This window comes from Mycobacterium sp., assembly GCF_052143115.1.
In the GTDB taxonomy this organism is placed as follows: Bacteria; Actinomycetota; Actinomycetes; order Mycobacteriales; family Mycobacteriaceae; genus Mycobacterium.
In genome coordinates this window covers 1-92229 of record NZ_JBKQTQ010000163.1, presented here as the reverse complement: position 1 = coordinate 92229, position 92229 = coordinate 1, and the positions used below count along the sequence as shown (strand labels likewise).

General features: G+C 65.2%; 87 protein-coding genes and 1 pseudogene. 36 read left to right on the top strand and 52 right to left on the bottom strand.

Annotated elements, in window-relative coordinates:
* Window positions 1-73: 73 nt before the first annotated feature.
* Window positions 74-325, bottom strand: coding sequence for a helix-turn-helix domain-containing protein (locus ACLQI9_RS16830; protein ID WP_442376199.1), 252 nt, complete (start codon window positions 323-325; stop codon window positions 74-76).
* Between the two features lie 212 nt (window positions 326-537).
* Here ACLQI9_RS16830 and ACLQI9_RS16825 point away from each other — a divergent pair, with 212 nt between their 5' ends.
* The 4 genes from ACLQI9_RS16825 to ACLQI9_RS16810 are packed head-to-tail and all read left to right on the top strand — an operon-like array spanning window position 538 to window position 7109.
* A complete protein-coding gene (locus ACLQI9_RS16825) occupies window positions 538-1980 on the top strand; it encodes a DUF3375 domain-containing protein (RefSeq protein ID WP_442376197.1) in 1443 nt (480 codons plus the stop codon).
* Window positions 1977-2555 (top strand): DUF4194 domain-containing protein, encoded by a 579-nt coding sequence (locus tag ACLQI9_RS16820; protein ID WP_442376195.1) that lies wholly within the window; start codon window positions 1977-1979, stop codon window positions 2553-2555. Before ACLQI9_RS16825 ends, ACLQI9_RS16820 begins: the two co-directional genes overlap by 4 nt.
* Complete coding sequence (locus tag ACLQI9_RS16815; RefSeq protein ID WP_442376193.1) at window positions 2548-5946, top strand: ATP-binding protein; 3399 nt, start codon at window positions 2548-2550, stop codon at window positions 5944-5946. The genes ACLQI9_RS16820 and ACLQI9_RS16815 overlap by 8 nt, the downstream gene beginning before the upstream one ends.
* Window positions 5943-7109, top strand: coding sequence for a Wadjet anti-phage system protein JetD domain-containing protein (locus ACLQI9_RS16810; RefSeq protein WP_442376191.1), 1167 nt, complete (start codon window positions 5943-5945; stop codon window positions 7107-7109). Before ACLQI9_RS16815 ends, ACLQI9_RS16810 begins: the two co-directional genes overlap by 4 nt.
* 770 nt (window positions 7110-7879) lie before the next feature.
* Here the strand turns inward: ACLQI9_RS16810 and ACLQI9_RS16805 are convergent.
* Together ACLQI9_RS16805 and ACLQI9_RS16800 are read right to left on the bottom strand one after the other, a co-directional pair.
* Window positions 7880-9184, bottom strand: a complete 1305-nt coding sequence (locus tag ACLQI9_RS16805; RefSeq protein WP_442376189.1) for a cytochrome P450 — start codon at window positions 9182-9184, stop codon at window positions 7880-7882.
* Between the two features lie 601 nt (window positions 9185-9785).
* Window positions 9786-11189: a WS/DGAT/MGAT family O-acyltransferase gene (locus ACLQI9_RS16800; RefSeq protein WP_442391941.1), complete on the bottom strand. Its 1404-nt coding sequence runs from the start codon at window positions 11187-11189 to the stop codon at window positions 9786-9788.
* Between the two features lie 935 nt (window positions 11190-12124).
* Here ACLQI9_RS16800 and ACLQI9_RS16795 point away from each other — a divergent pair.
* Window positions 12125-12544: a hypothetical protein gene (locus tag ACLQI9_RS16795; RefSeq protein WP_442378861.1), complete on the top strand. Its 420-nt coding sequence runs from the start codon at window positions 12125-12127 to the stop codon at window positions 12542-12544.
* Between the two features lie 161 nt (window positions 12545-12705).
* Here ACLQI9_RS16795 and ACLQI9_RS16790 read toward each other — a convergent pair whose 3' ends face one another.
* Window positions 12706-13167: a TIGR02444 family protein gene (locus ACLQI9_RS16790; RefSeq protein ID WP_442378863.1), complete on the bottom strand. Its 462-nt coding sequence runs from the start codon at window positions 13165-13167 to the stop codon at window positions 12706-12708.
* A complete protein-coding gene (locus ACLQI9_RS16785) occupies window positions 13157-13891 on the bottom strand; it encodes a UbiX family flavin prenyltransferase (RefSeq protein WP_442378865.1) in 735 nt (244 codons plus the stop codon). Before ACLQI9_RS16785 ends, ACLQI9_RS16790 begins: the two co-directional genes overlap by 11 nt.
* Between ACLQI9_RS16785 and ACLQI9_RS16780 the strand changes: the two genes are divergently transcribed.
* Entirely contained in the window at window positions 13884-14288 is a 405-nt protein-coding gene (locus ACLQI9_RS16780; RefSeq protein ID WP_442378867.1) for a tautomerase family protein, read from the top strand. The two genes, ACLQI9_RS16785 and ACLQI9_RS16780, sit on opposite strands and share 8 nt — an antisense overlap.
* Window positions 14289-14459: 171 nt before the next feature.
* Window positions 14460-15758 (top strand): lipase family protein, encoded by a 1299-nt coding sequence (locus ACLQI9_RS16775; protein WP_442378869.1) that lies wholly within the window; start codon window positions 14460-14462, stop codon window positions 15756-15758.
* 57 nt (window positions 15759-15815) lie between these two features.
* On the opposite strand, the gene ACLQI9_RS16770 is transcribed toward ACLQI9_RS16775, so the two are convergent.
* Window positions 15816-16400: a TetR family transcriptional regulator gene (locus ACLQI9_RS16770; RefSeq protein WP_442378870.1), complete on the bottom strand. Its 585-nt coding sequence runs from the start codon at window positions 16398-16400 to the stop codon at window positions 15816-15818.
* 226 nt (window positions 16401-16626) lie between these two features.
* On the opposite strand from ACLQI9_RS16770, the gene ACLQI9_RS16765 reads away from it, so the two are divergent.
* Genes ACLQI9_RS16765 through ACLQI9_RS16745 form a run of 5 tightly spaced genes read left to right on the top strand, consistent with a single transcriptional unit; the run spans window position 16627 to window position 22526 of the window.
* Window positions 16627-17493 carry an amidohydrolase family protein gene (locus tag ACLQI9_RS16765; protein WP_442378872.1) on the top strand — a complete coding sequence of 289 codons (867 nt, stop codon included), beginning with the start codon at window positions 16627-16629 and terminating at the stop codon, window positions 17491-17493.
* A 7-nt stretch (window positions 17494-17500) separates the two neighbouring features.
* Window positions 17501-19720 carry an acyl-CoA dehydrogenase family protein gene (locus tag ACLQI9_RS16760; protein WP_442391940.1) on the top strand — a complete coding sequence of 740 codons (2220 nt, stop codon included), beginning with the start codon at window positions 17501-17503 and terminating at the stop codon, window positions 19718-19720.
* 39 nt (window positions 19721-19759) lie between these two features.
* Window positions 19760-20953, top strand: coding sequence for an amidohydrolase family protein (locus ACLQI9_RS16755; protein ID WP_442378876.1), 1194 nt, complete (start codon window positions 19760-19762; stop codon window positions 20951-20953).
* 13 nt (window positions 20954-20966) lie between these two features.
* Window positions 20967-21230: a hypothetical protein gene (locus ACLQI9_RS16750; RefSeq protein ID WP_442378878.1), complete on the top strand. Its 264-nt coding sequence runs from the start codon at window positions 20967-20969 to the stop codon at window positions 21228-21230.
* Window positions 21231-21263: 33 nt separating this feature from the next.
* Complete coding sequence (locus ACLQI9_RS16745) at window positions 21264-22526, top strand: cytochrome P450 (protein ID WP_442378880.1); 1263 nt, start codon at window positions 21264-21266, stop codon at window positions 22524-22526.
* A gap of 12 nt (window positions 22527-22538) precedes the next feature.
* Here ACLQI9_RS16745 and ACLQI9_RS16740 read toward each other — a convergent pair whose 3' ends face one another.
* Window positions 22539-23978 (bottom strand): amidohydrolase family protein, encoded by a 1440-nt coding sequence (locus tag ACLQI9_RS16740; protein WP_442378881.1) that lies wholly within the window; start codon window positions 23976-23978, stop codon window positions 22539-22541.
* Window positions 23979-24027: 49 nt separating this feature from the next.
* Window positions 24028-24726: a glycoside hydrolase gene (locus ACLQI9_RS16735; protein WP_442378882.1), complete on the bottom strand. Its 699-nt coding sequence runs from the start codon at window positions 24724-24726 to the stop codon at window positions 24028-24030.
* Between the two features lie 374 nt (window positions 24727-25100).
* Here ACLQI9_RS16735 and ACLQI9_RS16730 point away from each other — a divergent pair, with 374 nt between their 5' ends.
* Window positions 25101-25937 carry a mycofactocin-coupled SDR family oxidoreductase gene (locus tag ACLQI9_RS16730; protein WP_442378884.1) on the top strand — a complete coding sequence of 279 codons (837 nt, stop codon included), beginning with the start codon at window positions 25101-25103 and terminating at the stop codon, window positions 25935-25937.
* 11 nt (window positions 25938-25948) lie between these two features.
* Entirely contained in the window at window positions 25949-27151 is a 1203-nt protein-coding gene (locus tag ACLQI9_RS16725; RefSeq protein ID WP_442378886.1) for a cytochrome P450, read from the top strand.
* Window positions 27152-27163: 12 nt separating this feature from the next.
* Here ACLQI9_RS16725 and ACLQI9_RS16720 read toward each other — a convergent pair whose 3' ends face one another.
* The 5 genes from ACLQI9_RS16720 to ACLQI9_RS16700 all read right to left on the bottom strand — a co-directional run bounded on the left by ACLQI9_RS16720 (window position 27164) and on the right by ACLQI9_RS16700 (window position 31399).
* A complete protein-coding gene (locus ACLQI9_RS16720; protein ID WP_442378997.1) occupies window positions 27164-27724 on the bottom strand; it encodes a TetR/AcrR family transcriptional regulator in 561 nt (186 codons plus the stop codon).
* Window positions 27725-27798: 74 nt separating this feature from the next.
* Window positions 27799-28134: a hypothetical protein gene (locus tag ACLQI9_RS16715; protein ID WP_442378887.1), complete on the bottom strand. Its 336-nt coding sequence runs from the start codon at window positions 28132-28134 to the stop codon at window positions 27799-27801.
* The gene (locus tag ACLQI9_RS16710) at window positions 28134-29438 is read right to left on the bottom strand and encodes an aromatic ring-hydroxylating oxygenase subunit alpha (RefSeq protein WP_442378889.1); all 1305 of its coding nucleotides are present in this window, start codon (window positions 29436-29438) and stop codon (window positions 28134-28136) included. Before ACLQI9_RS16710 ends, ACLQI9_RS16715 begins: the two co-directional genes overlap by 1 nt.
* Window positions 29435-30325, bottom strand: coding sequence for an enoyl-CoA hydratase/isomerase family protein (locus tag ACLQI9_RS16705; protein ID WP_442378891.1), 891 nt, complete (start codon window positions 30323-30325; stop codon window positions 29435-29437). The genes ACLQI9_RS16710 and ACLQI9_RS16705 overlap by 4 nt, the downstream gene beginning before the upstream one ends.
* 108 nt (window positions 30326-30433) lie before the next feature.
* Window positions 30434-31399 (bottom strand): TIGR03621 family F420-dependent LLM class oxidoreductase, encoded by a 966-nt coding sequence (locus ACLQI9_RS16700; protein ID WP_442391939.1) that lies wholly within the window; start codon window positions 31397-31399, stop codon window positions 30434-30436.
* Between the two features lie 112 nt (window positions 31400-31511).
* On the opposite strand from ACLQI9_RS16700, the gene ACLQI9_RS16695 reads away from it, so the two are divergent.
* Window positions 31512-32216 (top strand): SDR family NAD(P)-dependent oxidoreductase, encoded by a 705-nt coding sequence (locus ACLQI9_RS16695; RefSeq protein ID WP_442378895.1) that lies wholly within the window; start codon window positions 31512-31514, stop codon window positions 32214-32216.
* A gap of 20 nt (window positions 32217-32236) precedes the next feature.
* Window positions 32237-33712: an aldehyde dehydrogenase gene (locus tag ACLQI9_RS16690; protein ID WP_442378897.1), complete on the top strand. Its 1476-nt coding sequence runs from the start codon at window positions 32237-32239 to the stop codon at window positions 33710-33712.
* Here ACLQI9_RS16690 and ACLQI9_RS16685 read toward each other — a convergent pair.
* On the bottom strand, window positions 33709-34236 hold the full coding sequence (locus ACLQI9_RS16685; protein ID WP_442391938.1) for a hypothetical protein: 528 nt from the start codon (window positions 34234-34236) through the stop codon (window positions 33709-33711). The two genes, ACLQI9_RS16690 and ACLQI9_RS16685, sit on opposite strands and share 4 nt — an antisense overlap.
* Window positions 34237-34446: 210 nt before the next feature.
* Here ACLQI9_RS16685 and ACLQI9_RS16680 point away from each other — a divergent pair, with 210 nt between their 5' ends.
* The gene (locus tag ACLQI9_RS16680; RefSeq protein ID WP_442378900.1) at window positions 34447-36198 is read left to right on the top strand and encodes an acyl-CoA dehydrogenase family protein; all 1752 of its coding nucleotides are present in this window, start codon (window positions 34447-34449) and stop codon (window positions 36196-36198) included.
* On the opposite strand, the gene ACLQI9_RS16675 is transcribed toward ACLQI9_RS16680, so the two are convergent.
* Window positions 36180-36950 carry an SDR family NAD(P)-dependent oxidoreductase gene (locus tag ACLQI9_RS16675; RefSeq protein WP_442391937.1) on the bottom strand — a complete coding sequence of 257 codons (771 nt, stop codon included), beginning with the start codon at window positions 36948-36950 and terminating at the stop codon, window positions 36180-36182. The genes ACLQI9_RS16680 and ACLQI9_RS16675 overlap by 19 nt on opposite strands.
* Before the next feature lie 135 nt (window positions 36951-37085).
* Between ACLQI9_RS16675 and ACLQI9_RS16670 the strand changes: the two genes are divergently transcribed.
* Window positions 37086-37991: an NAD-dependent epimerase/dehydratase family protein gene (locus ACLQI9_RS16670; RefSeq protein ID WP_442378904.1), complete on the top strand. Its 906-nt coding sequence runs from the start codon at window positions 37086-37088 to the stop codon at window positions 37989-37991.
* Here ACLQI9_RS16670 and aceA read toward each other — a convergent pair.
* A complete protein-coding gene (gene aceA, locus ACLQI9_RS16665; RefSeq protein WP_442378906.1) occupies window positions 37988-40282 on the bottom strand; it encodes an isocitrate lyase ICL2 in 2295 nt (764 codons plus the stop codon). The genes ACLQI9_RS16670 and aceA overlap by 4 nt on opposite strands.
* A 240-nt stretch (window positions 40283-40522) precedes the next feature.
* Here aceA and ACLQI9_RS16660 point away from each other — a divergent pair, with 240 nt between their 5' ends.
* Entirely contained in the window at window positions 40523-41479 is a 957-nt protein-coding gene (locus tag ACLQI9_RS16660) for an alpha/beta fold hydrolase (RefSeq protein ID WP_442378908.1), read from the top strand.
* Here ACLQI9_RS16660 and ACLQI9_RS16655 read toward each other — a convergent pair.
* A complete protein-coding gene (locus ACLQI9_RS16655; RefSeq protein ID WP_442378909.1) occupies window positions 41474-42820 on the bottom strand; it encodes a flavin monoamine oxidase family protein in 1347 nt (448 codons plus the stop codon). The genes ACLQI9_RS16660 and ACLQI9_RS16655 overlap by 6 nt on opposite strands.
* Window positions 42821-42920: 100 nt before the next feature.
* Between ACLQI9_RS16655 and ACLQI9_RS16650 the strand changes: the two genes are divergently transcribed.
* The 4 genes and pseudogenes from ACLQI9_RS16650 (at window position 42921) to ACLQI9_RS16635 (ending at window position 47292) form a co-directional block, all read left to right on the top strand.
* Window positions 42921-43940, top strand: a complete 1020-nt coding sequence (locus ACLQI9_RS16650; RefSeq protein WP_442378911.1) for a TIGR03617 family F420-dependent LLM class oxidoreductase — start codon at window positions 42921-42923, stop codon at window positions 43938-43940.
* A gap of 62 nt (window positions 43941-44002) precedes the next feature.
* Complete coding sequence (locus ACLQI9_RS16645) at window positions 44003-45478, top strand: flavin-containing monooxygenase (RefSeq protein WP_442391936.1); 1476 nt, start codon at window positions 44003-44005, stop codon at window positions 45476-45478.
* 91 nt (window positions 45479-45569) lie between these two features.
* Window positions 45570-45911: pseudogene (locus ACLQI9_RS16640) on the top strand (MFS transporter); the annotation flags it as partial.
* Between the two features lie 4 nt (window positions 45912-45915).
* On the top strand, window positions 45916-47292 hold the full coding sequence (locus ACLQI9_RS16635) for an LLM class flavin-dependent oxidoreductase (RefSeq protein WP_442378915.1): 1377 nt from the start codon (window positions 45916-45918) through the stop codon (window positions 47290-47292).
* Here ACLQI9_RS16635 and ACLQI9_RS16630 read toward each other — a convergent pair.
* Window positions 47275-48390, bottom strand: a complete 1116-nt coding sequence (locus tag ACLQI9_RS16630; protein WP_442378917.1) for a hypothetical protein — start codon at window positions 48388-48390, stop codon at window positions 47275-47277. The two genes, ACLQI9_RS16635 and ACLQI9_RS16630, sit on opposite strands and share 18 nt — an antisense overlap.
* Window positions 48390-49535, bottom strand: coding sequence for a phosphotransferase family protein (locus ACLQI9_RS16625; protein ID WP_442378918.1), 1146 nt, complete (start codon window positions 49533-49535; stop codon window positions 48390-48392). The genes ACLQI9_RS16630 and ACLQI9_RS16625 overlap by 1 nt, the downstream gene beginning before the upstream one ends.
* 56 nt (window positions 49536-49591) lie before the next feature.
* On the opposite strand from ACLQI9_RS16625, the gene ACLQI9_RS16620 reads away from it, so the two are divergent.
* Window positions 49592-50212 (top strand): TetR/AcrR family transcriptional regulator, encoded by a 621-nt coding sequence (locus ACLQI9_RS16620; RefSeq protein ID WP_442378920.1) that lies wholly within the window; start codon window positions 49592-49594, stop codon window positions 50210-50212.
* Complete coding sequence (locus ACLQI9_RS16615) at window positions 50209-51078, top strand: SDR family NAD(P)-dependent oxidoreductase (RefSeq protein WP_442378922.1); 870 nt, start codon at window positions 50209-50211, stop codon at window positions 51076-51078. The genes ACLQI9_RS16620 and ACLQI9_RS16615 overlap by 4 nt, the downstream gene beginning before the upstream one ends.
* Here the strand turns inward: ACLQI9_RS16615 and ACLQI9_RS16610 are convergent.
* The 4 genes from ACLQI9_RS16610 to ACLQI9_RS16595 all read right to left on the bottom strand — a co-directional run bounded on the left by ACLQI9_RS16610 (window position 51075) and on the right by ACLQI9_RS16595 (window position 55105).
* Window positions 51075-51680, bottom strand: coding sequence for a class I SAM-dependent methyltransferase (locus tag ACLQI9_RS16610; RefSeq protein ID WP_442378924.1), 606 nt, complete (start codon window positions 51678-51680; stop codon window positions 51075-51077). The two genes, ACLQI9_RS16615 and ACLQI9_RS16610, sit on opposite strands and share 4 nt — an antisense overlap.
* 4 nt (window positions 51681-51684) lie before the next feature.
* Window positions 51685-52191, bottom strand: a complete 507-nt coding sequence (locus ACLQI9_RS16605; protein ID WP_442378926.1) for a polyketide cyclase — start codon at window positions 52189-52191, stop codon at window positions 51685-51687.
* 31 nt (window positions 52192-52222) lie between these two features.
* On the bottom strand, window positions 52223-53611 hold the full coding sequence (locus tag ACLQI9_RS16600; RefSeq protein ID WP_442378928.1) for a DUF222 domain-containing protein: 1389 nt from the start codon (window positions 53609-53611) through the stop codon (window positions 52223-52225).
* 162 nt (window positions 53612-53773) lie between these two features.
* Window positions 53774-55105, bottom strand: a complete 1332-nt coding sequence (locus tag ACLQI9_RS16595; RefSeq protein ID WP_442378930.1) for an aminotransferase class I/II-fold pyridoxal phosphate-dependent enzyme — start codon at window positions 55103-55105, stop codon at window positions 53774-53776.
* Between the two features lie 38 nt (window positions 55106-55143).
* Here ACLQI9_RS16595 and ACLQI9_RS16590 point away from each other — a divergent pair, with 38 nt between their 5' ends.
* The 8 genes from ACLQI9_RS16590 to ACLQI9_RS16555 all read left to right on the top strand — a co-directional run bounded on the left by ACLQI9_RS16590 (window position 55144) and on the right by ACLQI9_RS16555 (window position 61134).
* Window positions 55144-55848: a pyridoxamine 5'-phosphate oxidase family protein gene (locus ACLQI9_RS16590; RefSeq protein WP_442378932.1), complete on the top strand. Its 705-nt coding sequence runs from the start codon at window positions 55144-55146 to the stop codon at window positions 55846-55848.
* Between the two features lie 144 nt (window positions 55849-55992).
* Entirely contained in the window at window positions 55993-56451 is a 459-nt protein-coding gene (locus tag ACLQI9_RS16585) for an SRPBCC family protein (RefSeq protein ID WP_442391935.1), read from the top strand.
* Between the two features lie 95 nt (window positions 56452-56546).
* A complete protein-coding gene (locus tag ACLQI9_RS16580) occupies window positions 56547-57482 on the top strand; it encodes a DUF4129 domain-containing protein (RefSeq protein WP_442378936.1) in 936 nt (311 codons plus the stop codon).
* A complete protein-coding gene (locus ACLQI9_RS16575) occupies window positions 57479-57961 on the top strand; it encodes a hypothetical protein (protein WP_442378938.1) in 483 nt (160 codons plus the stop codon). The genes ACLQI9_RS16580 and ACLQI9_RS16575 overlap by 4 nt, the downstream gene beginning before the upstream one ends.
* A gap of 19 nt (window positions 57962-57980) precedes the next feature.
* Window positions 57981-58949 (top strand): AAA family ATPase, encoded by a 969-nt coding sequence (locus ACLQI9_RS16570; RefSeq protein WP_442391934.1) that lies wholly within the window; start codon window positions 57981-57983, stop codon window positions 58947-58949.
* 13 nt (window positions 58950-58962) lie between these two features.
* Window positions 58963-60219 (top strand): DUF58 domain-containing protein, encoded by a 1257-nt coding sequence (locus tag ACLQI9_RS16565; protein WP_442378941.1) that lies wholly within the window; start codon window positions 58963-58965, stop codon window positions 60217-60219.
* On the top strand, window positions 60216-60668 hold the full coding sequence (locus ACLQI9_RS16560; RefSeq protein ID WP_442378943.1) for a hypothetical protein: 453 nt from the start codon (window positions 60216-60218) through the stop codon (window positions 60666-60668). The genes ACLQI9_RS16565 and ACLQI9_RS16560 overlap by 4 nt, the downstream gene beginning before the upstream one ends.
* Window positions 60669-60876: 208 nt before the next feature.
* Window positions 60877-61134 carry a three-helix bundle dimerization domain-containing protein gene (locus tag ACLQI9_RS16555; RefSeq protein ID WP_442378945.1) on the top strand — a complete coding sequence of 86 codons (258 nt, stop codon included), beginning with the start codon at window positions 60877-60879 and terminating at the stop codon, window positions 61132-61134.
* Between the two features lie 247 nt (window positions 61135-61381).
* Here the strand turns inward: ACLQI9_RS16555 and ACLQI9_RS16550 are convergent, their stop codons facing one another.
* From ACLQI9_RS16550 to ACLQI9_RS16415, 28 genes are all read right to left on the bottom strand, one after another.
* Window positions 61382-61534 carry a hypothetical protein gene (locus ACLQI9_RS16550; RefSeq protein ID WP_442378947.1) on the bottom strand — a complete coding sequence of 51 codons (153 nt, stop codon included), beginning with the start codon at window positions 61532-61534 and terminating at the stop codon, window positions 61382-61384.
* Complete coding sequence (nuoN, locus tag ACLQI9_RS16545) at window positions 61531-63135, bottom strand: NADH-quinone oxidoreductase subunit NuoN (RefSeq protein WP_442378949.1); 1605 nt, start codon at window positions 63133-63135, stop codon at window positions 61531-61533. The genes ACLQI9_RS16550 and nuoN overlap by 4 nt, the downstream gene beginning before the upstream one ends.
* Window positions 63132-64709: an NADH-quinone oxidoreductase subunit M gene (locus tag ACLQI9_RS16540; protein WP_442378951.1), complete on the bottom strand. Its 1578-nt coding sequence runs from the start codon at window positions 64707-64709 to the stop codon at window positions 63132-63134. The genes nuoN and ACLQI9_RS16540 overlap by 4 nt, the downstream gene beginning before the upstream one ends.
* Window positions 64703-66586: an NADH-quinone oxidoreductase subunit L gene (gene nuoL, locus ACLQI9_RS16535; protein ID WP_442378953.1), complete on the bottom strand. Its 1884-nt coding sequence runs from the start codon at window positions 66584-66586 to the stop codon at window positions 64703-64705. The genes ACLQI9_RS16540 and nuoL overlap by 7 nt, the downstream gene beginning before the upstream one ends.
* 4 nt (window positions 66587-66590) lie before the next feature.
* Entirely contained in the window at window positions 66591-66890 is a 300-nt protein-coding gene (gene nuoK, locus ACLQI9_RS16530; protein ID WP_442378955.1) for an NADH-quinone oxidoreductase subunit NuoK, read from the bottom strand.
* Window positions 66887-67693, bottom strand: a complete 807-nt coding sequence (locus ACLQI9_RS16525) for an NADH-quinone oxidoreductase subunit J (protein ID WP_442378957.1) — start codon at window positions 67691-67693, stop codon at window positions 66887-66889. Before ACLQI9_RS16525 ends, nuoK begins: the two co-directional genes overlap by 4 nt.
* Window positions 67690-68235 carry an NADH-quinone oxidoreductase subunit NuoI gene (gene nuoI / locus ACLQI9_RS16520; protein WP_442378958.1) on the bottom strand — a complete coding sequence of 182 codons (546 nt, stop codon included), beginning with the start codon at window positions 68233-68235 and terminating at the stop codon, window positions 67690-67692. Before nuoI ends, ACLQI9_RS16525 begins: the two co-directional genes overlap by 4 nt.
* Window positions 68228-69472, bottom strand: coding sequence for an NADH-quinone oxidoreductase subunit NuoH (gene nuoH, locus ACLQI9_RS16515; protein WP_442378960.1), 1245 nt, complete (start codon window positions 69470-69472; stop codon window positions 68228-68230). The genes nuoI and nuoH overlap by 8 nt, the downstream gene beginning before the upstream one ends.
* A complete protein-coding gene (locus ACLQI9_RS16510) occupies window positions 69469-71877 on the bottom strand; it encodes an NADH-quinone oxidoreductase subunit G (RefSeq protein ID WP_442378962.1) in 2409 nt (802 codons plus the stop codon). Before ACLQI9_RS16510 ends, nuoH begins: the two co-directional genes overlap by 4 nt.
* Window positions 71874-73199 (bottom strand): NADH-quinone oxidoreductase subunit NuoF, encoded by a 1326-nt coding sequence (nuoF, locus tag ACLQI9_RS16505; RefSeq protein WP_442378963.1) that lies wholly within the window; start codon window positions 73197-73199, stop codon window positions 71874-71876. The genes ACLQI9_RS16510 and nuoF overlap by 4 nt, the downstream gene beginning before the upstream one ends.
* Window positions 73199-73984, bottom strand: a complete 786-nt coding sequence (gene nuoE, locus ACLQI9_RS16500; protein WP_442378965.1) for an NADH-quinone oxidoreductase subunit NuoE — start codon at window positions 73982-73984, stop codon at window positions 73199-73201. Before nuoE ends, nuoF begins: the two co-directional genes overlap by 1 nt.
* Window positions 73981-75309, bottom strand: coding sequence for an NADH dehydrogenase (quinone) subunit D (gene nuoD, locus ACLQI9_RS16495; protein WP_442378967.1), 1329 nt, complete (start codon window positions 75307-75309; stop codon window positions 73981-73983). Before nuoD ends, nuoE begins: the two co-directional genes overlap by 4 nt.
* Complete coding sequence (locus tag ACLQI9_RS16490) at window positions 75309-76046, bottom strand: NADH-quinone oxidoreductase subunit C (protein ID WP_442378969.1); 738 nt, start codon at window positions 76044-76046, stop codon at window positions 75309-75311. The genes nuoD and ACLQI9_RS16490 overlap by 1 nt, the downstream gene beginning before the upstream one ends.
* Window positions 76043-76597, bottom strand: coding sequence for a NuoB/complex I 20 kDa subunit family protein (locus ACLQI9_RS16485; RefSeq protein ID WP_442378971.1), 555 nt, complete (start codon window positions 76595-76597; stop codon window positions 76043-76045). Before ACLQI9_RS16485 ends, ACLQI9_RS16490 begins: the two co-directional genes overlap by 4 nt.
* 8 nt (window positions 76598-76605) lie before the next feature.
* Window positions 76606-76983 carry an NADH-quinone oxidoreductase subunit A gene (locus ACLQI9_RS16480; RefSeq protein WP_442378973.1) on the bottom strand — a complete coding sequence of 126 codons (378 nt, stop codon included), beginning with the start codon at window positions 76981-76983 and terminating at the stop codon, window positions 76606-76608.
* A 289-nt stretch (window positions 76984-77272) separates the two neighbouring features.
* Window positions 77273-77671, bottom strand: a complete 399-nt coding sequence (locus ACLQI9_RS16475; RefSeq protein ID WP_442378975.1) for an Rv3143 family two-component system response regulator — start codon at window positions 77669-77671, stop codon at window positions 77273-77275.
* A gap of 34 nt (window positions 77672-77705) precedes the next feature.
* Window positions 77706-78242: a YceI family protein gene (locus tag ACLQI9_RS16470; protein WP_442378977.1), complete on the bottom strand. Its 537-nt coding sequence runs from the start codon at window positions 78240-78242 to the stop codon at window positions 77706-77708.
* 71 nt (window positions 78243-78313) lie between these two features.
* Window positions 78314-78637 carry a nuclear transport factor 2 family protein gene (locus ACLQI9_RS16465; protein WP_442378978.1) on the bottom strand — a complete coding sequence of 108 codons (324 nt, stop codon included), beginning with the start codon at window positions 78635-78637 and terminating at the stop codon, window positions 78314-78316.
* A gap of 11 nt (window positions 78638-78648) precedes the next feature.
* Window positions 78649-79008, bottom strand: a complete 360-nt coding sequence (locus ACLQI9_RS16460; RefSeq protein WP_442378980.1) for a DUF6285 domain-containing protein — start codon at window positions 79006-79008, stop codon at window positions 78649-78651.
* Complete coding sequence (locus ACLQI9_RS16455) at window positions 79008-79940, bottom strand: catalase family peroxidase (protein ID WP_442378982.1); 933 nt, start codon at window positions 79938-79940, stop codon at window positions 79008-79010. Before ACLQI9_RS16455 ends, ACLQI9_RS16460 begins: the two co-directional genes overlap by 1 nt.
* 17 nt (window positions 79941-79957) lie before the next feature.
* Entirely contained in the window at window positions 79958-80953 is a 996-nt protein-coding gene (locus ACLQI9_RS16450) for a phosphotransferase family protein (RefSeq protein WP_442378984.1), read from the bottom strand.
* Entirely contained in the window at window positions 80950-82188 is a 1239-nt protein-coding gene (locus tag ACLQI9_RS16445; RefSeq protein WP_442378986.1) for an acyl-CoA dehydrogenase family protein, read from the bottom strand. The genes ACLQI9_RS16450 and ACLQI9_RS16445 overlap by 4 nt, the downstream gene beginning before the upstream one ends.
* Window positions 82189-82198: 10 nt before the next feature.
* Complete coding sequence (locus tag ACLQI9_RS16440) at window positions 82199-82831, bottom strand: TetR/AcrR family transcriptional regulator (protein WP_442378988.1); 633 nt, start codon at window positions 82829-82831, stop codon at window positions 82199-82201.
* Window positions 82831-83727, bottom strand: a complete 897-nt coding sequence (locus tag ACLQI9_RS16435; protein ID WP_442378990.1) for a hydroxymethylglutaryl-CoA lyase — start codon at window positions 83725-83727, stop codon at window positions 82831-82833. The genes ACLQI9_RS16440 and ACLQI9_RS16435 overlap by 1 nt, the downstream gene beginning before the upstream one ends.
* Window positions 83724-84929 carry a CaiB/BaiF CoA transferase family protein gene (locus tag ACLQI9_RS16430; protein WP_442378992.1) on the bottom strand — a complete coding sequence of 402 codons (1206 nt, stop codon included), beginning with the start codon at window positions 84927-84929 and terminating at the stop codon, window positions 83724-83726. Before ACLQI9_RS16430 ends, ACLQI9_RS16435 begins: the two co-directional genes overlap by 4 nt.
* Window positions 84930-84975: 46 nt before the next feature.
* Window positions 84976-86151: an alpha/beta fold hydrolase gene (locus ACLQI9_RS16425; RefSeq protein WP_442378999.1), complete on the bottom strand. Its 1176-nt coding sequence runs from the start codon at window positions 86149-86151 to the stop codon at window positions 84976-84978.
* 17 nt (window positions 86152-86168) lie between these two features.
* Window positions 86169-87260, bottom strand: a complete 1092-nt coding sequence (locus ACLQI9_RS16420; RefSeq protein WP_442378994.1) for a homogentisate 1,2-dioxygenase — start codon at window positions 87258-87260, stop codon at window positions 86169-86171.
* Between the two features lie 121 nt (window positions 87261-87381).
* On the bottom strand, window positions 87382-88353 hold the full coding sequence (locus ACLQI9_RS16415) for an NADPH:quinone oxidoreductase family protein (RefSeq protein WP_442378996.1): 972 nt from the start codon (window positions 88351-88353) through the stop codon (window positions 87382-87384).
* 153 nt (window positions 88354-88506) lie between these two features.
* Between ACLQI9_RS16415 and ACLQI9_RS16410 the strand changes: the two genes are divergently transcribed.
* Window positions 88507-90123: a sensor domain-containing protein gene (locus tag ACLQI9_RS16410; RefSeq protein WP_442391933.1), complete on the top strand. Its 1617-nt coding sequence runs from the start codon at window positions 88507-88509 to the stop codon at window positions 90121-90123.
* A 94-nt stretch (window positions 90124-90217) separates the two neighbouring features.
* Window positions 90218-91075: an oxidoreductase gene (locus tag ACLQI9_RS16405; RefSeq protein WP_442391932.1), complete on the top strand. Its 858-nt coding sequence runs from the start codon at window positions 90218-90220 to the stop codon at window positions 91073-91075.
* Here ACLQI9_RS16405 and ACLQI9_RS16400 read toward each other — a convergent pair.
* A complete protein-coding gene (locus ACLQI9_RS16400; RefSeq protein ID WP_442391942.1) occupies window positions 91072-91719 on the bottom strand; it encodes a TetR/AcrR family transcriptional regulator in 648 nt (215 codons plus the stop codon). The genes ACLQI9_RS16405 and ACLQI9_RS16400 overlap by 4 nt on opposite strands.
* Before the next feature lie 139 nt (window positions 91720-91858).
* Between ACLQI9_RS16400 and ACLQI9_RS16395 the strand changes: the two genes are divergently transcribed.
* On the top strand, window positions 91859-92229 hold a 371-nt coding region (locus ACLQI9_RS16395), incomplete at its 3' end, for a pyridoxamine 5'-phosphate oxidase family protein (RefSeq protein WP_442391931.1).

Below are 92229 nucleotides of genomic sequence, written 5' to 3'. Positions count from 1 at the left end.
ATCACGACCTTGCGTCCCCCTGATTTCGGGGTGACTCGCGCTGTCAGTACTCCGTGCAGCCAAATATCCAGGCTCATAGGGCTTTCCAGCCTTGGCGGGGGCGGAGCACCAGTTCGAGGTCAAGCGCGGCGAGCGTGTCGAACAGCTTCTCGACGGCCTTGGTGGCTTCGCCGGTTTCGAGTTGAGCGATGGAAAATCGGTTGGTTCGGGATCGCTCGGCAAGTTCGCTCTGGGTCAGTCCCTGAGCCTGGCGCGCAGCGCGTAGCGCCCGCCCCAGCGCGGACGCTGAGCGCGCCGTCATCTCGCGACCGCCAGATGTTGCCATTTCCTCACATTAGGTGGCGTCGCTGCTAATGTCAAGGAATCATCACATTGTGGCCACGCAGGGCTAATGTTGGTCTTTTCCAGCATTGTGCTGTCGTGCGATCCCACGTCACGCCCAGTGCCACCGCAACTAGGTCGGCAGGTGGCGGAGAGATGGCCTTTCCCCGGCGAGCGCGACCCGAATCTGTCCGTGGGATTCTCTACGCTTTCCTGGTGGAATACGCTGCGATCGACGCGCTGCGGGACCGGCATCCCGCTTGGCGGCTACTGCGTGCCGGTAACTCCACGCTGGTCCTCTCCTTTCTCGGGCTGTTTTTCGTCGAGGGCAACCGAGGCGCGTGCCCGGCAAGCGAGGTCGCGGCCGCGTTGGACGACCACCTGCACGCTCTGAACGCCGAGATCCCCACTGAACGCGGGGAGGAGCGGTTTCCGAAGGAACCCCGATCATATTTGGAGGACTGGGCGGCCACCGACGCCGCGTATCTGCGCCGGTTCTACCCGCCCGGCGATGACGAAGTCCACTACGAGGTCACACCGGCGTTCGAGAAGGCTTACGCGTGGGTCATGACCCTCAAGGGCAGGTCCTTCGTGGGGACCGAATCCAGACTGCACACCGTGGTCGAGTTGCTTCGGCAGATCGTGCACGGAACCGAAGTCGAACCCGACGTCCGGTTGGCCGAACTACGCCGCCGCCGCGACGAACTCGACGCGGAGATCGCGGCCGTCGAGGCCGGCGTCGTTACCGTCCTGGACGCGACGGGGGTCCGCGACCGCTACCAACAGCTCTCCGCAACCGCGCGGGAACTGCTCTCGGACTTTCGCGAGGTTGAAGAGAACTTCCGGCTTCTCGACCGTGCCGCGCGAGAAAAGATTGCGGCATGGGACGGCTCCAAGGGCGAATTGCTCGCCGAGTTGGTCGGAAGCCGCTCCGAGATCGCCGGCTCGGACCAGGGGCGCAGCTTCCAGTCGTTCTACGACTTCCTTCTCTCTGAGTCGCGGCAAGCCGAGCTCGCGGATCTGCTCGCGAAAGTGTCAGCCCTTGACACGATCGAGGCCGACCAACGCATTCGCGGCATTCACCACGACTGGTCCGAAGCTGCTGATCGAGCGCAGCGCACGGTCCGACAGATTTCCGAACAACTGCGCCGCTTCCTCGACGACCAGGTCTGGCTCGAGAACCGGCGCGTACTCGACCTGGTCCGGTCGGTGGAGAGCGTTGCGCTTGAGCTCCGCGACAACCCGCCGACCTTCGGGCTGGAGCTCGATCAGCCGGGGATCGAGATCGCGTTGCCATTCGAACGCCCGCTCTACCAACCCCCCGCGGCGGTAGCGGTTGAGAGCCAAATTGCGGCGGCTACCGAGGAGGTCGACGCCGACCTCCTCTTCAGTCAGACGTTCGTCGACCAGGCGCGCCTGGCCGAGATTATCCGAAGCGTTCTGCCCGAGGGCTCCATGGCTCTCTTGTCGGACGTCATCGCGACGCACCCCATCGAGCAGGGCGCGGCGGAGATCGTCGGCTACCTCGCGCTCAATGACGAAGACGTTGCCGTCGATATGGATGACACCGATGAGACTTTCCTGGAGTACTCCGACCCCGCCGACCCGGACATCACCAAGCGGGCGAGGCTACCGAAAGTGACGGTGAGGCGGCGATGAGCAGCGAGCACGCAGTCGCCAGCGCGATCATCCGGCTGATGCAAGGTGTCGTCTACCGAGAGTCGGACGAGGACACCTGGCTGACGCTGGAACGCCTGGGCGCCGGTGTCCGAGACCATTTCGCCACCATCGGCATCGACGTGGTCGTCGATGACATTGAGGGCTTCGGTTATCTTCGGTCCCGGCCCGAGGACGATGGCGATGAGGTGCTCCCGCGCCTGGTGCGCAGGCGCGCACTGACATACAACGTCAGTCTGCTGCTGGTGTTGCTGCGTAAGCGGCTCGTCGAGTTCGAGACGGCCGGTGGCGACGGCCGACTGGTCCTCACCACCGACCAGATCGTCGAGATGCTGAGGCTCTTCCAGGCCGAGTCCACGAACGACGCGCGCGTCGTGGACCAGGCGGAGACGACGATCAATAAGGCCCGCGAACTCGGGTTTCTGCGGCAGCTGCGCGGTCAAAGCGACCATTGGGAGGTGCGCCGCATCCTCAAGGCTTACGTCGACGCCCAGACCCTGTCGGACTTCGCGACGAAGCTGCGAGAGTACGCCGGAGCGGCGGCCGGCGATGAGTGACGGACTCTTCTCGATGGTCGGACTCGGCGACACCCGAAGGGCCGGCTACCGGCTCCAGTACACCGAAGTATTCAACTGGGGCACGTTCGACTCCCAAGTCTGGCGTCTCACTGCCGGCTCCGATACCGCACTGCTTACCGGGGACATTGGCTCCGGCAAGTCGACGATCGTTGACGCGCTTACCACGTTGCTGATGCCGTCCCACAAGGCCGCCTACAACAAGGCCGCGGGCGCCGAGGCCAAGGAACGCACCCTGCGCTCGTACGTCGAAGGCCACTACAAGTCCGAGCGAAACGAAACCACTGGACGGTCCCGCGCTAAGGGCCTGCGGGAGAACAAAAGGACCTACTCCGTCGTCCTCGGGGTCTTCACGAACCAGGGTTACGACGAGACAGTCACCCTGGCCCAGGTCTTTCAGCAGCGCGAGAGCACGGGACAGCCCTACCGCTTCTTCGTCACCGCAACCAAAGCGCTGTCGATCGCAACGGATTTCGCCGACTTCGGCACGGATCTGCGTGACCTCCGCAAGAGGCTGCGCGCTGCAGGGGCGGAGATCTTCGACGAGTTCCCCAAGTACGCAACCTCGTTGCGTCGCCTGCTCGGAATCCGATCGGAGCAAGCGCTCGAGCTGTTCCACCAGACCGTCTCGATGAAGTCGGTCGGCAACCTCAATGAGTTCGTGCGCGACCACATGCTCGAACCGAGCGACTCGACCGAGCGGGTTCGCGACATCATCGCCCATTTCGACGACCTGACCAAGGCGCACGACGCAGTCAAGCGAGCGAGAGAGCAGCTCGAAGTACTCGAGCCCATTGTGCAGACCGCGGCAAAGTATGACGCCGGGCTCGCCGAGCGTGAGTCGTTGGACCGCGAGCGATCCGCCGTCCGGCTGTTCATCGCCGAGCTTCGCTCCGGCCTGCTTGCCGACGAGATCGCCAAGCTGGAGGCCGAGGGCTTGGGCTTGTGGAAGGAGCAGGACGCCGCAAAGGCCAAGGAGCAGAAGCTAAGCCGCGAGCGCGAATCCCTCATCGAGGAGCGCGCCAAGGCCGGCGGCGATCGCATCGGCGAGCTGGAGCGACTCGCCGGCGAGGCCCGTGCCCAGGCCCAGAGTCGTCGTCATGCCCGGACACGGTTCGACGTCGCGGTCGCCGACGCCGGGCTGGAACCGGTCGTCGGCAGCGAGGACTTCGCGGCCCTTTCCGCTCTGGCCCCCACCGAGCGGTCGCGGCTTACCGCGGAGAAGCGAGCCCTCGATGCGGCCACGGCCGACGCGATCGGGCGTGAGAGGGAGTTCCAGCGGCAGTGCGGCCTCATCTCCGAGGAACTCACGAGCCTGGAGCAACGCACCAGCAACCTCCCCGTCGAGCAGGTCGAGGTGCGCGCGGAGCTATGTGCGGCCCTCGGGCTGACGCCGGACGACCTTCCGTATGTGGGTGAACTGCTCGACGTGACCGATGAACACGCCGAGTGGCGGGGCGCCGCGGAACGGGTCCTGCGAGGGTTCGCTCTGTCGCTCCTGGTGCCGCAGCAGCACTACGACTCCGTCGCCGGATGGGTGAACGGCCGAAGGCTCACGTTCCATGGCCGAGGCGGCAAGGCGATCGGAGCCAAGCTCGTCTACGAAAGGGTTGCCAGACAACGGGTTCCGCTGCAATCCCCGGGGCATGAGGGGCTCTGGCTCGCCGACTGCATCGAGGTCAGGGACGGGCCCTTTCATCAATACCTGGTCGACGAGCTCACGAAGCGGGCCGACTACCGATGCTCGTCGAGCCTTGACGAGTTCCGCAGCCAGCGGCGGGCCGTGACCCGTGAGGGCCAGGTGCGCTCGGGCGAGCGCCACGAGAAGGACGACCGACACCGCGTCGACGATCCCCGTCGCTGGGTCCTCGGCTGGGCCAACGAGCGAAAGATCGCCGCGCTTCGCGACGAACTCACCGAGCTGGAGGAAAAGCAGGCGAAGGCTGCCGCCGAGTTGACCAGGCTCGATGCGCAGCGGGATGCGGTGCACGCAAAGCTGCAAGCCCTTGCCCGGGTTGAGGAGTACCGCTCTTGGGCTGATCTCGACATCGGCGAGGCCGAATCGCGTGCGAACGACCACGACGCCGAACGCGACCGCCTGCTGGCCGGCTCGTCGCGCCTAGAGGAGATCGCGCGGGCGCTTGACGAGAACGAAGCGCAAGCCAACGCCGTGGGGGAGTTGATCGAAAAGCTCACCGGCAGGCTCGCGACCACGGCAGCGGCGGCGGAAAAAGCAAAGCAGGACAAGAAGCGCGACGACGAGTTCGTCGCGGCGCGGCCAGAGCACGAGCTGGCGGTCGCCCGCGCGTCGTACGCGGCCCTCGACGAACGCCTTGGAAAGAACCGCCCGCTGCGGGCGGCGGATTGCGCCGATACGGAGGTAGCGCTGTCGGCCGATCTCCATCGGCGCATCGAGCGCCTCACCGGCCAACTCAACGGCTATGCGCTGAACCTGGGCCAGTACATGAGCGAGGTCTTGCGTCGGTGGCCCGAGCTTTGCGCGGACATGGACGCCAATGTTGAGGCCCGCCAAGACTTTTTGGCGTTCCGCGATCGCGTCGCGACCGACGACCTTCCTCGTTTCGAGGCCGAGTTCAAGGAGCAGCTCAACAAGAACGCCATCCAGGAGCTGGCGGGGTTCAACAACTGGCTCAATCGGCAGGCGTCGGCAATCGACGAGCGGGTAGATCGGATCAACGAGGCGCTCGGTGCGGTGCCCTACAACCCGGGTCGCTACATCCGGCTGGAGAAGGAGCCCACCACGAATCAGGATGTCGCACAGTTCCGTTCGGACCTGCGCAACCTGACCAACGACAGCCTTGCGCTCGACGGCGACCAGTACTCGGAGCAGCGCTTCCTCGACGTCAAGCGGATCATCGAGCGGTTCCGCGGTCGCGACGGCTACGCCGAATCCGACAAGAACTGGACCCGGCGCGTCACTGACGTGCGCAACTGGTTCGTCTTCTCCGCGTCGGAGCGCGACGTGGAGACCGGTGATGAATGGGAGCATTACAGCGATTCCGACGGCAAGTCCGGCGGGCAGAAGGAGAAGCTCGCCTACACGATCCTCGCGGCGTCACTTGCTTACCAGTTCGGGCTCGAGTGGGGTGCTGAGAAGTCGCGAGACTTCCGGTTCGCGGTCATCGACGAGGCATTTGGGCGCGGCTCGGATGTCTCGACGCGCTACGCGCTGGACCTTTTCGCGACGCTTGGGCTGCAACTTCTCATCGTCACGCCTCTGCAGAAGGTTCACGTCATCGAGCCCTACGTGAAGGCGATCGGATTCGTCGACAATCCGACCGGAACGTCCTCTCGCCTCCAGACGATGACGATCGAGGAGTACCGGACGCGACGTGACGGACGGCGGTCGTGAGCGCCGGGTGGACCACACCGGATGACATTGCCGCCAGGGTCAGACGCCGGTGGGACGACGGATCGCTGTTGCGCGCCTACGCCAATGGAGATCCCTTTCAGCCGATCGAGGTGCCGCTGCGTGGCCCCAAACCCTCGCAGGTCGGTGATGACATTGCCGCGGCGCGCGACTGGGTGGCGGCGCTCGACGCCGGCCGACGCGACGACAGCCGATATGCCCTGCAATGGCAGTCAATCGGCGGCCGACAGATCGGCCGCAACCGGCTGCCCGTCCGCGCGGTGGTGTCCTCGATCGCGCAAGCCTGGGCTTCGTTGGGCGTGACGACTATGGTTCGCCGATTCGACGATCTCCTGGCTCTGGCAGATCAGCATCCGCGGGTTCGCGAGTGGGTCGTCGGCCATCCGCATCACGCGCTCGAGCTGGGGCCCGAGATGCCGCAGCTGATCGCTGCCTATGTTTGGCTCGACAGTCACCGTCAGTCGCAGCGGTACCTTCGCGAGATCGATGCACCCGGCGTTGACACCAAGTTCGCCGAGAGGCACCGGACGGTCCTGGCCGCGATGCTTCGCGTTTCATCGACGGCCTCCGGGTTCCTGGCCGATCTCGGTCTCAGGTGCAGGCCCGGATTGGTGCGGCTCCGGCCCTCGCCCTCACTCGGCTTCCCGGGGCCGACACTGACTGAGCTGGCGGTGCGTTCCGAGGAGTTGGCACAGCTCACTGTCGAACCGCGCGTTGCGGTAATCGTCGAGAACGAGATCAGCTATCTGAGTGTCGATGTCCCCGAAGGCGGGATTGTGTTCTGGGGGAAGGGCTTCGAAGTCGACAGCATAGGTCGGCTGCGATGGCTGGCGGAGGCCGACGTCCTCTACTGGGGAGACATCGACACTCACGGATTCGCCATTCTCGACCGCCTGCGGGCGCGGCTCCCGCGAGCGCGCTCGGTGCTGATGGACCGTGACACGCTGCTGGCCCACCGCGACCGTTGGGTGACCGAGGACCGCCCTGCGAAGTCGGTCCTGACGCGACTGACGCCTGACGAGTACGACCTTTATTCAGAACTGGTCGGAGGCGGGCTGGGTGAACGAGTGCGCCTCGAACAGGAGCGAATCGACTGGCATTGGGTCGAGCAACGGCTACCCGCATCCCACGGCGGTCGGACTTGATTGCTCATCGAATTGTGGTCGGAAGTGATTGGAGTCGGCGCTGCGAGACGGTCCGGCAAGAACTGGCGCCGTCGACCGTGGCCCCTGATCTCCGAGGGCGGTACGCCTTTACTGAATTCGGTCGCCGCTTGCAGTGGGCGCAGCGGCTGCAAGCGGCGGGTGGGCCACGGACTTGGCCACGGAACACGGCGGAACCGATGCGAACAAGCGGGACGGGGCGAGACAGGTCGGACGGCTGAACGTCGCTGGCCTGCAGCTATGAGACCGCGCGTACCGGGAAAGACCGCGACCGGCTAGCTCATAACCCAGAGGTCGCAGGTTCGAATCCTGTCCCCGCTACTAGGCGAAACGGCCCTCGGAGGAGACTTCGGGGGCCGTTTTCATGCCCGATGGGAACACTTTTGGGAACATTAGCGTCGCTAACGGATCCAGTGGGAACTGATTGGGAGCACTGACGGGTTCCTGGAGTCGGCGTCGAGTCGGCTGTCCGGCGCCGGGAGGCTCAGATCATCGGCCACAGTAGGTAGATCGGTCGGGGGGTCGTAGATACGCATGCGGCGCGCTGCAATGTGGGCGTTTTCGTGACTCAAGGTCTGCCGAGGGGTCGTAGGTCAACCATCGCATCTTGCGTGCGTGAATCATGACTGATTTGAGCCCGACGATTGCCCGCCGTTTGGTGGCCGGCGAGCAGGTCCGTGCGCATCGCACGATGAATGTGAAAGGCCATCGCAGCTCAATCTAGAACCAGACGTGCGAGCGCCCGCCCCCACTCAGTGACCCGCGGGCGTCCAACCGACAGGCAGTCGCTTGATGCCGTGGATGAACGCCGAGCGCAGGATGGCCGGTTCCTCGACGGCGACGATATCGGGGATGCGGTTGTGCAACTCCTCGAACAGCACCCGGATCTCCCGCCGGGCCAGGTTGGCGCCCAGGCAGAAGTGGGCTCCACCTCCGCCGTATCCAAAGTGCGGGTTGGGATTTCGGGTGACGTCGAACAACCACGGGTTGCCGAACTTGGTTTCGTCGCGGTTGGCCGAGTTGTACCACATCGAAACCTTGTCGCCGGCCTTCATCGTCACACCGCCGAGTTCGACGTCCTCGTTGAGATTGCGTCGCATGAAGATCACCGGAGTGGCCCAGCGCACGATCTCCTCGACCGCGGTAGCGGCGACGCCGTCGAAATCCGCCCACCATTTGTCCCGCGCATCGGGGTAACGGCTCAACGCCACCATGCCGTGACTGATGGCGTTGCGGGTGGTCTCGTTGCCTGCACCGGACAACAGCATGAAGAACGAGGCGATCTCCGCAGACGACAGCCGCTCACCGTCGACCTCTGCCCGCACCAGGTTCGAGGTCAGATCGTCGGCGGGTTCGGCCCGGCGGGACTCGGCCAACTGGGCGCCGTACGCGGCGAGGTCGAGTACCGCCTGAATGATCTCGTCGTGGCCGGTGGTCACCTCCTCGTCACCGGCTCCCAAGATGACCGATGTCCAGTGGAAGACCTTGGGCTCGTCCGCTTCGGGGATGCCCATCATGTCGCAGATGATCTGCAGCGGAAGGGGACCCGAGAGGGACTCGACGAAGTCCGCCTCCCCGTCGGGGTGGTTGGCCACCATGTCGCTCACCAGTTGCTGCGCCCGGGTACGTACGCTTTCCTCGATGCGGGCCACCATCTTGGGGGTGAACGCGCGGTTGACGATCGATCGCAGCCGCAGGTGGCGCGGGTCGTCGAGGTTGATCATCGATCCGCTGAACTCCGCGATCGCCGGGTCGATCTCGCTCAACGACACGGTGGTCGGGATCGAACTGAACACGTCCGGGTGCCGGCTCGCATGGTGCACATGGTCGAACGACGTCAGTGCCCAATGCCCGGGGCCCGATTCGAATCCGGGTACGTTGGGAGCCTCGAAGAACGCTATCGGCGCTTCGCGGCGCAGCGTGACGAACGCCCCGTCGCGGCGGTCGTCGTCCCAACTCCAGAACTCGAGTGAGCCCAGGTCGATATCGCTCAACGGCACCTCCGGTGGCGCTGTGCCGCTTTCGCGCTGCGTGATACCCGAGTCAATCTTTGTCATGGTGACCTCCCGGTCCGACCCTGAGTGTGACACCCGTCACGTGGGTGGTCTAGAGAACTCGCTGTGGCGCGTTTTCCCGAGGCTGTCGGCGGCCAACGCTGGCCTGCGCCCCGGCAGGAATCCAACCAGCGACGATGCGGTAATCGGAGCGATGGTTGTGAACCTCTGTTCGCGTGTCCTAGCGGTGTCCTAAGACTCTCGATTACGCGCAAACACGCACTAGACAGATGAGCACAGTAGTGGCCCTGTGACGTAGACGTTTGGGCACACACTAGACACCGGGACACCGACCAGCACACCCGGTTTCACACTGGCAGTGTGGGGGTCAGGGGTTTGAGTCCCCTTAGCTGACCAGTACAAACGGCACTTCGACGCACTCGCTGGAAGTCACCGCTTATTCACCGCCAATGACCGGGAACCGACCGGAATTGCCCGGTTCTTATGGAAGCTTCGAGATAGTCAATCCGGTTGTCGCACAATGAGAAACGAGCAACAACTGGAACTATCAGGACCTAAGGTTTGCTAATCCGTTGGTCGCGGGTTCGAGCCCCGCCCGCCCTGCCTCGAAGACCACAAATACAGATGGGAATTGCACGTCGGCTCACGCATCCGGATCGTCACCTTCCGGCTGCTCATCGCTACATTCCAGCAGCTCTTTGAGCGCGTCGGAGAACCCGTCGGCGATGTCCCACAGGTCCGGCAGCAGATCGGGGCAGGAGATGATGCCGATACCCAGTTCCCCGTTGAGCGACATGACGGTGATGTTGAGTCCCGCGCCGCCGAGGATCGGGCCGAGGGGATACATCGTGTCGACTTGGCAGCCCAAGAAGTACAACTGCGTCTGCGGGCCGGGCACGTTCGACAGGATCAGGTTGTAGGCGGGGCTATGGCTTATCGGAATGCGCGGCAGGATCCGCATAACTGCGCCGAACAACGACGGGCCGCCGAACTGCGACCAGTCGTGCAGCAAGGTGGGTCCGATGGCCGCGGTGTGGTCTTTTGCGGCGGTGTTTCCCGCGGCGATGGTGCGGATACGTTCGGCGGGGTCGCTGATTTGGCTCTCCACCCGGCAGAACATCCATGTGGTCTGGTTGCGTCCGGGACGGTCGGACTTGTCGTGCACCGACACCGGCACAGTGGCCACCAGTGGGGTGTCTGGCAACTCGCCGCGCTCGAGCAGGAACCGCCGTAACACCCCGGAGCACAAAGACACCACCACGTCATTAATGGTCACGCCGAACCGGTTCTTGACCCTCTTGACGTCCCGCATATCGAGCTGGGTGTAAGCGATATTGCGACGCCGGCTGAAGGGGGCGTTGAACCGGGTCCGTGGGGCGGAAAACGGTGCGGCCATGGTTCGGCCCTCGCGCGCGCGTAACAGCGTCTGCATCAAAGTCAGCATCGTGACCGGCACCACAGTGGCCAACCGCAACGGCCGGAACGCGAACCCCTTCAGTCCGCTCGCGGCGATCTGCAGCGAACTACCGCTACCCGCGCCACGAACAGGCTGCGGTGGCGGCGCATCTGGCTCCAGGCCGCATAGCTGGGCCAGCAGGTTCGCGCCGGCAACCCCGTCGACCACGGCGTGGTGGACCTTGAGCATCACCGCCAGTGCGTCATCGCGGGGGCCGCCCTCAATTACCCACATTTCCCACAGCGGCTGGTCGCGGTCCAGTGGCAGCCCCGCGATATACCCACAGATCTCGGCCAGTTCGCGGCGCCCTCCGGGTGCCGGCACACCGACCCGGTGCAGGTGGCGCCGCAGCTGGAAGTCCTCGTCGTCCACCCACACCGGATGATCCGGGTTCAGCTGGGTATCGGCGAGCTTCATCCGAAACTCCGGCAGCGCTTTCACGTGCTTCGCCAACGCGGTGCGAAACCGGCCATACGTATAGCCGCCCGGCATCGTCGAGGTATCCAACTCCAAAATGCAGCACACGTTCAGTGGCTGCGTCGGCGTCTCCAAATAGAGGAAAAATGCATCAAGTCCGCTGAGTCGTTCCATAGCCGCCCGCCCGACCTAGTAATTAATTTCCATAATTCCCCGACCCCACAGAGAGCTTAGGCCCGAAATCGTGCAGATCCAGTCCCTAACAAGGGCTTTCCACATTAAATCTTGATGACCGCGGCGGTGACATGGCCGCCTCGTCGCTGATCACGACATAATCGATCGCCGGGTCGGGGGCACGCCCGGTTGGGTCCCCATACCCCGACAGCAGGGAAGCTAAACATTTACCGAGCCGTGGACGATGAACGGTTTTCCGCGGGCATCGCCGGAGGTCTGTGGTCGTCACCGAACAGCGCACGGAACCTCGGCCCGTTGGCCACACCAGCGAGTCGCCACGGTGGTGTGCGGCGGGCTCGGCGGGATCATGGAAGCGGTCGCGTAGGGCGACGTAGAACGCAATGGGGTCGTCGTTGGACTACTTCCCCTGTCGGGAAATGCACACTTTCGACGCCGTTCTTCCCTGCGGGCCCGGTTCATGGTCGGCCTACCCTCCGCTAGTGCCATGGGTGCCTCGACAATTGTGCTCAACGGTGGTATCCGATGGAGGTGGCCGGACCACTGTGGCTACCACGGCACGCTTGAAGTCGCGCTGCGCGGGCACGACCTCAAACATGAGATCAGTCCATCGGCGCCGACCTGCTGCGCGACGCCAGCGCCTTTGGGCCCGGTCGCGGCGACTAACAGTGGGATTTGCACGTTGGTCAACGCCGCACAGACCGTGTCACTGCGTCGACTCGCGCCCGGACGCATTATGGCCGCTTTCGGCACCGGGTTCTCCAGCCGCGCAGCTATGGGCCAGCCGCCGATCCGATGGTCGTACATGGAGGCCTATATCCGTGCCTACCAAGCACTATTAGCCGGAGAGGTCGTCGACTGGGAGCGCGCGGCCATCAGGTTGATGCTCACCTCTGCGCAAGCGGATGCTCTGCCCCTTGGGCACCATCGTCGACGAACAGGAAGACCCAGCCGGCGAACGGGTCCGCCTGGCGGTCGGAGCCCCGTGGGCGGCGGCAACGTATCACCTGGTCTATACCAGCCCGGGTGCCGACGCGGTCCGCCAGATGCCCGGTGGGACCGCGTGGCTCGATGTGATCGACAAGTTCCCCCAACGTGAGCGCCACCTGCACATTCACCAGGGCCACATGGTGGAAATCAACGACGCCGACCTGGCGGCCTGGCGTGCCGGGGGCCACATCTCGCTTCCGTCGGTCACGCTGACCGGGTCCGCCGACACAGTCGGAAAGGCGGTGGCCGCAATGACCCAAGCCGCTGGCACCGAGGTCATGTATGAGCCCTCAGGCCCCGATATCGCACGCGAACTCGAAGCGTTGGTCTCGGCTGTACGCGGTTAGTAGGCCCGCATCAATACATCGACACGTTCTGTGGTGTGGTCACGGAGGATAAGTGGTCATATAGGGCGACGCGGGTGATGGTGAGCGATCAGGATCCACTGGTCGCACCGGCTGCCGCCGCGATTGTTTCGATCGCACGCTGGTCGCTGTCGTCAGGTGCGCTAGTGGAGTATGTCCGAACGACGGCTTCTATTGCCGCCGTTGCACATTCGGCAGGGCTCCCTGGTACCGGGTCGGCGCCACCGAGCGGGATCAAACGCAGCGAGTTGGTCCAGCTCGATCAACTCGGCGTCAATCTCGACTTGCTGGAGCTTGCCACGCAGCCGCGCGGTGAGTTCGTTGGGTGCGGGTGCGGCACCCGTCTTGAGCCGTTGCCGAACGGCACGCAACGGACGCACAACCTCGCGATGCCACGCGTCTACCCGGGACCGGGCCGCATCCAGGCAAGAGGTGGTTAGCGTCTGCCGTCGCCTAGCACCGATGAACGCGGCGAATAACACTACGTTGACGTCGAGCACGTATCGGTTCTGCAAATACAGGCACGCGGCGGCCACGCCTTCGCTGCCATAGAGCTCCAGTGCAAACTGCTTGAAGCGGCCCGCAGTGCCGGTTTCATCCGTCATTTCGCGCCGCGGTCTGCTCCGGCACAGATGTCACCCGACCGCCTGGCGCGCCGTCCCAGCGTCGAAATAGTTCATGAGTGATGCCAAATTGATCCAGGATTTTGCCGCCGGTCTGGTTGAGGAGATCGTCGATTGTCTTGGGTTGATGGTAGAAGGCTGGGGTTGGTGGGAGCACGATCGCGCTGGCAAGGGTGACGGTTTCCATGTTGCGGATGTGGATCAGGCTCAGCGGGGTTTCGCGTGCGACGAGTACGAGCTTGCGGCGCTCTTTGAGGCACACGTCGGCGGCGCGGGTGAGCAGGTCGGTGCTGCTGCCCGCGGCGATCGCAGCCAGGGTTTTCATCGAGCAGGGCACCACCACCATGCCGACGGTCTGAAACGATCCCGACGAGATTGCCGCACTCAGGTCCTCGGGGTCATAACAAACGTCGGCGAGGCTTTCGAAATCGCTTCTACCTAGCCCCATTTCGAGCTGAATGGTCTTCTCAGCCCCCCGGTAGATGACCAGGTGGGTTTCAATGTTCGGGTGGTGGTGCAGGGCGCGGAGGGTCGCCCAACCCAGTTGTGGCGCGCTGGAGCCGGTGATGTCGATGATCAGCCGTTGCCGCTGCATGGGTTGTGCTCCTGAACGCTCACTTGCAAAGCCTGACCACACAGTAACGGGCGGCGGGTACCTACCATTACCAACCGGATAATTCGCGAAATCAGGAGGCATCATGCCCATCTACCAGTGCATCATCCCCGAGGGACTGCTTGATGAATCCCAAAGGGAGAACATCGCTGGAGAGATCACTCGCATTCACTGCGACGCGAACGGTGCTCCGCGCTCGTTCGTCAATGTCCTTTTCCATGACATGCAAAACGGCACGGTCTTCGCCGGCGCCAGCCGGTCTACCCACTCGATAGTGTTCGGCGACATCCGCGCCGGCCGGGATGGCGCGACACGGCAGGCGAGGCTTCGAGATTTGTCGCTAATGTGGACACGGCTTACTGACGAGCCAGAGGGGGAGGTTCTCATCGCGCTGCGGGAAGTCAAAGCCGAAAACGCAATCGAAGCCGGCGTGATCGTCCCCGAATCCGGTGAGGAACAACAATGGCTCGAACAAACGAAACAAGGCTGATCCAGTCGGGCATGCTTCAGAGCTGAGATATCTCTGGGATCACGCGCGCGGACGATTCGCTATGCGTGCAACGCCACGCGCGCGGAATTGGTGGCGGTCGCGTGACGGGTGGAAGTCCCTGTTGCGTGGCTCTCGCCGGACCACCATGGTGCCCAGGACCAAGGGAGAGCGATGACTGAACCACTGCAACCAACAACCTGGTATCCGGATCCGAGCTACGAGTGGGGCATGGTCGTGCCGCAGCCGGGGGATGATCCGTTCTACAAGTACACCGGCAGCCTGGAGAGCATCCCGCCGGGAACGGTGCTAAAGCCTCGCAACCTTGCCTACCGCGCGTTCGGCGTCCCGACATGGCTCAAGGCCACGCAGCTGCTCTACCGGTCGACCAGCCAAACCGGCAATCCGACCGTCAACGTCACCTCCGTCATTCAGCCGCGTTACCAAGAGGACAAGACGAAGGTGATCTCGTACCAGTCCGCCTATGACTCGCTGAACCGAAACGACGAGCCGTCGTATGCGATCTCGGGCGGAGTCACGCTGGGCGGACTCGTTCCCAACGTGGAGGGGGCGGTCTTTGGTCCGTTTCTCGCCGACGGGTACACGGTCATCGTCCCCGACACCGAGGGCCAGCGGGCCGACTTCGCCGCAGGCCCCGAGTACGGAATGAACACGCTCGACTCGATTCGCGCGGTGTTTTCACCGTCGTCGACCATCGGGCTCCCGGACGATGCAAAGGTTGCGATGCTCGGATACTCCGGCGGTGCGATCGCCACCGAGTGGGCCGCCGAACTCGCTCCGACGTACGCACCCGACGTCAACGCGCGCATGATCGGCGCGGCGATGGGCGGCGTGCTCGTCGATCCGGCACACAACCTGAACTACATCGAGGGCACGTGGTTTTGGGGCGGCGTCATGCCGATGGCGCTCGTCGGCATCGCGCGAGCGTTCGACAAGGATTTCACGCCATATCTCACCCCCACCGGCGTGACGGTCTTCAAGGAGATGCAGACCGCTTCGATCGTCGACGTCCTGGGCCGCTACAAGGGTCTGACCTGGCAGAAGCTGATCATCCCCGCGTACCCGACTCCTGAGAGCCTGCCGCTCTACGTCGAGGTGGCAAACCAGTTGATCATGGGCACCGGCGGTACGCCGACCATCCCGTTGTTCGTCGGTCAGGGCGCCAACGGTGAGCTCGAGGGCACTCCGGGCGACCAGCCGGGCATCGACGCCGGCGACGGCGTGATGATTGCCGGCGATGTCCGCACGCTCGCCCGTAACTACTGCGCGAAGGGCGTGAACGTTTACTACGAGCAGTACGACGCGCTGGCACATATTTCGAGCCTCGTGCCCTGGCTGCCGCACGCGATCGCCTGGATCCAGCAGCGCTTCGCCGACGTAACAGCGCCGCAGAACTGTTCGTCGATCGCCGCGGGCAACCCGCTCGAGCCGATTCCGATTCCGGTCTCGTAGCAACTCGCGCATTCTACGCGACATCAGAGCGGCGCAAGCTCCGAGTCGGAGCCGCCTCTAGTCGGCCAACGTTCGCGGACGGCCGGTCAGCAGAACACGCGCGACCCACTCGACCCGGCCTAGCGACTCCTCCAACGTCAACATGCCGGCCAGCACTCCGGCGAGCGCATTGCTCAGCGCGCCGTTGAGGCCGAATGTGATGTTCGGAATGTCCTCCGGTGCAACGCCATCGAGCAGACTGTTGAACATTTCGGCGTTCGTGCGATTCATCTGGTCGATCGCCGCTTTGGCTTCGGGAGCAGTGGATCTCGTAGTTTGAAGCATCAGCGCGGTCATTTCGGGGTTGCGGTAGAAGGCACGCTGCGCGCGTCGTAAGTAATCCAGGACACCTGGCAACGGGTCCTGGTCGGCTCGTGCCCCGCGCGATGCGAGGATGCGGCGGGTAAGTCGCTTCTGCCAGTCCTCCAGTGCCACCGCAAGAAGGTGATCCTTCGAGCTGAAGTAGCGATAGACGGTGGCCAGTGCCACTTCTGAACGCTGTGCCACGTCGCGCATCTGTACCGCCTCGGCGCCCACCTCGGCAATCAGACCGATTACGGCTTCGATGACCTTGGCTCGCCGTATCAGCTGGCGGCTGGTCATTTCCGCAAGGGGAACTACGGCGGATTCGGCCCGCTCGACGGGAGTGTTGACGATGCGACCTCCGGCTCGGATCGGGAACCGCCTTCTCAGTGAATGCTTCGATGTTACGGCAAACAGCCGCTGCGCACAGTGTTATCCCAGCTAGACTCGCCGCGCTCCTTGACAGTAGTAGAACCGTGTTTCAGTATGGATTGAGCAGCGACGCTGTCAGCGATCGGAGGACGCCATGGCCGGACCTGTGGGTCTGCCGGTGATCGACACGATGATCGGGTTCCCCCATGAGGGTTCCGCTCAATATGACTTCATCCGCAAGCAGACGAAGGACCGCGAATCCAAAGAGGACTTCGAGTTCCCTGTCGAGTACATGTTCAAGGACGTGCCGAAGGGGCTACCGACCGACGACCCGGTGTCGCTGGTGCTCCGGCAGATGGACCGGTTCGGTATCGAAAAGGCGATGATTGGAGTCGGTGAGGACTCAGCGCAGCTGGCGCTCAAGACGTTCCCGGATCGCTTCGTACCCTCCGGTGCGCTCGTGGACCCCAATGACGTGATGGGTTCGGTGAACGCGATCCGTCGCGAGTACGAGCAATTCGGTATCCGCGCCACATCAGTCTTCCCTGCAGGGACCTTCCCGCAGGTTCCGATCGACGACCCGAAGATGTACCCGATCTATGCCATCTGCGTCGAGCTCGGCATCCCGATCTTCGTCTGCGCCGGCGTCCCGGGACCGCGGGTTCCTTTTTCACCGCAGGAAGTTTCGCGAATCGACATCGTGATGTTCGACTTCCCCGATCTGGTGTTCGTCACCCGCCACGGCTGCGAACCTTGGGAGGATCTGGCGGTCAAGCTGATGCTGAAGTGGCCCAACCTCTACTACTCGACATCAGCGTTCGCGCCGAAGTACTACCCGAAGGCCATCATCGACTACGCGAATTCCCGCGGTGCCGACAAAATCCTTTACGCCGGCTATTTCCCGATGGGCTTGTCGCTGGAGCGGATCTTCAGCGAGCTGCCCAAGGTTCCGCTGAAGGACGAGGTGTGGCCGAAGTTCCTGTACGGCAACGCCGCCCGCATCCTCGGCCTGGAAGACTGACAGTCCTATGGCGTTGGCGATCACCGCCGAGCAGGAGCAACTCGTCGATGCTGTCAGCCGGTTCGCTACCCGGCACGCGCCCATCGACAAGACACGTGCCGCGTTCGATTCGATAGCGTCCGGCGAATTGCCGTCCTGGTGGTCGGAATTCGTTGTACACGGTTTTCATGCGGTACACCTTCCGGTGGACATCGGCGGCCAAGGCGGCAGCCTGGTCGACATGGCCTGTGTGGTCGAGGCAGCCGCCGCGGCGCTGCTGCCGGGTCCGCTGTTGAGCACGGCGACGGCCAGCGCCGTCGCGAGTCTGGCTGATGTGTCGGCGAAACCGCTGCTAACCGAACTGGCCGAAGGCGCGACGGCGGTCGTCATACTGCCCGAGCATTCAGACGTGCACGCGGTATCCGACGGAGACGCGTGGCGACTCAACGGGTCGTCGGGCTCCGTGTTGGGAATCTGCGCGGCACAACACATCCTGCTCTGCGCGCAGACTAAGGACAGCGGTCAACGGTGGTTCGCGCTGGACCCGTGCTCGGAAGGTTTGAAAGTCGAACCGCGGCAAGGCACCGATCTGTGCACCGATGTGGGTGTGCTCGATCTCGTTGAGCACATCGTGCCGGCCAGCTCGGTGATATCCGGCATCTCCACCGAGCGGGCCCGCTGCGTTGTGGTGGCCCTCGCGGCGTGCGCAGCCGCCGGGACGGTGCGCCATTGTTCCGACGCGGCAACCGATTACATCCGCACACGTGAACAGTTCGGCAGGCCGGTTGGAGCCTTTCAGGCTCTGCAGCACAAGGCGGCGACGCTACTGGTGAACTCGGAACTGGCGACGGCGTCGGCCTGGGACGCGGTACGGGCAGAAGGCGAATCCATCGAGCAGCACCGGCTGGCCGCGGCGTCGGCCGCGGTGATGGCGGTGGCCGCGGCCCCCGATCTGGTGCTCGATGCGTTGTTGATGTTCGGCGCGATCGGCTACACGTGGGAGCACGACACACACCTGTACTGGCGGCGCGCCACCAGCTTGGCCGCGTCGTCGGGGCCGATGACGCGATGGAATCGCGAAGTGGGGGAGTTGGCGCGCACGCTGAAGCGATCTACCACAATCAATTTGGGTGCCGTCGAATCCGAATTCCGGGCCAGGGTGGCGGCAACGCTCGACGATGCGCTGGGTCTGTCCAACGATCACCCTTCCGACGACACCCGGAATCCCGGCTTGGCCTTTGGGTCGCAACGGGATCTGCTGGCGCAGCAAGGCCTGGTCGCACCGAATCTGCCGGCGCCGTGTGGAGTCGGCGCTTCGCCGGTGCAGCGGGTGATCATCGCCGAGGAGTTCGACAAGCGTCCCGAGTTGATACGACCCTCGTTCGGCATTGCGGAGTGGATCCTCCCGACGATTCTCAACAGCGGATCGGATCTGCAGCGCGACCGCTTCGCCTGGCCGATCCTGCGTGGCGTACAACGGTGGTGCCAACTGTTCAGCGAACCCGGTGCCGGGTCGGATCTGGCGTCGCTATCCACCCGCGCCAACAAGGTGGACGGGGGATGGTTGGTCAACGGGCACAAGATCTGGACATCGCTGGCCAATCGGGCTCAGTTCGGAGCGTTGTTGGCGCGCACAGATCCCGAAGCGAAGAAGCACCGCGGCATCAGCTACTTCCTCGTCGAGATGAGCTGGCCGGGCATCGAGGTCTCGCCGATCAAGCAGGCCAGCGGACGCACCGAATTCAACGAGGTCTTTTTGACCGATGTGTTCGTGCCTGACGACATGTTGGTCGGTAAGCCCGGCGATGGCTGGAGCCTGGCGGTATCGACCATGGCGGTCGAACGAACGGCCATCGGAAACTACGTCAGCATCGATCGAGCCGATGCGCTTCGGCGAATGGCGGAAATTGATGGCCCCGACCAGGATGCGGCGCTGCGGGCACTAGGCGACGTCGAGGCCTACAGCACGGCGATCAGGGCCGTGGTGCTACGCGAAACCCTTCGTTTGGTCGAGGGGAAGGGGCCGGGACCGACCAGCAGCATCGCCAAGTACGCCATGGTCACGTTGCTGCGTCGCGCATTGACAGCGACACTCGGCCTGACCGGTCGCATCGCGATGTTGGAGGATTCCGACCCGGCCGTCTTCCAGCCCTATTTCGACGCCCCTGCAGAACTTATCGGCGGAGGCACTCCGGAGATCCAGCTGACGATCATCGCCTCGATGGTCCTCGGTTTGCCGCGCAACTGAATCCTCTAAATCTGGGCCACAGAAAGGACGTTTGCCGCGATGACGACACAGCTCCCATTCAGGTTCTTCGACTGCGATAACCACTACTACGAAGCGCTCGACGCGTTTACCCGCCACATCGAGCCGCAATACAAGAAACGCGCGATCCAGTGGGCTGAGCTCGACGGTAAGCAACGTCTCATCGTCGGCGGCAGGGTCAACAGGTTCATCCCGAATCCGACCTTCGACCCGGTGGGCAAGCCCGGCGCGCTCGACGAATACTTTCGCGGCCGAAACCCCAGGGGTGCCGACTTGAATGCGCTTTTCGGCGACCTGGAACCGATCCCGCCGGCGTATCGGGACCGCGATGCGCGCTTGGCGTTGATGGATGAGCAGGGCATGGCGGGTTGCATCCTGCTGCCTACGCTCGGCGTGGGAATGGAGCAGGCGCTGCTACCTGACCTGGACGCCGCAGCGGCAACCTTCCGGGCTTTCAACCGCTGGATGGATGAGGACTGGGGATTTACCTACCAGGAGCGCATCTTCGGTGCGCCGTACATCACGTTGTGCAAACCGGATAACGCTGTGCGTGAACTCGAATGGGCGCTTGAGCGTGACGCGCGCTTCATCGTGATGGTCCCCGGACCGATCATGACGGACGTCGGCATGCGCGCACCCGGCGATCCCATGTTCGACACCTTTTGGCAGTTGGCGAACGATTCAGGCATCACCGTTTGTTACCACTCGGGCGAGACGTACTACTCGAAGTTCATGCCGGCGTGGGGCGAGCCGGATTACATGATGTCGTTCCAGGCGCTGCTTGGTTTTCGGAGCTTGTTCTCCGGGGACGCCTTGCAGGACACCTTCGCCAACCATCTGCACAACGGGCTTTTCCTGCGGTTCCCCAACCTGCGGATGGCTTCCATCGAGAGCGGCTCAACCTGGGTGTTCCACCTGTTCGAAAAGCTCACTAAGTCTTTCGGTCAGATCCCACAGATCTACCAGGAAGACCCGCGAGAGACCTTCAAACGCCACGTCTGGGTGTCGCCCTTCTACGAGGACGAGCTGGCCAGCCTGCTAAGGCTGCTGGGCGAGAAGCGGATCATCATGGGTTCCGACTTCCCGCATGTCGAAGGCCTGGCCGAGCCGGCTTCCTATCTCAAGGACCTGGAGAACTTCGACTACACGCCCAAGCAGTGCCGAACCATCATGCGCGACAACGGGCTTGAGCTGTCGATCCGCAGGCCGGTGTGACCGCTTTGTGAATGTGAGCAAGTCCAGCCTGGTCGCCATGCTGCTAGAGGTCGGCGAGGAGAACGCGGCAGTGTTGCTCGCGCGCTCTGCACTGCCGGACGAGATCGACACCGACCACGCCCTCGACGCCCTGGTGGCCTTCGGGTTGGACCGCGATCAGGTCGACGAGGTCGCGCGGTTGACCATCGGCGCTACCGACACTCGTGCCGGGCGCGACGAAACGCAGCAGACCATCTCGCGCCGGTGGGCCGATCTCGTCGACCACTGGCTGACTTAGGTTTTCGATTGAGCAACGCATTTGGGAGGCGTCATGACGGCACCGCAGCTGCCGAAGGGTTTCGACTTCACCGACCCCGACGTCTACGCCGCGCGCCTGCCGACCGAGGAACTGCGCGAACTACGGCGGGCGGCGCCCATTTGGTGGAACGAGCAGCCCAGCGGCGTGGGAGGTTTCACCGACGGCGGGTACTGGGTGGTCAGCAAGCATCGTGACGTACGTGAGGTGTCACGGCGCGACGATGTGTTCTCCAGCGCGCAGAACTGCATCGTCCCGCGTTACTGCGACGAGCAGACGGCACGCGGGCAGATCGAGGCCGGCAGATTCTCGATGATCAACATGGACGCTCCGCAGCACACCCGAATGCGCAAGATCGTGTCCCGGGTGTTCACACCCCGTGCGGTGGAACGGCTTCGGGAAGACCTGGCACAGCGAGCCCGGCGTGTCGTCTGCGATGCAGCCGCCGCCGGAACGGGGGACTTCGTGGCGCAGGTGTCCAGCGAGCTGCCGCTGCAGGCGATCGCCGGACTGCTCGGGGTGCCGTTCGAGGATCGATCCAAGCTGTTCCATTGGACCAACGAGATGGTGGGAGACGAGGATCCCGAATTCGCCGGGTCCGAGGCGTTGGCGTCGGCCGGCGAATTGATGTTCTACGGAATGCAACTCGCCGTACACAAGGCCGACCATCCTGGCGATGACATCGTCACCCAGCTGATTGAGGCCGACGTCGACGGCCACAAGCTCTCCGACGAAGAGTTCGGGCTGTTTATGGTGACACTGACAGTGGCCGGCAACGAGACCACCCGCAATTCGATTACGCAGGGGATGATGGCGTTCCTCGACAATCCCGAGCAGTGGAAGGTCTTCAAGGAGCAGCGCCCCGTCACTGCCGTTGACGAGATCATTCGATGGGCCACTCCGATTACCGCTTTCCAGCGCACGGCGCTCAGCGATATCGAACTCGGCGACGTCCCGATCAAGCAGGGTCAGCGGCTTGCGTTGTTCTACCGATCGGCCAACTTCGACGAAGACGTGTTCGACGATCCGTTCTCGTTCAACGTGCTCCGAGATCCAAATCCGCACATGAGTTTTGGCGGCACCGGCGCGCATTATTGCTTGGGAGCCAACCTCGCCAGGCTGACCATCGAGCTGATGTTCAACGCGATCGCGGATATCGTTCGCGACCTCACCGCGCTGGCTGATCCGGAGCGGTTACGGTCGGGCTGGCTCAACGGAATCAAGCACTGGCAGGTCGACTACACCGGCGCTTGCCCGGTGTCTCAGCGAGCCGGATAACCGGGTCGCCGATCAGACGGCGGAACGGGTTTCGGCGATGGTCTTGATCGTCGCCGTGAGAGTTTCCGGCGGGTAGTACCGGCCGGCTCGGACCACTCCGGCGATGTCGTGCAGATGGGCCACGTTCTCGACGGGATTAGCCGACAGCAGGACTATATCGGCGTCCTTCCCGGGTTCCACCGTGCCTAAAGTGGCTGTCTTGCCTAGGAACTCGGCAGCATTGATGGTGGTCATCTGCAGGATCCGCAACGGCGTAAGGCCTGCCGCCGCCAACTGGTCGAACTCATCATGCAACGCGAATCCGGGTATCTCCCAGCCGGATCCGCTGACGTCACTGCCGGCCATCATCTTGACGCCCTCTTGGTCGAAGATGCGAACCATCTCCAGTTGCCGGGCGTAATGGTTGCGATAGGCGCTGCGCATCGTCTCGGGACGTGAGGCGTATTTCTCGGTGGCCTTTCGCCAGTCTTTCAGAGTCCGCTTGGACGCGAAGCGGTTGTTGGGGTTGTCGCGGTAGACCGGGTCGTCGCAGAACTGTTGGGTGCGCAAGCGGATCAATGTGGGGCACTGCCACGTCTGGTCGGTGACGAATACCCGTGCCAACGCGCGGGCTTTGTCGTCGTTGAACGACCGACCGGCGTCCGCGATCAGGTCGGCGTCGGCCGGTTTGGCCAACAGCAGGGGATTGATGACGGTCTTGGCCATCACGCGGGCCATCAGGATTTCCATCAGGCGCTCGGCGAACGGGAGCCTGGGGACGCTGGGGAATTTCGGGGCCGGACGGTCGGCCACGGCCTGCTCGATGGCACCTTGGTGGTCGCAACACGCTGCGACGATGCCGATCCCGGGACCGAGGTGCTCGATCGAGCGCATCCTGCCGTCGGAGGCTGCGCGGACATCGATCCCGACCGGCAGGTGCCCGACGGTGGTGAGTCCCAGCCGAGCGGCTTCGGCCTGAGCCGTAAAGAACACTCGGGGGGCCACCATCGCAACTTTGATGAAGTCGGCTCCAGCGTCTGCCTGTTGCCGAACCGACTGCAGTGCAACCGATTCAGTGCCGGCGTTGAAGGGAAGCAGCACCTCGCCCGGCGTGGACAACACTGCGGGTCCGTCGATGGGCAGCCCGAGCTTACCGGCGCTGCGGTCGTTGAGCAGTGTGCGCGAACCCCCCATCTGGCGAAATCCGGTGACGCCGCACGCGAGCATCAACCGCAGCGCCGACTCGGCGTCGCGTCGGTCGGACAGCGGATGGGCATGCATGTCGCAGAACCCCGGCACCGCGAACGTTCCCCGCGCATCGACTACCGCGACCCGGCCGGGGTGCCCGTCGGAAGTCGGCGTGATCGCGGCGATTTGGCCGCCTTCGACGGTGATGTCAACGGCGCGACGCAGGCTGCCGTCGCGGACGTCGACGACGGTGGTGCCGCGCAGAATTGTGCGCTCGCCAGTCATCTCCTGGTTGTACCCGTCGTCGAGCCAGCCGAAAAGTTGGTCGCAGTGATCAGTCTGGCGGCGTCGGGGTCATCGATCCGATGTAGTACGTTTCGTGCCCGGTTGCGTATCCTCCGCCGTCGGTGGCGATGTGAACGTGGTCGTAGTGGTTGGCGGTTTCGTTGCCGTAGTCCGCCGTCCAGCTCCCCTTGCCGACGCCCGGATAGATTTTCTGCCGCCAGATCACGTGGTTGATTCCCCATCGCTTGGCATTCGCCAACGCAAACCCCGCGATTTGGTTGCCGAGCTCAATGCCCGCGGGGGAGTCATGGTTCGGGATCATCACGTCGATGGCCAACCCGTTCGGATGCCACTTCAAGGCGTCCTGCCGGTAACCGCCGATCGTGGTGATCTGCGGAAACAACACGCTGATAGCACGGGCAGCCCAGATGGTCTTGACCTGCAACCCCTTCTCCGGCGCGACCCCGACGGGTAGCACGAACTGAAAATTCGGGGCAGCGATAGGCGCGTCTGCCGTCAGCAAGTGCGCCTCCGCGGGACTGGCCGTGTGTGGAGCGTCGGCCGGCGCAGGTCGGGGGCTGGTCGGCGCTGCCGCCGGGGTCGCCGGAGTCGCCGGTGTCGCCGGCGGGGCCTTGACGCAGCACCGAGGCTCTGTGTGTTGGGCGTAGAGCATGGCGGCAGAGACGACGAGCGTAGCGGCGAACCCCAACCAGCGGCCCCGCCCTTCGGCTAACTTGTCTCTGCTCACGGACAGCACCTTACTGCGGTGTTCGACGCGGTGTGGCAACTTTCCTCAGCGCATTGGGGGGAGTTGAGCCCGCACAACAACAGCGCCCATGCCAAGGCACCACACGCGTCGGGCACAACCCGGCTTGCGTTTAGAGATCGAGGCACTAGAGAAGGCGCTGGAAGTCTGCCGAGGGTAGTAGTAGTAGCGCCGTCGCGCTATTTTCGTCTCCTGCGCCCGAGTGCCATCACCGTCAGTTCCCTTCGACAGTTCATATCGGCCGGGTGATTCAGGCTCTTGACGAGCCGAGCGCGGTGCTGTTAGACATGGCGTGCGCCGCAATTTTGGGCGATCGCCCAACATCGCATCGGTAGTTCCGAGGAATCGAGGTGGGCATGGCGGGCCGGATGGACGGCAAGGTCGCATTCGTGACCGGCGCTGCACGCGGGCAGGGCAGAAGCCACGCCGTCCGGCTGGCACAAGAAGGTGCCGACATCATCGCCGTCGACATCTGCCGCGGGTTCGATGCTTCGCCCGCAGACGGTGCGACGCCGGAAGATCTCGATGTGACCGCCGGCATGGTCAAGGACGCGGGCGGTCGCGTCGTGACGGCCGAGGTCGACGTTCGCGATTACGACGCACTGCGTGCCGCGGTCGACAGCGGGGTCGAACAGCTGGGACGGCTTGATGTCATCGTCGCCAACGCCGGCATCGGTACGACGGCCGGCAAGCTGCACAAGGCCGACGAGGCGCTGTGGCAGGAGATGATCGACGTCAACCTGAGTGGGGTGTGGAAGACGGTGAAGGCCGGCGTCCCGCATATCCTGGCGGGCGATCGCGGCGGTTCGATCATCTTGACGTCCTCGGTCGCCGGCAACAAGGCCTATCCGCACGTCGGCCATTACGTCGCGGCCAAGCACGGTGTGATCGGCCTCATGCGCTCGTTTGCCGTCGAACTGGGGCAGCGCATGATCCGGGTCAACGCCGTTCTCCCGACGCACGTGAATTCACCGTTGCTGATGAACGAGGCCACCTTCCGCGCCTTCCGGCCAGATTTGGCCAACCCCGGGCCCGACGATCTTGCGCCGGTGTGCCAGAGCTTCCACGTCCTGCCCATCCCTTGGGTGACCCCAGAAGACATCAGCAACGCGGTGTTGTTCTTGGCCTCCGACGAAGCGCGCTACATCACCGGGGTTGCGCTCGCGGTGGATGCCGGCAGCTGTCTGAAATAAGGGAATCATCGATGACTGTCACCAGCGACACCGACGTCTACTACGACCCCTACCACGTCGGCATCAACGCCGATCCTTACCCGACCTACGCGCGGCTGCGTGACGAGGCCCCGATCTACTACAACGAGCGATACGACTTCTGGGCGATATCAAGGCATTCCGACGTCGAACAAGCGTTGGCGAACTGGGAAGTTTTTTCCAGCCGTCGTAGTGACATCCTCGAGTTAGTCAAGTCGAAATTCGACATGCCCCGCGGCGTGATGATGTTTCAGGATCCGCCCGAGCATTCCAGACTGCGCGGCCTGATGTCCCGGGTCTTCACGCCGCGCCGGATGGCCGAAATCGAAGACCAGATCCGGCAGTACTGCATCCGGTGCCTGGATCCGCTCGTCGGCGCGCAAGGATTCGACATCATCGCCGAGCTTGCCTCGATGATGCCGATGCGAGTGATCGGCATGCTGCTGGGAATTCCTGAGTCTGAGCAGATCTCGGTTCGCGATGCGAATGACGCCAACTTGCGCACCAAGCCGGGCGCGCCGCTCAAGGTCGCCGACGCCGACTCCATCGCCGATGGCCGGATCTACGCCGACTACGTCGAATGGCGATCGAAGAACCCGTCCGATGACTTGATGACGACACTGCTCAACGTCGAGTTCGCCGATGAGCATGGCGTGCACCGAAAGCTGACGCGCAAAGAGGTGCTGCATTACACCCAGGTGGTGGCGGGTGCCGGCAACGAGACGACGGGTCGGCTGATCGGCTGGCTGGCCAAGGTGCTGGCCGAACATCCCGACCAGCGACGGGAAATTCATCAGGATCGGTCGCTGCTCAACCGTACCGTTGACGAGACGCTGCGGTTCGAGCCTACTGGTCCGCACGTCGCCCGATGGATGGCAAAGGATTTCGAATGCTACGGCACCACTGTTCCGGCGGGCAGCGCGACGTTGTTGCTGTTCGGTGCCGCTAATCGCGACCCGCGCCGTTACACCGACCCGGACACGTTCAACATCCATCGCGACAACATCTCGCACATCACCTTTGGAAAAGGCGTGCACTACTGCCTTGGGGCGAACCTGGCGCGACTCGAGGGTCGCGTCGCGCTGGACGAGATGCTCAACCGCTGGCCCGAATGGGACATCGACTACGACACCGCACAACTCGCGTCGACGTCTACCGTCCGCGGCTGGGAGCGGCTGCGGGTCGTGCTGCCCTAACAGAGCTCCCGATCAGCTGCGGGCCCGGCGATTTTTCGGTGTCGGCATCTCGAATCGGTCGAGGAAACGATTGACCAATGCGACGGCCTCTTGGTGACCGCCGGCGGTGCCGAGTCCCTGTTCGAGGATCAGGGTGCGGCCGATCGCCGCGATGACGACCGCGATCGCGGCGGGCGGGAATTCGTCGGTGTCGATGCCGTGTTCTCGTACGATGAAGTTCAGCGCGGTGATCTGCTGCTCGCGCCATCGCTCCGACCAGGCTGCGATCTCCGCCTTGATTTCCTTGCGATGGTTGGCAAGCCCCATGAACTCCAACAGCAGTCGAGTGTCTTTGGGCTCGGTGAGGGTCTCCCAGAAGGCGTGCAGTGGGCGGTCGGAGGCCAGCGCCTGCTGCTGACGTTCCAAATAAACCGCGGCGCCGCGCCGAAAAACTGCAAGGTACAACTCGTCCATCGTGGGAAAGTAGTAATGCACCAGTGCGGGTTTCACGCCGGCTTTGGCCGCCACTCGGCGCGACGTTGCTGCGGCGTAGCCCTCCTCGACCATGATCTGACTCGTTGCGGCGACGAGCATGTCGCGAGTAGTCGAGTCCCGAGCCTTAGGTCGTTCGGAGGCGGTCACGCTGGGGTCCTATCACAAGGGGACTCTCACACCGCCGGCTCGGCGACCATGTCGAAGAACGCGGCGCCGGAGTCCGGGATGCGGTTCTGCTTGAACACGTTGACGGCGTAGGAGACCAGGATCATCGAGTAAAGCAGGTGCAGAAGCCTTTCGGCGTCGTCCGGCAAGTCGTTGATGTCGAGCCCATTGAGGTAGGCGATCGCTTCCTCCGCCCGAGGGGCGATCGCGTCGTAGAACGCGACAAGCTCGTCGTACGGTTTCGAGAGCCGCGCCTCGTAGCGCTGTGCCCGCGTCGGCAAGGCCCAATCGGCCACAAACGGCTCCAGGTCGGAGAACGCCTGAGGCAACGTCGGACTGGACATCACACCTCCCGTGCGGTGTTGGCGGCCCGATAAGCGTCGACCGTGTCGCGGATGACCGTGTGGAACTGGCGGATGAGCAGTTCCTGGTCGCTGAGGTGGAAGGTGTTCTGTGCCCGCGTCTTTAGCGCCGAGTGAGTGGCCTCGATGGTGTTCACGTCCTGCATCGCGAACTCAATCGTGCTGTCGACCACCAGCTCCTGGCCCAACCGCTCCTGCGCATTTGCGGGCGGCACGAAGTACATGTCGATCTGGTAGATGTGCGAGTCGACGGTCTCCGGCCAGTAGGTGTAGGTGATGTAGTAGCCGCGCGCCCAGATCTGGATCGATGTGTTCGGGAAGACCCAGAATTGGTCGTTGCCCCACGATGCGATGTTGCCGCGGTTCAGGAAATCGGGATTCGGTCCGATGTCAGGAACATCGTCGGGTCCGAACAAGCCGGCGCGGAACAGCTTGTAGACCCAGCGTTGGTCCTGGCCGGCCGGTCCTGCGGTGCCGGGCTCGCGACGCGGCAGCGGCGGTGGCCCGGGGACCGAGGTGAGCATGTGCGGGCGGAACAATTCGTAGTGGTAAGAGTCGACGGGCGGCACCATCTTCTCGGCTTTCGACACGTCAGGGTCGATGAAGCGACCGTGCACATACGGCGGGTGATACCATTCGCAGACCGAGTCGACGGCCAGCTTCCAGTTCCCGTTGATCCGGGTGGAGAACCCGTAGCGCTGTGTCATCTTCTCGAATGGATATGCTTCGATCCCCAGCAGCCCGTCGCCGAGGAAATTCCGCAGCGGCACCGGGTCGTCGGCGAGGTTAATGAAGATGAAGCCCGCCCACACCTCGCAGTGCACCGGCGGCATCCGCAGGGTGTTCTTGTCCAGGTCGAAAAATTCGCCTTCGTTGGTGATGTGGTTGACTTTGCCGTCCAAGCCGTATCGCCATCCGTGGTACTTGCAGGCGAACGCGCGACAAGTTCCCGACGACTCTCGCCCGGGGTGCTCCTGCCAGACCACCTTGTTACCCCGGTGGGCGCACACGTTGTGGAACGCGTGCACGGTGTCGTCCATATCGCGCGCCACGACGATCGAGGCGAGGCCACCGGGCAGGTCGCGGGTGAAGTACGAACCTTTACGGGGTAGTTGCTCAATTCGTCCGATGCACAACCAGTTTCGTTCGAACACCGCCTTACGCTCAGCGGCGAAGAATTCCTCGGAGATCGAATCCTCATAGCTGACCGGGGCGGTACCGAGTTCGGGATAGTCGGTGGTGAACTTGCCCCGGCCGGTGGACAGTCGCTGCTGGATGCTGGTCATGATGGCACTCCTTCGCTGCGCTGACCGTCGCTGGGCGACCAGGGCTGGTCGTCCCAAGCCCTATCCAGCGGGGCCATCTCACCGCCGAACGGGAAGAAGGCCCGCTGCGCGTAGGTTTCGCGGGCCAGGCCGTGGCCCAGTTCGTCGATGAAAGCCCGCTTGAGGGGGTTGGTGAAAAGCTGGCGTGAGTATCGCAGCGTCAGCGGTGGACGCTTGACCAGTTCGCGAGCCAGTTCCCAAGCTCGGTCCAGCAACTGGTCTTTGCGCAGCACCTCGTTGACCACACCCCACTCCTTGGCTTCGGCCGCGCCGAGCTTCATCCCGGTCAGCAGGAAATAGCGGGCGCGGGTGTGGCCGGCCAGAAAGCTCCAGATGACGTGCTGACCGTCGCCCGGCACCTGGCCACGGGGAAAGTGCGACGCGTCCTGGAAGTAGGCGTCTTCGGACGCCAGCACGATATCGCCGAGCAGCGGCACCTCTGAGTGCATGTTGCACGGGCCATTGACGGCGCTGATCATCGGAACATCGACGTCGAGCACATTGGTGATCAAGTGCCTTGCATACCAAGCCTTTTCGTCTAGCTTATGCAGGCCACGGGTACCGGGCATCAGCAGATAGTCGGGCTCTTCGACCGGGTCGCCGTTGGGCAGGCGCCCCCAGTTGGCGTTGTAGTTCTCACCGGTGCCGGTGTGGATGAGCACCTTGATCTCGCGGTCCCCGGCGATGTCGGCGAACGCGTCGGACATCTGGTCGTGCGCGCGCCAGTCCCAGACCAGGCTGCCGCCATTGGTGTGACACTGCATGAGCAGGATGCCGTCGTCGGAGAGTTCGAGCCGATAGTTCGGGTACCGATCGTGGTACTCGCTGTATCTGGTCCGCTTTGCCATTGAGCTCTCTCATTCCCACGTTCGTGACGGCTGCACCCCGGACAATTTGAGCGATCGCCCAGTTTGTGCAGGCCCATGGTCGCATTTCCGGGTCGTGGGGGTCAAGGCTCAGCGTCCGTGCAGCCGGGCCACCACCGGTGCGAAGGATCCGATCTGGGACTGCTGGACCGTGACGTAGTTGATGCCCAGCGTTTCCCGGCGCGAACACAGGGTTTCTACAACGCTTTCCAACGAGCCGACCAAGACGTTGGGGTGGTCACGCAGTAACTCGGTGGCGATCCCGGTCGCCGTCGCCAGGCCGGCCAGGGCGGTTTCGGGATCGTCGGTGATCTCCGTGAAATACGGCGAGCTCTCGACGTCCAAACCGTGGAAGCGCTCGCCGGCAGCGTTACGCACGAAGCCGAACCGACGTTGGGCGACCGCCTGTGGATCAAGACCGTCGGCGTCGCGCGCCACGAACGGCACACTGGAAATGCTGACGATGTCGGCTTCGCGGCCGGCCAGCGACAGGACGCGCTGTCCACCCCCGCCGATCATGATCGGGGGGTGTGGGCGCTGTACCGTGCGGGGCCGTCCGGCGTAACCGTGCACCTGGACGAAGTCGCCCGACCAGTTCAGCTCTTCGCCTTGCCAGTGGGCTTTGATGAATGAAACGACCTCGGCGAGCTTGGCGATTCGTCGGCCCGGCGGCTCGAAGTCGAGTCCCATCGCGGTGTACTCGACTTCGCTCCACCCGGCTCCGAGGCCCATCTCTAGGCGACCGTCGGAGAGCAGATCAAGTGTCGCCGCTTCCTTGGCCAAGATCGCCGGCGCGTGATAGTCCACGCAGAACACCCGGCACCCGATGCGCAGCGTCTGGCTCACTGCGGCCGCCGCAGCCATCGCCGCGATGGGGGCCAGGTCTTGGCGAGGGGTGCGTGCGGCTCGCTGCGCGGGGCCCGGACCCAGGTAATGATCAGCCAGGAAAAGCGTTGAGTAGCCGAGGTCTTCGACTTTGCGGACGGTGTCATACCACTCGCGGCCCCCGGCGGCGTTGGTCGCCTGGACCGCGAAACGAAATGGGGGCCTGTCCATCAACGGACCCTAAGTTGGTCGGTGTGCGATATTCAAGGCCCTTCACTTGACCGCCGTCGATGCGGAGTGATAGGCATGTTTGGGCGGTCGCTCAGGAAGGTGGGCTTTCGGTTTGAAGACGGCGGTCGTGACCGGCGGTGCGTCAGGGATCGGCCGCGCGGTCGCCCAGCGGTTGCGCAACGACGGATTCCGGGTCGCCGTCATTGACCTGTCACCGACCGACGACGGGTTCGGTCATCTCGCCGATGTCACCGATCGGGCCCAGGTCGACACCGCCGTCGCGGCGATCCGCCAAGAGTTCGGCCCGATCCTGGTGCTGGTCAACGCCGCCGGGGTGGAAGGCTTCAAGAAGTTTTCGAAGATGTCCTTTGACGAATGGTCCAAGGTGATCGATGTCAACCTCAACGGCGTATTCCACACCATCCAGGCCGTGCTGCCCGACATGGTCGAGGCCGGATGGGGACGCATCGTGAATATCTCGTCGTCCAGCACGCATTCCGGACAACCGTTTATGTCTCACTACGTGGCAGCGAAATCCGCGGTGAACGGCCTGACCAAATCGCTGGCGCTGGAATACGGTCCGTGCGGGATTACCGTCAACGCCGTGCCACCGGGGTTCGTCGACACACCGATGCTGCGCAGCGCCGAACGTCGGCATCTGCTCGGTGGCTCGGTGGAGGACCACATCAATCGCACACCGGTGCGGCGGGTGGGCCGGCCCGAGGATATCGCCGCCGCATGCTCGTTCTTCGTATCCGAGGAGGCCAGTTACATCACCGGCCAGATCCTCGGCGTCAACGGCGGTCGCAACACCTGAGAGGGATCTGGAAGGAATCAATGTACGAGAGAGACCAACTGTTCATCGACGGGAAGTGGGCTCCCCCGGTCGCGAAGCCGGGTTCTGACGCCGTCATCACGGTGATATCACCGCACAGCGAGGCGGTCATCGGTCACGCCGCCTGCGCGGGCCCCGCGGACGTGGATCGTGCTGTCGAAGCCGCCCGGGCGGCTTTCGACACCGGACCGTGGCCCCGTATGCAGCCCGCCGAGCGGATCGAGGCGCTCACCCGGCTGGCCGGCATCTACAAGGAGCGACGAGCCGACATGGCGGCGCTGATTTCGGCAGAGATCGGCGCTCCGATCAGTTTCGCCAAAAGGGCGCAGGTGGCGCTGCCGCTGACGATGATCTCGGCGTTCTGTGGCTTGGCGGGAAGCTACGAATGGCAGCAGACGCGACCGGGGTTGTACGGCAAGGACATTCGGATTCTGAAGCAACCGGTGGGCGTCGTCGCCGCGGTGGTGCCGTGGAACATGCCGCAGTTTCTCACCGTCGCCAAGGTCATACCGGCGCTGTTGGCCGGCTGTACGGTCGTGCTCAAGCCGGCGCCCGAGTCGGTGCTCGACGCGCAGTTGCTCGCCGACCTGGTCGCGGCAGCCGACCTTCCGCCCGGTGTGTTGAACGTGGTGCCCGGCGGCCGCGATGTCGGTGAACTGTTGGTGGGCCACGCGGGCGTCGACAAGGTCTCGTTCACCGGGTCCACGGCGGCCGGCCGCCAAGTAGCCCTTGCCTGCGCCGCGGGGCTGAGGCAGGTCAGCCTCGAACTGGGCGGCAAGTCGGCGGCCATCGTCCTCGACGACGCCGACCCGTCCGCCGTCGCCACCGGAATTCAGATGGCCAGCCTGGCCAACAGCGGGCAGGTGTGCAACGCGCTGAGCCGGATCCTGGTGCCGGAGGCACGCAAGGACGAGTACGTCGACGCGTTGGCCGCCGGGATGTCGTCGATGACGGTGGGCGACCCCGCCGATGCCAACACCCAGATCGGCCCGCTGGTGGCAAAGCGTCAGCAGGAACGGGTCCGCGGCTACATCGAGTCGGGCCAGAACGAAGGGGCGCGCCTGGTGACCGGCGGCGCCGCCTTGCCCGACGGTCTCGACACCGGCTGGTATGTGCGGCCGACGCTTTTCAGCGACGCGACCAATGACATGCGGATTGCCCGCGAAGAGATCTTCGGCCCGGTGCTGACCGTCATTGCCTACGGTGACGAGGACGAAGCGATCCGGATTGCCAACGACTCCGAGTACGGGCTGGCCGGCTCGGTCTTCACCACCGACGTCGATCGCGGGTATGGCGTCGCGGCGCGGGTGCGGTCGGGCACTTTCGGCGTCAATGAGGGCTACATCATGGATCCGGCGGCCCCGTTCGGCGGTGTCAAGAACAGCGGCTACGGCCGCGAACTCGGAACCGAAGGAATCGACAGTTACACGGTGAGCCAATCGATTTCCGCTGCGGCGCCGGCGGACAATCGGCCCTAGTGTCGGCTGCCGCCCACTTCGGCGGGCAACGGTGGCGGCAACGGCGTCGTCGGTGTCGGTGTCGTCGACGGCGGTGGCGCGGCCGGCGCTGATGTAGCCGGCTGCGCCGCAGGCGTTTTCGGCCCGTGGAAGTACTCCATCGATTCCGTGCGGATCACCTGGTTGCCCTCGCTGACAACCAGGGAACTCGACGTCACCGTGTAGGTGATTCCGTCCCTGTCGGCGACGAATCCGCCGTCGCTGGAGGCCGACGCCGGCACGACCAACTTGGCGCCGTCGCTGATCCGCACTCCGCGGTACTCATATTTACCGCTGGGGGTCTGGCAGATCGCCACCCGCGAGGTCGCGGTACTGCCGAAAGCCACCGCCGTGTCCGGCGCCGCACAGCGCGCTGTCGATTCGACGAAACCCAGCGCATCGGTCGCCGGGCCGGCAGTGGCCGCTGGCACGCCGACGGCAAGCAGCGCCCAGCACGCCGCCGCGGCGACGGTGGCGCGGCGGGTGCAAGGCCCGTACGACGACATCAGGCCTTCGCCAGAACATGTCTGACCAGGTGGCGGGCTCAGCCACGCCGCGACACCACCAAATCGTTAGCGGACTGCGACGAAGTTCGCGACCGGTCGGGCGACTAGCGCTACATTCGATTGCTCCGTTCCTCCTCAGGCCGCTAGCGGCCTGCATCGTCACGAAGCTAGATTCGACGCCGGACCCGCGCCGATGAAAGGGGCCAAGCCATGGCGAACTCCGACCGACTGCTGTTCGATCCGAATACCTACGACCCGTCGCACTTCGACGCCGAGACGCGGCGTCAACTTCGCGCGGTGATCGACTGGTTCGAACAACGGGGCAAGAACACGCTGCTCCGCGACGATCTCGAGGCGGCGTGGGTGTCGGATTTCCTCGACTTCATCAAGCGGGAGCGGATCTTCGCGACGTTCCTCACGCCGTCGGAGTACGGCGGGGGCGACCCGAACAAGCGCTGGGACACCTCACGCAACGCCGCACTGAGCGAGATCTTCGGGTTCTACGGCCTGTCGTACTGGTATGCCGAACAGGTCACCATCCTGGGCCTCGGGCCGATCTGGCAGAGCGACAACATCAAGGCCAAGGAACGCGCGGCCAGCCAACTCGAGGCGGGCGGCGTGATGGCATTCGGGCTCTCCGAGCGTGAGCACGGCGCAGACATCTACAACACCGACATGCTGCTGACGCCCGCTCGCGACAATGGCGCCGCGGGTCCGGAAGAACCGGTCTTTCGCGCGTCGGGGGAGAAGTACTACATCGGCAACGGCAACGTCGCGGGCATGGTGTCGGTGTTCTCACGCCGCACCGACGTCGAAGGCGCTGACGGTTACGTGTGGTTCGTCGCCGACAGCAGCCACCAGAACTACGAACTGATCGGCAACGTCGTGCATGGCCAGATGTATGTCAGCAACTTCCGGCTCAACGACTATCCGGTGCACGAGGAGGACATCCTGTGCACGGGCCCGGAGGCGTTCTCGGCAGCACTCAACACCGTCAATGTCGGCAAGTTCAACTTGTGCTCTGGCTCGATCGGGATGTGCGAGCACGCCTTCTATGAGGCGATCACACATGCCAACAACCGCATCCTCTACGGCAACCCGGTCACCGACTTCCCCCACGTGCGTGCCAGCTTCGTCGAGGCCTACGCGAGATTGGTCGCGATGAAACTCTTCAGCGACCGCGCGATCGACTACTTCCGCAGCGCCAGCCTCGATGACCGTCGATACCTGCTTTTCAACCCGGTGACCAAGTCCAAAGTCACCTCTGAGGGCGAGACGGTGGTCACCCTACTGTGGGATGTGTTGGCCGCCAAAGGCTTCGAGAAGAACACCTACTTCTGCGAAGTGGCGCGGCTGATCGGCGCCTTGCCGCGGCTAGAAGGCACCGTGCACGTCAACGTCGCGCAGATCCTCAAGTTCATGCCCAATTACATGTTCAACCCGGCGACCTACCCGGAGATCGGCGCTCGCAACGACCCGGCCGATGACGTGTTCTTCTGGGCGCAGGGTCCGGCGAGGGGCGCATCCAAGGTCCAATTCGCCGATTGGGCACCGGTCTACGAAAAGCACTTGGAAATCCCGAATGTGGCGCTTTTCTATGAGCAGGCCTTGGCGCTCAAGGAGCTACTGGCCACCGCCGCGCCGGACGCTGACCAGATGCGCGACCTCGACTTCCTGCTCGTCGTCGGTCACCTCTTTACTCTGGTGGTCTACGGTCAGCTGATTCTCGAGCAAGCCGGTCTGATCGGACTCGACGCCGACCTGGTGGACCAGATTTTCAGTGTCCAGATACGCGATTTCTCCCAACATGCCGTCGCCTTGCACGGCAAGCCGAGTTCCACGCCGGCACAACAAGACTGGGCTATCTCGGCGGTGCGCAAGCCGGTAGTCGATGCCGACCGCTTCGACCGGGTCTGGCAGCAGGTCAAGGCCTACGACGGCGCCTACGAGATGCGTGCGTAGCCGGTCGGGGTAAATGGCACGTCGTCGGGTGCCGCACGGCGCGCTGCCAGCAGCGTGCGGGCGGCGTCGCCGATCGGAATCCGCAACGGCAGCTGCGGCTTTTCCGCGGCGTCGGCGACCTCGGCCGCTACCTGCTCGGGCGTGATCATCCCGGCGCGCGGGCCGCCGCCTTTGAGGAGTTCGGCGTAGGGATCGTCGCGCAGCGTGTAAGTAGTCACGTCGTCGAGTGCGCCCGAACTCACTGCGCCGGGCTCGAGCAGCGCTGCCTGGACGCCGAAGCGGGCTGTCTCGATGGCCAGCGCTTCGACGAGCCCTTCCAGCGCCCATTTCGTCGCCGCATACGCCGCGCCAGGCGGCAGTACGACCCGCCCGACGACGCCGGACATGAACAGCAGCTTCCCGTCGCCGCGGGCTCGCATCTGCGGCAGCGCGGCTTGGGCCACCCGGATTGCCCCGACGGTGTTGAGGTTGAACAGCCGCTGCAGTTCGGGCAGCGGTATGGCTTCCACGGCGGCGTAGAAAATGTCGGCGGGGTTGACGATGACGATGTCGACGTCACCTGCGGCGCCGAATGCGGCGGTGACGCTGGCGTCGTCAGTGACGTCGAGGGCCAGTCGTTGGCTGACGTCGAGATCGGTCAGCGAGCGCGGATCACGCGCGGTGGCTACGACGCGGTGTCCGCGGCGGGCGAGCTCCTCGGTGATGGCGCGGCCGATCCCACGACTGGCTCCGGTGACGAGGACAGATGACATGGCGTTTGCTCCTAGCGGCGAGTTTTCATCGAACGCCAATAATAAACCGATCGGTGTACCTCGTTGTTCCAACGTACCCGAGGTTTCTTCCGGTGCAAATCGATCGCTGCGTGAGACCGGGCCTACTATCAGCGCATGAGCGGCTCGAAGATCCTGATCACCGGTCCGACCGGTCAGGTTGCCAGTCCTATTGCCCAGGCCCTGGCGGCCGATAACGAAGTCTGGGGTATTGCCCGGTTCACCAATGCTGCGGCGCGTGAGGCCCTGGAGAAATCGGGGGTGCGGTGCGAGGCCGTCAACCTGGCCGCCGGGGAGTTTGATGCCCTCCCCTCCGATTTTGATTACGTCCTCAACTTGGCGGTGGCCAAGAGCGGGAACTGGGACAAAGATCTCGCCGCCAACGCGGAGTCCGTCGGGCTGCTGATGGCCCACTGCCGCAACGCAAGAGCGTTCCTGCATTGCTCGTCAGGTGCCGTCTACGACCCCCCGGATGACGAACCACGAACCGAGCGTGCGGCATTGGGCGACAACCACAAGCCTTTGTTTCCAACCTATTCCATCTCCAAGATCGCGGGCGAGGTCGTCGCCAGGACGATGGCCCGCGCGCTCGGCGTGCCGACCGTCATCGCCCGGCTCAACGTCCCCTACGGCGACAACGGAGGGTGGCCGTTCTATCACATGGAGATGATGCTGGCCGGCATTCCGATCCCGGTCCCGGCCGGCGGGCCGGCCCGCTACAACCCGATCCACGAGGACGACATCATCGCGACCATCCCGAAACTGCTTGCGGTGGCGTCGGTCCCGGCGACCACGCTCAACTGGTGCGGAGAGCAGGCCGTGAGCCTCCAGGAGTGGTGCAGCTACCTTGGTTCGCTGGTCGGCAAGGAACCGGTCTTCCAGGAGAGCGAGCAGGCGTTGCGCGGTAATCCCACCGACCCGAGCCGAATGCGCGAGCTGGTCGGGGTCACCACGGTCGACTGGCAGGACGGGATGCGTCGGCTGGCAACCAAGTTCCATCCGGAGCTGGTCGGCTCCGGCTAGTCCTCCTTGGCGATCAGCCGCTTGAGCGCTTCGCGATCGGGCGCCAGCAGCTCGTCGATGCGCGATTGGTTCACGTCGGCGACGATGATCTCGCCGACCTCTTGGTACACGTTGCTGAAGATGCCGTGCGACTTCATCTTCTCGGTCTGATAGATGTTGTCCTCGGTCGGTGTGACGTAGTAAACGATCTCCGGCTTGAACCGATGGATCAGCCACAGGTGGATAACGTCCATCAGCCTCTTCTTGCGCATTTTCTCGGCGAACGTGTTCTGGTCGCGCACGGTGAGTATGCTGCGCCCGTGCCGGTCCTTGATCGGGTCGACGACCGCGTTGGCAAGCGGCTCTTCCCCGTCGCCGTAGATGCCGAGTTCGAGCACCTCGGATCCGGCGCGTCGCGGACGTAGTCGCACGGACAGCTTCTCGCCGATCTGGTAGTGGTCGCCCCACAGCGCCAGCCACTCCTCCAGCAGCTTCTTCGGCACCTCGGTCTGCACCAGATGCTGATGCTGGGTCGAGCCCTCGCCCATCGCCTTGGTGGTCGCGGTGCGCCCGGAGGAAGCGGCGAGCGCGGCATCGCTGCGCGGCCCGCCGACGAGGGTTTGCGGTGTGCGGTACGGCGACTCGACCAGGCGCATCTTGCGCTGCAGTCGGGCCAGCGCAAGCATGCCGTCCTGCCGTAGCGCGGTGGCGAACTCCTCGGAGGCGACGCCGTCGATCTGGTGTCCGCCGTAGGTGATGAAGTTGAAGACGAAGCCCATCTTGCCGAGCTCTTCGGGGAAGGCCCGCATCTCGTCGTCGGTCATGCCGGTGGTGTCCCAGTTGAACGACGGCGAGAGGTTGTACGCGAGCATTTGGTCGGGGTACACGGCGTGGACGGCCTCGGCGAACTGCCGGGCGTCGGCGAGGTCGGCGGTCTTGGTCTCCATCCAGAGGAGGTCGGCGAACGGGGCCGCGGCAAGCGATTTCGCGATCGCGTACGGTATGCCGCCGCGGATCTGGAAGTAGCCCTCCGGCGTTTTGGCCCGCGCGCAGTCCCATCCGGGGTCGGCGCCCAACTCCCTCGCCTTTTCCCGGGCGCTGTAAAGCGACGCACGCTCGGCGAACTGCCGCCATTCGGTGGCGCTCATGTCGCGCGGTTCACCCTCGCTCTCGGCGAATTCAAGCAGATCCGCAACGGCCTCGCTGAAGGTCATCAACCCCGCGTCGTCCTGCCAGGCGTCGACGAACTTGGACTCGACCTCATCGAAGACGGCGTCGATCGAAACCTGAGCGTGGTCCGGGGCTGCAGCCGCCTTGGCGATCAGGTCTGCGATGCCGTGACGCTCCAGCCACGCATCGGCAGCGGCGTACTCACCGTCGGGAAGGGCATAGAGGAGGTGGCCGTTGAGCTCGGCGAATCCCGCGTCGTAGAAACGCCGGACCATGGCAAGGAAGCAGGCCTTGTAGGACGGAATCTTCAGGTTGGTGGTGCCGAGTATGAACGGCTGGTCGCGCTCGTCAGCGCGACCGTCGATCAGGTTGGCAGCCTCGGCGTCGGTGCGCGCGACGATGATGCCCGGCACCCGCATGATGTCGAGTTGGAAGCGGGCAGTGTTGAGACGTTTGATCTGTTCGTCGGACGGCACCAGAACCTTGCCGCCCTGATGCCCACACTTCTTGGTGCCCGGCCGCTGGTCCTCGATGTGGTATCCCGGCACGCCCGCTTCGACGAACCGCTTGACCAGGTTGCGCACGTGCGGATCGCCGCCGTGGCCGGTGTCGGCGTCGGCGATGATGAACGGCCGGTAGTCGACCGCCGGTGTTCGTTCGCGTTGTTCCTCGCTCATCCGCAGCCGCAGGTACTGCTGATTGCGGTCGGCGGTCAGCAGCGCGCGGACCAGGCCGGCGGCCTCGTCGGGCACTTGGCTCAGCGGATAGCTGGCCAGGTCGGGCCCCGGGTCTTCGCTGATCGAGCCCTTGGCGGAGGTTGCCCAACCGCCGAGGTAGATGCCCTCGATGCCCATCCGCTTCATGGTCACTGCCTGCCCCGGCGAGTATGGGCCGAAGGTGGTGATGCTCTTGCGCTGGGCGAAGAGCTCGCGCAGCCGAGGGTAAAAGGCCTGCGCCGCCTCTCGCGCAACGATGTAATCGCTGGGGATGGTGCCGCGCTGCTCTACAACTTGGCGTGCGGAGTAGAGGCGAGTGATTCCCTCGAACCGCGGGCTGTCGAAGTATCGCTGCGTGGCGGCGACATCCCTGTCAAAGTCGTCTTCGAGTGTTGTGCGTGCCTCGGTGCCCGCATCAATGGCCATGATCGTTCGCTCCTCTTCCAGCCCAATTCCCCCGATAGTGCGAGTCTATGGGCTGCCGTGCGGCATAAAGTTTCAAATCGGGATCTCGCTGGCCAAGATCAGCCGCATCGAGGATGCCGCCATCCAGGCGACGCTAAACCCCAGGTTAATTAGCGTCGGGGTCATTTTGGCCGTTTGGGATAGCCCGCTCGGATACACTCGCGCCACGCGGCGACGGCGCCGCCTCCGAGGGGAGCTGCGATGAGTTCTCGACGATCGGTCCGCACGCTGGGTTCTTTACCGGCGGCCTTGCCGCCCAGCCGCACCGTCCCCGTCCGCGCTCCGGATGGCACCCGCCTGCACACCCAGGTCTTCGGGCCCGAAGACGGTTATCCGCTCGTGTTGGCGCACGGCATCACGTGTGCCATCCGGGTGTGGGCCTACCAAATCGCCGAGCTGGCCACCGATTACCGGGTGATCGCGTTTGATGCTCGCGGCCACGGCCGCAGCGGGCTTCCCCGGCGGGGGGGTTATAGCCTTACGCACCTCGCCTCCGATGTCGACGCGGTGCTCGAGGCCACGCTCGCGCCGGGGGAGCGTGCCGTCATCGCGGGACACTCGATGGGCGGCATGGCCATCGCCGCCTGGTCGGACCAGTACCGCCACAAGGTCGAGGCGCGCGCCGATGCTGTGGCTCTGATCAACACCACCACCGGTGATCTGCTCCGCGAGGTGAGGCTGGTGCCGGTTCCGGCGCCGTTCGCCGCGGTCCGGGTGTTGGGTGCGCGCGCCCTGGTCAACATCTTCGGCTCGTTCTCCGTGCCGCCTGGCGTGCGCCGCGCCACCCGCGAAATGATCTCGATGCTGGCCGTCGGCGCCGACGCCGAGCCCGAGGTCGGCAAGCTGATCTATGACCTGTTCAAAGCCACATCGCCGGTCGGACGCGGCGGCTGCGGCAAGGTGCTCGTCGACGCGCTGGGACGTCGGCACATCAGCCTCGCCGGCCTGACGGTGCCGACCCTGGTCATCGGCAGCGAACGCGACCGGCTGACGCCGCTTGTTCAGTCCCGGCGGATCGCCGCGGCCGCGCCCAACCTGGTAGAGCTCGTCGTGCTGCCCGGCGGGCACTGCTCGATGCTGGAGCGGCCCGCCGAGGTCAACCGGGAGCTGCGCGCGCTCGCCGAATCGTTCACGGGCAGCCGACGCATCAGCTCATAGGCGCTGAGCTACCTCGGCGGCGGCGCGCTGCCCGGAACGCACCGCCCCGTCGAGGAAGCCGGTCCACTCGTCGGCGGTCTCGGTGCCGGCCCAGTGGATGGGTCCGACCGGGCGGCGCAGCCAAGGTCCATAACGAGTCCACGAGCCCGGCGGCACCGCGGCAGTCGGCCCGCCCGCCGCGAATCCTTCTGCACCCCAACGATGGTCGACGTAATCGAGCGGCTTCAGCGCTTCGTCGCCGAACAGCGATGCGAAGCATTCCAGCGCGCGCTGCCGACGCTGATCGGCCGGTAGCTCGTCGAAGGTGCGGGCATCGACGAACCCCAGCAGAATGCCCGGTCCGTCGGGCTGCGGGCTGACGTCGAAGGTGATGAACACCGGGCCCTCGTCGGACAGCGCTTCACCGGAGGAACCGTTGCTCCGCCAGAACGGGGTGGCGTAGGCAGCATACGCCTTGCTGAGTCGGCCCTGCGGCCAACGCTTGGCGAGTTGCTGGTACTCGTTGGGCAGCGGGGGAGTGAACTCGATGGCGCTCCGGTGCTCCGGCGGGATCGCGACGATGACGAACCGGGCGTCGGCCCGGCCCTTTTCGCAGGTGATCGTCACTCCGTCGTCGCGGTGCTCGACGCGTCTCACCGCGGCCTCCAGTACAACGCGGTCGCCGAGTTCAGCCGCTGAGTCGTCGGCGATCTGTTGCGTGCCCGCCGCGAAACGGTCCTGTTGCGCGCCGTTTTCCACGTCCAGCAGCCGATCCAGACCACCGGCCGCGCGCACGTAGCGGGCCGCGTGCAGCATCGACACGTTGTCGGGTTCACATCCCCAGGTCACCCGCGCCATGATGGCCAGCAGATCGCGTGCGGTGGCGCCGGCGCGCACCGACCGCAACCAGTCGCCCAGCGACTGCCCGTCGAGCCGAGCGGCACGGCGGGCAGTCCAGGGCTCGGTCAGCGGAATAGCCCGCGCGATGCGCTCGAATTGCCAACGCACCCGGCCGATGTCGATGAGGCCGCCCAGCGAGAGCCGCGGGATGGTGCCGCTGTACGAGCGAACCGCGCCGCGCCATCGGATCAGGTTGGCGCCGTCGTGGTAAGTGGGGACCGTCGGGATGCCGAGCTCGCCGGCCAGCGCCAGCACGGCGTCCTGCGTCGGGCCGACGAACGTGCCGCCCAGATCGACCGGGATGCCGGCGACATGGCCGGTATGCGAGCGTCCGCCCACCCGGTCGCGGCCCTCGAGCACCAGCACATCGTGCCCGAGCCGCATCAGTTCTCGGGCTGCGGTGAGCCCGGCGAAACCGGCCCCTACCACTGCGATATCGGCGGTCCAGGTCGCGTCGGGCATGCCGCTCAGTCAACCGCATGGGCGCTGCGTAGGCTCAATCGCACTGCCCGAGTCCTGCTCGGGTGGTTACACCACCCGCGTCGTCGTCAGGCGGTCCTCGTTGAAAGTCTTCACCGCTTTGTATGGGCTGGCCGACGCAGCCGACCGGGCGCGGGAGTTGCGCGACGCCGGTGCCAGCGGCGTCGCCAGCTTCGAGGGAGCGCACGACGTGTTCGCGCCGCTGACGTTGGCGGCCACCGTGGGCGGCCTGGACCTGATGACGAATGTCGCGATCGGATTCCCGCGCAACCCGATTCACCTGGCGCATCAGGCTAATGACCATCAGCTGTTGAGCTCGGGCCGATTCATTCTCGGACTCGGCACCCAGATTCGCACCCAAATCGAGAAGCGCTTCGGCGCCCCGTTCGACAAGCCGGTGGCTCGCATGACCGAGCTGATTGCGGCGTTGCGGGCGATCTTCGCGGCGTGGAACTCCGGCGAGCGCTTGAATTTTCGCGGCGACTACTACCGGCACACGTTGATGACGCCTACCTTCAACCCGGGCCCGAATCCGTATGGTCCGCCGCCGATTTACGTCGGCGCGCTGGGGCCGCGGCTGACCCGTGCCGTCGCCGAGCACGCCGACGGTCTGCTGGTGATGCCGTTCGGCTCGAAGCGGTTTCTGCACGAGCACACCATGCCCACGGTGCGTGAGGCTCTGCGTGCCGGCAACCGCCAAACCGGCGACTTCACTGTCCTGCCCGAGATCATCGTGTCGACAGGTGGCACCGACGCTGAGCGTGAGCAGGCCGACGCGGGGACCCGCCGGCTGTTGGCGTTCTACGGGTCCACCCCGGCGTATCGGCCGGTGCTGGCCGCGCACGGTTGGGAGGATCTGCAGCCCGAGCTCAACGCGTTGTCCAAGCAGGGCCGCTGGGAGGAGATGGGCGGGCTGATCGACGACGAGGTGCTGCACACCATCGCGGCCTGCGGCACGCCTGCGGATGTCGCAAGACATATCCGGGACCGCGTCGACGGCGTGGCCGACACCGTCTGCCTGTACCAGTCGGGGCCGATGGGCCTCGACACCCTGGCCGCAATCATCGACGAGCTAAGTCCCGGCTCCCATCGCCGTGACTAGTGGCCCGCCTACCCTGGAGGGCGAAAAGTAACTCGCCGACCACCGGTGGGAGGAGATTTTCGATGATTGAGGACCCGTTCTTTGACGTGGTGATCATCGGTGCAGGGATATCTGGGATCGGCGCCGCATATCGCATCCGGGAGCGCAACCCGCAGCTGCGCTTCGCCATCCTGGAACGGCGTGAGCGCCTCGGCGGAACCTGGGACCTGTACCGCTATCCGGGGGTGCGGTCCGACAGCGACATCTTCACGCTCTGTTTCCCGTGGGAGCCGTGGACCCGGCCGGAGATGATCGTGGATGGATCGCACATCTGGCAGTACCTGGCCGACACCGCGCGGAAGCATCACATCGACGAGCACATCCGGTTCAACACCTACGTCCAGTCAGCCGACTGGGACTCGACCACGGACACTTGGACGGTGCGCGCCGAGCAAGACGGCACCGCCAAGACCTACCGATGCCGGTTCGTGTTCTTCGGCACGGGCTACTACGACTACGACAATCCCTACAAACCGCCATTTCCCGAAATCGAGACCTTCACCGGTGACGTGGTGCACCCGCAGCACTGGCCGGCGTCCTTGGACTGCACGGGCAAGCGGTTCGTGGTGATCGGCAGCGGCGCGACTGCGGTCAGCTTGATCCCATCGCTGGCTGAACAGGCCGCACATGTGACGATGCTGCAACGCACACCGTCCTACATGATCTCCACCCCACAGGTGGAGCCGACGTCGGTTGCGATCCGAAACATGTTGCCGCGCAGGATTGCCCACTGGATGATTCGCTGGCGCAACGCTCTCGCGGGTGTGCTGATCTGGCAGGTGTCGCGCCGGGCGCCGGAGTGGACGAAGCGGCGGCTACGGCGCATCGCGGAGCGCAACCTGCCGCACGGCTACGACATCGACACCCATTTCAAGCCGCCGTACAACCCGTGGGATCAGCGCCTGTGCTTCCTCGTCGGTGCCGACCTGTACAAGGTGATCGGCGACGGTGCCGTCGACGTGGTCACCGACCACATCGACCACATGGACGCGAGCGGCATCGTGCTGAAGTCGGGGCGGCACCTCGACGCCGATGTGATCGTCACCGCGACGGGATTGCAGCTGCAGGCGCTCGGCGGCATCAGCATCAGCGTCGACGGCGAAAAGATCAACCCGCACGACCGCTTCGTCTACAAGCGGCACCTGCTCGAGGATGTTCCGAACATGGCCTGGTGCGTGGGTTACGTCAATGCGTCCTGGACATTGGGCGCCGACATGACGGCGCGGTCGGTGGCAAAGCTGTTGGAATACATGAACTCTCACGGGTACACGCACGCATATCCGCACCTCGGGGACACCGACATGGCCGAGCAGCCGACGCTCAACCTGCAGGCGGGCTATGTGCTACGCGCCCTGGACGTGCTGCCCAAGTCGGGCACCCGCCGACCGTGGCTGGTCAGCCGCGACTTCTTGCGCGACGTGCTTGACCATCGGCTACGGCCGATCGACGAGCAGATGGTGTTCGGCAGCGCGAGCGCCGACGAGGCGCAACTCGCTTAAGTTCGATTGCCCCGCATTTCCCTCACCTCCCTCAACGACTCCGCGCCCTGGACCCACGCGCAAGCAGCAGCGCAGACGCTGATCGACCAACGCTCTGGCGTTGTTCTTCGTGGCGGGCGGAAGCGGGTCGGCGATCGCGGTGGTGGCGGCGATTGTATTCGGCGTCAACGTCGTTCACGACGCAATGTACGGTCCGCAGGCCGCGTGGTTTGCCGAGCTGTTCGATACCCGAATGCGCTACAGTGGCTCGTCTCTGGGTTATCAGATAGGAGCAGTGCTGTCGGGAGGGTTCGCGCCGTTGATCGCCGCGGGTCTCCTGGCCGCCGGCGGCGGCAGGCCGTGGCTGATCGTGACGTATTTCGCTGTGCTGGCTGCGATCACGGTTGCGGCGGCCTACGGGGCGCGGGAAACTCGCGCTGATCAGCTGCGGTGATGCGGTGAGCAGGATCTTTCTCAACGCATTCGACATGGCTTGCGTCGGGCACCAGTCGGCGGGGCTGTGGCGCCATCCCGAAGACCATGGCTACCGCTATCGCGAACTCGGCTATTGGACCGAGCTGGCCCGCATCTTGGAAGCCGGCGGTTTCGACGCCCTGTTCCTCGCCGACGTGCTCGGCGTCTATGACGTGTATGGAGCCTCACGGGATGCGGCGGTGATCGACGCCGCGCAGTTCCCGGTGAACGACCCGACCGCGGCTGTTTCGGCCATGGCCGCGGTGACCGAGTCTCTGGGGTTCGGAATCACGCTGTCGCTGACCTATGAGCAGCCCTACGCGCTGGCGCGCCGGTTGTCGACGCTGGATCACCTCACCGGTGGCCGGGTGGCGTGGAACATCGTCACCTCCTATCTGGACAGTGCCGCACGCAATCTCGGCCTGGACGCACAGATCCCGCACGACCAACGCTACGAGATCGCCGACGAGTATCTCGAGGTCTGCTACAAGCTATGGGAAGCGTCGTGGGAGTCCGATGCGGTTGTGCGCGACCCGCAGCGCGGTGTGTTCACCGATCCGGCCAAGGTGCATGACGTCGAGCACAACGGCAAATACTTCTCGGTCCCCGGTCCGTTCCTGTGCGAACCGTCGCCGCAACGCACTCCGGTGCTGTTCCAGGCCGGTGCCTCGCCGCGGGGCGTCAGGTTCGCGGCAGCCCACGCCGAGGCGGTGTTCGTCTCAGGCCCGACGCCGCAAATCGTGCGTGGTCCGGTGCGGGCGCTGCGGACGGCCGCCACCGAGCTGGGCCGAGATCCGCGGTCGATCAAGGTGTTCACGATGGTGACGCCGGTCGTCGCCGAAACGCATGAACAGGCCGTCGCCAAGCTGGCCGAGTATCGGAAGTTCGTCAGCGCCAGTGGTGCGTTGGCGCTATTCGGCGGCTGGACCGGGGTCGACCTGGCCCAGCTCGACCCCGACGATCCGCTGCGATACGTCGAGACCAACGCGAACCGGTCAGCGCTGGCGTCGTTTACCACCGCCGCGCCGGAGCGCACTTGGACGGTGCGGGAATTGGCCCAGGAAATCGGCATCGGTGGTCGTGGCCCGGTACTGGTGGGCTCGCCCGCCGAGGTAGCCGACGAACTCGAGCGTTGGGTCGAGGAGGCCGATGTCGACGGCTTCAATCTGGCCTACGTGACGACCCCGGGCACCTTCGTCGACTTCGCGAAATTCGTTGTGCCCGAGCTTCGTCGCCGCGGCCGGGTGCCGGATCACGTCGCGCCTTCGACGCTTCGCGAACGCCTCGGGGGCGCGGAACCGCTGCTGCCGGCCGATCACCCCGGCGCTGCGTACCGAAACCGGTTACGGCGCAACCGTTAGCCAGTCGGCGAACCCCGACGGATCGTGGCGGCCCAGCGCGCCGTGTTCGTAGAGACCCCAACCCTCCACCGGATTGCCGTCGCCGTCGCGGCACACCGCGCGGCCCACATGGTCGATGACGCCGAAGCCGGATCGCCCGATGATCGCCGGGTCGGTCATGTTGTAAGTCAGCCGCTCGACGAACTTCTCGCCCTTCCACATGCCGTGCAGCCAGTCCGAATCACCGCCGTAGCCGCCGCCGACATGGATGGGCACCGGCAGCTTGGATTCCACGTCGAAGTGGACGGGGGTGCCATCGGGGGCGGTGGCGTCGATCGTCGCGCCGGTCGGGATGCGGGTGCCGGACCGGTAGTGAATCTTGACCCGCGGCCAGCCCAACTGCTCGACCCGACCGTCGCGCCAGATTCGGGTGCAGTCGTTGAGCGAACGGAATCCGTTGGGCTCCTCCTGGATGATCAGCACCACCGCGAAGTCGTCGAACGCCATCGGAACGTAAAGCCACCACATGCCCTCGAACGGCGGGTCGGCGGGCCGGCCGGCGGGTTCGGGTTCGCCTATCGGCCTGATGCCCCAGGACCGGTCGCGGCTGCCGATCCAGGTGGCGGGATCGACGGCGATCTCTTGGCCGTCGATCGCAATCCGGCCGCTCCAGCTGCCGAGTTGGGCGAATCGCTGCGCGTTTAGCGTGACCCGGTTACCCGAGCGCAGGATGTGCGGCTGCTCCTGGACGACGTCGAACAGACCCTCCCAGGTGAGATCGGCTGCGATTCCTTCGGTTTCGTCGAGGATCAACCGCAGCTTGTGCAGCGGCTCGATGACCTCGATCCGATAACCGTTCACGTTCTGATTGAGCCGGTCCTGATCGATGGCGTCGGAAAGGCGCACCGCGGTCTGGGTATCACCGCGCCGGATGAGCATGAAAGCGTCCTTCACCCCGAGGTTGGGGTAGTAGCCGATGCCGCTGATCACGAAGATGTTCCCGGTGCGGTCGTGGGCGTTGAAGTAGGAGCGATCGTAGAAATTGCGGTCCGAGGAACCCGGCCACGCGATCGGTTGGGGAACCTGGTGTACCGGGTACTCGTCGAGCGGTCCGAGCATTACTGATCCTCTCCGATTAGACGTTTCAGCAATCCGGCGTGGTAGAACAACGCCTCCACGTCGTCAGGTTTCTCGGTCTCCCCGAAGTGCACCCGCCGCGCGCCAGTGCGCATGAACACGCAAGCCCACATCACTCCCGAGTAGACGTAGAACCAGTGCAGGTCGCCCACCACGACGCCGGTGAGCCGCCGATAGGTTTCGCGGATGTCGTCCTCACGCATCACCTCCGGTAAGCCCGGCAGTGTTGCCAGACCTGCTAGTTCTTGAAAGACCATGTGCGCGAAAATCATCCATGCGACATCGAGCTCACGCGGACCTAGCGTCACCATCTCCCAGTCCAGTACGGCCACCGGCCGAAAGTCGCGGTACAAGACGTTGCCCACCCGGGCGTCACCCCACAACAGCACCGGCTCGGTGGCGGCCACCTGCTGCGGCCAGTTGTCTTCCAGCCACCGGAAACTCCAATCCAGCAACGGCGATCGTCCGATGTCAGGTAGCGCGAAGTCGTACCACGACCGTACCCAGTTGAAGTGTCTGCGCAGCGCGGTGTCGCCCTGCTGTCCTGCTCCTTTGTCCAGGAGGAAATCAAACGTCTTGTCCGCGTCGGGGATTGAATGCAGCGATGCCAACACTCCGACGGTGGCGTCCTGCAGTTCGCGCTGACGCTCGGGCGGCGCGTCGGCAAACCAGTTGCCGCCGAAGGTGTAGGGCATGACGTCGGGCGGCACCTCGCCCTCGACGTGGTCCATCAAGAAGAACGGTGTCCCCAAGACGTCGCCGGTCGGTTCGAGCCAGCGCACCCGCGGGACCGGGACGTCTGTCAGCTCGCCGACCATCCGTATCACGTCGAATTGGTGGTCAAGCCGATATGTCGGGAAGACCTGGACGTCCTCGGCGGTGGGTGCCACCCGGGCCACCATCTTCTGCGTCATCGGCTGGCCGTCCTGCTCCCAGCGGGCGGTGAAGATGATCGTCTCCGACGACATACCGGTCGAGTCCACGCCGCTTTCGACGGTTACCTGTGGTGTCGTTCCGCCGGGCAGGACGGTTGACAGCCATTTCGACATCACCGCGGGCAGGGTGGTGACGTCGCGGCTGGAGCGCTGAAGTCGGTCGACTTTGTCGAGCACAGGTTCATTGGCCACGGGTGCCTCCTTCATTGAGACTTCTTCGCGGCAATTACGATACGGTAGGTAGCGTTATGAAAGCAGACCCACCCTCGGTTGACAAGGCCCCGGGTGCCGGACGGCCCCGTGATCCGCGTATCGACGCTGCCATATTGACGGCGACCGCGGATCTGCTTGTCCAAATCGGCTATTCGAACCTCACGTTGGCCGCGGTGGCCGAACGCGCCGGAACCACGAAGACCGCGCTGTATCGCCGGTGGTCGAGCAAGGCCGAACTGGTGCACGAGGCCGCGTTTCCGGTGGCGCCCACGGCGCTGGTGGCTCCGGCCGGCGACATGGCGGCTGACGTGCGGGCGATGATCGCCGCCGCGCGCGACGTGTTCACCACCCCGGTGGTGCGCGCCGCGTTGCCCGGGCTGGTCGCCGACATGAGCGCCGACTCCGAGCTCAACGCCCGGGTGATGTCGCGCTTTGTGGCTCTGTTCACCGCCGTGCGGGCGCGACTGAGCGAAGGCGTGGAGCGCGGTGAGGTGCATCGCGATGTCGACCCGGACCGGCTGATCGAGTTGATTGGCGGAGCGACGTTGTTGCGGCTGCTGCTGCGTCCGGACGAACGACTCGACGACGCCTGGGTGGAACAGACCACCGCAATTCTCGTTCACGGCGTCACTCGAGATGTAGGGTCGGGCCGGTGACCGGACGACTGGACGGCCGGGCCGCGATCGTCACCGGCGCCAGCCGCGGATTGGGCCGGGCGATCGCTGTGGCGCTGGCGTCTGAAGGCGCGGCGGTCGCGGTGATCGGGCGCACCGAAAATGTCTGGGACGAACGGCTGCCCGGGACCATCGGTGAGACCGTCGCCGACATCGAGTCGGCTGGCGGACGCGCGGTCGCAATCCGGGCCGACCTGCTCGACCGCGACGATAAAGCGCGGCTCGTCGATCAGGCCCGAGATGCGTTGGGCCCTGCCACGATTCTGGTCAACAACGCGGCGTTCACCGCGCCCGGACGCCCGCCGAAACCTGGTGACGACACACGCGCCAAGTCGAGCAAAGTCTCGCCGATGGGGGCCAAACCCGATTGGCCGCCGCTGCTGGGGACGCCGCTGGGCGCGTACCGGCGACACTTCGAGATCTCGGTGTTCGCGGCCTATGAGTTGATCCAGCTGGTCTGCCCCGACATGATGGCCGCCAAGAGCGGCTCGATCGTCAACGTCACCTCCGTCGCATCCCGGCTACCGGGTGACGGGCCGTACCTCGACCGCAGCGGCGGCGTGCTGCCCGGCTACGGGGGATCCAAGGCCGCGCTGGAACACTTGACCTGGTGTGCGGCCTTCGATCTGCAGGGCCACCACATCGCGGTCAATGCCCTGTCGCCGTCCAAACCGATAATGACGCCGGGGCTTTCGTATTACGCCCCTGAATTCAACGACGTGGCGCCGGCGGAGGAATTCGCGCGGGCGGCGGTGGAGTTGGCGCTGGTGGATCCGGAGGTCGTGACGGGACGAACGATCGGTCATCTGCAGGTGCTCGACGGCAGCTTCCGCTCGTTCCAGTCTTAAGCCGGTTTCGTCGCGGTCACCGCGTTGATGATCACCGCGTGTAGCCGATGCCAGCGCGGCGAGCTGAATCCGGCACGCAAGAGCAACCGGGTGGCGCGGCCCCTGGTCCGGGCTTTGCCACGGCGGCTGGTGAGCAGCGTCGGCGCCAGCCACCGCGAGAACTGGTCGACGAGCACCAACTGGCCACCGCGGCGCAACACTCGGGCGCATTCGCTCAGTCCCGCTTGCTGATCCGACCAGTGATCGAACGACGTTGTGCTGACGACCAGGTCGAACATCTCGTCGGGGTAGCCGATGTGTTCGGCGACGCCGACGGCGAATGCCAACCGGTCATCTCCGGCGGTGGCGCCGGCCGTCCGCACCATCTCCGGAGCAGCGTCGATACCCACAAGTTGCTCGGCATCGGGATAGCAGCTTGCCAATGTCCGCAGCAGATAGCCCGTTCCGCAGCCCAGGTCGAGGACCCGGCCGGGAGCGGCGACGGTAGTCACGGCGAGACTGGCAGTGCGGTTAGCGATCTCGTGGTGCAGTCGCCCCCGCCAGCCCTGGTCGTATCCGGCGGCACGGTCGTTGAACCCGGCGACATCTCGATACGGCGGCACAGGGTTAGTGTTCCACCACCCGAGATCGTTCGGCTAGGTGCTTGAGGTTGAGCAGTTGCCGGCGAGCCATGATGAGGTCGCCGACGGACAGCCCGGGCGCCAACCAGCGGCTCATGGCCGTGACGAGCTTCATCAGCAGCCGGGTCGACTGACCCTCCGGCACAAGGACATACGAGATCTGGGTACCCATGATTTCACCGGTGAGGTGCTTGGGCGGCTCGACGGCGAGAATGCGCCCGAAGCGACGGGTTGCAGCAGTGCTGAATGCCTCGCCGACAACGGGGTCCGGCAGGCCCATCAGTTGCTGCGGTGACCGACGGCCGAGGTTGTCGATCCAGTCGTAGGAATACGGTGCGAGCCTGATCTGACCGACCCACGGCCATAGCGTCTCCGGCGTTGTTTGCACGGTAATTCCGCGCCACGCCTGCAGAGTTGGCACGTGGACGAGGTCATCGCATGGATAGTGCCGGGCGACTTCGTCGTCCGTTACGTTCCAACGATCGCCGATCATTGGGCTTCACGTTACCGGTTAACCGGTTGGCTCACTCCTGGCTTTTGGGTGGGTCCGGGTCTCGGCGGAGCAGTTCATTGGGATGGTGGGCATGGTTGATTTCGGGTGGGCCGGTGCTGTCGGTCCAGCCCAGTCGCCCGCCGTCAGTGACCTGGGTGAGGAGTTCACCGCGGCTTGTCATGCCGTGATCTCCGCCGCACGCGAAGAACAGCTTGTCCGCGTCGGTGCGGCCGCCTCGGGCCCAGTCCGGTGAATGGTGAACCTCGCAGCGATACCCCGATTCAAGACAATTGGGACGGGTGCAGCCACGGTCGCGGGCGTGGCAGATCAGCCTTTGGTCTGCGGTGGCAACCCGTTTTTGGCGGCCCAGGTACAGCGGCCGTTCGGTGTGGTCGTCGAACACCGCAAGGTAATGAATGGTCTTGGCGGCCATGCCGATCAGATCCCGCATCGGCAGTCGGGAGCCACCACCGGTTCTGGCGGCCGCGGGCATCGGAGCCGACGAATCAACGGCGGCTTGAGCGGCCCGGTCAAGTTCGGCCAATGTCGTGGTGACGACCACGGTGACCGGGTGGCCGCGATGCACATTGAGACCACCGCAAGCGATGGCGGTCTCCAGGCCGAGCTTTAACGCGTCGTGGCAGCGTTGGGCGGGCGAGCGGTCATCGCGCGCCTCGGGCTCTTCCGCTTTGACATCGGGGAGGTGGCGACCGGGCCGCACCGCGGCCTCGATGGCCTCGAAGTAGGCACGGGCCTCAGGGTCAAGCAAGCCGGACAGCCGGGACATGCCGTCAGGCCCCTGCGAGCCGAGGTAGAGCCCGCGGCGCCGTGCCCGATCGTCATCGTTGAATAGACCGTCGGGATTGAGGTAGTCGGCGATGCGTTGACCAATTTTGACCACGACGCCGGCGTCGACTTTGGTGGCATGCTCGACCAGCTTGCGCTCGGCGGTTGTCACGTCGGTGGGCGAGACGCGCGCGGGGAGCACGTCGACTGCTCGGCATACCGCCCGGATGTGGTCTTCACCGACAGCGCCGGCCTGCACTGCCGCCGCCAACCGCGGCAACTCCGGGGGCACCGCCGGGCCGGTCAACGACCGGCGCGGCCGAATCCGGGCTGCGAGTTTGAACCGACGGGTGATTTCGTTGGGAGTGATGTGCAGTCGCGTCCACAGTGCCGATCGCATTGCTGCTATCGACCCGGACTCGTCGGGCGGGTCGGCGATCTCCCCGAAGAATCGATACATCAGCCCGCGGTTGGTGCGCTCTTGGGTCTCCAACCGCTCAGCGACGTCGACGCGAAACTTGTTGCCCAGCACATCTGAAGACGTATTACGCAACACGTCGTGGGCGGCGTCAATCGCATCGAGAGCGGCGTTGATCCGTTCCCGTGCCTGCTCGGTGCCGATTGCCGGACCCATACTTCGACGGTATGAACCAACCCGACAATTCCGCCCTGAGCAAAGGCACAAAGCTCGGTCTATGGATCAAATGGCGGCTGTGGATAACCAGGTTAGAAGGCGATGACGTCGTACTAATCCGCCATGCCGCCGCAGTGTGCAGTGGGGACCTGCACGGCGGACTCAGACGCTGGCCCGACCGACGGCGTGTATCGCCTCGGTGACTGCGTCGGCGAGTGGGTCGATTTCGGTGGCATCGAGGCTGGAGACGGTGATCCGCAGTCCCGGCGGTGTGCTGATCCTGAACCGTGTTCCCGGCGCCGCCGCCCAGCCCGCGCCCAGCAGCCGGGTGATCGCCACGGTTTCGTCGGGCACCGGAATCCAGACGTTGAGGCCGGATCTGCCGTGCGACGTCACACCCCGGTCGGCCAGCGCCGCGTGCAGCAGGGTGCGGTTGCGGGTGTAGGCGGCTTCTGCCTTGTGCACCAGGTGTGTTGCTGCCTTGTCGCGCCATAAGCTGACGGCGAGGTCCTGCAGCAGATAACTGATCCAACCCGGTCCCAGGCGTAGCCGCCCGTGCACTCGCTCAACCGTGCGGTGGTCGCCGGCCAGCAGTGCCAGCCTCAGGTCGGGGCCGTATGCCTTGGCTGCCGACCGCACGAACGCCCAGTGCTGCGTCGTCCCGGCCAAGGCGTGCAGCGGTGCGCCGGCGATCCCCGCGCAATGGTCGTCCTCGATGAGCAGCACGTCGCCATGGTCAGCCAGCAGCGCACGCAGCTCGCTCGCGCGCACAGCCGAGACGGCGGCGCCGGTGGGATTCTGGGCGCGCGTGGTCACCACCACGGCCCGTACGCCGCGGTGCAGCGCCCGCGCCACATCGGCGGCCAGCGGCCCGTCGTCGTCGACCCGCACCGGATCGACCGAAAGGCCGAGCGCAGCAAGCAGATCCAGCAGATTGGCCCACCCCGGATCCTCGACCGCCACCCGGTCGCCGGGCCGCACGTGGGCAGTGAGGACGCGTTCGATGCCGTCGAGAGCCCCGGCGGTCACGGCGAGGTGCTCCGTCGAAACGCTGTCGGCAGTCAGCGACGCCCGGGCGTGCTCGGCCAGCTCGGGGGAGATTGCGGGTTCCCCGTACAGCAGCGGGGCCCGTCGCCGCGAGCCGGCGCGCGGAAGTTGTGCCGCGGCGATTGGCAGCAGCGCCGGATCCGGGTTGCCGGTGGAAAGGTCTCGCACGCCGCGCGGGACGGCGAGCACACGCAGCGAGCGGTGCGTGGTCGCCGGCCGGTCCCGCACCCGGGTGCCGCGTCGGCCCGCGGTCTCGACGGCACCGCGTTCGCGCAGCAGGCGGTAGGCGGCGGCAACCGTGTTGGCGTTGACGCCGAGTTGGCCGGCCAGCTCCCTGATCGGGGGTAGCTCGGCGCCGGGCGCCAGGGCGCCCGCAGAAATGGCCTCCTCGACGTTGCTGGCGATCGCCTCCGCACCCGCACCCTGAATCGTATATTGTTCTGGCACGTAGAGAATTATGCACTAGTACAAAATTGGAGGCAACGGTGGCGCCGCCAGCGAACTCACCGCAGGCCGTCGACCAGGCGTATCCGCCCACATCACGGACTGTGCCCACCCGGTATCGCGAGCGCGCCCGCTACGACCGCGCGACCGTCCATGGCATCCTCGACGAGGCCCTGATCTGTCACGTCGGCTACCTCAATGCCGGTCGACCGGTGGTGTTACCGACGACCCACGCGCGGCTGGGCGAAATCTTGTACCTGCACGGATCCACCGGCAGCGGCCCGATGCTCGCCGCCGCGGCATCCGCGGAGGGGCTCCCGGTCTGCGTCACGGTCACCCTGGTGGACGGCCTGGTGCTGGCCCGCACGGCGTTGCACCATTCACTGAAATACCGGTCGGTCGTCGTGGTCGGCAGCGCGCGCCTGGTGCAAGACCGTCGGGAGAAACTGCGCGCGCTGGCGGCCCTGCTCGATCACGTCGCGACCGGCCGGTCCGCTGATAGCAGACCTCCCAACACCCGCGAACTCGCGGCCACAGCCGTGCTTGCGCTGGATCTCGTCGAGGTCTCCGCCAAGGTGCGTGACGGGGGACCGGTTGACGACGAGGAGGACATGGCATTGCCGCACTGGGCCGGGGTCGTGCCGCTGACCCTGACAGCGGGCACACCCGTGCCCGCCGACGACCTGGACTCTGCCGTGCCGTTGCCGCCTTACCTCACGCCGTACCGCCGGCCATGCGCGCAATGAACCCGGCCGACATCTGGCTCGTGACTATGGCAATGCCAGCGATGCGGTGATTGGGGAGGCGGCTGGGCCTCCCCAATCACCGCCACAACACCCATGCCACCAAAACGGTTTCCGTTTTCTACGGGCCCAATGCTTCGATAGGTCATGGCCGACGACACCGACGTCCCTCGAGTGGTGAGCGCGAGCCGCGAGATCGCAGCCAGCCCCAATCGGATCTTCGAGCTCATCGCCGATCCATCCCAACAGCCGCTCTGGGACGGTAATGACAACCTCGCCGAAGCCTTGTCCGGACAACGTGTCCGCAGCCTTGGAGAGGTCTTCACCATGACCCTCACTATGGGCAGTATCCGCGAGAATCACATCGTGGAGTTCGAGGAGGGTCGTCGCATCGCCTGGCTCCCATCGGAACCGGGTCGACGACCGCCGGGACATCTGTGGCGCTGGGAGCTCGAACCCCTGGCCGGAACCCGCACCCGGGTTACCCACACCTATGACTGGTCGCGATTGACCGACAACAATCGCCTGCCCCGCGCCCGCCGTACGACACCGGACCGGCTTCGGGCATCCCTCGACCGGCTCGCCGAGATCGCGGAGCGCAACTAGCTGCGGCTATCGCTGGCAACGCAGGTGGGCTACGTGCCAGGATGAGCAAACGGAATGCCGCAACAGCGGCAGGCAACCGGTCGAGTGGTGTGCCAATGTTTGATAAGGCGACAGGCCGCGTGGTCGCCGTGATCGTGCTGCTGATGGTTATCGCCGCCTCGTTGCGCGGTTATCTTCCGGGCGTCGAGCGTGCGGTGCGGAAAAGGCCACCGGACGATGGGGCGTCGCTGGTCTACGTGATCGCCATGCTCAGCGTGTCGGTGGTTATTTTGGCCGTGGCGGTCATCGCCCGGCTCCGCGACCCGCGTAAGGCGGCGCCCAGCGCCGGTGGCCTACCGGAACGGTTTTCCGACGGCCGGGGCCGACCGAGTTGGCGAGTGTTGGTGATCGGAGCCGGGGTGCTTGTCGCGTGGCTGCTGGCGGTGTGGCTACTGTCGCAGTTCGTCGTGCTGCATACGGCCGGTCAGGCCCCGACCGGACCGGCATCAACCGCTCCCACGCCGGCCAATAACGCCCCACGACCACCCGAGCCGCCGGAGGTGGGCGGAGGCGGTGACCTGGTGCGCTACCTGATCGCGAGCACACTGGCACTGCTGGTGCTGATCGTCGTGGGCGCGGTTGTCGCCGCCCGCCGCCGGCGCGTCGCGGTGGCGCCCATCGTTGCCCCCGAACCGGTCGGACCGCTGACGCCCACCGGCACTTCCGAGTCGCTGGCGCGGGCAGCCGAAGTTGGGTTGGCCGAAATCGGAGACCGCGCCCGCGAACCGCGGGAGGCCATCATCGCTTGCTATGCGGCGATGGAGCGCGAACTGGCGTATGTCCCCGCAGCCGTCCCGCAGGACTTCGATACCCCCACAGAAGTGCTGGCCCGAGCCGTCGAAAACCACGCGCTGCATGTCGATAACGCCGTCGAGCTGGTGAACTTGTTCGAAGAGGCCCGGTTCAGTCCACATGTGATGAACGAGGCGCATCGCGAAAACGCAGTGGGCGTGCTGCAGCTGGTTCTCGCTGAATTGCGGAGCGTGGTATGAAAAAGCTGCTCGCCCTGGGGATCTCCGTCATACTGAGCGCGGAGCTGGCCGCGCTCGCGCTGCACGATCGTCGGTTCGTGCTCTGGGCGGCCGGTGCCGCGGCGCTGTTCGCATTGATTAATGTGCGCCAGGTCCTGGGCCACGGCGTTGACTCGTCGCCCGCCTCGGCCCCGAACGCTCTCGAGGAGTCGCTACGTAGTTGGCTATCGCGAACGGAGACGCTGATCCGCCGGTCGGAATCCACCCGAAGCGACTGGGACCGACACCTGCGTCCGATGCTGGCCCGGCGCTTCGCCATCACGACCGGCCTAAACCAGGCCAAAGACCCGGCAGCGTTCGACGCCACCGGACGGATGCTTTTCGGCCCGCAACTGTGGGCGTGGGTGAATCCCAACAACGTCGCGCCGACCGGTGCGCGCGAACCCGGGCCGGGTCGAGCTACGCTCGCGGAAATTCTGGAACTGTTGGAACAGGTGTGATGGAGGGTAAGACTCGGATATGACCATGCCGGCGGCGACGACCACGGCCCGCGCTGTGGCGGTGCTCGACGAGATCGAGCGCGTCGTGGTGGGGAAGCGAGCCGCGCTCACCCTCATCCTCACCACCGTGCTTGCCCGCGGGCACGTTCTCATCGAAGACCTGCCCGGCCTCGGCAAGACGCTGATCGCCCGATCCTTCGCCGCGACGCTCGGGCTGGATTTCACCCGCGTGCAGTTCACCCCCGACCTGCTGCCGGCGGACCTGCTCGGCTCCACGGTCTACGACATGCAGTCGGGTCGCTTCGAGTTTCGTCCGGGGCCGATCTTCACCAACCTGCTCCTTGCCGACGAAATCAACCGGACACCGCCCAAAACCCAGGCGGCTTTACTGGAGGCGATGGCCGAGGGCCAGGTGAGCATCGACGGCGCAACACACCGGCTGCCGCAACCGTTCATCGTTCTAGCCACCGACAACCCGATCGAATACGAAGGCACCTACCCGTTGCCCGAGGCACAGTTGGACAGGTTCGCGGTTCGGCTCGAATTGCGCTATCTCTCCGAGAGCGACGAGACCTTGATGCTGCGGCGTCGCCTGGATCGCGGCTCGGCCGAGCCGATAGTCAATCAGGTTGTCGACGCGCATGATCTGCTGGTGATGCGCGAGTCGGTCGAACAGGTGAGCGTCCACGAGGACGTCTTGCACTACGTAGTCTCGCTGGCCGCCGCGAGCCGACACCATCCCCAGGTGGCGGTGGGCGCCAGCCCCCGTGCAGAACTCGATCTGGTCCAGCTCGCCCGCGCCCGTGCCCTGCTGCTTGGCCGCGATTACGTGATACCCGAAGACATCAAGGCGCTCGCCACCCCCGCGGTGGCGCATCGGATCACCCTGCGGCCGGAAATGTGGGTACGAAAGATTCAAGGCTCCGACGTCGTAGAGGATCTGTTACGGCGGTTGCCCGTTCCGCGAACGGGCGGCGGTTTGCAGTAAGCGACACATCGATGTGATCGAGATCCGGGAAGTCCAATTACACTGGCGTGCATCGGCATTGACGCGTGCACTCGCGACCTGTACCGCACTGGCGCTGGCCGTCGCCTTGATCGGATCGTGCTGGCAGTTGGTCGCCTTCGCGGCACCGCTGCTTGGTGTGTTGTGTTCAATCAGCTGGCAGCGACCAATGCCAAAGGTCAACGTGCACGCAGAACCGGGTTCGCAGCGATGCTTCGAAACTGAGCAGGAGCAGCTGACCGTCTGGGCTACGACTGAAACATTCGGTGTTGCAGTGGAACTCACGGTGTCAGGGGTCGACGGGATGCGACTCGACGTTATCGATCGGGCATCTCGTCAGCGGCAGACGGTGGCCACCACAGCCGAACGTTGGGGCCGATATCCCATCCGGGCCACGGTCGAGGCCGTCGCGCATGGCGGGCTGTTGACCGGGACGGGGACCGTCGACGCAGCCGATGTGACGGTGTTTCCGGTGACGCCACCGCAAGCGACGGCGCTGCCACAGACCGAGCTGCTCGATCGTCTGGGCACCCACCTGACCCGACACATCGGCCGCGGCGTCGAGTACGCCGACATTCGCACCTATGTGCCGGGTGACCAGCTGCGCACCGTCAACTGGCCGGTCAGCGCCCGCCGCGGCCGCCTGCATGTGACGCAGCGGTTGACCGACCGGTCCGCCGACGTGGTGGTACTCGTCGACGGCTATCCGCAGCCGGTCGGCCCGGCGACGGAATCCACCGAGCGGACTGTGCGCGGCGCCGCCCAGGTGGTGCAGACCGCGCTGCGCAACGGCGATCGGGCCGGCATCGTCGCGCTCGGCGGCCGCCGGCCGCGCTGGCTCGGCGCCGAAATCGGGCAGCGTCAGTTCTATCGGGTGCTCGATACCGTGCTTGCCGTCGGTGACGAATTCGAAACCACCACTGGGACATTGGCGCCACGTGCCGCTATTCCGCCGGGGGCGATCGTCGTCGCGTTCTCCACGCTGCTCGATACCGAGTTCGCGCTGTCGCTGATCGATTTGCGCAGACGCGGCCACGTTGTGGTGGCTGTCGATGTTCTGCAGGGCGCCCCGTTCGCGGCTCAGCAGGACCCGCTGGTGGACAGGATGTGGGCGTTGCAGCGGTCCGCGATGTACCGCGACATGGGCACGGTCGGTGTCGACGTGGTGGCCTGGCAGGCGGATCGCACCCTGGACCAATCGATGCGTGTGATGCCCGATCGCCGCCGGCCGGTGACGGGACGCCGATCATGAGATTCGGCGGGCAGCAGGCGGCGGGCATCTTGTCGATGGCCTGCGGCGTGCTGATGGTGGCAGTCGTGGGGATCGGATCGCACGGCCCGGCGCTCATCGCGGCGACGTCGGCGATGGTCGCGGTGGTGGCCGGAACCCTGTTTCGCCCGGTCGCCACGCTTGCGGTGCTGTTCACGGTAGGGGTGATCGTGCTGTCCAATCCTGTAGCGACGCTGGCCGTGGTGTCCGGATTGTCGGCGGCCGTCTACCTGGTGTTGCGGCACGCGGCCGGCAGCGGAGCCGGGCTCGACGGAGTCAGCGGAGCAACGCTGATCGGAGCCGTGGGATTCGCGTTCGCCGGCCTGGTCGCCACGGCATTTCCGCTGCAGCTGCCCTGGTTGCCGTCGCTGGCTCCGCTCGCCGTGTTTGCGGTGTACTTGCTGGCCACCCGGCCGTTTCTGCGGAGCTAGGATCTCGAGGTCGTTGCTGGCGCCTCCCTGTTGGGCGCGACCTGCAAACGCTGATGAGGCCAAAACCACCCTGGTCCGGCGCCCGGGCCCGAGCGTACTATACTCCCGGTGCCGTTGTTGCAAAAGTGTTTTTCTCCAACGATTTACACAACAGTCCGTTTACGCCACGCATCTTGACCACTGTCAGGATGGCGGTAACAATATCGGGGTGCCTCAAGAAGAGCGGGTGTTGATTGGCGACGTCGAGCGTCGCCTCGCCAAGAAATACACAGCTCTTCCGCACGATCACGTCAGTGCCGTAGTACAGCACGCTTATGCACGCTTCCAAAGCAGCCGGGTACGCGATTTCATTCCTTTGCTGGTGGAGCGGCGCGCTGACGAGGAGCTCGAGGAACTCAGCGTCTTGAGGCCGGACCTGGCGGCGGTTGCATTCGGCGATCTCGTCTTGGCGGGCTCCAAAACCTAGCGGCTCAGCCCTACTGGCCGGGTTTGGTTGAGAGCGGCCATGATTGGCGCCCACACCTCGAGCGGGCCGAAACGAGGACGTTCACCTTGCCGGTTTTGGCCCAATTTTTGGAACGATTTCTGTACGGTGAGCCCGCACAACGGCTATCAGCGAGGCGCGGGGGGTCGGTTGAGCAAGCGGGCCGAGCGGGCGGTTGTCTTTGGCGCGGGGATGGGTGGATTACTGGCGATCGAGCGCTCGCCGACTTCTACAACACGGTAACGGTGATCGATCTGAAGCAGGCCCAACGGGAGAGAGCCTCGATCAGGTTGCTGTTCAGAGCGTTTCGCGCATCGGGGCGGTTCATGGCCAGCACCCGAACCGGGCCGGCGTCGTCGCTGAGAACCAGCGGCTGCGTCATCTCACGAACTGCGCGGCCTGGTTGACGAGATCGAGCAGCGGCTGCGGGAACACGCCCAGGCCGATGGTGACCACTGCGCACACCGCGATCGCCGCTTTACTCCAGAAGCTGGGCATCACGACCTGCACCTGATCGGCGTGCGGCTCGGTGAAGAACATCAGCACGATCACCCGTACGTAGAAGTAGGCCGCCACCCCACTGGCGATCACACCGATGATGACCAACGGCACCGCTCCGCCCTTGGCCGCCGCCTGGAACACCGCGAACTTGCTGACGAACCCGCTGGTCAACGGGATACCGGCGAACGCCAGCAAGAACATCGAAAATAGCAGGGCCACAACGGGATAGCGTTGGCTCAACCCGGCCCAGTGGGAAATGGTGGCGTCTTCGTCGCCGCCAGAGTTGCGGATCAGGCCGACCACCGCGAACGCGCCCACGGTGCTGAAGCTGTAGGCGACCAGGTAGAACATCGTCGACGCGAGACCCGCCGGGTTGGCTGCGATGACACCGGTGAGGATGAAGCCGACGTGTGCAATCGACGAGTACGCCAACATCCGTTTGACATCGGTTTGGTTCACCGCGGTGACGGTGCCGACCGCCATGGTCAGGATGGAGATCGCCCACAGCACAGGCCGCCACTCGTTATGCAGCGGCGGGAGCGCCACGTAGAAAACCCGCAGCAGCGCGCCGAACGCCGCGACCTTGGTGGCCGCGGCCATGAACCCGGTGATCGGAGTCGGCGCACCCTGGTAGACGTCGGGAATCCACGAATGGAACGGGACCGCGCCGACCTTGAACAACAGGCCGACCGCCAACAGGGCGACGCCGATCAACGCCGTCGAGTCGTTGGGGTTGAATAGCAGCGCATCGGCGATACCGGGCAACGACAGTGTGCCTGTCGCGCCGTACAGCAGCGCAACGCCGTAGAGGAAGAACGCCGACGAGAATGCGCCTAGCAGAAAGTATTTGACCGCTGCTTCCTGAGACAGCAAGCGGCGGTGACGAGACAGCCCACACAGCAGGTACAGCGGCAGCGACAAGACTTCCAGCGCGACGAACATCGTCAGCAAGTCGTTGGCAGCCGGGAAGATCAGCATGCCGCCGACGGCCAGCATCGTCAGCGGGAAGAGCTCGGTCTGTCTCACCCCGGCGCGGATCGCCTGATGCTCGGCCACGCTGTCGGGCACCGCAGAGGCTTGCGGAGTGAAGGAGTCCAGCCCGGCAGCGATGTGGGCCGTGGCGGTCGCTGCGCCCGGGCCGGTGGCGGCGTTCGCGCCGTCACGCCGTTCGGCGATGAAGATCACCGCCAGCACCGCCACCAGCAGGATGGTGCCCTGCAACACCAGGGTGGGGCCGTCGATGGCCAGCGCCTGCAGCACCGCGGTGCGGCCGGGCGGTCGGAGCTCCCTGCCGACGATGACGACCGCGACGAACGCGGCGATCAGTCCGCCGATCGCGATGAGAACCTGGGCGCCGTAGCGGACTCGTCGGGGCAGGAACGCCTCCACCAGCACCCCGACCACGGCAACACCGAAGACGATGAGTATCGGTGACACCAGCCCATATTCGACGCTGGGCGTGGGCATAGGAACAGACGTCATCGGCGTGGTCCTTCCGCCGTCCCCGGTAGGTGCGCGACGCCGGGCCGCACGCTCGGTGCGGGGTCATGCTGGCCGATGGTGGCCATGGTGTTCCCCACCGCAGGATTGATGATGTCCAGCACCGGCTTCGGGTACACCCCGAGCACCAGGAGCAGCGCGATGAGCGGTGCGACGACCACGATTTCGCGCGGCACCAGGTCACGGATCCGCTCGTTGCCGTCGGTGACGGGGCCGGTCATCACCCGCTGGTACAGCCACAAAATGTAGATCGACGAGAGCACCAGCGCGGTGACCCCGAACGCGGCTGCCAGCCAGTAACGGGTGTATGCGCCGATCAGCACTAGGAATTCGCTGATGAATGGCGCCAGCCCGGGCAGCGACAGCGTGGCCAGGCCTGCGACCAGGAACGTCCCGGCCAGCACCGGCGCCACCTTCTGGACACCGCCGTACGCGGCGATCGACCGGGTGCCGCGCCGCGAGATCAGGAACCCGGCGATCAGGAACACCGCGGCGGTGGATATGCCGTGGTTGAGCATGTACAGCGTCGACCCGCTCTGGCCTTGGGTGGTCATCACGAAGATGCCGAGGATGATGAAGCCGAAGTGCGAGATCGATGTGTAGGCGATCAGCCGCATGATGTCGGTCTGGCCGATCGCCACGATCGCGCCGTAGATGACCCCGATGACCGCCAACACCACGATCAGCGGTCGGAAATACGTTGAGGCGTCAGGGAACAACTGCAAGCAGTAGCGCAGCATGCCGAACGTGCCGACCTTGTCCATCACCGCCGTGATCAGCACCGCCGTCGCGGGTGTTGATTCCACCGCGGCGTCGGGCAGCCACCGATGGAACGGCCACAACGGAGCCTTGATCGCGAAGGCGAACATGAAGCCCAGGAAAAGGGCCTTGAGCACTGCCGGGGAGGCGCCGAGTGAACCCGACGAGACGGCGGCGACGATATGACGGAAGTCGAATGTCCCCGAACCATGCTGAGTGGTCACCACGTACAACCCGATCACGGCGGCCAGCATGACCAGACCGCCGAACAGGTTGTACAACAAGAACTTCACCGCCGCACGGGACCGCTGGGCGCCGCCGCCGAAACCACCGATGAGGAAATACATCGGGATGAGCATCGCCTCGAAGAACACGTAGAACAGCAACACGTCCAGCGAGATCACCGAAATCAGCACCATCGACTCGATGGTCAGCGTCAGCGCGACGTAAGCCTGGGTACCGCGCGAGCGCTCGCCACCGTCGTTCCAGCCGGCCACCAGCAACAGCGGTATCAGGATCGTGGTCAGCAGCACCAGCACCAGCGCGATGCCGTCGACACCGAGGGTGTAGCCGGCGCCGAATGCCGGTATCCAGCGGTGGGATTCGACGAACTGGTAAGTCGGGCCTCCGGTCTTGAACTCGACCGCGATCAGGATCGACACCACGAGCACGGCCACCGAGACGGCCAGGCCGAGCCATTTGGCGAATTGCCGCGCTCCGGGCGGCACCGTGATGACGGCCACGGCACCGGCCAATGGCACCAGCCACAGCACGGAAAGCCAGGGGAAACTCACCACAGTTGCACCGCCAGGATTGCCACGGCCACCAACGCCGCGCCCACGAACATCGACAGCGCATAGTTGCGGACGAACCCGGTCTGCAATCCGCGCAGCCGGTCCGAGGTCCGGCTCACCAGCGCCGCCAGCGCGTTGACCGAGCCATCAACGGCTTGGTTGTCGAATTCGACCAGCGCGTGGGTCAGTTGCCCACCGGGTCGCATGAACACCTCCTCGTTGAAGGCGTCGCCGTAGAGGTCCCTGCGGGCGGCGACGGTCAGCACCGACACTTCCTCGGGCGCGGTGTCGGGCACCGTACGACGGCCGTAGAGCTGGTAGGCCACGTAGATTCCGACCGCGACGACGCCGAGGGTGACGATTGTGAACACCCATGTCGGCAACACGTGCGAGCTTTCCTCGAAGTTGACCACCGGCTCCAGCCAGTGCCGCAAGGTGCCGCCGACGGCCAGCAGGCCACCGGAGAACACCGAGCCGACGGCCAGCAGGATCATCGGCCAGGTCATCACGGCGGGCGCCTCATGAGGATGTGCGTCTGCGGCCCAACGCTTTTCACCGAAGAACGTCATCAGCATCACCCGCGTCATGTAGAACGCAGTGATCCCGGCGCCCAGCAGTGCAGCCCCGCCCAATATGTAACCGCGGACTCCGCCTGCTCCCAGCGCGGCTTCGATGATGGCGTCCTTGGAGAAGTAGCCGGCGAACGGGAACATTCCGATGATCGCCAGGTAGCCCAGCCCGAAGGTCGCGAAGGTGATCGGCAGCGCGGCACGCAGCCCGCCGTAGCGGCGCATGTCCTGCTCGTCGTTCATCGCGTGGATGACCGCGCCGGAGCCGAGGAATAGGCCGGCCTTGAAGAAACCGTGGGTGAGCAAGTGCATGATCGCGAAGGCGTAGCCGGCCGGGCCCAGACCGGCGGCCAGCACCATGTAGCCGATCTGGCTGATCGTCGACGCCGCCAGTGCGCGTTTGATGTCGTCCTTGGCACAGCCGATGATCGCGCCGAACAGCAGCGTCACGGCGCCGACGATGACCACCGCCAGCTGCGCGTCGGGTGCCAGGTTGTACAGCGGGTTGGATCGCACGATCAGATACACCCCGGCGGTCACCATGGTGGCGGCGTGGATCAGCGCGGAGACCGGGGTGGGACCCTCCATCGCGTCACCCAGCCAGGCCTGCAGCGGAACCTGCGCGGACTTGGCGCAGGCGCCCAACAGCAGCAGCAACCCGATCGCGGTCAGCGCCGCGCGTCCGGCCCCCGGCGCTTGACCGAACACCCCGGAGTACGACAGCGTGCCGAAGTTGCTGAAGATCACGAAAATCGCCAGCGCCAGCCCGGCGTCCCCGACCCGGTTCATCACGAACGCCTTCTTGGCCGCGGTGGCCGCGGTGGGCTTGTGATACCAGAAACCGATCAGCAGGTAGGACGCCAGGCCCACGCCTTCCCAACCGGTGTACAGGACCAGGTAGTTGTCGGCCACCACCAGCAGCAGCATGGCCGCGAGGAAAAGGTTGAGGTAAGCGAAAAACCGTCGGCGATCGGGGTCTTCGGCCATGTAGCCGACCGAGTAGATGTGAATCAGCGAACCGACTCCGGTGATCAGCAGCACGAAACAGATCGACAACTGGTCCACCTGCAGACCGAAGTCGACTTGCAGGCCGCCGACCGGGACCCAGCTGAACAGGTTCTGGCTGATGGTGCGGGCGTCGCCGTGCCGGCCGAGCATGTCGGCGAGCAGCTCCAGACCGACTCCGAACGATGCCAGCGCGGTCGCGCAGCCGAGCAGGTGTCCCCACGAGTCGGTGCGCCTGCCGCCGAGCAGCAGTATCGCGGCGCCGGCCGCGGGAAGAGCTACGACCAGCCAGGTGAAGTGTGTCATCGGCTCAGCCCTTGAGCAGGTTGGCGTCGTCGACCGAGGCCGATCTGCGGGCACGGAAAACCGTCATGATGATGGCCAGGCCCACCACGACTTCGCAGGCGGCCACGACCATGGTGAAGAACGCCACCATTTGGCCGTCCAACCGGCCGTGCATGCGGGCGAAGGTGACGAACGTCAGGTTGACCGCGTTGAGCATCAGCTCGACGCACATGAACATCACGATTGCGTTGCGCCGCAACAGCACACCGGCCGCGCCGATGGTGAACAGCAGAGCCGATAGGTAGAGGTAGTTCTGCGGATTCATGACGCACCGTTCGGAGAACCGTTGGACCCATTGGAACCAACCCGGGGGTGCATTTCCAGATCTTCGACTGTCCGCTGTTCCAATGCTTGGGGTACCGACAACCGGGAGTAGGAGCCGTCGGGAAGCAGCGCGGCCATGTCGACCGCGTTGTGCCGGGCGAAGACACCTGGTCCGGGTAGCGGGGTGGGGTGGCCGCCCGGGCGGAATCGTTCGACCGATAGCTCCCGCTGGGTCTTGCGGCGCTCGAAGCGTTCCCGGTGCGCCAGAATCATCGCGCCGATGGCGGCGGTGATCAGCAGTGCGCTGGTCAGCTCGAACGCCCACAGGTAGCGGGAGAAGATCAGCACCGCCAAACCCTGCACGTTGCCGCCGGCGTTGGCTTGTGTCAGCGCGCCGTAGGTGCCGGTGGTGACGGTGCCGATGCCGGCGATGAGCAGAATCCCGAATCCGAGACCAACGATCACCGCCCCGACCCGTTGGCCGCGCAGCGTCTCGACCAGGGACTCCGCTGAGTCCACGCCGATCAGCATGAGCACGAACAGGAACAGCATCATCACCGCGCCGGTGTAGACCACGATCTGGACCACGCCGAGGAATAGCGCGTTTTCGATCATGTAGAACACCGCCAGGATGATCATCGTCATGGCCAGAAACATTGCGGAGTAAACCGCGTTGGCGGCCATCACCATGCCGACCGCCCCGATCAACGCCAGCGTGCCCAGCAGATAGAACGTCACCGCCTCACCGGTGGAGGTTCGGGTAATCGCGTCAGCGGCAAGGTCCGTGGCCAGCAGAGTGGTCATGGGGTGGCGTCCGGATTCTGCTTGTCGCGCAGGCCTTCTGACGTCACGTTGCCGCGGTAGTAGTCGGCGTCGGTGGCCCCTTCGGCTCTGGGGTGCGGTGCCGCGGTCATACCCTCCTGCAACGGAGCCAGCAGGCGGTCCTTTTCGTAGATCAGGTCAGCGCGGTTGTCGTCGGCCATCTCGTAGTGGTTGGTCATCGTCAACGCGCGGGTGGGACAGGCTTCGACGCACAGCCCGCATCCGATGCAGCGTAGATAGTTGATCTGATAGACGCGGCCATAGCGTTCGCCCGGCGAAAACCTTGCCTCTTCGGTGTTGTCGGCGCCCTCGACGTAGATCGCGTCGGCCGGGCACGCCCAGGCGCACAGCTCGCAGCCGATGCACTTCTCCAAGCCGTCGTCGTAGCGGTTCAGCTGATGGCGGCCGTGGTAGCGGGGCGCCACCGGGCCCGGCTTTTCCGGGTATTCCTCGGTGACCGGCCGTTTGAACATGGTTCCGAACGTCACGCCGAATCCGGCGAGGGAACTGAGGAATTTAGCCATTAGCAGCCTCCTTGGTCGCCGGCACCAGCGGCTGGCCGGGCAGCGGCGGCGTTGGGTATGCCGGCTCGAAGAGCTCTGCCTCTACCGGCGGTTCGTGGCGCTTCTTCTGACTCCGTTTGCTGCCGAAGGGTTTTCGCAGGATGAGCAGCAGTGCTGCGTTGACGACGAGGCTGGCGATCACCAGCACCGGCGTCCAGTGCGGATAACCCTGGTCGCGCAGCGTGCGGATGCCCGCGGCGATCAGCGCCCAGACAAGCGACACCGGGATGAGGATCTTCCAGCCCAGCGCCATGAACTGGTCGTAGCGCAGCCGCGGCAGCGTGCCGCGCAGCCAGATGTAGATGAACAGGAACAGCCACACCTTGGCGGTGAACCACAGCACGGGCCACCAGCCGCTGTTGGCGCCGGCCCACATGTTCAGCGGCCACGGCGCGTGCCAGCCGCCGAGGAAAAGCGTGGCGGCCAACGCTGACACCGTGGTCATGTTGATGTACTCAGCGAGGTAGAACATCGCGAAGCTCAGCGACGAGTACTCGGTGTGGAAGCCGGCGACCAGCTCGCCCTCGGCCTCGGGCAGGTCGAACGGCGCGCGATTGGTCTCGCCGACCATGGACACCAGGTACACCGAGAACGACGGCAGCAGCAGGAAGATAAACCAGACTCGGTCTTGGGCGGACACGATCTGGGACGTCGACATCGTCCCGGCGTAAAGGAACACCGTGGCGAACGACAACCCCATCGCGACCTCGTAGGAGATCACCTGCGCGGTGGAGCGCACCCCGCCCAGCAGGGGATACGTCGAGCCCGACGCCCAACCGGCCAATACGATGCCGTAGACCCCGATCGACGAGAGAGCCAGTATGAACAGCACCGCGACTGGCAGGTCGGTCACCTGCAGCGCGGTCCAGTGTCCGAACACTGAGACCTGCGGCCCGAACGGGATGAACGCGAAGGCCGTGATCGCGGGGATCGTGGAGATGACCGGTGCCATCAAGAAGATCGGCTTTTCGACGCCGAACGGGGTGATGGGTTCCTTGAGCGCCAGCTTGATGCCGTCGGCCAGGCTCTGCAGATAGCCCCGCGGGCCCACCCGGTTGGGCCCCCACCGCATCTGCATCCGGCCCAGGATCTTGCGCTCGGCAAGGATCGCCACCAGCACCGTCAGCAGCAGGAACACGAACACGGCGAGCGCTTTGGCGGCGATCAACCACCAGGTGTCGTGCCCGAAGCCGGTCATGAGCTCCGCTCCTTCAGTCCGATCTGCACTACGGCGCCGGCTGTCACGCCCAACGTCCGGTGCACCGCCGAGCCCGGCGAGTTCAGCGGCAGCCACACCACGTGGTCGGGCATCTCGGTGATGGTCAACGGCAGCGTGATCTCACCGCGGGCAGTGCTGACGGTGACCTGGTCGCCGTCAGCGGCGCCGATGGCATCCGCCGTCCCGGCCGACAGTCGAACCACCGGCGTGCGCGCGGTGCCGGCCAGGTGCGGCTCGCCATCCTGCAGCCGCCCGGCGTCGAGCAGCATCCGCCACCCGGCCAACACGGCTTCACCGGCACCGGGTTTCGGTGCCGCGGCAGCGGCGACGGTCGGGTCGGCGGCGTATGTGCCATCCCAGGCGCCCAGCGCGCTCAGCTCGGCGTGCGCAGCTTCCACCGTCGGCAGCCCCAGGTCGATGCCCAACTCGTCGGCCAGGGTGTCAAGCACCCGCAGGTCCGGCGTCGCGGCTGGGGGTAGCGCGGCCGAGGAGGCGCGGTGTCTGCCCTCCCAGTTGACGTAGGTTCCCGACTTCTCCGCCGCCGGTGCGATCGGGAAAACCACGTCCGCTCGCTCGGTCACCGCGCTCTGGCGCAGCTCCAGGCTCACCACGAAGACCGGGGCGTCCAAGGCGGCCAGCACCGCGTCGGGATCGGCGAAGTCGTCGGGTTCGACGCCGCCGACCAGTAGGGCGCCCAGTGTGCCTTCGGTGGCCGCGGCCAGGATCCCGTCGGCGTCACGCCCCTTGGCAGCGGGCAATTCGGAGACATGCCAGGCTTCCGCCACTCGCGAACGGGCAGTCTCGTCACTGACCGGGTGCCCGCCGGGCAGCAGCCCCGGCAGCGCGCCGGCGTCCAGCGCTCCGCGTTCCCCGGCGCGGCGAGGCACCCACGCCAGTCCCGCTCCGGTGGTATCCGAGAGCCGGGCCGCGGCGGACAATCCGCCGGGCACGCCGGCCAGCCGTTCGCCGACGATGATGATCGCGCCGGGCTTAGACAGCAGGTCACCGAGTTCGCCAGTGGCCAGCCCGTCCAACGCTGCGGCTTCCGCGCCGGGCATGGTTTGAATCAGCTTGCCGGACATCTTCTTCAACCCGTTCGTGGCGAACGGGGCGATGGCGTGCACCCGCAGTCCGCGTTTGCGGGCGGCCTTGCGCAACCGCAAGTACACGATCGGCGACTCTTCTTCGGGCTCGAACCCGGCGAGCAGCACCACCGGCGCCGACTCCAGATCGGAGTAGCTGATCGTGATCGGCCTGCCCGCCACCCGGGCCGCCAGGAATTGCGCTTCTTCGCTGGAGTGCGGACGGGCTCGAAAGTCGATGTCGTTGGTATTCAACGCGATTCGGGCGAACTTGGAGTAGGCGTAGGCGTCCTCAACGGTCAGCCGGCCGCCGAGCAGCACGCCCGTACCGCCGACCGCCGAAGTGAGCCCGTCGACCGCGGCGGCCACCGCGTGCGGCCACGAGGCCGGCACCAGCGCGCCGTCGGTGTCGCGCACCAGGGGAGTGGTGATCCGGTCAGGCCGGGTGGCGTAGGTGAACGCCCACCGCCCTTTGTCGCAGTTCCACTCCTCGTTGACCTCGGGCTCGTCGCCGGCCAGCCGTCGCAGCACCTTGCCGCGGCGGTGGTCGGTGCGCTGCGCGCACCCCGACGCGCAGTGCTCACAGACACTCGGGCTGGAGACCAGATCGAACGGGCGGGCCCGGAACCGGTAGGCGGCGCCGGTCAGAGCGCCCACCGGGCAGATCTGCACGGCATTGCCGGAGAAGTACGACTCGAACGGCTCGTTGGCGTAGATGCCGACCTGTTGCAGCGCGCCACGCTCGAGCATCTCGATGAACGGGTCGCCGGCGATCTGGTCGGAGAATCGGGTGCACCGCGCGCACAGGATGCAGCGCTCCCGATCCAGCAATACCTGCGAGGAGATGTTGATCGGCTTGGTGAACGTGCGTTTGACGTCGTTGAACCGGGAATCGGGGCGACCGTTGGACATCGCCTGGTTCTGCAGCGGGCACTCACCGCCCTTGTCGCACATCGGGCAGTCCAGCGGGTGGTTGATCAGCAGCAGCTCCATCACTCCGTGCTGGGCCTTATCGGCGGCTTCGGAGCTGAACTGGGTGTGTACCACCATGTCGTCGGTTACCGGGATGGTGCACGACGCCATCGGTTTGCGCTGGCCCTCGATCTCGACCAGGCATTGGCGGCAGGCGCCGACCGGATCCAACAGCGGGTGGTCGCAGAACCGGGGGATCTCAACGCCGATCAACTCAGCGGCGCGGATCACCAAAGTGCCTTTGGGAACGCTGATTTCGGTGCCGTCGATGGTCAACGTCACCAGCTCCGGCTGGGAAACCTTCTTTCCGGTGTCGGCCGTTTGCGTCACGCATCCACTCCGTTCGCCGCAAGCATGGAATCTCGGGGGTCGAACGGGCATCCGCCTCCTTCGACATGCGCGACATATTCGTCGCGGAAATACTGGATCGACGACGCAACTGGACTGGCCGCGCCATCGCCCAAGGCGCAGAACGACTTTCCGAGAATGGCGTCGGAGATGTCCAGCAGCTTGTCGATATCTTCGTGGGTGCCCTCGCCCGTTTCCAGCCGTTCATAGATCTGGTCCAGCCAGAAGGTGCCTTCACGGCAGGGCGTGCACTTACCGCAAGATTCGTGCTTGTAGAAGTAGGTCCAGCGTTGCACGGCGCGCACCACGCACGTCGTCTCGTCGAAAATCTCCAACGCCTTGGTGCCCAGCATCGAACCGGCCGCGCCCACGCCTTCGTAGTCCAGCGGTACGTCGAGGTGCTCGTCGGTGAGCAGCGGAGTCGACGACCCGCCCGGTGTCCAGAATTTCAGCCGGTGTCCGGCCCGCACCCCGCCAGCGTAGTCGAGCAATTCCCGCAACGTGATGCCCAGCGGCGCTTCGTACTGGCCCGGTCGCGTCACGTGCCCGGACAGCGAATACAGCGTGAAACCGGGCGATTTCTCGGTGCCCATCGACCGGAACCAGTCGACGCCGTTGAGGATGATCGGCGGAACGCTGGCGATGGTCTCGACATTGTTGATCACCGTCGGACAGCCGTAGAGTCCGGCCACCGCAGGGAACGGCGGACGTAGCCGCGGCTGGCCGCGGCGGCCTTCCAGCGAGTCGAGCAACGCCGTCTCCTCGCCGCAGATGTAGGCGCCGGCGCCGGCGTGCACCACCAGCTCCAGGTCGTAGCCGGACCCGGCGATGTCGCGGCCGAGGTAACCGGCGGCGTAGGCCTCGGCGACCGCGTTCTGCAGGCGCCGCAGCACCGGCAAGACTTCACCGCGGACGTAGATGAAAGCGTGGCTGGCCCGGATCGCGTACGACGCGATGATCACACCCTCGACCAGGAGGTGCGGGGTGGCCAGCATCAGCGGAATGTCTTTGCAGGTACCGGGTTCCGACTCGTCGGCGTTGACCACCAGGTAGTGCGGCTTGGCCGCCCGACCGCTGTCGCCCTGCGGGATGAACGACCACTTCGTCCCGGTCGAGAAACCCGCCCCGCCGCGGCCGCGCAGGCCGGAGTCCTTGACCGCCTGCATCACCTGATCCGGCCCCATCTCCAGGGCTTTCTGCAGAGCCTGGTAGCCGTCGTTGCGGCGATAGGTCGCCATCGTCCACGACTCTGGGTCGTCCCAGTAACGGCTCAGCACGGGAGCCAACGGTGTTTGCGGCCCCATTAATGACCTTCCGCTGCGTTGTTGGCCGGTGGCGCCGCCATGTCGTGTTCCTTGGCAACACGAAGCCCGGCCAACGTGGCCGCACCGGCGCCGCCTTGGCCTTCGTCGGGACGCGGGTCGGGGAAACCGGCCAGGATCCGCTCGGTCTCCTTGAACTTGCACAGCGGAGCGCCGCGAGTCGGCGCCGGGGGTTGTCCGGCTCGCAGCCCGTCGACCAGCTTGCGTGCCGACTCCGGGGTCTGGTTGTCGAAGAACTCCCAGTTGACCATCAGCACCGGGGCGTAGTCGCACGCCGCATTGCACTCGATGTGTTGCAGAGTCACCGCGCCGTCGGCGGTGGTCTCGTCGTTGCCGATGCCGAGGTGTTCTTTGAGCGAGTCGAAGACGGCATCGCCGCCCATCACGGCGCACAGCGTGTTCGTGCACACCCCGACCAGGTATTCGCCGGTGGGTCCGCGGCGGTACATGGTGTAGAAGCTCGCCACCGCAGCGACTTCAGCACCGGTCAACCCGAGCTGCTCGCCGCAGAATTCAAAACCGGCCGGGGTCACGTAACCGTCCTCGGACTGCACCAGGTGCAGCAGCGGCAGCAGCGCCGACCGCGGGCTGGGGTAGCGGCCGATGATCTCCTTGGCGTCGACTTCCAACCGGGCCTGTACCTCGGGTGGATAGGACTCCGGTGCGCCTTCGACGACGAATTGGCCCGGCTCTTCGGGCGGCGGGCCAAGGCGGATGAACACCCGCTCGCCGTTGGCTCCGGCGCCGGGAGTCTGCGCCCCCGTCACCGGTCCACCCCGCCCATGACGGGATCGATGCTGGCCACCGACGTGATCACGTCGGCCACCATCCCGCCCTCACACATCGCGGCGACGGCCTGCAGGTTGGTGAACGACGGATCCCGGTAGTGCACCCGGTAGGGGCGGGTGCCGCCGTCGCTGACCATGTGCACGCCCAACTCGCCGCGCGGCGACTCGACCGCGACGTACACCTGCCCGGCCGGGACGCGGATGCCTTCGGTGACCAGTTTGAAGTGGTGGATCAGCGCCTCCATCGAGGTGCCCATGATCTTGGCGATGTGCTCGGGCGAATTGCCCAGACCGTCCGGGCCGACCTTCAGATCGGCCGGCCAGGCGATCTTGCGGTTCTCCACCATGATCGGGCCGGGCCGCAACTTATCCAGGCACTGTTCGACGATCTTCAGCGACTCCCGCATCTCCTTGATGCGAATTATGTAGCGCCCGTACGAATCACACGTGTCGTCGGTGATCACGTCGAACTCGTAGTTCTCGTAGCCGCAGTAGGGGTCGCTACGACGCAGGTCGTACGGCAACCCGGTCGCGCGCAGACACGGCCCGGTTATCCCCAGGGCCATACACCCGGTCAGGTCGAGATACCCGACGCCCTGGGTACGGGCTTTCCAGATGTAGTTGTCGTTCAGCAGGTTTTCCATGTCGTTGAGCCGACGGCTCAGCAGTTTGACGAGTTCCGGGATCTCGCGCAGCGTGTCGGGCGGCAGATCTTGGGCGAGTCCGCCGGGCCGGATGTATGCGTGGTTCATCCGCAAGCCGGTGACCTTCTCGAACAGGTTCAGGATCAGCTCGCGTTCCCGGAACCCGAGGAACATCGCCGTCATCGCACCCAGTTCCATGCCGCCGGTCGCCAATGCGACCAGGTGCGAGGAGATCCGGTTGAACTCCATCATCATCACCCGGATGACGTTGACGCGTTCCGGGATCTCGTCGGTGATCCCGAGCAGCTTCTCGACACCCAGGCAGTAGGCGGTTTCGTTGAAAAACGGTGACAGGTAATCCATTCGGGTCACGAACGTCACACCCTGGGTCCAGTACCGGTACTCCAGGTTCTTCTCGATCCCGGTGTGCAGGTAGCCGATTCCGCACCGGGCATCGGTGACCGTCTCGCCTTCGATCTCCAGGATCAGCCGCAGCACGCCGTGCGTGGACGGATGCTGAGGTCCCATGTTGACGACGATGCGTTCACCGGGTTCGCCCCTGCGTGCCGCCTCGACGATCTCTTCCCAATCCTGGCCCACGACAGCCACCAGGGTTTCTCCGCCGGTGCCCTCGCCGTTGGGGGTGGTGGTCTCGCTCATCAGTTGTAGGCCCTCCGCTCGTCGGGCGGGGGAATCTTCGCGCCCTTGTACTCCACCGGAACACCGCCGAGTGGATAGTCCTTACGTTGCGGGTGTCCTTCCCAGTCGTCGGGCATCTCGATGCGGGTCAGCGACGGGTGGCCGTCGAAGATGATGCCGAAGAAGTCATAGGTTTCGCGCTCGTGCCAGTCGTTGGTGGGGTAGATCGCGAACAGCGACGGGATGTGCGGATCGCTGTCCGGCGCAGACACTTCCAACCGAATACGACGTCCGTGGGTGATCGATTTCAGCGGATAAACGGCGTGCAGTTCGCGTCCGCTTTCGTGCGGGTAGTGCACGCCGTTGACGCCCAGGCACAATTCGAAGCGCAGTTGCGGGTCGTCGCGGAGTCGACCGGCCACCTGTGGCAATAGCTCGCGGCGCACGTGCACAGTCAGTTCGTCCCGGTAGACCACGACTTTCTCTACGGCGTCTTCGAATTCGACGCCATCGGCCTTCAGCGCCTCGGCCAACCGGTCGACGACCTCGTCGAAGTATCCGCCGTAGGGCCGGGGGCTGCCGTCGTCGAGCGTGACCTGCTGGACCAGCCGCCCGTATCCCGACGTGTCGCCGGTGCCGTGGACGCCGAACATGCCTCGGCGGACGTCGATCACCTCTCGGTCGGATTGGTCGGGGGCGACAGGGACTCCTCCCAACTCGCTAGCTGCTCGTTTCGGGTCTTGATCCGGTGAACTCATCGCAACAGTCCGCGCATCTCGATCGTCGGCCTGGCAGCCAGCGCCGCCTGTTCGGCTTCGGCGATGGCCAGTTCGCGGTTGACGCCCAACGGCATCTCCTGAATCTTGTCGTGCAGCTTGAGGATTGCGTACAACAACATCTCCGGACGCGGCGGGCAGCCGGGTAGGTAGATGTCTACCGGCACAACGTGGTCCACGCCCTGGAGGATCGCGTAGTTGTTGAACATCCCGCCCGAAGACGCGCACACGCCCATGGCCAGCACCCATTTGGGCTCGGCCATCTGGTCGTAGATCTGACGCAGCACCGGCGCCATCTTCTGGCTGACACGGCCGGCCACGATCATCAGATCGGCTTGCCGGGGCGTCGCCGAAAACCTCTCCATGCCAAAGCGGGCGATGTCGAATCGCGGGCCGGCGGTGGCCATCATCTCAATCGCGCAGCAGGCCAATCCGAACGTTGCCGGCCACAACGAGTTCTTGCGGAAGTATCCCGCCAGTGTTTCGACGGTCGTCAGCAAGAAACCGCTTGGCACTTTCTCTTCCAGGCCCACGTCTTACCTCAATCCCAGGTCAGGCCGCCGCGGCGCCATACGTATGCGTAGGCCACGAAGACCGTGAGGATGAACACCACCATCTCGACCAGAGCGAATACCCCAAGCTTGCCGTAGCTGACCGCCCAGGGGTACAAGAACACGATTTCGATGTCGAAGACGATGAACAACATCGCTGTCAGGTAATACTTCACCGGGAACCGCTGCCCGCTGCCTGCGTGCGGCGCGTTGGCCGGCTGGTCGCTGGGTTCGATCCCGCATTCGTATGCCTCCAGCTTCGCCTTGTTGTAGCGCGAAGGGCCGATGATCTGCGCGATCGCGACCGAGCCGATAGCGAACGCAGCGGCGATCCCTCCAAGTACCAGGATGGGTAGGTACAGATTCATGCCGCGAAGACGCTCCCTTGTGGTCTATGGGCTGACTGTGACCGCAACCACAGCCTAGCGATCTTGTGTGGTTCCGCGCTCAGCAGTCTAGATGTGACCTCAACCACGTGCCGGGTGGGTGGTCGCCCGCTCGAAGCACGCAACGGCCGGGCGGCTATTCGTGATTCACGAGTTGCCAAGGGCGTAAAGGTATTTCGCTTGTCGACGAGGTGCCGACGGGATCGGGGACGCGGCCTTCCGGCACGCTCGGCGGTCGGTATCCGCGTGCGCCCTGGTCCCGGTCGTTGAGCTAGTGCACCGGAGGGCGCAGCAACTCGAGCACCGTTCGGCTGAGCCGAATCGGGTCGATCGGCTGCGGGACCGATGCCTCGGCGCGTGACCACCTGGCCAGCCAGGCATCGTCGCGCCGCCCGGTGAGCACCACGATCGGCGGTCCCTGGTCAATTTCGTCTTTGAGCTGCTTGGCGATGCCCATGCCGCCTTCCGGGGTCGCCTCGCCGTCGAGAATGACCAGATCGATGCCGCCGGCGTCCAGTTGCTGGATGACGACAGGTCCGGTGGCCACTTCGACGTAGCTCAGCTCGGGCAGATCCGGGTGCACCCGTCTGCCCAACGCCAGCATGACGTCCTGTCGGGTCTCGGCGTTGTCGCTGTACACGAGGATGCGCAGTGGGCTGCTGTCAGGCACGGTGCAGATGGTACTGCCCAGCGACGATGCGGGCTTACCGCGGCGCCCGCACGAAGCACGCGTCGGCTGACGCCGTCGCCGTCTTGCCGATCATGCCGAGCCGGTTCCAGCCCAGACCGAACTGGGCCCGATCGACCTCGGTTTTCACCGATAGCCGCACTGAGCCGTCGTCGAGCAGGATGATCCGCGCCGGCAACGACAGCGGCGCCGTGAGCCCCTTGATGCTCAAGGTGGCACGCAAATCGGCGGCGTTGCCGGAGGTCGGCTCCACGGCGGTAACGACGACGCTGATCTCCGGGAAGTGCTCGGCGTCGAAGAAATCGGCCGACCGCAGATGCTCGTCGCGTTTACCGATTCCGGTGCGCAACGATGCCACCTGGATGTCGAGGCGGCCGAAGATGGCGCCCTTGCCGGTGACCTGGCCGTCGCCGTTGAAGTCGGTGAACCGGCCTTTGACGTTGATCAGGCCCCACATGTTTCTGATCTTGAAGCTGATCGTGGACTTGTCGGGAACGAGGTTCCATACCCCTGCGGTGTCAGGATCGTTCAGCAGTGTTTCCACTGTGGTCATGTGCGCCGCTCCTCCTCATCGCTTCGCTCTGCATCGTCGCCGGCGCGGGTCATAAGCACCTCCGTTGCCGGTTAGCTCATCAGTGGGGCGAGTTCGGCTGGGTCGAAGTACTCATCGATTCGGCTGATCAGGGTGTTGACCCCCAACTTAATCACGATGCACACCCGCAGGGCGATCGATCCGCCGTTGCGGCCGGTGGCGTGCAGGATGTGCTGCTGGACGAAACCGTCCCGCTCTTTGTCGTTGTCGCGGCGGGCGCCATCTCGCCATACCGCGATCTCGTCGTCGAACAGCTCGTTGAGCGTCGTCTCGTCGCCCCGCTCGATCGCCGCGAACAGCTGATCGGCCACCTCGGCGATGACGTGCTGACTGTGGCCGGAGCCGGTAGCGGTCATGGGGAGTCTTTCTATTCGCTCTCGTAACCCGGATGCGCGACCGATAGACGGTGACTCACCAATGCACGCAGAGCCGGTTGCACCTGCTCGCCGCGATCGTCCAGCACGCCCGCCCGAATAGCGGCGGCCAGCTGGGCTTCGTCGTCAAAACCGAGGCCGGTTAGGGCATCCGTGACATCGTTAGCCGAGTCGGCGAGCAATTCACGCTCGACGATGCGCAACACATTGGCCGCAACCCGGGCATGGAAATTGACCTGACCGGCGGTCGACTCCCGGACATCGGTCTCGAGGAATTCGGCGACCGCAGCGACAAGTTCAGCCGCGGTGGGGCGGCCGTGCAGTGGGTTGCTGGAAGCGGCCCCTGCCGTCATCAGGTCGCAGGCGCCTCGGGACCGCGATCCACCCCGGTACGCAGCTTCACCGATGCGGAGTAAGCGAGCGTGCGGAACCGCAGCACCGGATCATTCGAGGGCTCGATCCCGTCGGTGACGCGCATGGGGTCGAATACGACGATGTCGCCGCCATGCTCGCGTTCCGTCTCGATGCCGGTGATGGTCAGGGTGCCGACGGTGACGGTTTGGCTGCTGTGCCACGGTCTGGATGGGTCGACGGTGGAATCGCCGTCCCCGGCGATCTGAACGTCGTAGGCGAACCGGACCGGTTCCGACGCGAGGCGCTCGTCGAGTTCTTCGATCAAGAAGCTCGCGCTCTTCTCCGCCGCGACCCGCGGCGGCAGAAACTCTTCGCCCGCGGCCGGAAGCAGGTGATAACGAACGAATCGCGCGCTCCCGTCGGCGGCGACCCAGCGGAAGGCGTGCAATCCGTGGTACTCGACGGTGGCGTAGCTCGTCGGCACTTTGTTCGCGGCCTGCAACACGGGCAGCGCGGCCAAGAAGCGGGGGTGGGTGGCGATGTATCCGGTGAGGCGCAGCGGAGCGGTAATGCCGGGGCGCATCGCACGTAAGAGGGCGATGAAGCCATCGGGGGTGGCAGACGGGAACAGCTTTGCGGTCTGCGTCGACACGTCGGTGGTCGACCCGTCCGGCAGCGTGAACTTCACCGCCATCCCGCGCACTCCCGGAGCCCCGTCTGGCTGCGCCGGATTGCCTGAGCCGTTGGAGAACCGGATCAGCGCGGGTACGGCTGAACTGTTGAGGTGCGCAGCACGGGAGAGTTGGGCGGCCTCGTCGGTGGCGGTGAATGTGCCGCGGTAGAGCTTGCCCTTGGCGTGCAACGCCCGGTAGCCGGGTTGCGCCCCACCAGTCTCGCGGATGGTGTCGATCGCCTGATCAGGAGTAATCACAGCGGCATCTTAAGCCGTTAACTGGTATCCGGTGCAGGCTTATCGAGCAAGGTGAGCAGATCCCACTCGGTCTCGCAGACTCGCCGGCCGATCGCGGCCAGCTCCACCGAGCGGGTCTGTCCGCTCAGGTGGCGCTCCGCCTGGTAGCGGCAGATCACACCCCAGCGCAGCGTGGCCAGGACCAACCACCAGTGAAAGGCCACCCGATCGACCGTGGCACCCCCGGCCTGTTCGTAGGCGCAAAGAAAATCCTCGACGCTGCCCAGGCCGCCGGCGACGCGGTCGGCCGGAGCACCGAACCGCCAGGCCCGGATACAGAACCAGGCCAGGTCTTCATAGACCTCACCGATGTGCACCAGCTCCCAGTCCAGCACGGCCGCCAGCTTGGACCCGTCGACGATGAGGTTGCCCATCCGGTAGTCGCCGTGCACCAGGTGCGCCGGCGACGGCGCCGGCCGGTGGGCGGCGAGCCACCGGAAAGCCCACTCGAACGTGGCGGTGGTGTCGCCCATGGCGTCTAGCCGGCCGCGCCATTCGGCGAGCTGATCCTCGCGGTCCACGCCGGAGAGGTTCGTGGCGGCGCGGTGAATGGCGGCCAGCGCTTGGGCGCACTGGAGTAGTAGTCGTGCCCGGCCCGCTGCGTCCAGTTGGCGCTGAATGCGACGGACGATGGTCTCGCCTTTGATTTCGTCGCAAATCAGAAACGGATTGCCAAGTGCGCCAACCGAATCATCGGCGACCAAAATGTGGGGGACCGGCGTCCCGGCGGCAGCGGCGGCGGCTTGAGCGCGGGCCTCGAGTTCCATGCCGGCGTGCACGTCGTCAGGTGGGCCGGTGCGAAGGATCAGCGAGCGGCGTTGGCCGCTAGCGACGGCTTCGAACGCCCAGGTGGTTCTGCTGGCACCGCCGGTCAGTGCGCGCAGGTTATCGATCGTGGTGCTAGCGCCGAAGGCTGTCTCCAGCACCCCGGCAAGTTTTGGCGCTAACTCGGCCGGATCTTTAATGACCGTCACTTGCTGCCGAATTTGAACAGCCGCTGCGCCACCCGCCGGATTTGGATTTCCTCGGCGCCCTCGGTGATCCGGTAGCGGCGGTGGTGGCGGTAGATGTGCTCGAACGGCTCATGACGGCTGTAGCCGAGGCCGCCGAAAATCTGCATGGCACGGTCGGCGGCGTCGCAAACCAGTCGGTTCGCGCGATAGTTGGCCATCGACACTTTGTCGGACACCTCCATGTGGTGGTTGCGGTCCAAGTGCCAGGCCGCGTACTGCACTAGCAGTCGCACCATCTGGGCTTCGGTCTGCAACTCGGCCAGCGGCCACTGCACGGCCTGGTTGACCGCCAGCGGCTTGCCGAACACCGTACGTTCGCCGGCATATTCGGCGGCCCGATCGATGCAGTATTGCGCTGCGCCCAGACTGCTGGCCGCTTGCCGAATTCGGTTCTCGTGCAAGAACGTTTGCGCAACCTCCAGCCCGCCATCCACCTCACCGAGTACCGCGTCGGCGGGCACCCGCACATCATTGAGCTCGACTTCGCCGTGATCGGTGGGCATGTTGAACGTCCACCAGTAATACGGGACGGTGAATCCGGGCGCGTCGGTAGGCACCAGGAATGCGGTGATGCCGCGGGCTTGTCCCGGCTCGCCCGAAGTGCGGGCGAAGATCAAGTCATGCGTGGCGCGGTGTACGCCGGTATTGAACCGCTTGGAACCGTTGATCACCCAGTCGTCGCCGTCGGGCTTGGCGTGCGTTTCCAGCCAGGTGGCATCGGAGCCGTGCTGCGGCTCGGTGAGCCCGAAGGCCATCGAGCGTTCCCCGGTGATCAACGCCTCGGACCATTGGGCGCGTTGCGCGGCGGTGCCGAAGCGTTCCATCATGATCACCTGCGGAAAGTTTCCGACGATCGATGCCTCGTTCTGCAAGTCGTTGTGCAGGCCAAGGCCCTTGTGCGCCAGATGTTCCCGGATCACGGCCATGTCGACGTTGGTGCCGTCGCGGCCACCCAGCGACGCCGGCAGTCCGTAGCGCAGCCAGCCGGCTTTGTCGGCCCGTCGGCGCATCTCGGAGAGCAGGTCCTCCCACTCCCGGGTCGGGATGCCGTCGTGGTCCCAATCGGTGCGGGCATGCTCCCGACGCTGGTCGAAGTACTGCATGTTCTTGGCCTGCAGCGGCGCGATCTCACGTTCGATGAACGCATCCATGTCGGCGAGCAGCGCCGGAAGGTGTTCTGGCAAGGTGAAATCCACTGTTGACTCCTTAAGTGGCGTAAAGTGTCTTCTTCCAGACCGTCGACAAGGTCGCGATCGCGTCGTCGTCACTGATCTCGACGCCCAGGTTCCCAGCGCCGGGCGGCGTGACAAACACGGTGGTGAAATTCTCGAACAACAAGGCGATGGCAGCGGCGATGTGCTCGGGATTGAGTTCGGATGCGTACCCGTGCTCCTGCGCACGTAGCACCGAGGCGGCGACGATGTCCATGCCGAACCGCCGGAATTCGTTCTGGACGGCGGCGAACCGCTGCTGGGTCGCTGCCAGTTGCGCTACTGCGATCATGATCCCGATGTTTTGCTTGAACATATTCCAGTAGCCGGTGACCACCGAGGTGAAGAACGTGTCGTCATCCGGGGATTCCGGCAGGTGCAGGCTCAAGCCGGACGGGGTCACGACGTCGTGCAGGAAGGACTCCGCGAGCGCGGCGAGTAAGTCCTCCTTGTCGGCGTAATAGCGGTAGAAGACGGCGGCCGACTTTCCGGCGGCTGACGTGATGTCGGCCAGCGTGGTGCCGTGAAAGCCACGTTCAGCGAACAGTTTACGGGCAGCCTGCTCGATGGCTGCCCGGGTCTGTCGGCCCTTGGCGGTCAGAGTCCGCGTGGTGTCCGGAATCGGCATCAGGTCCGGATCCGGTCTCCGGCGCGCAGCAGGGCACTCGGCAAGTCGTGGCCGACAACCGATTTCGCTACTGCAGCTGCGGTAATGGCGGCCTGCAGGTCGATGTTGACGTCGATGTCGCTGTCCCGCAGCAGGTACACCAGGTCCTCGGTGGCGATATTGCCGGTGGCACCCGGCGCGAACGGGCAGCCACCCAGGCCGCCGACGGATGCGTCCAGCCGGGTGACTCCGGAGCTGACCGCGGCGTACGCGCTGGCCAGTCCGGCGCCGCGGGTGTTGTGGAAATGTCCGCCCAGCGGCAGCTCGCCGATGACCGGACGTAGTTGTCCGATAAGCGAACTCACCCTTCCCGGGGTGGTGGTGCCGATGGTGTCGGCGATCGAAAACCGGTCGACGCCCCGATCGCGCGCGGTGGCGGCGATGTCGAGGACTCGCTGAGGTGGCGTGGGTCCCTCGAACGGGCAGTCCCATGCGGTGGCGACGATGACCTCGACGGTGACCTCGCTGTCGTGGGCAATAGCGACGATCTCGTCGATCTGGTCTGTGGCCTCCTTACTGCTGCGCCCGACGTTGGCCGTGCTGAATGCGTCGCTGGTCGACACCACGTATTCGATCGAACGCAGCCCGGCGGCAACGGCCCGCTTGGCACCATTGGGGCTGGCCACCAAGGCGGAGAACTCGATGTCGGGATAGTTGCGCAGCTCGGCGGCAAGCTCGGCGGCATCGGCCATCGACGGCACCTTCGACGGCGAGACGAACGCAGTGGCCTCCACCTCGCGCACTCCGGTAGCGGCAACGGCTGCCAGCAGTTCGAGCTTGGCCGACAACGGGATTGGCTTTTCGATCTGCAACCCGTCGCGCAGCGACACTTCGCGGATATCCACGTGGGTGCTCACAGCACCTCCTCGGTGCGCAACTGCTCAAGCTCGTCGGCGGTCTTGCCGAGCAGCCCGATGTAGACGTCGTCGTTGTGTTGTCCGGGCCGCGCCGGGCCGGCGTTGCGAACACTGCCCGGAGACTCCGAGAGCACCGGCACGACACCTGGGCCCAAAACCGTCCGCGCGAGTCGTTCGTCGTAATGCTCGACGAGCATGTCGCGGGCCCGCAGCTGCGGGTCGTTGACCACTTCGGCGACCGTGTTGATCGGCCCCGCGATCACGCCGGCCGCGCCGAGGGTTTCGATGATCTCGCCGGGCTGCCGTTCGGCGGCCCACGCGCCGATGATCTTATCGAGTTCGTCTTGGTTGCGGCCGCGGGCGCCATGGGTGGCGAACCGGTCGTCGGTGGCCAGTTCCGGACGGCTCATCGCTTGGCACAACCGGGCGAACACGGTGTCTTGGTTGGCCGCGATCACCACCCAGGAGCCGTCGGCGCTGCGGTAGATGTTGGACGGCGCGATGCCCTCCAGGCGGGTGCCCGACGGCCCGCGCACCACGCCCCCGGCGTCGTAATCGGGGATCGTGGATTCCTGTACCGCCAAACACGATTCGTTCAACGCGACGTCGACGACCTGGCCGTGCCCGGTGATACCGCGGCGGTACAGCGCGGCCAGCGCCCCTTGGGCGCCGAACATGCCGGCCAGGCTGTCGCCCAGCGACAGCGCCAACCGGGGTGGCGGCCCGCCGGGGAAACCGTTGAGGTGGCGCAGGCCGCTGGCGGCTTCGGCCACCGAGGCGTAACCGGCCTTGTGTGCGTCGGGCCCGGTCTGCCCGTAGCCCGATACCCGAACCAGGATGATTCCCGAGTTACGTTGGCTGAGCACGTCGTAACCCAGGTTCCACTTCTCCAGGGTGCCCGGACGGAAGTTCTCCACCACGATGTCGGAATTCTCGACCAGATCAAGGAATAGCTCGCGGCCGCGCGGTCGGCGCAGGTCAAGCGTGATGGCCTTTTTATTGCGTGCATGCACCGTCCAGAAAACGTGGTGCCCGTCGACTTCGGCCTGCCCCCAGGTCCGCAATGGATCCGGTGCACCCGGTGGTTCCACCTTGATGACCTCGGCGCCCATGTCGCCGAGCAGTCGGCCGGCGAACGGTCCGGCGATCAGCGTGCCCAGCTCGAGCACCCGGATGCCGTCCAGCGGCCCTGTCGGTCTCATGCGCCGCTCCTCCGCATCGCTGCGCTCTGCATCGTCGTCGGCGGTGTCATTGCGCCCCCGCGAAGTCATGTCGGATCAGCCAGTCGGTGACGATCTCGACGGCGTGGCGCAGCTTGTCTCGTTGATCCGGTCCCGCGTAATAGTGTGTGGCGCCGGGGATTTCGTGTATCTCTTTGTCGGGATGGCCGATCGCTTCGAACAGCCGGCGGGTGTGGCTGGGTGTGCAGGCGTCGTCGGCCAGATTACCGATCACCAGCGCCGGGATCGCGATGTCTGGCCCGCAGCTGACCGCATCGCCGCGAGCGTCGTCATAACTCCATTGCGACAGCCAGCCGCGCAGCGTCGAGAAGCGGGCCAGCCCGACCGGGCTCATGTTCACCACTTGAGGATCACCTAGATAGCACGTTCCGGGAAGCCGTTCGTTGGGATCGACCGTCGGGTCCAGCCAGCGCGGGTCGGCCATGGTGCCGTGTACGACGAAGCCGAACTCGTCGTCGGGTCGGCCCGCAGCCTTCAGTTCGGCGAGCTTGTCCCTGACCCAAGCGGTGATGCGGCGGTTGCGGTCGATCTGAGCCTGCCGGTAGCGGGCCAGGAACTCTGCGCTGTAGGGCGGTTGGTTGGGGTTGTCCGGGTTGTACAGATCCAGTTCCGGGTCGCGTTTGGTGGGGTCGGATTCGTCGAGGATGGACGCGTCCAGCCATTCGGTCAGCGTGCCGTGCCGGCTGATGTGTGCGGCCAGCAGCATGATGCCGTCGGCGGCGGGCAGATCCAGCTTGGTCAGATCGGGCGCGTCACCCGACGGGCACGACGTGATGGTCGGGTGCTGGGCCTGCTGTTGGTAGAACACCGACAGCGAACCGCCTCCACTCCAGCCGGCCAGCACCACCTTCTGATAGCCCAGGCGTTCCTTGGCGTCCTTGATCGCCGCGCCGAGGTCCTCGACCACCTTCTCCATCAGCAGCGCCGAATCGGTGCCGCGGAACCGGCTGTTGCAGTAGATGACGTGGTGACCGGCCCGGGCCAGTGCGTTGATCATCGGCAGGTAGGCGCCGCCGCCTATGGGGTGCATGAACACCAGCACCGTGTCTGACGGTTTGTCCTTGGGCTTGAGCAGATAGCTTTCCAATATGGTCAGCCCGGCTACCCCTCCATAGACGTCCCGGACGCCGGAATTGTTTTCGAAGGCAACGAGATAGGGGATCCGGTCGTAGTCGTACTTCACGGCTTGTTTGGTCTCCATCAATGCTGTCCTAGGTCGTGCGCCAGCACCTCGGCTGACGGGGTCAGGCGGCGGCGGGTGTCGACGGCGATCACCTGCCAATCGACGCGGGAATGCTCGTCGAATTTGCGGCGCGCCCGCTCTCGCGCCTTCTCCGGTGCACCGTGGTGAACCCCTTGCGGCGCATGGGTAATCAAACCCGGTGGCATCGGGATGCCGTACAGCGAGCCGCCGTGGAAGAAGGCGATCTCGTCGTAGTCGACGTTGCGGTGATACCAGGGTGTGCGTTCGGTGCCGGGCACGCCTTCGGCGGGTTTGGGCAGGAAGTTCATCACGTAGACACCGGTGGCCTGCATGAACAGGTGGACGGTCGGCGGCAGGTGGACGCTGTCGGACGTGATCACGTTGTAGTCGGCGATGTTGAATGTGAACGCGAAGTTGTCGCCGCGCCACCCTTCGACGTCGAGGGGATTGTGTTGGTAGAACTGCGTTGTCGGGCCGCCCACATGGACAAGCCGGACCTCGTACTCGTCGCGGCCGTCATCCTCGATGGGCTCTGGATCGGGGATGACGGCCTGCGAGGGGTCGAACGGAAAATGCCGGCCCAGCGAACCGGGCGGCGGGACGCGGAACTCGTCGCTGGCCTCGATTATCAGCAATGTCGATTCGGCGTCGGGGACTTGCCGCCAGGTGCATGCCTTGGGGATATACACCCAGTCGCCCTCGCGGTAGCGCAGCGGCCCGAACTCGGTCTCCAGCAGACCGGTGCCCTGGTGCACGAAGCACAGCAGATCACCGTCAACGTGGCGGGTGTAGAACGGCATCGGCTGGTGGCGGCGGGACAACAGGATTCTGCAGTCGTCGTTGCTGAACATCAGCAGCGGACCGCCGTCGGCGTCGGTGGCGTCGCTGGGTTTGAGCTCGCTGGACAGCACGTCGATGGGGCGCAGCGGACCCTCCGACCGGTAGGCGGTGGGGTCGTGGCGGCGGTACATGTTGGCGGTTCGGCCGGTGAATCCACCGCGGCCCAGCTCGTCGTCCTTCAGCCCGTCGAGGTCGGCGTGCAGGCGGCGCGGTGTCGTGCCTTTGCGCAGGTGGATGAAAGATTCCATGGCGGCTCCAAGGTTGCGACAGCATCCGGGAAGGACAAAACTAAAAGTGATATTACTTTCTGTTTTAGCGCGGCACAAGAGTCCGCACGACACGGCCCCCGTGGGATCTCAGCGGCGCACGCTAGTCCTGGACGCGCAGTACGACTTTGCCTTTGGCGGTGCGATTCTCCAACGACGCGATCGCAGCGGCCGCCTCATCCAGCGGGTAGACCACCGGCTCCGGGGGAGCCAGCCGACCCGAGGCGAGCAGCTGCTCGACTGCGGCCCACTGCTCAGAAAGCGCACCGGGGTGTGTGCCGGCCCAGGCGCCCCAGCCGACACCGACCACGTCAATGTTGTTCAGTAGCAGCCGATTAACTTTCACGGTGGGTATGTCACCGCCGGTGAAGCCGATCACCAGCAGCCGCCCCCCGGGAGCAAGCGAGCGCAGCGAGTCGGTGAACCGGTCGCCGCCGACCGGATCGACCACCATGTCGACCCCACGGCCATCCGTCAATTCTTTTGCTGTGTCCTTGAACCCGTCGGCCAGCACGACGTCCGTCGCGCCGGCTGCCGTCGCGACCTCGCCCTTGTCTTCAGTACTGACCACCGCGATCACGCGCGACGCCCCGAGCGCCGTCGCCAACCGCAGCGTGGACGTGCCGATCCCACCGGCCGCCCCGTGCACCAGCACCGTCTCGCCGGACTGCAATCGGCCACGGCCAATCAGCGCGAAGTACATCGTCAGGTCGTTGAACAGCAGCCCGGCGCCTGCCGTGAAGCTCACGTTGTCCGGCAGCTTGAACACTCGATCCGGTGCCAGCACCGCGACTTCGGCCATGCCGCCGGTGAGCATGGTCAGGCCGACAACCCTGTCGCCGGGACGCACAGGGGCACCGTCGGGCGCCGATCGGACCACCCCGGCGATCTCGCCGCCCAGCACAAACGGCGGATCCGGTTTGTACTGATAGAGGCCGCGGGTGAGCAGCGCATCAGGGAAAGCCGCTCCCGCCGCGTGCACGTCGACGACCACGCCGTCGCCGGTCGGTTCGTCGATCTCGCCAACCTCGACCGCGTCCGGACCATCAAGTCGAATCAACTGTGCTGCGCGCATGCCAGATGAGCCTACTGACCGCTCAGAACCCGCCGGCGACGCCCACCACCGACCGACCGAAGGGTGCTTTTGTCGTTCATCTCTCCTGGCCAGAGCCCCACGTTATGCTCTGTGGGCGGCCTGGCCGGTCCCGGCGCGCGGCGTGGAGGTTTCATGGGGCTGTTCATCAGTTATTCCAGCCAGGACAAGGGGGCGATCGAACCCCTCAGGAGCGCTTTGAATCGCGCCCACCAGCAGGTGTGGATGGACGAGGAGCTGGGCGGCGGTGAGGCGTGGTGGCGCACGATCCTCGAGCAGATCCGAAGCTGTGAGGTGTTCATCGTTGCGTTGTCGGACAACTCGCTTGCGTCCAAACCGTGTCAGGCCGAGGTGCGCTATGCCCGGGCTCTGCAGCGCCCGATCCTTCCCGTTCAGATCGGCCCGGTCACCAACGTGCGGTTAAACCCGCTGGCCGAAACGCAAATGGTCGACTTTCGAAACCCGACCGCCGACGCCGGCATTCAGCTGATCTCGGCGGTGCAGGCACAGCAGGCGCAGCTTCAGCCGTTGCCCGCGGAGCTACCCGATGAGCCGCCGGTGCCGTTCGCTTATCTGATGCGGTTGGCCCACAACATCGCCGAGCCACAGCTGAACGCCCGCCAGCAAGCAGATTTGGTGTCGGAGCTCAAACATGGACTGGAGGAAGACGGCGACGATCCGGCAGCGCGCGCCGACATTAGGCAGCTTCTGTGCATGCTGCGGGATCGCCCCGATGTCGCCTGGCGCGTCCGAACCGACATTGAGAGCCTGCTGTCCTCGGTCGACGCCAAGTCCTCGACCGTCAACGCCGGAGGTGTCACCGCCTCACCCGACCAGGACTTCCAGAGCCGATCGAGCCGACTGACCCAGCCCCCGCCGTCTGACCAGCCGTGGCCGGCTGCCGGCCCCACGCCGCAGCCCGACCCGACGATGTACGCCCAGACCATTACCCCGCCACCGGGCACCGGCCCGCAGCGGATCATGGGACCGCCGCCGCCGGTCAATCCCTACGCCGGTCCATACTCCAACGGTGGTGGGGGTAAGCCTCGCAGGTCGCGCACGAAATGGCTCATCGCCGGCGGTGTGGGCGGAACAGTCGTGTTGGTGATCGTGCTCGCGGTACTTGCCGGCGGGCGGGATTTGATCTCGCAGTCGGGGTCGCCGAAGACGACCCCCACGGTGGCGCCCGAACGCATGGATTCCGTTCTGCTCACCGCCCCGCAGATCAACACCATCATGGGTGCCTCAAACATGCAATCCGGAAAACTCGGCCAGGCACCGGCCAATCCCTCGGCGCGGTTGTCGAAACCGGAATGCAATGGGGCGCTCTATCCCGGCGAAACGCCGACGTATAACGGCAGCGGGTACACCAAGCTCAACTGGTTGACGTTGTCCGAGCCAGGGGACACCAACAATCACTTCGTCGATCAAGACGTGGCGGCTTTTCCGTCCACCGACTTGGCCAGCAACTTTGTGAAGACTTCAGCGAACCAATGGAAGTCCTGCGCCGGCCAAGTCGTGACCGCAACGTACGACAACGGCAACACGTACCGGTGGACCTTCGGGGACGTCATCGGGGACGCCCCGAAGATCAGCCAGTTGGACACCGAGGAAGATGGCGGCGGCTGGGCCTGCCAGCGTGTGCTGAGCGCGGTATCCAACGTGGTGATCGACGTCAAAGCGTGCGGGTTCCAAATCACCGATCAAGCCAGCCGGATCGCCGACGAGATAGCTGCGAACGCGACAAGATAAGCGCAGTGATTTGGGGATCGGCCGTTCTCCGATCGCGTCTTGGCGCCCCACACGTGCCCGAGACGTTTCGGTGGGTCGACGTTAGCCTCGTGGAATGGATCCTTTTCCACTTGGTCACTTTTCGGTAGCCCGCATCGGCTTCGGCGCCATCCAGCTGCCTGGGCCGGGCGCTTTCGGGCCGCCGCGCGACCGCGACACGGCGCTGGTGGTGCTGCGCAGGGCCGTCGAACTCGGCGTCAACCACATAGACACGGCCCAGTTCTACGGGCCGAAGGTCTCCAACGAGCTGATCCGCGAGGCGTTGCATCCGTATCCGGCCGACTTGGCGTTGGTCAGCAAGGTCGGAGCCCGGCGCGACGATGCCGGCGGCTGGGTGCCGCTGGCCGGCCCCGCCGACTTCCGCGCAGATATCGAGGCCAATCTGCGAACGCTCGGCGTCGATCAGTTAGCGGTCGTCAACCTGAGGCTGATGGACAGCGATCGTCCCGACGAGCGCTTCGACGAGTTGCTTTCGGTCATGATCGCTGCCCGTGACGAGGGATTGATCGGTGGCATCGGACTCAGCAACGTCACCCGTGAGCATCTGCGGCGCGCCGTAGAGCACACCGAGATCGCCTGCGTACAAAACGCTTTCAACCCCATTGACCGGTCTGCGGCCGCGGTGCTCGATGAGTGCACGGCACGCGGTATCGCATTCGTCCCCTTCTTCAGCCTGAGATCACCGTTTGCGCCGCCGGATCAGGTGCTCGGGCACGACGTGGTGCAGCGGGCCGCCGCCCGGTTGGGCCGCAGCCCGGCCCAGACCGCGTTGGCGTGGGCGCTGAGCGTGGCGCCGAACGTGTTGCTGATCCCGGGAACCTCGTCGGTGCAGCACCTGGAGGAGAACCTGGCCGTCGCCGACATCGAACTCGACACCGAGACTCGTGAGCAGCTGAACGCGATCGCCGCTTAGCCGCCGCGGCGCTTAGGTTTTCGTCCCCGCGGGTAGCGCTGAAGCGCGTGAGTCAGCCCATCGATGATCAGCTCGAGTCCGAACGCGAATTCGTCGTCCAAGGGCACCGGGAGGCTATCCGCGACGCTGACGGTCGCGGGGAACGTGCGTGGATCCAGGTCGTGGAAGGCCTGGTTTAGCCTCGCGTCATCAAGGTCGCCGCGGGTGCCGGTGATCTGGATGGCAAAACCCAAGATGTAGCGGGCCAGCGTCGCATAGGACAGTGCCGCGAGCTCGGGCGGGAATCCGTTGTCGAGCAGGATCCCGATCAAACCTTCCCGTGTGGCCATCGCGTTCGGTCCCAGCGGTACATCTTCAGCCAGTAGCGGCGCGACGTTCGGGTGGCTGCGCAGCGCGTCAAACATGGCGCGCGCAGCCGCTTTTCCCGCCCCTTGCCAAGTCATCGTGCGCAGTTTCGCGGGATCTAGCTCGACGCTGCCGAACACCCGGTCGACGACGTGGGCGATCAAGTCTGCTCGGCTACCGAAGTGCCGATACAGCGTCGCCGTCCCGGAATCAAGGGCCTGCGCAAGCGTTCGCATGGACAGGGCGTCGGCTCCGTCGTCGTCGACGATCTGCAGCGCCGTCGTGACGATGCGATCCAGCGGGATGGCCGGGCGGCCGGGGGAGCGACGGCTCTCCTGTTGATGGCTGGAGGTCACGGGCCTAAGTATGGCGACTCTTGACAGCCAGCGCAATATCGGTAACACTGTATCCATTATTAATCGACAAGGACGGTTCGCCATGCTGCTTCCACTCGCAACCGAGCCATTCACGGCTCCCACCGACCGCGACATGCTGCCTTCGGAGCGGCGTGCCTTCGTGCGTACCCACCGCACCTGCGTGTACGGCTACCGCCGCCTACACGACGGCCCGGGCATGTCAATCGTGTACTACATCCCCACCGACGACGACGAGTTGCTGGTGTCGACGATGGCTGGCCGCGGCAAGGCGAAAGCCGTTGCACGCGACGGCAAGGTGAGTCTCTGCGTGCTCGACGAGCATTGGCCGTTCGCCTACCTGCAGGTGTATGCCGACGCCACGGTGGAGCGGGATCGCGATTTGGTGGTCGACGTCATGATGGCCGTTGCCGGGCGCATGTCTGGCCAACCGCT

Bases quoted from the DNA above. Each gene is read 5' to 3' on its own strand.
- ACLQI9_RS16830 (WP_442376199.1), bottom strand. From the start codon at position 325: ATGGCAACATCTGGCGGTCGCGAGATGACGGCGCGCTCAGCGTCCGCG.
- ACLQI9_RS16820 (WP_442376195.1), top strand. From the start codon at position 1,977: ATGAGCAGCGAGCACGCAGTCGCCAGCGCGATCATCCGGCTGATGCAA.
- ACLQI9_RS16815 (WP_442376193.1), top strand. From the start codon at position 2,548: ATGAGTGACGGACTCTTCTCGATGGTCGGACTCGGCGACACCCGAAGG.
- ACLQI9_RS16805 (WP_442376189.1), bottom strand. From the start codon at position 9,184: ATGACAAAGATTGACTCGGGTATCACGCAGCGCGAAAGCGGCACAGCG.
- ACLQI9_RS16800 (WP_442391941.1), bottom strand. From the start codon at position 11,189: ATGGAACGACTCAGCGGACTTGATGCATTTTTCCTCTATTTGGAGACG.
- ACLQI9_RS16790 (WP_442378863.1), bottom strand. From the start codon at position 13,167: ATGACGGATGAAACCGGCACTGCGGGCCGCTTCAAGCAGTTTGCACTG.
- ACLQI9_RS16780 (WP_442378867.1), top strand. From the start codon at position 13,884: ATGCCCATCTACCAGTGCATCATCCCCGAGGGACTGCTTGATGAATCC.
- ACLQI9_RS16785 (WP_442378865.1), bottom strand. From the start codon at position 13,891: ATGGGCATGATGCCTCCTGATTTCGCGAATTATCCGGTTGGTAATGGT.
- ACLQI9_RS16775 (WP_442378869.1), top strand. From the start codon at position 14,460: ATGACTGAACCACTGCAACCAACAACCTGGTATCCGGATCCGAGCTAC.
- ACLQI9_RS16770 (WP_442378870.1), bottom strand. From the start codon at position 16,400: ATGACCAGCCGCCAGCTGATACGGCGAGCCAAGGTCATCGAAGCCGTA.
- ACLQI9_RS16765 (WP_442378872.1), top strand. From the start codon at position 16,627: ATGGCCGGACCTGTGGGTCTGCCGGTGATCGACACGATGATCGGGTTC.
- ACLQI9_RS16760 (WP_442391940.1), top strand. From the start codon at position 17,501: ATGGCGTTGGCGATCACCGCCGAGCAGGAGCAACTCGTCGATGCTGTC.
- ACLQI9_RS16755 (WP_442378876.1), top strand. From the start codon at position 19,760: ATGACGACACAGCTCCCATTCAGGTTCTTCGACTGCGATAACCACTAC.
- ACLQI9_RS16745 (WP_442378880.1), top strand. From the start codon at position 21,264: ATGACGGCACCGCAGCTGCCGAAGGGTTTCGACTTCACCGACCCCGAC.
- ACLQI9_RS16740 (WP_442378881.1), bottom strand. From the start codon at position 23,978: ATGACTGGCGAGCGCACAATTCTGCGCGGCACCACCGTCGTCGACGTC.
- ACLQI9_RS16730 (WP_442378884.1), top strand. From the start codon at position 25,101: ATGGCGGGCCGGATGGACGGCAAGGTCGCATTCGTGACCGGCGCTGCA.
- ACLQI9_RS16725 (WP_442378886.1), top strand. From the start codon at position 25,949: ATGACTGTCACCAGCGACACCGACGTCTACTACGACCCCTACCACGTC.
- ACLQI9_RS16720 (WP_442378997.1), bottom strand. From the start codon at position 27,724: ATGCTCGTCGCCGCAACGAGTCAGATCATGGTCGAGGAGGGCTACGCC.
- ACLQI9_RS16715 (WP_442378887.1), bottom strand. From the start codon at position 28,134: ATGTCCAGTCCGACGTTGCCTCAGGCGTTCTCCGACCTGGAGCCGTTT.
- ACLQI9_RS16710 (WP_442378889.1), bottom strand. From the start codon at position 29,438: ATGACCAGCATCCAGCAGCGACTGTCCACCGGCCGGGGCAAGTTCACC.
- ACLQI9_RS16705 (WP_442378891.1), bottom strand. From the start codon at position 30,325: ATGGCAAAGCGGACCAGATACAGCGAGTACCACGATCGGTACCCGAAC.
- ACLQI9_RS16700 (WP_442391939.1), bottom strand. From the start codon at position 31,399: ATGGACAGGCCCCCATTTCGTTTCGCGGTCCAGGCGACCAACGCCGCC.
- ACLQI9_RS16690 (WP_442378897.1), top strand. From the start codon at position 32,237: ATGTACGAGAGAGACCAACTGTTCATCGACGGGAAGTGGGCTCCCCCG.
- ACLQI9_RS16685 (WP_442391938.1), bottom strand. From the start codon at position 34,236: ATGTCGTCGTACGGGCCTTGCACCCGCCGCGCCACCGTCGCCGCGGCG.
- ACLQI9_RS16680 (WP_442378900.1), top strand. From the start codon at position 34,447: ATGGCGAACTCCGACCGACTGCTGTTCGATCCGAATACCTACGACCCG.
- ACLQI9_RS16675 (WP_442391937.1), bottom strand. From the start codon at position 36,950: ATGTCATCTGTCCTCGTCACCGGAGCCAGTCGTGGGATCGGCCGCGCC.
- ACLQI9_RS16670 (WP_442378904.1), top strand. From the start codon at position 37,086: ATGAGCGGCTCGAAGATCCTGATCACCGGTCCGACCGGTCAGGTTGCC.
- aceA (WP_442378906.1), bottom strand. From the start codon at position 40,282: ATGGCCATTGATGCGGGCACCGAGGCACGCACAACACTCGAAGACGAC.
- ACLQI9_RS16660 (WP_442378908.1), top strand. From the start codon at position 40,523: ATGAGTTCTCGACGATCGGTCCGCACGCTGGGTTCTTTACCGGCGGCC.
- ACLQI9_RS16655 (WP_442378909.1), bottom strand. From the start codon at position 42,820: ATGCCCGACGCGACCTGGACCGCCGATATCGCAGTGGTAGGGGCCGGT.
- ACLQI9_RS16645 (WP_442391936.1), top strand. From the start codon at position 44,003: ATGATTGAGGACCCGTTCTTTGACGTGGTGATCATCGGTGCAGGGATA.
- ACLQI9_RS16630 (WP_442378917.1), bottom strand. From the start codon at position 48,390: ATGCTCGGACCGCTCGACGAGTACCCGGTACACCAGGTTCCCCAACCG.
- ACLQI9_RS16620 (WP_442378920.1), top strand. From the start codon at position 49,592: ATGAAAGCAGACCCACCCTCGGTTGACAAGGCCCCGGGTGCCGGACGG.
- ACLQI9_RS16605 (WP_442378926.1), bottom strand. From the start codon at position 52,191: ATGATCGGCGATCGTTGGAACGTAACGGACGACGAAGTCGCCCGGCAC.
- ACLQI9_RS16600 (WP_442378928.1), bottom strand. From the start codon at position 53,611: ATGGGTCCGGCAATCGGCACCGAGCAGGCACGGGAACGGATCAACGCC.
- ACLQI9_RS16585 (WP_442391935.1), top strand. From the start codon at position 55,993: ATGGCCGACGACACCGACGTCCCTCGAGTGGTGAGCGCGAGCCGCGAG.
- ACLQI9_RS16580 (WP_442378936.1), top strand. From the start codon at position 56,547: ATGTTTGATAAGGCGACAGGCCGCGTGGTCGCCGTGATCGTGCTGCTG.
- ACLQI9_RS16575 (WP_442378938.1), top strand. From the start codon at position 57,479: ATGAAAAAGCTGCTCGCCCTGGGGATCTCCGTCATACTGAGCGCGGAG.
- ACLQI9_RS16570 (WP_442391934.1), top strand. From the start codon at position 57,981: ATGACCATGCCGGCGGCGACGACCACGGCCCGCGCTGTGGCGGTGCTC.
- ACLQI9_RS16560 (WP_442378943.1), top strand. From the start codon at position 60,216: ATGAGATTCGGCGGGCAGCAGGCGGCGGGCATCTTGTCGATGGCCTGC.
- ACLQI9_RS16550 (WP_442378947.1), bottom strand. From the start codon at position 61,534: ATGACGCAGCCGCTGGTTCTCAGCGACGACGCCGGCCCGGTTCGGGTG.
- nuoN (WP_442378949.1), bottom strand. From the start codon at position 63,135: ATGACGTCTGTTCCTATGCCCACGCCCAGCGTCGAATATGGGCTGGTG.
- nuoL (WP_442378953.1), bottom strand. From the start codon at position 66,586: ATGACACACTTCACCTGGCTGGTCGTAGCTCTTCCCGCGGCCGGCGCC.
- nuoK (WP_442378955.1), bottom strand. From the start codon at position 66,890: ATGAATCCGCAGAACTACCTCTACCTATCGGCTCTGCTGTTCACCATC.
- ACLQI9_RS16525 (WP_442378957.1), bottom strand. From the start codon at position 67,693: ATGACCACTCTGCTGGCCACGGACCTTGCCGCTGACGCGATTACCCGA.
- nuoI (WP_442378958.1), bottom strand. From the start codon at position 68,235: ATGGCTAAATTCCTCAGTTCCCTCGCCGGATTCGGCGTGACGTTCGGA.
- nuoH (WP_442378960.1), bottom strand. From the start codon at position 69,472: ATGACCGGCTTCGGGCACGACACCTGGTGGTTGATCGCCGCCAAAGCG.
- nuoF (WP_442378963.1), bottom strand. From the start codon at position 73,199: ATGGGGCCGCAAACACCGTTGGCTCCCGTGCTGAGCCGTTACTGGGAC.
- nuoD (WP_442378967.1), bottom strand. From the start codon at position 75,309: ATGAGCGAGACCACCACCCCCAACGGCGAGGGCACCGGCGGAGAAACC.
- ACLQI9_RS16490 (WP_442378969.1), bottom strand. From the start codon at position 76,046: ATGAGTTCACCGGATCAAGACCCGAAACGAGCAGCTAGCGAGTTGGGA.
- ACLQI9_RS16480 (WP_442378973.1), bottom strand. From the start codon at position 76,983: ATGAATCTGTACCTACCCATCCTGGTACTTGGAGGGATCGCCGCTGCG.
- ACLQI9_RS16470 (WP_442378977.1), bottom strand. From the start codon at position 78,242: ATGACCACAGTGGAAACACTGCTGAACGATCCTGACACCGCAGGGGTA.
- ACLQI9_RS16465 (WP_442378978.1), bottom strand. From the start codon at position 78,637: ATGACCGCTACCGGCTCCGGCCACAGTCAGCACGTCATCGCCGAGGTG.
- ACLQI9_RS16460 (WP_442378980.1), bottom strand. From the start codon at position 79,008: ATGACGGCAGGGGCCGCTTCCAGCAACCCACTGCACGGCCGCCCCACC.
- ACLQI9_RS16440 (WP_442378988.1), bottom strand. From the start codon at position 82,831: ATGCCGATTCCGGACACCACGCGGACTCTGACCGCCAAGGGCCGACAG.
- ACLQI9_RS16430 (WP_442378992.1), bottom strand. From the start codon at position 84,929: ATGAGACCGACAGGGCCGCTGGACGGCATCCGGGTGCTCGAGCTGGGC.
- ACLQI9_RS16420 (WP_442378994.1), bottom strand. From the start codon at position 87,260: ATGGAATCTTTCATCCACCTGCGCAAAGGCACGACACCGCGCCGCCTG.
- ACLQI9_RS16415 (WP_442378996.1), bottom strand. From the start codon at position 88,353: ATGCGCGCAGCACAGTTGATTCGACTTGATGGTCCGGACGCGGTCGAG.
- ACLQI9_RS16410 (WP_442391933.1), top strand. From the start codon at position 88,507: ATGGGGCTGTTCATCAGTTATTCCAGCCAGGACAAGGGGGCGATCGAA.
- ACLQI9_RS16405 (WP_442391932.1), top strand. From the start codon at position 90,218: ATGGATCCTTTTCCACTTGGTCACTTTTCGGTAGCCCGCATCGGCTTC.